Origin of the sequence: Streptomyces sp. NPDC006512 (assembly GCF_040611935.1) — a bacterium.
Classification (GTDB): domain Bacteria; phylum Actinomycetota; class Actinomycetes; order Streptomycetales; family Streptomycetaceae; genus Streptomyces.
On record NZ_JBEXPG010000003.1, the window covers coordinates 1 to 113,889 of the forward strand.

Below are 113,889 nucleotides of genomic sequence, written 5' to 3' on the forward strand. Positions count from 1 at the left end.
AGGAGTATCCCTTGATCGCTCTCGAGCGACAGGTCCAGGAATGGTTCGAAGAAGCCGAGTCTTCATCAGTCCCTGCCGTCAGTCCTGCTTCAGGACGAAGGAGGTCTGCGCCACCGGCATGCCCGGGGTCTTGACCTCGACCACGTAGGTGTCGGGGGTCGCGCTTCCCGCGGGCGGCGTCTGGCACTGGTCGGGGGCGCTGAACTTGCGGTCCCATTCCAGCGACTGCGTCGTCTCGCCCTTCGCCGGCACCCGGAAGAAGGCGTTGGCGGCGCCCGTCGGGCAGTCGCCGGAGGACCAGACGGCCTTGGCGCCGGTCGCCTGAAGGATGGTCAGGACGGCCTGCTTCGGGCCGAGTCCGACCTTGCAGGTACTGCCGGAGATGTTGCGGACGAGCAGTTCGAGACGGGGCTTCTCGTTCGTCTCGTACTCGTTCTTGACGCTCTTGACCTCCCACTGGAGGGCGCCCGGGGCGCACGTGGGCAGCGGGGAGTCCGCCGGCACCTGGGCCGGGCCGCCGCCGCCCGGGCCCGCCGAGCCGCCCGAGCCGGAGCTGCCGCCGGTTCCGGTGCCGCTTCCGGGTTCGCCGTTCTTGCCGGCACCGCCCGCGCCGCCGTCGGAACCGGAACCCGTACCGGTACCCGGTTCGGTACGCCCGCCCGGGGCCTGACTGATCGCCGGACCGGACGGTGCCGGGCCCGCCGTGATCGTCCCCTGGGGGCCGGAGCCGTCGCCGCCGTTCTTGCCGTTCGTACTCGACTTGCCCGCGCCGGAGCTGACGGCCCATACGGCGAGGAGCGCGAAGAGCGCGACAACTGACGCCAGCACGGCCCTCCTTCGCCAGTAGATGGAGGAGGGGAGCGGCCCGACCGGATTGCGCATAGATCCCACGCACCGAACCTTACGAGAACTCCCGCCGCGATCAGCGCCCCCCATGCCGCGCAACCGGAGGGTTTTGCCGATGATCATCCTGGAGGCCTAGAGCGGATCGTAAAATTCCGGCCAAGGGTCTGATGCGGCCGTGATCTTCCGTTGAGTACGGTCTGTGACCATGGACAGCTCCGACCTCTATCGCGACATCACCGACTTCGCCCATGACACGCCCCCTTGGGTGCAGTCGGCCTTCGAGGTCTGGACCGAATACGGGCTCCTGCTCTTCGGCCTGCTCTTCATAGCCGTGTGGTGGCGCTCGCGCGGGCGGGACGACCGGGCCGTCGCCCTCGCCGTGCTGGCGCCGCTGGTCACCGCCTTGACGTACGTCGCCTCCGAACTGGTGAAGTCGACCGTCGACGAGGAACGGCCCTGCCGTGCCGTGGCCGGGGCCGCCGCCTCCCTGGTCGCCTGCCCGGAGTACGGGGACTGGTCCTTCCCGAGCAACCACTCCGCCATCGCGGGCGGCGCGGCCGTCGCCCTCGCCCTGGCCGCGCCCCGCCTCGCGCTGCTGACGCTGCCGGTGGCCGTGCTGATGGCCTTCTCCCGGGTGTACGTCGGGGTGCACTACCCGCACGACGTGGGCATGGGCCTGCTGCTGGGGGCCTCGCTGGGCGCCCTCCTGATGGTCGCGCTGGCCGGTGTGATCAGTCGGATCGTGGCCGCCGTACGGGCGAGCCGTGCCCCCGTGGCCGTCTGGTTCACCGGTCCGGGCCCGGCGCGCTGAGCCCGAAACGTGCCAGGATGCCGTCTGCCATGACTGCATCCACCACTTCTTCCCCCGACGTCTCCCACGCGCTGCACTCCCCCGTCATCGCGTGGTTCGACGAGCACGCCCGCGACCTGCCCTGGCGCCGCCCCGAGGCCGGCCCCTGGGGGGTCATGGTCAGCGAGTTCATGCTCCAGCAGACCCCCGTCAGCCGGGTCCTGCCGGTCTACGAGCAGTGGCTCGCCCGGTGGCCCCGGCCGGCCGACCTGGCCGCCGAGGCCCCCGGCGAGGCCGTCCGCGCCTGGGGGCGGCTCGGCTACCCCCGCCGGGCCCTGCGCCTGCACGGCGCGGCCACGGCCATAACGGAACGGCACGGCGGCGACGTACCGCGCGAGCACGCGCAGCTGCTGGCGCTGCCCGGGATCGGCGAGTACACGGCCGCCGCGGTGGCCTCCTTCGCGTACGGGCAGCGGCACGCGGTGCTGGACACCAACGTCCGCCGGGTCTTCGCCCGCACCGCGACCGGCGTCGAATACCCGCCGAACGCCACCACGGCCGCCGAACGGCGCCTGGCGCGGGCCCTGCTCCCCGAGGACGAGGCGACGGCCGCCCGCTGGGCTGCGGCCTCGATGGAACTCGGCGCCCTCGTGTGCACCGCCAAGAGCCCGGACTGCGTCCGCTGCCCGGTCGCGGGGCTGTGCGCGTGGCGCCTCGCCGGGAAGCCCGCGCACGACGGACCGCCGCGGCGCGGCCAGACGTACGCCGGGACGGACCGCCAGGTGCGCGGCAAACTGCTGGCCGTGCTGCGCGACGCGGTCGGTCCGGTTCCGCAGGCGGTCCTCGACGCGGTGTGGGACGAGCCCGTGCAGCGGGCCCGGGCCCTGGACGGGCTGGTCTCCGACGGGCTGGTGGAGCCGCTCGCGCAGGGCATGTACCGGCTGCCGCAGAGCTGACCGCCCGGGCGGTCGAGAACTCCTCGATCCCGGCTCGTAGCTGACTCAACTATTCCGCTTCGGGCCGGGAAACCGCAGCTCACAGCCGCTGTTACACAACCTACGGCTGTCCGTGCGTCCACCGAAGGCTGACCCGCACAGTGCCGTGACAACCCGTCCGTACCTTCGGATCCGTAAGACGGCGGAGAGCGGTTGGACGGCAGCGGAGGCGGTCAGAGATGGCGCACGGCGAGGTACTCGGATTCGAAGAGTACGTACGCACCCGGCAGGACGCGCTGCTGCGCAGTGCCCGGCGCCTGGTCCCCGACCCCACCGACGCCCAGGACCTCCTCCAGACGGCCCTGGTGCGCACCTACGGCCGCTGGGACGGCATCGCCGACAAGTCCCTGGCCGACGCCTACCTGCGCCGCGTCATGATCAACACGCGGACCGAGTGGTGGCGGGCCCGCAAGCTCGACGAGGTCCCCACCGAGCAGCTCCCCGACGCCTCCGTCGAAGACGGCTCCGACCAGCGCGCCGACCGCGCCCTGCTGATGGACATCCTCAAGGTGCTCGCGCCCAAGCAGCGCAGTGTGGTCGTGCTGCGACACTGGGAGCAGATGAGCACCGAGGAGACGGCCGCGGCGCTCGGTATGTCGGCGGGAACCGTGAAGAGCACACTGCACCGCGCACTGGCCCGGCTCCGGCAGGAGCTGGAGAGCCGGGATCTGGACATGCGCGCGCTCGAACGCGGCGACCACACCATCCGGTACGAGGGGCGGGAGCGGTGCGCGGCCTGAACGGCCAAGAACTGAGTGACAGAGGTTCCCCCCCGGCAGGCGCCGGGAGGGGACCGCTCGTACTGGTGTCGGCGGGGACGATCGTCCTCGTCGGCACCGTGCTGTTCGCGGTCGGCTGCTCGACCGGCGGCAGCGGGCTGCGCGACGGCGGCCCCGCCCACACCGACACCGTGGCGCGCACGGGCCGGCCGACGGACGGCGCGGACCCCGCGCCGGTGCCCCCCGGCCACGCCCCCGCGTCGGCCTCCGGCAGCCCCCTGAAGAAGGTCGACCCGGTCGCCCTCCTCAAGGCGGACCCCAAGGTCAGCCCGGCGATCAAACGGGACCTCAAGCCCTGCACGGGCAAGGAGTACCCGATCGACGTGAGCTACGGGAAGGTCACCGGGAACGGCACCGCCGACGTCATCGTCAACGTCCTGTCGTGCGCGGACGCGCTCGGGCTCGGCTCGTACGTGTACCGGGCCGACGGCGGGAAGTACGAGAATGTGTTCTCGGACGAACAGTCTCCCGTCTACGCGGAGATCGACCGGGGCGACCTGATGCTCATCAAACAGGTCTACGGCAAGGGCGACGCACTGGCCTATCCGTCCGGCGAGGACGTGATCACGTACCGCTGGAACGGGGAGAAGTTCACCGAGCAGGACCGTGTGCACACCGAGTACAGCAACGTGGTCGACGGCGGGGGCCAGCCCGCACCGGCCCTGACGCAGAAGAACTGAAGTGAGGCTGGGCATGGCCGAGACCCATGTGCTGTTCGTGGAGGACGACGACGTCATCCGCGAGGCCACGACCCTCGCGCTGGAGCGCGACGGGTTCGTGGTCACCGCCATGCCCGACGGGCTGTCCGGCCTGGAGTCCTTCCGGGCCGACCGGCCCGACATCGCGCTCCTCGACGTGATGGTGCCGGGGATGGACGGCGTGAGCCTGTGCCGCCGCATCCGCGACGAGTCCACCGTTCCCGTGATCATGCTGTCGGCGCGCGCCGACTCCATCGACGTGGTGCTGGGCCTGGAGGCGGGCGCCGACGACTACGTCACCAAGCCCTTCGACGGCTCGGTCCTCGTCGCCCGCATCCGCGCCGTCCTGCGCCGCTTCGGCCACGCCGGCGGACCGCAGAACGGCGGCCCGAACGGCTCCGGCGAGGGGCAGACCGGGGAACGCGGCGTACTGTCCTTCGGCGACCTGGAGGTCGACACCGAGGGCATGGAGGTCCGCAGGGCGGGCGCTCCCGTGGCGCTGACGCCGACCGAGATGCGGCTGCTGCTGGAGTTCTCCTCCGCGCCCGGCACCGTGCTCTCGCGCGACCGGCTGCTGGAGCGCGTCTGGGACTACGACTGGGGCGGCGACACCCGTGTCGTGGACGTCCACGTCCAGCGGCTGCGCACCAAGATCGGTCAGGACCGGATCGAGACGGTCCGGGGCTTCGGATACAAGCTGAAGGCATGAGGCGCTTCACCCTCCGTACGGGAATCCGCTGGAAGATCACACTCGCCATCGCCGCCGTGGGCGCCCTCACCGCGGTCGCGCTGAGCCTGGTCGTGCACAGCGCTGCCCGCGTGTCGATGCTGGAGAGCGCCCGCGACGCCGAACTGGAGCGCGTGCAGTACATCGCCACGCGCAACACCGACATGGGCCGCAAGCCCATCTGGGGCGCCAAGCTCAACGACCCGGAACTGCCCGCGCAGCTGCGGGAGAAGGCCCGTTCCGGACGGCGCGGCACCTACGTGCAGGAGAGCCCGCGCAAGGCTCCGGAGGTGTGGGCCGCCGTACCGCTCGGCAACGGGCAGGTGCTCTCCCTGCACCACCCCTTCCGGGAGAGCGCCAACATGGTGCGCGACCTGGACCGGGCGCTGGTCATCGGCTCCCTCTCCGTGGTGATCGGCGGCTCCGCGCTCGGGGTGCTCATCGGCGGCCAGATCTCGCGCCGCCTGCGCAAGGCCGCGGCCGCGGCGCAGCGGGTGGCGCACGGGGACCCCGAGGTGCGGGTGCGGGACGCCGTCGGCGGTGTCGTACGGGACGAGACGGACGACCTCGCGCGGGCGGTGGACGCCATGGCGGACGCCCTCCAGCAGCGGCTGGAGGCCGAGCGGCGGGTCACCGCGGACATCGCGCACGAGCTGCGGACCCCGGTGACGGGCCTGCTCACAGCTGCGGAACTGCTGCCTCCTGGCCGGCCCACGGAACTCGTACGGGACCGGGCTCAGGCGATGCGGGCGCTGGTCGAGGACGTGCTGGAGGTGGCCCGGCTGGACAGCGCGTCCGAGCGGGCCGAGCTCCAGGACGTGGCGCTGGGCGAGTTCGTGAGCCGGCGCGTGTCGGCGCTGATGCCGGAGGCGGGCGTACGGATCGTCGCCGACGAGATCGTCAGCACCGACCCGCGCCGGCTGGAGCGGATCCTCGGCAACCTCCTGGCCAACGCCGCGCGGTACGGGCAGCCGCCCGTCCAGGTCGACATCGAGGGCCGGGTCGTACGCGTCCGGGACCACGGGCCGGGCTTCCCCGAGGCCCTGCTCCGGGAGGGGCCGAGCCGCTTCCGGACCGGGTCGACGGACCGGGCGGGCGTCGGGCACGGGCTCGGCCTGACCATCGCGGAGGGCCAGGCCCGGGTCCTGGGCGCCCGGCTGACCTTCCGCAACGTCGCGGCGCCGGGCGGCGGCGAGGGCGAGGGTTCCGCGGCGGGTGCGGTGGCGGTGCTGTGGCTGCCGGAGCACGCGCCGACGGCGACGGGGAGCTTCCCGATCATCCAGCTGCCGGGGTGAGCCGGTCCGCCGGTCCGCCGCCCGGCGGGACGCCGGACCGCGTACGGCACGGGTGTCCCGGGATGCGGGAGCGCGGGTCCGCCACCGTTTCGCGGGCGGCGGCCGTTCGTTCGGCCACGGCGATGTTTTAGCATCCGTGCCATGACTGACGGTACGGATCGCCCCCACGGCCACCAGCCCGACCCCGCCGCCGGGAGCGGCGGCGGCTACGGATTCCCGCAGGGGATACCCGGCGGGTACGGGCAGCCCGGCTCCGGCCTGCCGGGTTCCGTACCGCCGAACCCCTACCAGCAGCCCCCGCAGGGTCAGGGGCAGCCGCAGCCCGGGCAGCCCCTCGGGGTGTTCCCGCCGGCGGACCCGTTCCCCCCGGCCGAACCGTTTCCGCCCGCCGAGCCGTTCGCACCGGGACCGGAGGCTTTCGCTTCGTCCCCGCAGCCGGACTGGCAGGCGCTGGCCGACCGCACCGAGGCGCAGCAGCGCAAGCGGCGGCTGCTGACGATCGGGATCGGATCGCTCGCGGTCGTCCTGGTCGCGGCGGGTACGGCGTTCTTCCTGCTCCCGGGTTCCGACCAGCCCGACGACAAGCCGACGACGGCGGCCTCGGGCTCGCCGAGCCCCTCCGGCGAGGAGGAGCCGCCCGAGTCGAAGGCTCCGGAGGACGACTCCCCCACCGTTGCCGGTGAGCCGAACCTGCTGCGCGACCGCAGCGGCAAGATGGGCATCGCCCTGGGACCGGGCGCCTCGCTCGGCGAACTGGCCAAACGGACCGAGGTCAGGTTCAAGGGCACGGCCGACTCGTACGCGCAGGGCGCGGAGGCGGCCGTGGACGTGACGAAGAGCTTCACCGTCTCCACCCGCGCCTACAACGTCGCCGAGAACGGCTCCCGGATGGCGGTGAGCCAGGGCGACGGGGACTCGTACTCGTTCGAGCTGGGCTTCGAGGTGGTGAACGGCAAGAAGGCCTGGGTGTTCCGCGTCCAGACCGGCGACAAGGGCCAGGCGGCCACGGCGCAGCAGGTCGTGCTGGACAACGTCGACACCGTGCGGAACTGGGCCCTGCTGACGGGGACGTACGACGCGGAGAAGAAGACGATCGCGCTCTGGGTGGACGACAAGCCGGCCGGCCAGGCGCAGGTGTCGGGCATCTGGGCGGGCCCCGGGCCGCTCCAGCTGGGCCGGGCGCGCCACCACGGCATCTGGAGCGCGGCGTGGGACGGGCCTCTCGACCACATCCGGATCTTCGACCAGGCGCTGGGCCAGGAGCAGATCACCGGCCTGAAGAACAACAAGCTCGACAAGAAGACGAAGCCGACGCACTCCTGGCTGATCTGACCCGGCCTGCCCCCGTCTGACCCGCCGCCAGGACCGGTCGTCCGGGTTCCTGGCGGCCTCCGTGCCGCTTAGAGGCTGACGCCGGCGCTGCGCAGGAAGGTCACCGGGTTGATGGCCGAGCCGTAGTTCGGGGTGGTGCGGATCTCGAAGTGCAGGTGCGGGCCGCTGGAGTTGCCGGTGTTGCCGGACAGCGCGATCCGCTGGTCCTTGCCGACCTTCTGGCCGATCTTGACCTGGATCTTCGACAGGTGCGCGTACTGGGAGTACTTGTTGTTCGCGTGCTTGATCACGACGGCGTTGCCGTAGGCGGGGCCGTCGCCGCCGCCGTTCGGGCCGGCCTTGACGACGGTGCCTGCGGCAGCGGACTTGACCGGGGTGCCGACCGGGACGGCGAAGTCCTGGCCGGAGTGCTTGTGCGACCACATGCTGCCGCCCTTGCCGAAGGTGGCGGAGAGCGTGTAGCGGTCGAGGGGCTTGTCCCACAGACCGGACTTCTTGGCGGCGGCCTTGGCGTTGGCGGCCTGGGCCTGCGCCTGGGCCTGAACGGCCACCAGCTCGGCGGTCGCGGACAGGGTGTTCGGGGTCTCGTCGGCGAAGGCCGCGTTCGCTCCGGCCCCGAGAGCCAGCACCGCACCGAGACCGGTGGCGACGGCGGCGATACGGGTACGACGGTTGCTGACGCGGTTCGCGGACATGTGGAGACCTCCGAGGCCGGGGACAAGGGCGTGGTTCGGGCAAGAAAGGACCCGGCGGGGCGGCTTGGAGCCGTCGGTGCCGGGCTTGCCCATCCTTGGTAACCCGGGGGCCCCGGCTTCCCCAAACACCGCCGTTACTACCCGGACTCGTAGGTAAGCGGAGGCGAATCTTCCTGTTGACGCCCCCCAGGCTGGGCCTGGACAGGGACAAATCGGGCGCCAAAATCTACGAGAGGTCCTAGTAGGTCCGATTTGCCCTGTGCGGCTTGTCACCGGCCGCGGGACCCCCGCCCCCTTGTATCCAGGACCAGTTGAGACCTGGGTCACTGCCCGCGGGAGCCCCTGACCGCAGACCCCCCACCCGGGCGTGGCGCCGACCACCGCACCGCGGCGGGCTCGAAGGCGCGGCCGACGCTACGGGAACGGCCGGCCCGACGGACCCTCGCCCCACCCTGCACGCCCCCGGCGGCGTCCCCCTGACCGCCTGGACGGAGTCCGCCCGGGCCGGGGGACGGGGGCGGGACAGGGCGGCCTCCCCGGCACAGCGGGCCGGGGCCGCTGGCCGGCCCTCCCCGCCATAGCGGGCCGGGGGCCGCTGGGCCGCCACCTCCGCCGCGCGGGGCGGCCCGGACGGCCGTGTCCCCGCGTCCTGCGCCTGCCAGCCCCCCATCCGCGCCCCGGCCCGCCACGGCGAGGCGCCTGACCGTCCCCGGGGGCTTCCCGGGGCCCGCGCCGCCTCCCCGCCTGCCGGAGCCCCGCCCGGGAGCGGCCCGGCCCCTCGCCGCCACCCCCCGCGTCGGCGGAGCCCGGCGCGGGAGCCGGCCCGGCCGCCACCCCCGCGGCGGGACAAGCCGTACGTCACGGCTCCCGGCGCCCGCCCACGGCAAAAGGGGCGGCCCCGGGACTCTTCAGTCCCGGGGCCGCCCCTTCGTACTGCTACCAGCGGCTAGCGCTTACGCGCCCTTGGAGAGGTCCGGGCCCGAGCCCGTCGCCTCGATCGGGGGGAGGTCGGGCAGCGCCGACTTCTCCTCGCCGCGGAAGGTGAACTTGGCTTCGTCACCCTCACCCTCCACACCGACGACCACGATGTGACCGGGACGCAGCTCGCCGAAGAGGATCTTCTCCGACAGCAGGTCCTCGATCTCACGCTGGATGGTCCGGCGCAGCGGGCGCGCACCCATGATCGGGTCGTAGCCGCGCTTGGCCAGGAGCTGCTTCGCGTCACCGCTGAGCTCGATGCCCATGTCGCGGTCCTTGAGGCGCTCGTCCACCTTGGCGATCATCAGGTCGACGATCTGGATGATGTCTTCCTGCGTGAGCTGGTGGAAGACGACCGTGTCGTCGACGCGGTTCAGGAACTCGGGCCGGAAGTGCTGCTTGAGCTCTTCGTTGACCTTCGCCTTCATCCGGTCGTAACCGGTCTTGGTGTCGCCCTGGGCGGCGAAGCCCAGGTTGAAGCCCTTCGAGATGTCCCGCGTACCCAGGTTGGTCGTCATGATGATGACCGTGTTCTTGAAGTCCACGACCCGGCCCTGGGAGTCGGTCAGGCGACCGTCCTCCAGGATCTGGAGCAGGGAATTGAAGATATCCGGGTGCGCCTTCTCGACCTCGTCGAAGAGGACGACGGAGAACGGCTTCCGGCGGACCTTCTCGGTCAGCTGGCCGCCCTCTTCGTAGCCCACGTAGCCGGGGGGCGAACCGAAGAGACGCGAAACCGTGTGCTTCTCGCTGAACTCCGACATGTCGAGGGAGATCAGCGCGTCCTCGTCGCCGAAGAGGAATTCGGCGAGCGTCTTGGAGAGCTCGGTCTTACCGACACCGGACGGGCCGGCGAAGATGAACGAGCCACCGGGACGCTTCGGGTCCTTCAGACCCGCACGGGTGCGGCGGATGGCCTGGGAGAGCGCCTTGATGGCGTCCTTCTGGCCGATGACGCGACGGTGGAGCTCGTCCTCCATGCGCAGGAGGCGGGAAGACTCCTCCTCCGTGAGCTTGAAGACGGGAATGCCGGTCGCGGTCGCGAGGACTTCGGCGATGAGCTCGCCGTCGACCTCGGCGACGACGTCCATGTCGCCGGCCTTCCATTCCTTCTCGCGCTTGGCCTTCGCGGCGAGCAGCTGCTTCTCCGAATCACGGAGGGAAGCCGCCTTCTCGAAGTCCTGGGAGTCGATGGCCGACTCCTTGTCGCGGCGCACGCCCGCGATCTTCTCGTCGAACTCGCGGAGGTCCGGCGGTGCGGTCATCCGGCGGATGCGCATCCGGGAGCCGGCCTCGTCGATCAGGTCGATCGCCTTGTCCGGCAGGAAGCGGTCCGAGATGTACCGGTCCGCCAGCGTCGCCGCCTGGACGAGTGCCTCGTCCGTGATGGAGACGCGGTGGTGGGCCTCGTAGCGGTCGCGCAGGCCCTTGAGGATCTCGATCGTGTGGGGGAGGGAAGGCTCCGCCACCTGGATCGGCTGGAAGCGGCGCTCGAGGGCCGCGTCCTTCTCGAGGTGCTTGCGGTACTCGTCCAGCGTGGTGGCACCGATGGTCTGGAGCTCACCACGGGCCAGCATCGGCTTCAGGATGCTCGCGGCGTCGATCGCGCCCTCGGCGGCGCCCGCACCCACGAGGGTGTGGAGCTCGTCGATGAACAGGATGATGTCGCCGCGGGTGCGGATCTCCTTGAGGACCTTCTTCAGGCGCTCCTCGAAGTCACCGCGGTAGCGGGAGCCCGCCACCAGTGCACCCAGGTCCAGGGTGTAGAGGTGCTTGTCCTTGAGGGTCTCGGGCACCTCGCCCTTGACGATCGCCTGGGCCAGGCCCTCGACGACGGCGGTCTTGCCGACGCCGGGCTCGCCGATGAGGACCGGGTTGTTCTTGGTCCGGCGGGACAGCACCTGCATGACCCGCTCGATCTCCTTCTCGCGCCCGATGACCGGGTCGAGCTTGGATTCGCGAGCGGCCTGCGTGAGGTTGCGGCCGAACTGGTCGAGGACGAGCGAGGTCGAGGGCGTACCCTCGGCCGGGCCGCCTGCCGTGGCCGACTCCTTGCCGCCTCCGGTGTAGCCGGAGAGCAGCTGGATGACCTGCTGCCGGACTCGGTTGAGATCGGCTCCCAGCTTCACGAGGACCTGGGCGGCGACGCCCTCGCCCTCGCGGATCAGGCCGAGCAGGATGTGCTCGGTGCCGATGTAGTTGTGGCCGAGCTGGAGGGCCTCGCGGAGCGAAAGCTCCAGGACCTTCTTCGCCCGCGGGGTGAAGGGGATGTGGCCGGACGGGGCCTGCTGCCCCTGACCGATGATCTCCTCAACCTGCTGGCGAACAGCCTCGAGCGAAATCCCGAGGCTCTCCAGGGCCTTAGCGGCGACACCCTCACCCTCGTGGATCAAGCCCAGGAGGATGTGCTCGGTGCCGATGTAGTTGTGGTTGAGCATCCGGGCTTCTTCCTGAGCCAGGACGACAACCCGCCGCGCGCGGTCGGTGAACCTCTCGAACATCGTTTATCGCTCCTCAGAGCGGTCGGGCAGTTCGGGGTCGGTCCCCGCCCTGTCCTTCCGCATGCTAGTCCCGTGAGGCGGGACAGCTCATTCCAACTGCCGACATCCGTCCACGGCTCACCCCCACGTCGGTGAGGAAAACCGGCTGTAAGAGCCGACTACTGCTCCAACCCGATCCTGCGAGACGATGTTCCCGCAGGCCAGGCAGATACCCGTCACACGTGTACGCCGATGGCGAACGGAAGCCGCCCAAATCAGCGTGTCGCCCCGATCCACTAGGAATGTCTTACCCGTCGGGACTGACACTCCATGCCGGTGGGCACGGTTCCCTCCGCTACGGGCGAACACGCTTGTGTCCCGAATGTGGGACTCCACTCTGCGGACGTTTACGTTCCGCATTGTTTCCGGCGCGTTGCGTAACCCCCGAGCCTTCCGCGGAGTTGCTTCGGGCATGGCCGTCAGCTCCGCCTGCGTACCGCCGCCGCGCGTCCCGCCCGAGCAGGACGCGCCCACCCCTTCCCCGTGGTCCCACTGGTACGAGCGGGTCCTCGGCTGGACGCTCGCCGGCGGGTCTCCCGCACGGCTCGCCACCGGGCTCCGGTTCGACGTATTGGAACTGCCGGCCGACGCCGGGGCCGAACTGCTGCGCCGGCCCCTGCGCACCGGTCCGGTCGCCCTCACAGGGCGCAGGATGTGCTTCCTGGTGGCTCCGGGCGGTGCCGACGAGCTGGAAGGCCTGCTCGACTGGCTGGAGTGGGGCGGGGTGGCCCTCGACCTGACCGGCGTGGGTGCCGGGGGCGGGATCACCGCCCCGGTACCGCCGGGCTGGCCGCAAAGCCCTCAGGGGGCCGCCGTGTGGCTGCGGCCCCCCGAGCTGGGGTGCGAGGCATCGCTGCCGTCCCTGCCCGCTCCCGGGCAGGGCACCGGTCCCGGACGGAGCTCCGGTACCGGTCTCGTACGACTGGTGGCCGCGGCGGCGACGGAATGCCACCGCGCCCGCCTGACGAGGCGAGCGCCTCAGCCCTTGGCGTTCTCGTAGGCCTCGCGGATCTCGGCCGGGACGCGGCCGCGGTCGTTCACGCTGAGCCCCTGGGCCTTGGCCCACGCGCGGATCTCGGCGGTGTCCGGGCTGCCGGACGAAGCCGCGGCGCGACCACCCTTGGCACGGCCGGCGGAAGCACGTCCGCCGGTGCGGCGGCCGCCCTTGGTGTACGGGTCGAGCAGCCCGCGGAGCTTTTCAGCGTTGGCGGTGGTGAGGTCGATCTCGTAGGTCTTGCCATCCAGAGCGAACGTCACGGTCTCGTCCGCCTCGCCACCGTCGAGGTCGTCGACAAGAAGGACCTGAACCTTCTGTGCCACCGGATTTCCTTTCATCGAAAATGCAGTACGCGGAAAGGAAACCGCTTTTGCCAGGAAAACACAAACCCCCGGCGAGAGGTTCAGGACCTCAACAGGGCGGGAAACGTACGCGATTCGGACATAGGCCACAGGCCCGGGGGGCCCTGAAAAAGCGGCCTTGATCGATCACAGGTGCAGAAGCATCCGGCTGTTGCCCAAGGTGTTCGGCTTCACTCGTTCGAGACCGAGGAACTCGGCGACGCCCTCGTCATAGGAACGCAGGAGCTCCATGTAGACATCGGTCTCGACCGGGGTCTCGCCGATCTCGACGAAGCCGTGCTTCGCGAAGAAGTCCACTTCGAAGGTCAGGCAGAATACCCGGCTCACCCCGAGCAGGCGGGCGGTCTCCAACAACTTGGCGAGCATCTGATGCCCTACCCCGGAGCCCTTCAACTCGCGGTCGACGGCGAGTGTGCGCACTTCGGCGAGGTCTTCCCACATGACGTGGAGCGCCCCGCACCCCACGACCTGGCCGTCCCCCTCGCGTTCCGCGACCCAGAACTCCTGGATGTCCTCGTAAAGGACCACGGGGGCTTTGTCGAGCAGGATCCGCTGCTGCACGTACTGGTCGAGCAGGCGGCGCAGCGCCGGAACATCACGGGTGCGCGCGCGGCGGATGGTCACTGTTTTCTCGTCTGCGGCGGAAAGCTCTCCCATACCCGGACGCTATCGCCCCGGGTCGGTCCGGCGCTCGCCGGAGTCCCCTTCCGGTTCGGCGGGGGCGGGGGCCGGCTCCGGGTCCGGGGGAACCTCGGGATCGTCGTGCTGAACGATGCGCACGGCGTCGCGGAGGGCTTCACGCTGTTCCGAGGACATCATGCCGAAGAAGGCGACGAGCGCGGCGGCCGGGCTGTCGCTGGTCGACCAGGCTTCGTTCATCAGTGCGGCCGAGTAGGCGGCGCGGGTGGAGACCGCCGTATATCGATAGGCGCGGCCTTCGGCTTCCCGGCGGACCCAGCCCTTCTGATGGAGATTGTCCATAACCGTCATGACCGTGGTGTACGCGATGGACCGTTCCTGCTGGAGGTCTTCCAGGACTTCCCGAACGGTGACCGGGCGGTTCCACTGCCACACCCGCGTCATGACGGCGTCTTCGAGTTCTCCCAAGGGGCGAGGCACACCAGCACGATAGTGCGGAATGGGGCGAATTGCCCGACCATTCGTCGGGCAACGCGCGGCAAAACCGGGTCGGCGGCTACTTCTGCGGCTGCTGGGCGGCCTCGGCGCGGGCGATCACGGCGTCGACGGCCGCGTCCTCCTTCGCCTTGTTGGCACCGCCCTGGCTCTTCACGATCGTCACGACGAGGGCGATGAAGAACGCGGCCATCACGATGGGGGGCACGAGCGCGGATACGTAGTCCATGCCCCCAGCCTAGCCAGTGCCGTGGCCGGGAAGGTGTGCCGGGTCGCGGCGTCCGGTGCGGTGCGTCTCACGGCGGAGGGCCACGGCTCGTACCGGACGTACCTCCGTGGTCCGACAACGCGGAGAGGTGCCGCGCCGGACGTCGCGACCCGGTGGGCCTTCCCGGTCACGGCACTAGCCGACGGCGCGCCCGGCCGCCGGGGGCGGGGTGGGCTTGCGGCGCGGCGGGAAGACCTCGCCGGGCGTCGGAACGGGCTTCGCGGGCTGCGCGGGGCGCTGCGGCTCCTCGGGCTGCCGGTCGGGGGCCGGCTTCGGCCGGGGCTGGGGCCGCCCGGGGTCGGGGTCGGCCGCGGAGCGGGTGCCCTCGCGGCCGCCGGCCAGGGCCAGCAGCCGGGTCCGGGGCGCGGGCGCTGCCGCCGACAGGCGGCGGCGTACGGAGCGCTCGGCGATGCCCTGGGCCCGCTCCAGCACCGCGGCCGCGACGGGGTTGGCCCGTAGGGCGCGCAGGGCGGCGAGGTCGTCGGGCACCGGCTCGTACCCGGCGGCCAGGGCGTCCTGGAGCAGCTCCAGGTACCCGGGGAGGCTGCCGGGGAGGGCCTCCCGGTAGCGGGCGAGGTCGGCCAGCAGGAAGGCTCTGAGCCGGCCCGCCTCCGCGGCGGCGTCGTCCACCGACGCGGCGAGGCGCAGGCAGTCCTGTACCTCGGCGGCCGCCAGGGGGGCCGTGGAGGGCTGAAGGGCGTGGGCGAGGAGACGCCTGAGCACGTGCAGCTCGGCGGCGCTGAACGCCATGCCGCCGCGGGATCCGTAGGGCGTGGGCATGACGCCGAAGATACGCGCTAATCGGACAAAATCCCCCGAGGGCGGGGAATTCCGGCGCGGCGGGCGCTCCCCCCGCGCCCGTCCTCTTTCAGCCGGTCTCCTTGACGGACCGGAGGAAATCGGCCCAGGCGGCGTGGGTGGTGGCCATCACGAGGTGGGCCGGGTCGGCCCGGTCGGCGATCCGGACGAGCGTCCCCGGGGCGGCGGCGACGTAGACGCAGGCGTCTCCGTCGCCGCAGTAGGACGACTTCTGCCAGGCAGGCCGGGCGGCGTTCTCGGTCATGGTGTCTCCTCCGCCGTGGACGAGGGTCGTGGTGGTTCTCGAGCGTGACGCTATCGCCGCCGGAGTCGTACTCCGGCCATTTCCGCAAAAATCACAGCGCGAAAAATACACGGTGGTACGGAACACCGGTACGCGGGCCCGGCTCGGAAAGCGGCGGCGGGGGCCCGGCCGTCATTCCACGGGGAAGGCGTACGCGATCTCGTAGCGGGAGTCCGGGATGACGAGATCGGCGGTTTCGACGGGGCGGCCGTCGGTGTCCACGTACGTGCGCTCGATCTCGGTGATCATCGCGCCGAGGCTGATCCCGAGCAGGTTGGCCTGGTCCTGGTTCGCTCGGGACGGGCGCGGGACCTCCACCACGGAGGCGACGGTGATCCCGATGGACCGCATCCGCGCCACGACTCCCGCCCCGCGCAGTTCCCCCACCTCCGGCAGCACGACCGGGGTGCCCGAGGTGATCGCCAACGGCTCCCAGGACTCGGAGAGTTCGGCGGGGCTCCCGTCGGCCATGAACTCGTAGCGGGTCATCACGCAGGGGTCGCCCGGGGCGATGGCCAGGCGGGCCGCGATGCGTTCGGGGGCGGGCAGCTGGGCGACGGTCCGGGAGTCCCAGGACGCGGCGATGCCGTGGGCGGCGGCCTCGGAGCGGAAGGTGTTGCCCGCACCGGGGACCCGGCGGCGGGTGCGGAGCATCCGCATGCGCCGGCGCGGGGTGCGGACGTAGGTGCCGGAGCCGGCGCGGCCCTCCAGGAAGCCCTCGATGATCAGCTGCTCCATCGCCCGCTGGGTGACGCTCTGCCCGACGCCGTACTCGGTGGCGAACCGGGCCCGGGAGGGCAGCTTGTCGCCGATCACCCACTCACCCGCCTCTATGCGGGACCGGAGCGAGTCGACCACCTGCAAGTACGGGGATTCACGCGGCATTTGGCCACCTCAGGAGCGTGTGCGTCCGACGCGGCCCAAGCTAACCCATCAGGTTGAAGCTGACGGATCGACCTGACGAGGGGTGAAGGGGCAGGTGGGAGGGGACGGGTGACCGGGACGCGCCGGCCCCCGCCCGGGCGGGGCGGGGGCCGCCACGTCAGGCGAACTTGGGCGCGTTGCGCTCGTACACCAGCCGCAGGCCGATCAGGGTCAGCCACGGCTCGTGGTCGTCGATCACCGAGGACTCGCCGAGGACGATCGGGGCGAGCCCGCCCGTGGCGATGACCCGCACGTCGTCCGGGTCGCCGCCCGGGCCCGCGAGCTCCTTGGACATGCGGGTGACGATCCCGTCGACCTGGCCCGCGAAGCCGTACACCACGCCCGACTGCATCGCCTCGACCGTGGACTTGCCGATCACGTTGCGCGGGCGGGCCAGCTCGATCTTGCGGAGCTGGGCCCCGCGCACGCCGAGCGCCTCCATCGAGATCTCGATGCCCGGGGAGATCACCCCGCCCACGTACTCGCCCTTCGCGGAGACCGCGTCGAAGGTCGTCGCCGTACCGAAGTCGACGACGATCGCCGGACCCCCGAACAGCTCGGCGGCCGCGACCGCGTTCACGATCCGGTCCGCGCCGACCTCCTTCGGGTTGTCCATCAGGATCGGCACGCCCGTCTTCGTGCCCGGCTCCACCAGCACCGCCGGGACGTCGCCGTAGTAGCGGCGGGTGACCTCGCGCAGCTCGTGCAGGACGGACGGCACCGTCGAGCAGATCGCGATGCCGTGGATCCCGTCGCCCAGCTCGGTGCCGAGCATCGGGTGCGTCCCCATCAGGCCCTGCATCAGGACGGCCAGTTCGTCGGCCGTCCGGCGCGGGTCGGTCGAGATGCGCCAGTGCTCGACGATCTCGTCACCGTCGAACAGTCCCAGGACCGTGTGGGTGTTGCCCACGTCGATGGTGAGGAGCACGGGTCACACCGCCTGGCGCAGGTCGAGACCGATGTCGAGGATCGGCGAGGAGTGCGTCAGGCCGCCGACCGCGAGGAAGTCCACACCGGTCTCCGCGTAGGCGCGGGCCGTCTCCAGGGTCAGCCGGCCCGACGATTCGAGGGTGGCGCGGCCCGCGACGAGGGTGACGGCCTCCTCGGTCTCCGGGACCGTGAAGTTGTCCAGCAGGATCAGGTCGGCGCCCGCGTCCACGACCTCGCGGACCTGGTGCATGGTGTCGGCCTCGACCTCGACCGGCACCTCCGGGAAGGCCTCGCGGACGGCCTTGAAGGCCTGCGCGATGCCACCGGCGGCGATCACGTGGTTGTCCTTGACCAGCGCCGCGTCCGACAGGGACATGCGGTGGTTGACGCCGCCGCCGCAGCGGACCGCGTACTTCTCCAGGGAGCGCAGGCCCGGCGTGGTCTTGCGGGTGTCGCGGACCTTCGCGTTCGTGCCCTCCAGGACGTCCGCCCAGCGGCGGGTGGCCGTCGCGATGCCGGAGAGCCGGCACAGGATGTTCAGGGCGCTGCGCTCGGCCGTCAGCAGGTCGCGGGTACGGGCGCGCACGGACAGCAGTACGTCGCCCTCCGCGACCCGGTCGCCGTCCTCGGCGTGCCGCTCCACCTCGAAGGACTCCGTGCACACCACGGAGAACACGGCCTCGGCGACGCGCAGTCCGGCCACCACGCCGGCCTCGCGGGCCACGAAGTCGGCGACGGCCTCGGCGTCCTCGGGGACGGTGGCGACGGTGGTGACGTCGACCCCGCCGTCCAGGTCCTCCGACAGCGCCATGTGCGCGATGTCCTCGACCTCGATCGGGTCCAGGCCCGCGTCCGCCAGCAGCTGGGCCAGCGCCGGGTCCAGGCCGGACTCCTCGCCCTCGCCGCAGCCGCAGTCGTCGCCGCAGCCGCCTTCGTTCTGGTCGATCAGGGGAAGTTCGGGGGTGCTCACGTCACTGCTCCAGGCTCGGGGGGTTGAGGGGGACGTCGACGGACGGGAAGTCCGCGGAGTCGGTGGGGGTGACGACCAGGGCGCGCTTCTCCGTCGCCGACAGCCGCACCACGAGGTGGCGGCGCCAGGCGGCGTCGTCGCGGTCGGGGTGGTCCTCGCGCCAGTGGCAGCCGCGGGTCTCCGCGCGCCGCTGGGCGGCCGCGACCAGGACCCGGGCCACGCACAGCAGGTTGGTCGCCTCCCAGGTCTCCACCCCCGGGACGGCCGTCTTGCCGTGGCTCTCCAGCTCGCCCAGCGCCCGCGCGTACAGGGTCTCCAGGGCCTCGGCGGCCCCGGCCAGGGAGGCGGCGGAACGGAGCACGCCCGCGCCGTCCGTCATGATCCGCTGGACCTCGTAGCGGGCCTCGGCCGGCTGGAGGGGACCGGTCGCGGGCACCGGGACGCCCGGACCGCTGCCGGTCGGCGCGTGGGCGACGACGTCGTCCGCGATGCGCTCGGCGAAGACCAGGCCCTCCAGGAGGGAGTTGGACGCCAGCCGGTTCGCGCCGTGCACACCGGTGCAGGCGACCTCGCCGCACGCGTACAGGCCCGGCACGGTCGTACGTCCCTGGAGGTCGGTCCGCACGCCGCCGGAGGCGTAGTGCGCGGCCGGCGCGACCGGGATCGGCTCCGTCACCGGGTCGATGCCGTGCGCGCGGCAGGCCGCGAGGATCGTCGGGAAGCGCTGCTCCCACATCTGCGCGCCGAAGTGCCGGGCGTCCAGGTACATGTGCTGCGCGCCCTGCTCCTGCATGCGGCGCATGATGCCCTTCGCGACGATGTCGCGCGGGGCCAGCTCGGCCAGCTCGTGCTGCCCGGCCATGAAGCGCACGCCGTCCGCGTCGACGAGGTACGCGCCCTCGCCGCGCACGGCCTCCGACACCAGCGGCTGCTGCCCCTCGGCGTCCGGGCCCAGGAACAGCACCGTCGGGTGGAACTGCACGAACTCCAGGTCGGAGATCTCCGCCCCGGCGCGCAGCGCCAGGGCCACGCCGTCACCCGTGGACACCGACGGGTTGGTGGTCGCGGAGAACACCTGGCCCATGCCGCCGGTCGCGAGGATCACGGCCGGCGCGTGGACGGCGCCGACGCCGTCGTGCTGTCCCTCGCCCATCACGTGCAGGGTCACGCCGGCCGTGCGGCCCTCGGCGTCCTGGAGGAGGTCCAGGACGAGGGCGTTCTCCACGGTCTCGATGCCCGCCGCGTGCACGGCCTCGACCAGCGCCCGGGAGATCTCCGCACCCGTGGCGTCACCGCCCGCGTGCGCGATCCGGCGCCGGTGGTGGCCGCCCTCGCGGGTCAGCTCTATCTCACCGGTCTCGGCGGAGGTGTCGAAGACGGCACCGGTCGCGATGAGCCGGCGCACGGCGTCCGGACCCTCCGTGACCAGCAGCCGCACGGCCGCCTCGTCGCACAGGCCGGCGCCCGCCACCAGGGTGTCGTCCAGGTGCTGCTCGGGGGTGTCGCCCTCGCCGAGCGCCGCGGCGATGCCGCCCTGCGCCCAGCGGGTCGAGCCGTCGTCGAGGCGCGCCTTGGTCACCACGACCGTACGGCGGCCCGCGGCCGCGCAGCGCAGGGCCGCCGTCAGGCCCGCGACGCCGGACCCGACGACCACGACGTCCGCGTCGACGGCCCAGCCGGGGGCCGGGGCGTGCAGCCGTATGCCGGTGCCCGTGCCGCTGCTGTGGGCAGCGCCTCTGCCTGTGGTGCTCACGCGTGTGCTCCGAACTCCAATGGAATGTTGTCGATCAGCCGGGTCGTGCCGACCTTCGCCGCGACGGCCAGCACGGCCCGTCCGGTGAAGTCCGGGCCGACGTCGGTGAAGTCCTGCGGGTCCACCAGCGCCAGGTAGTCCAGCGCCAGCGGCGGGTCGTACCGGCCCGCCTCGTCCAGGACGTGGCGCGCCGCCGCCCGGACGGCGTCCGGCAGACCGGCGCCCGCCGCCGACACGGCGTGCGCGTCGGCGGACGCCCGGATCTCGCCGAGCCTGGCCAGGGCCGTGGCCCGTTCGTCGCTCGCGGGGGAGGCCTCGGCGCGGGCGCGCAGCGCGGCCTGGGCGGCGAGCCGGTCCCGGCCGGCGAACAGGGCGCGGGACAGGGCCAGCGCCGTACGCCGCTCCACGAGGGAGAGGTAGCGGTTCCGGGAGGACAGCGCGAGACCGTCGTCCTCGCGGACCGTCGGTACGCCCACCACGTCGACGGGGAAGTTCAGGTCGGTCACCATGCGCCGGATCAGCGCCAGTTGCTGCGCGTCCTTCTGGCCGAAGAAGGCCAGGTCGGGGCGGGTGAGGTGGAGGAGCTTGGCGACGACGGTCAGCATGCCGTCGAAGTGCCCGGGACGGGTGGCCCCTTCGAGGCGCCCGCCCATCGGCCCGGCCGTCACCCGCACCTGCGGGTCGCCGCCCGGGTAGACCTCGTCGACGGCGGGCGCGAACACGGCGTCCGCCCCGGCCTCCCCGCAGAGGGCGAGGTCGGCGTCGAGGGTGCGCGGGTAGCGGTCGAGGTCCTCGTTCGCCCCGAACTGGAGGGGGTTCACGAAGACGGTCACCACGACCTGGCCCCGCGGCCCGGCCTGCTCGCGGGCCGCGCGGACCAGCGTGGCGTGGCCCTCGTGCAGGGCGCCCATGGTCATCACGACCGCGCGGCGGCCCGTACGGGGCAGCTTCTCCAGCTCTTCGGCGGTGTTCAGCAGGAGCGGGCCGGTCATCGCTCGCCACCCTCCGGTTCGGCGTTGTCCGCGGGACTGGTGTCCGCGAGGACGCCGAGCAGGTCCTCGGCGAGTTCGGGCTTGAGCAGACCGTGCGCGAGGGCCCGGTCGGCGGTCGTACGGGCCATCGCCAGGTACCCGGCGACGGTCGCGGGGGCGTGCTTGCGCAGCTCCGAGACGTGCGCGGCGACCGTACCGGCGTCCCCGCGGGCCACCGGCCCCGTCAGGGCTCCGTCACCGGACCGCAGCGCGTTGTCGAGGGCCGCGCCGAGCAGCGGGCCGAGCATCCGGTCGGGGTGCTCGACCCCGGCCTGGCCGAGCAGTTCCATCGACTGGGCGACCAGGGTGACCAGGTGGTTCGCGCCCAGGGCGAGGGCCGCGTGGTACAGCGGACGGGCCTCCTCCGCGATCCATTCCGGTTCCCCGCCCATCTCGATGACCAGGGCCTCCGCGGCCAGGCGCAGCTCCTCGGGGGCGGTCACGCCGAAGGAGCAGCCCGCCAGGCGCTGTACGTCGACCTCGGTACCGGTGAAGGTCATCGCGGGGTGCAGGGCCAGCGGGAGGGCGCCCGCACGGCGCGCGGGGTCCAGCACGGCGGCCCCGTACCGCCCGGAGGTGTGCACGAGGAGCTGGCCGGGGCGGACGGCGCCCGTCTCCGCGAGGCCCTCGACGAGCCCGGGCAGGGTGTCGTCGGGGACGGTCAGCAGGACCAGGTCGGCCCGCTCCAGCACCTGCGCGGGCGGCACGACCGGCACGTCGGGCAGCAGCCGCGCCGCACGGCGCACGGAGGCGTCCGAGACGGCCGACACGGCGACGGGACGGTGCCCGGCCTGCTGGAGGGCGCGGGCCAGGGCGGGACCGACGCGGCCGGCGCCGACGACGCCGACGGCGAGCCGGGCAGGGCGACCGGACGGATCCCGGGGCTCCGTCTGATGGGGTGCGTTCACGCGGGGAATGCCTTCCGTTCCAGTCCGCGGGGGGTACCGGACGATACGCCGCCATGCTAGCCCCTGGGGGCCCGGGCCGATCGGCGGCGATCCGCGATGATCGGGGGCATGAGTGATGACGCGGAACGCAAGAAGCGGCTGGTGACGGCGTGGCGGGGGGCCGACCGGGTCCTCTCGCACGGCCTGCTGGAGCCGACGGTGGGCGAGCTGCTGACGGCGCTCGCGCGGGCCCCGTACGAGCTGGACACCCCGTACGACCTGGACGCACCGGCCGACCTGTACGGCGACGGCGTCGTCGCCGACCTGGAACGCCGCGTCGCCGAACTGCTCGGCACCGAGGACGCCGCGTTCTTCCCCACCGGCACGATGGCCCAGCAGATCGCGCTGCGCTGCTGGGCGGGACGCACCGGCAACCCCGTCGTGGCCCTGCACCCCATGAGCCACCCGGAGCGCTGGGAGGGCGGCGCCCTGTCCGCCGTCTCCGGGCTGCGCACCGTCCATCCCGTGGCGGAGGCCCGCCAGCCCACCGCCGCCGAGGTCCGGGACCACCCGGAGCCCTTCGGCACGCTGATGCTGGAGCTGCCGCTGCGCGACGCCGGCTTCCTGCTGCCCACCTGGGAGGAACTGACGGAGCTGGTGGACGCGGCCCGTGAGCGCGACGCGGTCGTCCACTTCGACGGGGCCCGGCTGTGGGAGTCCACCGTCCACTTCGGCCGGCCGCTGCCGGAGATCGCGGGGCTCGCCGACTCCGTCTACGTCTCCTTCTACAAGTCCCTCGGCGGGCTGAGCGGGGCCGCGCTGGCCGGATCGCGGGCCTTCGTCGAGGAGACCCGGGTGTGGCGCCACCGGTACGGGGGCCAGGTCTTCCGGCAGTTCCCGCAGGCCCTGTCCGCGCTGGCCGGCCTGGAGCGGGAACTCCCCCGGCTGCCCTCGTACGTCGCCGGGGCCCGCATGGTCGCCGGGGCCCTCCGGGAGGGCTTCGCCGAGGCGGGGCTGCCCTGGTTCCGGGTCCATCCGGAGGTGCCGCACACCCACCAGTTCCAGGTGTGGCTCCCCTACGAGGCGGACCGCCTCACGGACGCGGGCCTGCGGCTCGCGGAGGAGACGGGCACGGTCCTCTTCCGCCGCTGGTCCCCCGACGCCGCCCCGGGCCTCGCGATGACGGAACTCGACGTCACGCAGCCGGGCCTGAACTGGACCCCGGAGCAGGTCCGGGACGCGGTGAGGGAGTTCCTGGGGCGGGTGTGAGGGGGCGGGCGCGGCCCCGGCCGGTCCGCAGTCCTCCCTCAGCACGCCCTGCGGCGCAGCGGGAGCAGGCGGCGCAGCGTCGCCCGCCAGTGGTGGGTCGCCGGGCGGCCGGCGAGGACGGCCCGGAACTGGGCTTCGGTGTGGAGGGCGCGCAGGGTCGCGACGTCGTCGCGGCCCGGGGGCGGGGGCATCGGGGTGTGCTGCTGCGAGGCCCGGTAGGTGTCGATGAGGTACTGCTCGATCGAGGTCATGCATCCACCCTCACCCCCTCGGGCGCAGCCCGCGCGCCGATTGACGTTCCGCGTCAATCGACGCCTCCGACCTGCGGCGGAGCCCTCGTACGGGTCGCCCGGACGGCGGTGCCGCGGAGGGCACCCCGAGCCGCCGCGCCGCGGCCGGCCGGGCGAGAATGGGGCGATGAGCGTCACCATCGACATCGCCGGACTCCCCGCGGAGCGGATCGGCTTCGCGCCGTCCCCGCTCGCCGAGCTCTGCATGGCCCTGCACGCGCTCTCGCAGCCCGCCCACCACCCCGGGCTCCATTCCTGGACGACCGCCACCACGGCCGCGCTGGACTCGTGCCTCGCGGACCGGCTGCTGGAGGCCGACTTCATGTGGCGCAGTTCCTTCTCCGACATCTTCATGCCGTTCGCCGGGGTCCCGGGCGCGGGCCTGCCGGCCGCGACGCTGGCCGAGGAGCTCGACGTGCTCGACCGGCTGGACGACGAGCGGTTCGTGATGGCGGCCCTGGAGCACTGCTGGCTGGCGCTGTACAACGAGGGCGGCGGGCCGTCCCCCCTGCGCGATCCGGCCGCGCGGGCGAAGGCGCTGGACACGGCGGCCGCGCGCGGGCCCCGGCAGCTGGCGTTCTCGCTGCGGCTGCTGGACGACACGGCGGCCGTGCGGGTGTGGCTGCGGCGGCTCCTGGAGGACTGCGAAGAGGCGTTCTTCGCCGAGATCTGGCGGCGGGTGGGGCCCCGGCAGGCCGCGGACGCCCGGCACAAGGCGGAGGTGCTGCGCCGCAAGGGGCTGCCGGCCGCGCTGCGGGAGGTGTCGACGGCGCTGAGCGTCGACCGGGAGCAGCGCACGATCACCGCCGACAAGATGGTGCACGGGCAGGCCACGGCCACGGATCCGCGGATCGGGGCGGGGCTGGTGTTCGTACCGACCGATTTCGGCTGGCCGCACCTGCTGGTGCTGCACGCGCCGGGCTGGCGTCCGGTGGTCCACTACCCGCTGGAGTCGCCGGAGCTGGCGTCCACGACGGGCTCGGTGGAGCTGCTCCAGCGGCGGATGGAGGCGCTGGCGCATCCCATGCGGATGTCGCTGTGCCGCAGTCTGGCGCGGGCTCCGTACACGACGAGCGAACTGGCGACGGTGTACGCGATATCCGCGCCCGAGGTGTCCCGGCACCTGACGGTCCTGAAGAAGGCCGGTCTGTTGCGTACGTGGCGTCAAGGACGCTATGTCCAGCATCAGTTGGATCTGTCCGTGGTCGCGCGGATAGGCTCCGATTTCATCGAGGGCATTCTCCGCTGACTGTCGGCCGACCTTTTTCCGGACGCTGGCCTGAATTGTTCGGCGGAGACTCACCGATATACGGATTTCACAAACCGGAAGCAGTGAAAACTCTGGCGAGAGGCGCCTGTTGGTGCCTAACGTGCGTCCACCACTCCCCCACGCACCGTGCGATGCGCACCTGCTGTGAAAGGACCTTCATGCCCTCTCGCCGTATAGCCGCAGCAACCGCCGCACTGGCGGCCGCGGCCCTCGTCTCCCCGCTGCTGCTCGCCGGACCCGCCGGTGCCACCGGCAGCCCGCAGAGCGACGCCGCCCGGGGTGACGCCCTGGCCAAGAAGCTGGTCCAGGAGGCGACCGGGAAAGGCGCCAACAACCACCTGAAGGTCTTCCAGTCGCTGGCCGACTACAACAACGGCAATCGGGTGGCGGGTTCCAAGGGACACGTGCAGTCGGCGCAGTACATCGAGGCCGTGCTGAAGGCCGCCGGCTACAAGGTCACGAAGAACGAATTCGACTTCGTGTACGTGGAGGCGATCGCCGAGAAGCTTTCGGTGAACGGCGACGGCGGCCGGGACATCCCGATCCACCTGATGACGTACACGGCGAGCGGCCCGGAGGAGGGCGTGACCGCTCCGGTCGCGGTCGTCCCGGTGGACGCCGACGGTACGAACGGCTGCGAGCCCGGCGACTTCGCGGCGGGCGCCTTCACGGGCAAGATCGCCCTGGTCCAGCGCGGCGGCTGCACCTTCGCGGTGAAGCAGGCGAACGCGGCCGCGGCGGGTGCGGTCGGCGCGATCATCTACAACAACACCGACGGCGCCCTGAACGGCACCCTCGGCGACGCGAACGCGGGGAAGGTCCCGACCGGCGGCATCACGAAGGCGGACGGCGAGAAGCTCGCCGCCGACGCGGCGGCCGGCCCGGTCGAGGTCACCCTCGACATCCGCGAGCTGCGCGAGAACCGCAAGACGTACAACGTGATCGCCGAGACGAAGGGCGGCGACGAGAACAACACCGTCTTCCTCGGCGCGCACCTGGACTCGGTCGCGGCCGGCCCGGGCATCAACGACAACGGCTCCGGTTCGGCGGGCATCCTCCAGGTCGCGCAGCGCCTGGCGAGCCAGCAGACGAAGATCAAGAACAAGGTCAAGTTCGCCTGGTGGTCGGCGGAGGAGTACGGCCTGCTCGGCTCCGAGGCGTACGTCGCCTCCCTGACCGAGGCCCAGAAGAAGCAGATCAAGCTGTACCTGAACTTCGACATGATCGGCTCGCCGAACGCCGCCTACTTCGTCTACGACGGCGACGACTCGGACGCGACGGGCGCGGGCCCCGGCCCGGAGGGTTCGGCGCAGCTGGAGAAGGGGATCACCGACTTCCTCGACTCCAAGAACATCCCGCACGAGGGCACGGACTTCTCGGGCCGTTCGGACTACGGCCCGTTCATCGAGGTCGGCATCCCGTCGGGCGGTACGTTCACCGGCGCCGAGGGCATCAAGTCGCCGGAGCAGGCCGCGAAGTTCGGCGGTCAGGCGGGTGTCGCCTACGACGTGAACTACCACGGCAAGGGTGACGACATCACGAACATCGACCAGAAGGCGCTCGACATCAACGTCGACGTCATCGCGAACGCGGTCGGCCACTACGCCCACGACCTGGCTCCGCTGTCCCAGCCGGTCGTCTCGCAGCCGACCACCCCGGGCACGGGCAGTGGCGGCGGCCTGCACGAGGGCCACGGCCACGAGGTCACCAAGTAACGGCACACCGCACCCGCTGTGGGGCAGGGGCCGGGACTCCCGTCAGGGGGTCCCGGCCCCTGCCGCGTCCCCGGCGCCGCCCGGCCAGGCCGGGACGCCGACGGGCTGGACCAGCCAGCCGAAGTCGCCGAGGCCTCCGCGCGCGGTGAGCTCCGCCGCCTCGCCCGCCGCCGCCAGGGCGCGGACGTACGCCGCCGGGTCGGCGGAGGCCAGGGCCAGCGGGGGCCGGCCGCCCGAGACGCCGAGGGCGGTGAGGGCCTCGCGCTGGGTGAGCAGGACCGCGCCCGGTCCCGCGCAGGCGTCGAGCGCGACGTGCGCGGTCAGATCGCGGCCGCCGTCCGGGACGGGGGCCACCTCCCGGCCGGCCCGGAACCCGGTCAGGGTGCCGTACGGGGGTCGGGCCGCCCGGGTGTGGCAGTAGTCGACGGCCACCGCCAGGCCCCGGTCGAGGGTGGCGACGGCCGCCGCCCAGGCCTCGTCCCGGGGCCGGCCGATCTCGGCCCGCCCGGTCCGTTCCCCGTCCGGCCACCACCGCTCCAGCCAGGCCCGGTCGGCCGCGTCGAGGGGTCCGCCGGGGCTCTCCGTACCGTCGGCGGCGACCAGGACGTACCGGCCGTCCTCGGCGACGTCCAGCGGTACGTTGTCCAGCCACTCGTTCGCGAAGAGCAGCCCGGTCGTCCCCGCGGGCGGCTCGGGCACCCAGCGGATCCGCGGGTCCAGCCCGTCCGGCGCCGCCGCGCGTTCGACGGCGTACGGGCGCACCCGCACGGCCGTCTCCGCCGGCAGGGCGGCGAGGACCCCGGTCAGCAGTTCTCCCCGGCCGGCGCCCACGTCGACGAGGTCGAGCCGCCCGGGCCGCCCGAGCGCGGCGTCCACCTCGGCCAGCAGCCGGGCGACGGCCCGCGCGTACAGCGGGGAGGCGTGCACGGAGGTGCGGAAGTGTCCGGCGGGTCCGGGGCCGCCGGGGCGGACGTAGAAACCGCCGGGACCGTACAGCGACGTCTCGATCGCCGTCCGCCAGCGGAGGGGCCCCGCGCCTTCATCCTGAGCACTCATCACACGAAGGGTAGGCTCACCCTCCACCTTGGGGAGTACTCCCCCGTCACAGGGATCGCTCCTGTGGTTGACTCCAGCACCTATCTCCTTTCCCTACTCTGGGTTACGTGCAGCGCCTCTACGACTTCATCCGCAGACACCCGACGGGCGTCGACAGCTTCTGGGCTGTCCTCTTCTTCGGGCTCTCGATGGCGGCCGTGGTGGGAAATCCCGAACCGAGCACGGCCCTGCGCCTGGCCACCGTGCCGGTGGTCCTCGCGCTCACGGCCGCGCTGGCCCTGCGCCGCAAGTGGACCCAGGCCATGTTCTGGGTCACCGTCGGCGCGGGCGTCTACCAGCTGGCCTTCGGCATCGAGGCGCAGATCTGCGACCTGGCGATGCTGGTCGTGCTGTTCACGGTCGCCGCCGGGGACGTGCCGCGCTGGGTCTCGCGGGCCGCCCTGGGCGTCGGACTGCTGGCCTCCCCGGTGTACTTCCTGCGCTTCGGCGTGGACAAGGGCCTCTCCCTCACCGAGAGCATCACCTTCGCCCTGATGGTGATCGTCCCCTTCGCCCTCGCCTGGGTGACGGGCGACTCCCTGCGCACCCGCCGGGCCTACTACGCCCAGCTCGTGGAGCGCAACCAGCGGCTGGAGAAGGAGCGCGAGGCGCAGGCGAAGGTCGCGGTGGCCGCCGAGCGGGCCCGCATCGCCCGCGAGCTGCACGACGTCGTCGCGCACAACGTGTCGGTGATGGTGGTGCAGGCCGACGGCGCCGCGTACGTCATGGACGTGGCCCCGGAACAGGCCAAGGAGGCCCTCCAGACGATCTCCGGGACCGGCCGTCAGGCCCTCGCCGAGATGCGCCGCCTGCTGGGCGTGCTGCGCACCGGCGAACCGCAGGACTCCGAGGACTACGTGCCGCAGCCGGACGTCGAGCAGATCGAGGTGCTGGTGGAGCAGGTGCGGGCGGCGGGCCTCACCGTGGACTTCGAGGTCGAGGGCGCTCCGCGGAAGCTGCCGAGCGGGGTGGAGCTGACCGCGTACCGGATCGTGCAGGAGGCGCTGACGAACACGCGCAAGCACGGCGGTCCGGAGGCGAAGGCGAGCGTGCGGCTCGTCTACTTCGACGACGGGCTGGGCCTGCTGGTCGAGGACGACGGCCGGGGCGCGGCGCACGAACTGTACGAGGACGGCGGCGCGGACGGCGCCGGACACGGTCTGATCGGCATGCGGGAACGGATCGGTATGGTCGGAGGCACCCTGGACGCGGGACCGCGACCCGGCGGAGGCTTCAGGATCAGTGCTCTGCTCCCGCTCAAGAAGAGGTAGAGGTATTCACCGATGTCCATCCGAGTGATGCTCGTCGACGACCAGGTGCTGCTGCGCACCGGCTTCCGGATGGTGCTCGCCGCCCAGCCGGACATGGAGGTGGTCGCCGAGGCGGGGGACGGCCTGGAGGCGCTGGAGGTGCTGCGGGCCACGAAGGTGGACGTGGTGCTGATGGACGTCCGCATGCCGCGGCTCGACGGGGTCGAGGCGACGCGGCGGATCTGCGAGCCGGAGGAACACCCGAAGGTGATCATCCTGACCACCTTCGACCTGGACGAGTACGCGTTCTCCGGGCTCAAGGCGGGTGCGAGCGGCTTCATGCTGAAGGACGTCCCGCCCGCGGAGCTGCTGGCCGCGATCCGGTCCGTGCACAGCGGGGACGCCGTCGTGGCCCCGTCGACGACGCGCCGGCTGCTGGACCGGTTCGCCCCGATGCTGCCGACGACGACGGAGGAGCCGAAGAACAAGGAGGTCGAGCGGCTGACGGAGCGTGAGCGCGAGGTCATGCTGCTGGTGGCGCAGGGGCTGTCGAACGGCGAGATCGCGGCCCGGCTGGTCCTCTCGGAGGCCACGGTGAAGACGCACGTGGGCCGCATCCTGACGAAGCTGAGCCTGCGCGACCGCGTCCAGGTCGTGGTCCTGGCGTACGAGACGGGCCTGGTCCGCGCGGGCGGCCTGTAAGGGCCCCTCCCGCTACAGCGGGGCCGGCGCCGAAGTGCGCAGGTGGGCCAGAAGGGCGCCCAGGGTGTCCCAGCCGGCCGGGTCGGTGCCGTCGCCCAGCGGGTAGTGCAGTCCGGGCCGGCGGGCCGGGCCCACCCGGGCGGGCTTGAGGGCCAGCGGGGGCCGACGGGCGTGGGTCAGGGTGGCCTCGGCCACTCCGGCCCCGCCCAGGGTGAACGACACGGGCAGCGGGGGCGGCGCGAGGCGCGGGGCCACGCCGAGGTCCCGCCGTCCCGGTCCGGCCGAGGCCAGCATGCTGATCAGGCCGTGCCCGGTCACGAGCTCCTCCGCCAGGGCGGGCAGTGCGTCCAGCGGGAGTTCCTCCGACGGGCCGTAGCCGAGGGACAGGGTGACGTCCTCCTCGACCCCGGCGGCCGTCCGGGTCACGCGTACGGTCGCCAGCGCGGGCCGCTCCGGGTGTCCGACGGCGGTGATCAGGGTCGGTTCCGGGGCCCGGCCGCGGGCCAGGTCGGTGAGCTGGCGCGGGGACCAGGGCAGGTTGACGGGCTCGGCGGTGCCCCAGCCGGCGGGCGGCCGCCCGGTCAGGGTGCGCCAGGCGGCTTCCAGGGAGCGGCCCAGGGTCACGTCCGCCTCGGCGGGGTGTTCCGTACGGAACGACACGGTCAGGCGGCGTTCGCCGGAGGCGTCCGGCTTCGCGAAGGCCTCGGCGGGGCGGGTCTGCCCGGCTGCGTCCCGGACCGGGGCGAAGGTGCCGTCCTGCCAGCTCAGGACCGCTCCGGACAGGCCGTCGTAGTAGCCGCCCGCGGGGTCCTGGACGACCCACCGGTTGGGCGCGCCGGTCAGGGCGGTGCGCAGCGGGAGGCTGAGGCGGCAGTGGGCGGGGGTGACGACGTGCAGGGCCGCGCCGAAGCCGGCCGTGGTCCGCAGGACGTCCGACAGCCAGGCCGTGAGCGGGACCACGGGCCGGTCGGCGAGGACCACCGCCGTGGACTCGGTGACGACGTCCACGGTGGGCAGGGCGCCGACGGGCGCGGGCGCGGCCGAGGCCTCGGAGGTGACCTCCACGGCGCCGACGCGGCCGGCGCCCTCGGGCCAGACGGTGCCGCCGAGGACCTCGGCGAGCCGGCCGGCGACGGCTCCGGCGAGGGCGGCCGCCTCGGGCACGGCCGTGGACGCGCGGGTCTCCGTCCACCACACGGGGGTGGCGGTCGGGGTGCCCAGGAGCCGTTCCGCCTCGCCGGGGACCTGGACGAGTACGGGCGCCTCCACGGAGACCAGCGGCCGGCCGCCCGCTCCGAGGAGCTGGATGACGGCGCCCTCCCCGGCGGCCTGGGCGTCGAGGTCGGCGCCGCCCGCCGCGAGGGCCACCAGCATCGCGGTGGTGTCGGGCATGTGCGGGGTGAGGGCGATGACGTCCTTGGTCACGGTGCTTCCCGATCGGCCGGGGGCGAGGTGTTCTGCGGTGCGCCGGTCAGCGCGGTCTGCACGATCTGGTGGGGCCGTCCGCGCCGGACGAGCGTGCCGCGGCCCGGCGGCTGCGCGCTGGCGTACAGCTGCGGGAACAGCTGTCCTTCGGAGCGTTCGCCGGTCATCACGAGCGCCGCGGTGCCCGATTCGCGCAGGGTGGTCATCAGCGGTTCGTACAGGGCCCGGGAGGATCCGGCGACCCGTCGGGCGAGCACGAAGTGCAGGCCGATGTCCTGGGCGGACGGCAGGTACGGCACGAACGCCTGGAGCGGCTGCTGCCCGGCGGTGGTGAGGATGTCGTAGTCGTCGACGAGGACCACGATGCGCGGGCCGGTGAAGCCGGGGCCCTCGTCGGCGTCGGGGTCGATGCCGTCCTCGGGGAGCCGCTTGTCGAGCTCCTTGGCGATGCCGGCCGACAGCGCGGAGGCGATCTTCGCGTTGTGCGCGTACCCGCCCCGGTAGGGCTCGGGCACCACGCCGCGCAGGCCGCGCCGCGGGTCGTAGACGGCGAAGACCAGCTCGTCCTCCCCGTAGCGGGCGATGAGCTGCCGGGCGATCAGGGCGAGCAGGTTGGTCTTCCCGCACTCGCTGTCGCCGAGGACCATCAGGTGCTGGTCCTGCTCGAAGAGGTCGAGGAGGACCGGCGCGAGGACGTCCTGGTCCACCCCGATGGGGATCCGGTACGGCTCGTCCTGCGCGGACGGCAGCCGCTCGGCGGGCAGCCGCGCGGGCAGGACCCGTACGGGCGAGGCGAGGTCGCCGTGCCAGGTGGCGCGGACGGTGCCCGCGGCTTCCTCCAGGGCGGCGGCGAGGTCGGTGGTCCCGGACCGGGAGTCGATCCGGGGCAGGGCGACCTGCGCGAACAGTTTGGCGTCGGTGAGGACCCGGCCCGCGTCGTCCGGAGAGATGGTCTCGGACAGCTTGCGGTCGATGGCCGAGTCGGAGGGGTCGCCGAGGCGCAGTTCGACGCGGCCGCCGAACAGGGACTGGTTGGCGATGCGGACGTCGTTCCAGCGGAGCATGCCCGCGACGACGTGGATGCCGTAGCCGCCGCCGCGCTTGAGGAGGTCGGTGACGGCGTCGTCGAGCTCGTCGAACTCCTCGCGCAGGGCCCCGTACCCGTCGACGATCAGGACGATGTCGGTGGAGGTGAGCTCCGGCAGCCCGCCCTGGGAGCGGAGCCGGCGCAGCTGGTCGACGGAGTCGATGGAGTGCTCGCGGAAGAGTTCCTCGCGGGCGGAGAGCATGCCCCGTACCTCGGCGACCGTGCGGGCGGCCCGTTCCCGGTCGGCGCGCCCGGCGATCCCGCCGACGTGGGGCAGCCCGGCGAGGGCGGCGAGGCCGCCTCCGGCGAGGTCGAGTCCGTAGACCGCGACCTCCTGCGGGGTGTGGGTGAGGGCGAGCGACAGTGCGAGGGTGCGCAGCAGGGTGGTCTTGCCGGACTGCGGGCCGCCGGTGACGGCGGTGTGGCCGCCGGCGACGGTGAGGTCCAGCTCCCAGGGGCCGCGCCACTGCCGGGCCGGGTCGTCGAGGACCCCGAGCGGGACGCGCAGGGGGCGGCGTTCGCCGGTGCCGAGGCGCAGGCCGCCCCCGGTGACGGAGAGGGGTCCGGCGGCGGCGTCGAGGGGGATCGCGTCGGGCAGCGGCGGCAGCCAGATCCGGCGGACGGGCGGGGCGGCTTCGGCGAGCTGGTCGACGATGACGGAGAGCACGCTGGGGCCGGTCTCGCGGACGGTGGCGGCTGGCTTCTCCTCGGCGTCCTCGGGCGGGGCGGCCGTGTCCCCGAGGGTGTTGAAGGTGGGGTAGGCGAGGGCGAGGGGGCCCTGCGCGTCGCCGTCGCGGTCGGCGGCCGGGCCGCGGTAGCGGCCGGAGACGTACCCGGCCTTGAAGCGGGTGTAGGTGGAGGTGTCCACCTTGAGGTAGCCGAAGCCGGGCAGCGGCGGCAGCATGAAGGCGTCGGTGGTGTCGAGGACGGTGCGCGATTCGTCGGCGGAGAAGGTGCGCAGGCCGAGCCGGTACGACAGGTAGGTGTCGAGGCCCTTGAGCTTGCCGCCCTCGATGCGCTGGCTGGACAGCAGCAGGTGCACGCCGATGGAGCGGCCGATGCGGCCGATCGACAGGAACAGGTCGATGAAGTCGGGTTTGGCGGTGAGGAGTTCACCGAACTCGTCGATGACGACGAACAGGTGGGGCAGCGGCTCCAGTTCGGGCTTCTCGGCGCGCAGGACGGCGTAGTGGCCGATGTCGGCGACGTTCCCGGCGGCCTTGAGGACCTGCTGGCGGCGCTTGACCTCGCCGGCGAGGCTGGTGTGGACGCGTTCGACGAGTCCGGCCTGGTTCTCCAGGTTGGTGATGACGCCGGCGACGTGCGGGAGCTTCTCGAAGGGGGCGAAGGTCGCGCCGCCCTTGTAGTCGACGAGGACCATGGCGAGGTCCTCGGGCGAGTGGGTGGCGACCAGCGCGAGGACGAGGGTGCGCAGCAGCTCGCTCTTGCCGGAGCCGGTGGCGCCGACGCACAGCCCGTGCGGGCCCATGCCGAGCTGCGAGGACTCCTTGAGGTCGAGCAGGACGGGGCCGTGGCGGTCGTCGATGCCGATGGGCACGCGCAGGAAGTCCCGTTCGCCGCGCGGCGCCCAGAGGCGGGCCACGTCGAGGGCGGCCGGGTCGGTGATGCCGAGGAGGCCCATGAAGTCGACGGGTCCGGAGACGGGGGTGCCCTCGGCGACGGACTCGGCGGACAGGCGCAGCGGGGCGAGCATCCGGGCGAGGCCCTCGGCGGTGGCGGGGGCGAGCGGGTCGCAGAGGCCCTCGGCGGTGGGGCCGTGCGGGGTGCGCAGGTCGCGGACGGTGACGCGGGAGCCGTCGACGGTGATCCGTATGGTCACCTCGTCGGGCTCGTGGACCTGTTCGGCGAGCAGGTGGAGCACGGTGGTGTTCATGTCGGACAGGCCCACCGCGGTGTCGGGGCGGGGCAGTTCGACGGCGTTCTCGCCGTACTCGTCGCTGACGACGAGGAGCCGGCCGGCGAGCCGCAGCGCGCCCTTGTCGGACAGGCCGCGGCGGACCTCGGCGGCGTAGGAGGCCCTGCGGCGCAGGTCCGGTCCGAGGACCTCGGCGAGCTGGGGCAGGCTGGGGGCGATCCGCCGGGCGGGGACCGGGCCGTCCAGTTCCTGCGGGTCGAGGACGTGGGGCAGCCACTTGGCCCAGTCCCAGTCCCCGGCGAGGCGCTCGCCGGGGACGCCGAGGGCGATCGCGACGTCGTCGGGGGCGTGCAGCACGGCGGTGTGGACGAGCAGGGCGCGGGCGACGCGCAGGACGCCTTCGCGGTCGCCGACGATGCTGACGTTCCCGGCCCGGTCGAGGGGGACGGTCAGCGGGAAGTCGCTGGCCCGCTGGAAGCGGGACATGAGGGCGCCGGCCTCGTTCAGCATGAACCGGTCGGGCGGGGTGAGCACGCCGCCGGCGCCGGGGGCGAGGCCGAGGTCCTGGACGGCGACGGCGCCGGTGCCCAGGCGGGGGCGCAGGAAGTCGGGGTCGGTGCGGCGCCGCTCCCACAGGCGGGCGGGGTCGCGCACGAGGTCGTAGAGGGCCTCCGGCGGCGGGTTGAGGCGGCGGGCCTCGTCCCGCAGCGCCTTTTCGCGGGCGCCGAGTTCCTCGCGCTGTTCCTCCAGGTATTCGAGGTAGCGCTCGCGCTGGGCGCGGCGGGTGCGCTGGGCCTTGCCGCGCTGGGACCAGAAGAGGGCGACGGCGCCGAGCAGGGCGAAGACGAGCACGATCGCACCGACGGCGGCGAACTGGCTGTTGCGGATCACGGTCATCATGACGACCGAGCCCATGACGCCGGCCATCGGCAGCAGTGCGGTGGCCGGGCTGCCGATCTTGCCTTCGGGGAGGTTGGGCGGGGCTTCGACGGTGCGGGGCGCGGCCGGGGCGGGGGGCAGGGTGCCCCGGGCGGGCCGGTGGACCAGCTGCTGCGTCACCGGGCGGCGCCGGTTGCCGGGAGCGCGACGGCGCGCTGGAGGACTTCGGCGGCCAGCCGGACGGCCGCCAGCCGGGTTTCGGCGCCGAGGAGTTCGGTGCGGACGGCGCCGCCGGAGGCGAGGTGGCGGTCGTAGGGCAGTACGACGACCCCGGCGCCCGTGGCCCGTAGTTCCCCGGCGGCCTTGGTGAGGTCGACGGCGGGGTGCGGGGCCTGGGAGGTGAGCACGACGACGGTGCGGGGCAGGACGGGCACGGGCAGGGAGCCGAGCCAGTCGAGGACGGCGTGGGTGGAGACCAGGCCCTCGGCGGTCGCGGGGGTGGTGAGGACGCGGGCGTGCGCGGTGTCGAGGGCGGTACGGGCCACCTCGCCGGGCAGGGTCTCACAGTCGACGACGGTGACCCCGAAGTAGCGGCGCAGCGCGACCATGACGGTCCGGTAGGTGGCGACGTCGACCTGGGCTCCGATGCGGCCCTGGCTGCCGGGCAGCAGCCAGCCGCCGTCGGCGAGGGGCACGAGGTAGCCGGTGACGTCCGTGAGCTGCATGGAGGGGCGGACGATCTGGGCGAGGTCGCCGCATGTCCAGCGCAGGGACTGGACGCCGAGCCGGACCGGGAGGGTGCCGAGGGCGGCGTCGGCCTCCAGCGTGAGCACCGGGTCGTGGCGGAAGTGGTTGTAGGTGCGGCTGAGCAGGGCGGTGACGGTGGTCTTGCCGGAGCCGCCGCGGATGCTGGTGACGACGATGTGGCGGCCCGTGGTGACGGGCTGTTGCACCTGGGTGGCCAGCTCCGTCTCGGCGGCGACGGCCCGGGCCACGGAGGAGCCGAGGGCGCCGCGCAGGGTGCGCAGGGTGCGGCGCACCAGGGGGTCGCCGTGGCGGGGGCGGCCGGCGGGGGCCCCGGACCCGGCGACCGGGACGGTCTCGGGGGCGGCGCGGGGCGCTGCGGGGCGGGGGGCGGGGGTGGGGTGCTGGGGGTGCTGGGGGTGCTGCTGGGGCTGGTGCGGCTGTGGTTGCTGTTGTGACTGCTGCTGCTGTGGTTGCTGCTGCTGTGACTGCTGCGGGGGTACGGAGGCGGCCACGGGGGTCCCGGTCAGCTCGCCCAGGACCCCGGCCTGCCAGTCGTCGCGCTGGTTCATGTCTGCCATGTCTGAGAAGCAACCCTTAAGCGAAGGTGCCGAGCAGCCGCCCGTACACGCCGAACACCCCGATGAGCAGCGGGAACAGCACGATGACGCCGACGGACTCGGCGGTGTCACCGATCCGCCGCAGCCTGACCCGTACGTGCTCGGGCGGCTGTACGGCCAGCACCCCGAGCGCCACCAGCGCGAAGCCCAGCAGCGCCGCGAGCGGCCCGGCCGCACCGGCCCGTCCGGCCCACACCAGCAGCGCGGCCACGGTCACCGCCGCGCCCGCCAGCAGCAGCGCCACCACCTCCGCGACGAGCGGGAAGGCCCGCGCGCGCAGCCACAGTACGGCGGCGACGGCCGACGCCAGACAGACCGTCCAGACGTCGGGTTCCCGCAGTGCGAGCACCCCGGCCGCGCCCGCCGAGACGGCGGTGGCGAGGGTGGCCAGCACCAGGCCCCGGTGGGTGGCGCCGAGGGCCGTCGCGACCTTGTACCGGCTGACCGAGGCCCCGCGGGCCCGCTGGTCGTCCAGTCCGGTCAGACCGGCCGCGGCCAGCGCGAGGCGCGGCAGCAGACCGAGCAGCACCACCGAGGCCACGGCGAGGACGGCACCCGTACGGGCACCCGCGCCGCCCTGGAACAGGGCCACGCCCTCCCAGAGCACGGTCAGGCCGAGGACGGCGGCCGCTCCGACGAACCCGCCCCGTCCGAGCGGCGTGAACCACCCGAGCAGCGCGAGCCCCACGGCCAGCGCACCCGCCACGGCGGCGAGCCGCCCCATGGCACCCCAGTGCTGCGCGTCGCACAGGGTCCACGCCCCGAGCACCCCGGCCGCACCGGCCGTCGCCAGCAGCGCCGCCGCCATCCCGGACCGCTTCAGCCGCCCGGACAGCGCCCCGACGACCGCGCAGACCCCGGCGGCCGCGAGCAGCGCCCCGGCCACCGCGCCCGGCGCGAACTCCCGCCGGGCGAACCACCCGGCGAGCAGCACCCAGCCGACCAGCCCGGCCCCGGCGGTGACCCGCCGCGCCGACGGCCGCCAGCGCCAGGCCCTTACGTCGAGGTCCTCGGCCGCCTCGTCGGTGACGTCGTGCACCACGGGCGCGGACGGCGAGTCCTGTACCCGGACCAGCCGCAGCACGGCTCCGTCGGAGATGCCCGCGTCCGCGAGGCAGGTGTCGTGTTCGAGTACCGATCCGTCGCCGGTCACCAGGTGACGCAGCATCGGCTGCGCCGCCACCCGGTCGTCCAGCAGTCGTATGACGTCGGGCAGCAGCCGCCCGACGGGCTCCTGGGAGGGCAGTACGAGATCCATCCGCCGCCGCTCACCGACCAGGGTGACCCGGCTGAGTGCCGTACCGCTCGTTGCCCCCGTGCTCACCACGCGTTCGAACCTATCACCGAGTACTGACCTGACCCGGCGTACCGGACTTGCCGATGAGCCGGTGCGAGATGAACGACCAGCCGACGCAGCCGGCGCACAGCACGGCCGCGATGACCAGCCCGGCCACGGCCTTGCCGATCCGCTCGTCGGCGACCCGCCGCCCGCGCTGGGCCCCGAACAGCACGGCGTCCCGCATGCGCCGCCGTCGTACCGCGACCGATTCGAGCAGCTGGCTGTCGTAGTCCTGTGCCGCCATGGCGGTCCCCCTTCCTGTCGGCCCCGACGCTAGTACGCCCCCGGCCCCGCGGGAAACCGCCCGCCGCCCGGACGCCCGGCCGCGAAGATCCCCGAACGGCGGTCCGGGGTTCCGCCGGCACTAGGCTCCCGTGACCCCACCCGCCCGGACCCTCCGACGGGTTCGGCCCCGACCCGATGGACGGCACGTGATCGACCCCGACGACCCCGACCGGCACTTCAAGAACTTCGTGTACACCCACCTCGAACTGGAGCGGGGTTACGACACCGACTGGGACATGCGCGGCACCCTGCACTCCTACGCTCCCTCGCACGCGGAGGCCGTCCGGCGCGGCTTCGACGACTTCCTGCGCGAAGGCCGCGGCGTGGACGCGTACGAGCGCCTGACCAACATCGAGTTCCCGGACGCGGAAACCCTGCACGCCTACCTCCGCGCCCTGTACGCCTACCTCTTCACCGGCACCGGCGACCGGGCCCCGATGCCGCCCGGATGACGGGCCGCTCCAGCGGCCGGGATGCGGTAGCCGTGAGCGTCCCGGTTCCGGCGCGGGCCCCTCGCGTCAATCCTGCTGTCCGAGCCACCAGCCGGGCTCCACGACCCGTACGTCCGCACCGCGGTCGCGGAGCCACTTCTCCAGGTCCACCCCGGCCAGCTCGGTCCGCTGCCCGTCCTCCGACAGGAGCTGCGCGGGCCCGTAGACCGAACCGGTCATGCCCGAGACCACGGTGGTGTGGTCCAGCACCACCTCGAAGAGGTTCTCCTCGAAGACCGCGTCGGTGAGGTCCGCCCCGCGGAGGTCGACCTTCTGGAGGGAGGCCCCCATGAACCGCGTGCCCCGGCAGCGGGCGTGCGAGGCGTCCACCCCGTACACCGACGCCCTGACGAGGTTCGCCCCGTCGAGGACGGTTCCGCGCAGCACGGCGTCGTCGAGGTTCGCCCGCAGGAACGAGGCGCCCGTCGCGTCGGCCCCCGTGAGATCGGCCCGCTCCAGGTCGGCCCGGTAGAACTCGGCACCGGCCAGGCGCGCGTCGACGAGCCGGGTGTCGGTGAACCACGAATCGGAGAAGTCCGCCCCCGACACGTCGGCCCCGCCGAGGTCCAGACCGATGACGTCGAGCCCGCCGGTGTCTTCGTCGAGCCATTCGCGCAGCCGCTCGGCGGCCTCCGCGTCGGCCGGCATGACGGGTGGGCGCCACCCTCTACGGGTACCAGATGACATCATTCTCCCAGCCGTTCCTTTCGATGATGCCCCGAATGTCATCAATTGCGGCCTGGTCCGCATTACGCATGTCGAGGATCACGATGCGCTTCCGTGTTTCGATCTGTCCTCGCACCTTGTCTTCCCACTTGGCGGAGTCCCGGACGGAATCGTAGGCACCTGGCCAGGGACCGTTCTTGTTGCGGATGTTGTTGAACGGCGGGTAGTCCGAGTGGACGCCCTTGATGTCGTAGTAGCGACCGGTGGTCTCCGAGTAGAACTCACCCAGGTCGGCCTTGTGGGGACGGGCGATGTCGTCCGGGAGCCGGCCGCTCTCCCGCAGGTCCAGGCCCACCCTCGCCTCGTCCATAGAACTCTCGTTGATGCCGCCGTTCTTGTCCGGGTCGCGCTGGAGCTGGTCGAAGTCGTCCGCGTTGCGTCCCGCGACCTCGTCGAGGTGGCCCCAGTGCGCGGCCTTCTCTTCGGCGGTGAAGGCCTGCGCCGGCTCGTTCGGCCGTTCCGGCGTCGCGCCGGTCGGCGGCTCGTCCGCCTTCGGTGCTTCGGGCTCCCCGGGAGAGCCTCCGCCGTCGCCCTGGCGCGGAACGCCCGGGCCGTCGCCGTGGCCGCCGCCGTGGCCACCGCCGCCGGTGGCCGGGCCGTCGCCGTTACCGCCCGTGGACGGGGTGTCCGTGTGGGTGCCGCCGCCCGTGGGGGTGGTGTCGGTGCGGGTGCCGGCGCCCGTGGGGTTCGTGGGGTCGGTGTGGCTGTTGCGGGCCGTGTTGTCCGCCACTCCGCCCGGGGTGTGGGTGGCCGCGCCGCCGGGGGCATGGGCGGCGTTGTCGGCCGTGCCGGCCACCGAGTGGGCCGGGGCGCCGACCGGGACCGGCTCGCGGGCCGGGGTCTCGGCCAGGGGGTGGTCCGGGCCCTTCGGGACCGAGGTGAGGTCCTGCTTGGGGGCGCCCGTGTGGTCCAGCAGCTGGTTGGTGGTCTTGTCGTAGTACTGCGGCCGGCCCAGGGAGTCGTCGGGAAGGCGGACCGTGTCGTCCGGGTGCGGGAAGGTGATGCCGGGGGCGTCGGCCTTCGGGAGGTCCTTCCACACCACGTCGTCGATCTTCGGGAAGGCCCCGTCGACCTTGCCGAGGTTCGTGAACAGGTCGCCGATCTTCAGCTTCGCCAGGGACCCGGCCTTGCCGATGTACGTGATCGGGTCGATCAGCCTGCCGGCCTTGCCCGCCGCGCCGATGACCTTCGCCACCGCGCCCGTCTTGGCCACCGCGCCCGCGCCGCCCGTGAACACGGTCGTCACGACGTTGAAGGTGACCGCTCCGGCCGCCCGGGCCGGGTTCTTGCCCCACTCGTCCCACGCGACCAGCGCCTTGCCGGTCTCCTTCATGGCGGTACGCGAATCCCGCAGCCAGCCCGGCAGGTCCTTCTCGTCGGCCGTCCAGAACGCGACGTTCGCCCCGGGGATGGCCGTGATCACCAGGCCGGTCGCCAGCTTCGCGAGGCCCGTCCAGGCCTGGCCCATCGCGTCGAGACCGCCGAAGCCGACGAGCGTGCCGAGGCCCTTGAGCGTGCCCCAGATGCCGTCGACGATGATGCCGTCCCACACGAAGGACTTGACCCAGTACCCGACCTCCCACGCCCGGTGGGTCTCCTCCAGCTGCGAACCCCACGGCAGGTCCTGGACCTTGTTCAGGTCCTCCGCCTTGTAGCCGTACATGTTCGCGCCGTGCGAGCCGTCGTCCGCCACGAGCGGCGGCGCGCAGTACAGGGCCCGGATCTTGTTGGCGCAGGTCCGCTCGGCGGCCCAGAACGCCTCGGCCGCCGCGTTGACGTCGTGGATCAGATCGTTGTTCTCGTCGATCTTGTCCCCGTCGTCCTTCCAGTGCTCGTCCCCGCTGATCTTGCTCGTGAAGGCCGTCGCCTTCATCTGGAGCTCCTTCAGCCGCGCCACGATCGGCCGCGCCTCGGTGACGTACTCGCCCAGCGCCTTCGCCGCCGACTCCAGCTGGTCCGCGAAGAAGTCACTGTCCGTCTTGACCGGCTTCGTCGTCGCGAACAGCTTCGCCGCCTCCGGCGCCGAGTAGAACGCCGACAGCCCCTGGAACTCGGAATCCACGTTCGACCCCGCGTCACGGAACGTGCCCGCCGCCGTCGTCAGCTTCGCCTTGTCCAGCTCCAGCGACTCCAAGTTGCCGGTGAACTGCGGGATCGTGCAGGGGTTGATCGGAACGTGGTCCGTCACTTCTTGCCAGCCCCCGGCAGGTCGATCTTCGGCTCCTTCAGCGCCTCGGCCTGGGCGTTGGCGGCCTGGTCCAGATTGCCCTGCACGTAAGCCGTCGTCGCCGCGATCGCCCCGTTGACCGAGGCCGTCGTACGGGCTCCGATGAACGCGAGACGCTGGTCGTGGGCGTCCATGAGTCCGCCCAGAGCGGCCGCGATCGGGCCCATGCCGCCGCCCTCACCGGCGGTGGAACCGCCCTCGGTGATGGTCCCCGCGTGCTTCGCCGCGTCCGGCAGGGCCGTCTGCAGCGACTTGCCCGCCTTCTCGAAGCCACCGGCAGCGGTGACCGTCTTGTTCACGACCCCTTGTACGCCGGACGGTTTGATGTCCCAGTCCATGACCTGCCCCCGTTTCCCCGAATGGCCCGCGCCCGTGTCCGCGCCGAGGCGGTCAGCCGATCCCGTCCACGGCCGCCTTGGCCTTCTGGAGCGTCGCCTGCGCCGTCGCGTCGTTCTGGTCCAGCGTCGTGCGCACCAGGCGGATGATGTTGCGCACCTCGTTCGCCGCCTTGTTCCAGCGGGCTTCCTTGCCGTGGTACTCGTCCGAGACGCCGTCGGCCGTGAACTCGGCCATCGCCGCCTTGACCGCCGTCTCACGGTCGCCGAGCACCCGCTCCAGCTGGCCGATGATCCCGCCGAGACCGCCCTGCACCTCGACGGACGCACCGGTGTCGTACGAAGTACGGTCCTGGTTCTGTGCCATGTCCTTCGGTCCCCCGGGTCTCAGCGCGCGCCGAAGCGAGCGGCGTCGAAGTTCGCGGTGCCCATGTTCTGGTGGGCGTTGTCCTGCTGCTCGGTGGCACCCGAGGTGAACGAGGTGTCCATTCCGGCCTGACCGCCGAGGATCGCCCGCAGCGAGGCGTTCAGTTCCGTCGTGATCGCGTCCGAACGCCGCTTGAACGAGTCGAAGGCGACCTTGCCGGGTCCGTGGAACTTGCCCTCCAGCGGGTCGGCGGCGGCGATCAGCAGCTTGATCAGCGTGCCCAGGTCGTCGCTGGATCCCGTCGTGGCCTTGCCCAGATCGGACAGCGTCGTGCTGCCCATGTCGAACTTCATCCACCCACCCCTGACGTGTCGTTCCGTCACCTGCGTGTGTCCCTGTCTACCCAAGGGACGTTGCGAACACAAACACGGTTTCATCCGGCCGGTGCCTCTGGCCGAAAATCAACCCCGGCCGAATCCCGCCCCTCCCGCGCGCCCTCGACACCCCTCGTGTGCGAGCCACAGCGGTACGTGTACCCGCGGCCCGTCAGGTCATCCAGCGGTCGGGCCGCGCCGCCGCGCGCGAGGTTCGGGACCGGGCCGCCTGCGCGTCGAGCAGGACGGAGGCCTCCGCGGCGGGGCGCAGCCGGGCGGTGACGGTGCCGTTCGCGCCGGTGTCCACGTGCAGGTCGGCCACCCCGCGGGCCCGTTCCCAGGGCCCCTGGGAGCGGCGCACGCTCTGGACCTTCGCATGCGGAACGATCTCCGTACGACGGCACAGGCGTCCGCGCCGGGCCGCGAAGAGCTCCGCCGAGACGGCCAGCCCGTACCCCTTCCACCACACCGGCACCACCCAGCGCGAGCCCGCGCGCGGGGAGGGGCTGAAGACCAGGGCCCCCAGGTCAGCGCCCGGCAGCACCCGGGCGATCACAGCGTGGGCGGCCGCGCGGGTGGCCACGGGGACCAGCAGCCCGTTCTTGGAGCCGGCCACCTCCAGCTCCACCCGGACCCAGCCGCGCCGCCGCCACAGCAGCGGTTCCACGACGCGTACGGTCTGCACGCGACCCGGCGGGACGGTCTCGTGGGCGCGGTCCAAGAGCCCGTGGTCGAGGCGCAGCCCGTCGGGGGACTCGGCGACCGTCCAGTCGTACTCGGTGAGGAAGCGGCCGACGCTGCCCGCCCAGACCGCGCCCACCATCGGGATCAGGGTGGCCACGGCCGCCCAGAGGTTCTCGCTGAACCACCACACGGCCGCCGGGCCGACGAGCCCGCCGACGAGCGCGGCCCACACGTCGAGGCTCAGCAGCATGGAGACGACCAGGTCCGCGACCGGGACCCGGAGCAGCCCCCGTTCGGGGGCCTCACCGAGCGAGACGGCCTCGTCGGGGGCGAATCCGGCGGCCCGGGCGAGCAGTTCGGCCCGCAGGGCGACGGCGTCGGCCTCGCCGAGGAAGGCCAGCTCGTCCTTGTCCTCGGTGCCGATGACGTCGAGCCGGAGTTTCGCGACGCCGGCGACGCGGGCCAGCAGCGGGCGCGTGACGTCGATGGCCTGGATGCGGTCGAGGCGGATGTGGGCGGTGCGGCGGAAGAAGAGGCCGGTGCGGATGCGCAGCTCGGTGTCGGTGACGGAGTAGTGGGTGAACCACCAGCTGAGGAACCCGTACAGGCCGAAGACGAGGACGAGCGCGGCCAGCCCCAGGACGCGCAGGCCCTGGGAGAGGCCGGTCACCCACTCCTGGGCCCGCTGGCCCTGCTGGGCGACGACGCCGACCGTCGCGGCGATCGGCACCCACGCGCGGCGCAGCGGGGTGAGGAGGTGCAGCCGCCGCTCGACGGCCGTGCCCGGTCCCCCGCCCCCGGACGCCTTCGCCGGGCCTGCCGGGTCCGCCCGGTCCGCCCGGTCCGCCGGGTCCGCCTCGTCCGCCGGGCCCGCCGACGCGCTCACAGCCCCGCCGACCTTGCCTCGCCGAGCTCCGTCAGCCGGTCGCGCAGCCGCTCCGCCTCGGCCGGGTCCAGCCCGGGGATCTTGGCGTCACTCGCCGCGGCGGCCGTGTGCAGCTGTACGGAGGCCAGTCCGAAGCGCCGCTCCAGCGGCCCCGAGGTCACCTCGACCAGTTGCATCCGCCCGTAGGGGACCACGGTCTGCTCCCGCCACAGCACGCCCCGGCTGATCAGCAGGTCGTCGGCCCGCTCGGCGTACCGCCAGGACCGCCAGTTCCGCCCGAGCATCACCCACCCCCAGGCCAGTACCGCGAGCCAGACCGCCGCGAGGAGGGCCCAGGCGGGCCCGGCGAACAGGCCCAGCAGCAGCCCCGTCGCCACGGCCGGGAGCAGCGTCCAGATCACCAGCAGCAGCCGCCTCAGGGTCAGGAGCCCGCCCGGCAGTCCCACCCATTCGGGCGGCGCCGTCTCACCCTGCGTCCCGGTTTCCATGCCCCCAGCGTAGGGCTGAGACAATGCCGCCATGACGGAGACGACGGTCGGCATCGGCGGAGCGGCGGAGAGCACCGACATGGTGCTCAACATCGGACCGCAGCACCCTTCCACCCACGGTGTGCTGCGCCTGCGGCTCGTCCTGGACGGCGAGCGGATCGTCAGCGCCGAGCCCGTCGTCGGCTACATGCACCGGGGTGCCGAGAAGCTCTTCGAGGCCCGCGACTACCGCCAGATCGTGATGCTCGCGAACCGCCACGACTGGCTGTCCGCGTTCTCCAACGAGCTCGGCGTGGTCATGGCGGTCGAGCGGATGCTCGGCATGGAGGTCCCCGAGCGCGCCGTGTGGATGCGTACGCTCCTCGCCGAGCTGAACCGGGTACTGAACCACCTGATGTTCCTCGGGTCGTACCCGCTCGAACTGGGCGGGATCACCCCGATCTTCCACGCGTTCCGGGAGCGCGAGGAGCTCCAGGCCGTGATGGAGGAGATCTCCGGCGGCCGCATGCACTACATGTTCAACCGCGTCGGCGGCCTGAAGGAGGACCTGCCGGCCGGCTGGCTCGGCCGGGCCCGCGCCGCCATCGCCGACGTCCGGACCCGGATGGACGTCTACGACAAGCTCGTCCACGGCAACGAGATCTTCCGCGGCCGCACGCGCGGCGTCGGCGTCCTGTCCGCCGAGGCGGTGCACGCGTACGGGGTGTCCGGACCCATCGCCCGCGCCTCCGGGGTCGACTTCGACCTGCGCCGCGACGAGCCCTACCTGGCGTACGGCGAACTCCAGGACGTCCTGAAGGTGGTCACCCGCTCCGAGGGCGACTGCCTGGCCCGCTTCGAGGTGCTGCTCGACCAGACGCACAACGCCCTCGACCTGGCGGCGGCCTGCCTGGACCGGATGGCCGAGCTGCCGCCGGGGCCGATCAACCAGCGGCTGCCGAAGGTCCTGAAGGCGCCGGAGGGCAGCACGTACGCCTGGACGGAGAACCCGCTCGGCATCAACGGCTACTACCTGGTCTCGAAGGGCGAGAAGACCCCGTACCGGCTGAAGCTGCGCAGCGCCTCCTACAACAACATCCAGGCCCTGGCCGTCCTGCTGCCCGGGCAGCTCGTCGCGGACATGGTGTCGATCCTCGGCTCGCTGTTCTTCGTCGTGGGCGACATCGACAAGTAGCGCGGACCGGCACGCGGCGCCGACCGGCGAATACCTCGTGACCCCGCGGGATCCGCGTCCTATCGTGCGGGAATGACCTCTGGCATACGCGCCGGCTACTTGCGGCGACTCGGCATCTCCGACCCCGGCAGCCCCTCCGCGGAGGGGCTGTTCGCGCTCCAGCGCGCGCACCTGGAACGCGTCCCGTACGAGAACCTCGACATCCAGGCCGGCCGGCCGCCCGGCATCGACCCCGAGCTGTCGGCCCGCCGCATCGAGGCCGGGCGCGGCGGCTACTGCTTCCACCTCAACGGCGCCTTCGCACTGCTCCTGGAGACCCTCGGGTACGAGGTGACCCGCCACCGCGGGGGCGTCCTGCACCGGGCCGAGGCCCACCGGCGCGACGTCAGCGGCGACCACCTCGCGCTGACCGTACGGGTCGACGGGCAGGAGTACTTCGTCGAGACCGGGCTCGGCGACGGACCGTACGAGCCGCTTCCGCTGCGGGCCGGGGAGCACCGGCAGGGCGGTTTCACGTACCGCCTGGAGGAGTCGGCGCCGGGTGCGGAACCGGGCTGGACCTACCTCAACGACGGGGGTCCGGCACCGGTGATGAACTTCCACACGGCCCCGGCGGTGACCGCCGACTTCGAGGCCGAGCACACCCGCCTGTCGACGTCGCCGGACTCCGGCTTCGTCCGCACCTGCGCCCTGCTGCGGCGCGACGCGCACGGCGTCGACGCGCTGCGCGGACGGGTCCTGACCCGGACCGAGCCGGGCAAGCCGGACTCCGAGCGGGAACTGACCACCTCCGGCGAGTTCTTCGACGTCGTCGCCTCCGTCTTCGGGCGGGAGCTGGACGACTTCACCCCGGCGGACCGGGAGGCGCTGTGGGCCCGCGTGAGCCTGGCGCACGAGGCGTGGCTGGCCGGGCGCCAGGGCTGAACCCCCGCGGCGGCGGGCGGGGCCGGGTCCGGCGGGCGGGAGGGCGCGGCCGGCGGGAGGGCGCGGCCGGCGGCCGGCGGTTCCGTTGTCGGCCCGGCAGGGCAGACTGGGGGTATGTCCCACTCCCCCCGGCGGGCCTGCCCCGCCTGCGGCCGCGACTGCGCCGTGACGGCCGGCCGGATCGCCCGCCACGATCCTCCCGCCGGCCGGGACCGGGCCGGTCTGGTGTCCTGCCCCGGATCCCGCGCCCGCGTGGTGCTCGGCGCCTCGGCCCCGACCCTGGACGGGTTCGCCCTGGGCCCGCTGCCGGGCCAGCTGCCGCTGTTCTGAGGGAAGTTGGGGGCACCGGATACGGGGGTTGTCCCCCGGCCGCCCCGGGGGAGGACGGGATGTCCAGGAGTCCGCGCCGCCCCTAGCGTTCGGGGCATGACGACGACGCACCCGACCCCCCGGACCGGCAAGCAGTGGCTGCGGCGCGGCGCCGCGGCCGTGGCCCTCGCTGCCGTACTCGGCGGCATCGCCGCCCCGGCCGCCCTCGCCGCGCCCGCCACCACGGGCGCCACGACCGCGGGCGCGGCCGCCTCCGCCCGGGGCGCTCTGATCTCCGTGGCCCCGCTCGCCACCCTCGGACGCGACCAGGTCGCCGCCGAGCTCACCGCCTTCGGCATGGACGCCGGCACCGTCCGCCACGGCATCAGCGCCTACCGGCTCACCTACGCCACCGTCGACCCCCGGGGCCGCCCCACCACGGCCACCGGTCTGCTCGTCCTGCCGCGCGGCGGCCCGCACCGCCTCGACCTGGTCTCCGACACCCACGGCACGGTCCCGACCCGCGACGACGCCCCGTCCGGCGGCGCCGGGTACAACCGGATCACCCCGTACCTGCACGCCTCCGCGGGCCGCGCCGTCGCCGCCCCGGACTACCTGGGCCTGGGCGGCGGGCCCGGCAGCCACCCGTACATGGACACCCGCTCCTCCGTCACCGCCTCCGTGGACATGCTGAAGGCCTCGCGCGCCGCCGCCGAGCAGCTCGGCCGTCCCCTCACCCGCGACGTGTACGCCACCGGCTTCTCCCAGGGCGGCCAGGTGGCGATGGCGTTGGGCCGCGAACTCTCCCGCGGCCGCGACGGCTTCCGGCTGCGGGCACTCGCCCCGATGGCCGGACCGCACGACCTGACGGGCACCGAGTTCCCGGGCATCACCGACGGCCGCGTCGCCCCGGCCAGCGCCGTCTTCTACCTCTCCTACTTCCTCACCGCGCAGAACCGGCTCCACCCGCTGTACGGGGACCCCGCCGAGGTGTTCCGCGCACCGTACGCGCAGACCGTGGAGGGGCTGTTCGACGGGAACCACCGGCCGGAGGAGATCGTCGGGGCGCTGCCCGCGACCCCGCAGGAGCTGCTCACCCCGGAATGGGCCGAGAAGGTCCGGAGCCCGCGCGGGACCCTGCGCGCGGTCATCGAAGCCAACGACGGCTTCTGCGACTGGAAGCCCGCCGTGCCCGTACGCCTCTACGCGGGCTCCGGCGACACCGACGTGCCGATCGCCAACGCCCGGTCCTGCGCGGCGGACCTGGCCCGCCACGGCGTCCGGGCGAAGGTCGTCGACCAGGGGGCGGACGCCGACCACACCGCCACGGCGGTCCGCTCGGCCCCGCAGGCCGTCCGCTGGTTCGACTCGGTCCGCCGGAGCCCGTCGGGCGGATAGCCCCTGCGGCCTAGGAGATCGCCGTGCGCAGCCGGCCCACGTTGATGGGCTCGGTCTCGTCGTGGGCGGTCAGGTCGATGACCTGGCCCACCGCCCGCTGCTCGGGGGTGACCGGCTTGAACTCCGGGCCGGTGTCGGGGCGTACGGACTCCGCCTTGTGCACGGCGAGGGCCTCGGCTCCGACCACGTCGGCCAGGTCCTCGTTCTGCACGGACTCGATCACGGCGCGGGCCTGCGCGGCGGTCTTGGTGCCGAAGAAGTCGAAGCCGCCCTCGACGCGCGAGGCGGAGCGGCGCGCGGCCGAGTACGGGGCGACGGTCGCGGCCGGCCGGCGCGCCGGAAGCGGGACCGACGGGGTGGCGGCCGCACGGGCGTGGGCGTCGGCGACCGGGGCGGCGGGGGGTGCGGCGGCGGGTGCGGCGGCGGGCTGCTCCGCGGCGGCCGCGGCGGCCTCCGCCCGGCGGGCCAGGGCCGTCATCGCCGCGTGGGCGCGGGCGTAGCCGACCGGGGTGGGCGCGCCGCTGCCGGTGCGTTCCTCGGACACCGCGGGCAGTTCCCTGGGCCCGGCGGCCGGGGCGGCGGCTTCGAGCGCCAGCAGCCGGCGCTTCTCCAGGGCGGTGGCGCGCTCGGTCTCGGCGGTCGCGTACCGGCGCAGCAGCGCGGCGTGCTCGCCGCGCAGGCCCGCCAGTTCGACGCGCTTGGCGCGCAGTTTCGTGTCGAGCTTGGCGCGCAGGACGCGCGCCTCCTCCAGGTCGGATTCGAGCTCGGCTATCCGCTCTTCCGTCTTCCACTCGTCCTTGACCCGTTCCCGGGCCAGTTCCGCGACCCGGCGGCCGGCCGACCGGTCCCAGGAGCGCATGAGGACGGCGCCGCCCACGCCCGCGGCCGCGGTGAGGGCCACGAGCAGGCGTAGCGCGAGCGGTTCCGCGAGGAGCCAGGCCGCGCCGGCGCTGGCGACGGAAACCCCGGCGACGGCCGTCGGCGTGAGAAGTCGGTGCAGGGGCTCGGGATTGCGGTGGCGTCCACGGGGCATGGCCTGAAATTTACAGGGCGTGGGCGGCGCGTGGGATACCCGCCCGGCAAACTCTTGCCGGGCGGTTGCCCCACAATTTCCCATCAACCAGGTTCTTGTTACTTCTTGAGAAGGCCCTTCGACTCCAGATAGGCCTTCGCGACGTCCGCCGGCTTGGCGCGCTCCGCGTCGACCTTCCGGTTCAGCTCGACGAGGTCGGCCGTGGTGAGCACCTTCGTGATCTTGCCGAGGGCCTCCGCGACCTCCGGGGCCCCGGCGTCCTTGGCGTTGACCACCGGCAGCACGTTGTCGGCGTTCTGGAGCTTCTTGTCGTCCTCCAGCAGGACCAGGCCGTAGCCGTCGAGGGTGGCGTCGGTGGTCGTGGTCAGCACCAGCTGGTCGACGCCGTCCTTGACGGCCTGCTTGGCCTGCGGGGTGCCGACGCCCTTGGGGTCGACGCCCGAAACGGCGATTCCGTACGTCTTCTCCAACCCCGGTGCGCAGAACGGCCGGACGGCGCATTCGTCACCGGCGGCGATCTTCACCTTGAGGCCGGACTTGCCGAGATCGGAAAGGGTCTTGAGGTTGTTCTTCTGGGCGAATTCCTTGGTCACCGCGAAGGCGTTCTGGTCGACGGCCTCACCGGCCGGCAGGGCCTTGAGGCCCAGCGGCGCCGCGAGCTTCTCCAGGGCCGCCACCGTGGCGGCCGCGTCGCTGGAGGCGACCGGCTTGTCCTTCGGCGCGTCCGGTCCGTTGACCTTGGCGTTCAGGAACTCCGCGAGGGTGGCCGCGTACTCGGGGACGACGTCGATCTCGCCCTTCTCCAGCGACGGCTCGTACAGCTCGCGGTTGTTGACCGTGGTGATGGAGGTGCCGTAGCCCGCGTCCTTCAGGACCTGCGCGTACAGCTCCGCCAGCACGTTGGACTCGGTGAACCCGGCCGCGCCGATGACCAGCTTCCCCTTGGCCCCGCCGGCGGAGGAGGACGCATCGGCGGAGGACCCGCCGTCCTTGGTCTTCTCCAGGCTGTCGCCGCCGCACGCGGCGAGCGACACGGTCAGGGCCACCGCGCCCAGGGTCGCGCCGAGGATGCGCGTGGACTTGCTCATCAAAGCTCCTTCAGGGAAAACGGTCGGACGGAAACGGGGTACGGCCGCCGTCGCGCGGCGGACCGGCTCGGCCGCTCAGCGCGACGGCGCCGGACGGCGCAGCAGCAGGCGGTCCGCGGCCACCAGCGCGCCCTCCACCAGCAGGGCCAGCAGGGCGACCAGCACCGCCCCGGCGACGACCTGCGCCGTGTTGTACGTGTTGAAGCCGGCGGTGATGATCCTGCCCAGGCCGCCCTGCCCGACCATCGCGGCGATCGTGGCGGTGGCGATGACCTGGACGGCGCCCGAGCGCAGGCCCGTCATCACCAGGTCGCGGGCGAGCGGCAGTTCCACCCGCAGGAACAGCTGGCGGCCGGACATGCCCATGCCCCGGGCGGCCTCGACCACCGACCGGTCCACCTCGCGCATGCCCACGTAGGCGTTGGTCAGCAGCGGGGGGATCGCGAAGAGGACGAGCGCGACGACGGTCGGGAGGTAACCGGCACTGCGCAGCGGCGACACCATGAACAGGGCCAGCACCGCGAAGACCGGGACGGCCCGGCCGGCGTTGGAGACGTTCACCGCGAGGGCGCCGCCCTTGCCGAGGTGGCCGAGCCACAGGCCGATCGGCAGGGCCACCGCGCAGGCGATGGCCAGGGCGATCCCGCTGACGTAGACGTGCTCGCCGAGCCGGTGCCAGACGCCGTTCTCCCCGGACCAGTTGGCGCCGTTCGCCAGCCAGTCCCAGGCCCCTTCCAGCACGCCCACGGCCTCAGGCCCCCTTCAGGGATCCGGCCGCCCGGGCGGACCGGCCGCCACGGGCGGTGCGCTCGCGGCGGTCCGTACGGGTCCACGGCGTCAGCAGCCGCTGCACGCCGAGCAGCAGCAGGTCGGCGACCAGCGCCAGCAGGACGCACAGCACCGAGGCGGTGAGCACCTGCGCCTTGAAGGAACTGTTCACGGCGGGGGCGATCAGGTTGCCGAGGCCGCCCTTGCCGACGATCGAGCCGACGGTGGTCAGGGCCACGGTCGACACGGTGGCGATCCGCACCCCGGCGAGCAGGGCGGGCAGCGCCAGCGGCAGTTCGACCTGCCACAGCAGCCGCCGGGGGCCGTAGCCCATCCCGCGCGCGGCCTCCCGCACCTCCTCGGGGACGGCTTCCAGGCCGGCCAGCACGTTGCGGACGAGGATGGTCAGCGAGTACAGCACCAGGCCGGTCACCACGAGCGCCGCCGAGAGCCCGAAGAGCGGCAGCAGCAGCGAGAACATGGCGAGGGAGGGGACCGTGTAGAGCAGGGTGGTCAGGCCGAGCACGGGAGCCGCCCAGTGGCGGCCGCGGCGGGCGAGCAGCGCCAGCGGCACGGACACGGCCACGCCGATCAGCACCGAGGCGGCGGTGATCCAGACGTGTTCGACGGTGGCGTCGGTGAGCTCCTGGGAGCGGGAGGTGACGTACTCCCAGCACAGCCAGTCGTTCGCCACGAGGCAGTTCTGCCCCGCCATGCCCCCACCCCCCGTCATCGAACGCGCGTCCCGCCGACAACCTGCCGACAACTCAGAAGCGACCATAACCCCCGGCACCGACAATGGCCGGAAACCTTCGCACGGCGGCAACACTCTCCTAACAAAGGCTTCGCCCAAACCCGGCGACGGGTGCGCGAGGATGAGGGTGTGATCCGATTCGAGCATGTGACCAAGCGCTACCCCGACGGGACGACGGCCGTGGAGGACCTGTCCTTCGAGGTGGCGGAGGGCGAGCTGGTCACGCTCGTGGGCCCGTCCGGCTGCGGCAAGACGACCACGATGAAGATGGTCAACCGGCTCATCGAGCCGACGTCCGGCCGGATCCTGCTCGGCGGCGAGGACATCGCCGCCGCCGATCCGGTCGAACTGCGCCGCCGCATCGGCTACGTCATCCAGCAGGTCGGCCTGTTCCCCCACAAGACGGTGCTGGAGAACACCGCGACGGTGCCGCAGCTGATCGGCACCCCGAAGGCCAAGGCCCGCGCGCGGGCCGCCGAACTCCTCGAACTCGTCGGACTGGACCCGTCCGTCTACGGGGGCCGGTACCCGCAGCAGCTGTCGGGCGGGCAGCGCCAGCGCGTCGGCGTCGCCCGCGCGCTCGCGGCCGATCCGCCGGTGCTGCTGATGGACGAACCCTTCGGCGCGGTGGACCCGGTAGTCCGCGAGCGGCTCCAGAACGAGTTCCTGACGCTCCAGCGGACCGTCCGCAAGACGATCCTGCTCGTCACCCACGACCTCGACGAGGCCGTCCGGCTCGGCGACCGCATCGCCGTGTACGGAACGGGCACCATCGAGCAGTTCGCCCGCCCGGCCGCCGTCCTCGCCGCGCCCGCGACCGAGTACGTGGCCTCCTTCGTCGGCTCCGACCGGGGCCTCAAGCGCCTCGCCGTCACCCCGGTCGGGAAGGCCGACCTGATCCCGGCGCAAGCGGAGGCCCCGGCCACCAGCGTGGCCCTCGGCTCCTCGCTGCGCGAGGCCCTGTCCGCCCTGCTCCAGGAGGACTCGGGCCGGATCGGCGTCACGGATCCGGACTCCGGCGCGCTGGTCGGCGTACTCACCCCGGAAGCCGTCCACCAGGCACTGCGCCGGACCCGCCCGCACGAAGCGGAGTAGCGGCCCGGGTACGGCAGAGGGGCCCGGCCGTACTGGCCGGGCCCCTCCGCCGTGTCCGCGCACCGGCCTCAGGCCTGGATGCGCCCGCTCATCCACGTGAGCATCGGCGGGATCTCGCGCCGCCACGTGTTGAAGTTGTGGCCACCGCTGTCGAGGATGATCGAGGAGACCCGGTCCGGGCCCTTGACCAACTTGATGAACTTCTTCGTGTCCGCCAGGTTCGGCTCGCCGATCTCGCTGCTGGTGACGAGGAACGAGGTGCCGGCCGGCTTCCTGTTCTCCATCGTGTGCAGCACGTCCGCGCGCTTCTTCAGCTTCTCGTCGCCGTGGAACAGGTCACCGGTGGTCGGGTCGTTCGGGGCGTCGTAGTAAGCGGACAGACCCGCGGCGGCACCGAAGGTCTGCGGGTGGTGCGCGGCGATCTTCAGGGCGCAGTAGCCGCCCGTGGAGTTCCCGATGAAGCCCATGTTCTGCGGCTTCTTGCCGACCCGGAAGGTGTCCTGGATGGCCTGCGGCAGGTCCTGGGCGAAGAAGGTCTCGGTCTGCGGTCCGCCGGGTATGTCCACGCACTCGGTGTCGCGCGGCGGCGCGATGGTCGGCCGCAGCATGACCAGGATCATCGGCTTCATCTTGCCCGCCTTCGACAGGCTGAAGGCCTTCATCGGGTAGTCGAGCCCTTTGATCAGGTTCTCGGCGGTGCCCGGGTAGCCGGTCAGGACGATCGACGCGGGAAAGTTCTGGTCCTTGTGCTGTGGCTGGAAGTACTCGGGCGGGAGCCACACGTAGCCGGGACTCGTTATCTTCGACTTCTGCCCGGATATGGCAACCTTCAGGATCTGCCCACCGACGTGGGGGGTCGCCCCGCCGGGCACGTCAAGCTTCTGCTTGTCGACGACCTTGATGTCCTTGCTGCTCATCGAGTGGTCGACGACCTTGCCGATGGACGTCTCCTGGCCGAACAGGTCGGCCCAGGAACCGTAGAACTGGAACGACTTGTTGGCTGCCAGACCGATCGCCGAGAACAGCGCCAGCTGGGTCGCGAGGAGGAGACCGATCCGGCCGGCGACCGAGCGCCAGGTGCGGCCCGAGAGCTTCGGCCAGAACCACACCGTGGCTGCGAACAGCAGCACACCGGCGACGATGGCCAGCGCCAGAACCGTATTACTGGTGAGACCCATGAGCAGTCAGTCGACTTTCTGATGGCAGGACTGGATTTTTCCGACGGAAGAGTGAACCCGCTCCTCGTCGATGTCGTCCTAATGGACGCACCACACACCGGAGGCTGTCGCGGTCTTCGGCCACATGATCTCTCGCGGAGCAACGGGAAGCGATGTCTAGCAGGATAGATGGCGATAAGTCGGGACAGGTTCCGAGCAGGGTCCGCCGAATCCTCCGTGGTCCACGGCCGGAGTCGGTGCCCGGCCTGGTAGGTACGGCCGTCATGATCGTCGGCCTTCTGGACATCGCGGCGGGTGTCTTCCCGCGGTTCCGGCACAGCCGGATCCACGCGGTCACCGAGGTGCTGCCCGGTTCGCTGGGCCCCTTCGCCGCGGCCATGTCCATCAGCGCGGGCGTGCTGCTCCTGCTGCTCGCCCACGGCCTCAAGCGGCACAAGCGGCGGGCCTGGCGGGCCGCCGTCGTCCTGCTGCCCGCGGGCGCGGTGGCGCAGTTCATGTACCGCCACTCCTTCATCGGCGTGGTCATCGCCGCGGTGCTCCTCGCACTGCTGCTGCGCCACCAGGGTGAATTCAAGGCCCTGCCGGACCCGCGCAGCCGCTGGAAGGCGCTCGCGAACTTCGTACTCATGAGCGCCGGCTCCATCGGGCTCGGCCTGGTCATCGTCAACGTGCACCCGGGCAAGGTCGTCGGCCGGCCGAGCCTGTACGAGCAGATCACGCACGTCGTCTACGGCCTCTTCGGCTTCGAGGGCCCCGTCGACTACGCCGGCCGGGTCTCCTGGACCGTCGGCTACTCCCTCGGCGCGCTCGGCATGCTGACCGCCCTCACCACCATCTACCTGGCCTTCCGCCCCGAGCACCCCGCCGCCCAGCTCACCCCGGACGACGAGACGAAGCTCCGCGAGCTGCTCGCCCGGCACGGCGGCCGCGACTCCCTCGGCCACTTCGCCCTCCGCCGCGACAAGGCCGTCGTCTTCTCCCCGAGCGGCAAGGCCGCCGTCACCTACCGGGTCGTCTCCGGCGTCATGCTCGCCTCCGGCGACCCCATCGGCGACGTCGAGGCCTGGCCCGGCGCCATCGAACGGTTCATGGAGGAGGCCAAGGCCCACTCGTGGACCCCCGCCGTCATGGGCTGCAGCGAGACCGGCGGCGAGGTCTGGACCCGCGAGACCGGACTCGACGCCCTGGAGCTCGGTGACGAGGCGATCGTCGACGTCAAAGACTTCTCCCTCGCCGGCCGCGCCATGCGCAACGTCCGCCAGATGGTGAAGCGCATCGAGCGCAACGGCTACACCACCAAGGTCCGCCGGGTCAGCGAGCTGACCGAGGCCGAGCTGGAGCAGGTGCGCGGCGCCGCCGAGGCCTGGCGCGGCACCGACACCGAGCGCGGGTTCTCCATGGCCCTGGGCCGGGTCGGCGACCCGGGCGACGGCGACTGCTTCATCGCCACCGCCCACCGGGTGGAAGAGGGCGACACCAGCCCCTTCGGCGACCTGAAGGCCGTCCTGCACTTCGTGCCCTGGGGCAAGGACGGCATGTCGCTGGAGCTGATGCGCCGCGACCGCGCCGCCGACCCCGGCATGAACGAGCTGCTCATCGTGGCCTCCCTGGAGGCCGCCCCCGCCCTGAAGATCGAGAAGGTCTCCCTGAACTTCGCGATGTTCCGCTCGGCCCTGGCCCGCGGCGAGAAGATCGGCGCCGGCCCGGTGCTGCGCATGTGGCGCGGACTGCTGGTCTTCCTGTCCCGCTGGTTCCAGATCGAGTCGCTCTACAAGTTCAACGCGAAGTTCCGCCCCCGCTGGGAGCCCCGCTTCGTCGTCTTCCGCCAGACCCGCGACCTGCCCCGCATCGGCTTCGCCGCGATGCAGGCCGAGGGCTTCGTGACGCTGGCCCTGCCCCGGCTGTTCGCCAGCCGCCGCCGCCCCAAGCCGGTCCGCACCTGCGCCCACGAGCACCTCTCCGCGAAGGTTCCGGCCCAGGCGGAGCGCGAGGTCCAGGCCGCCTGAGGCTGCCCGCCGGGCGCGGTACGCACTCCCGGGCCCGGCGGCACACCCCGCCGGGCCCGTTCCCTTTCCCCGCACGGCCGCGGCGGCCCACCCGGATCCCCGCGAAACGCCCGGCCAGGACGCGGGCTCTACCCTGGGACCCATGAACAACAACCGCGGAGCCGCCGCCAGGGGCCGGGTGACAGGTCTGCCCGACTGGGACCGCTGCGGGGTCATGGGCGTCGTCAACGTCACGCCCGACTCCTTCTCCGACGGCGGCCGCTGGTTCGACACCACCGCGGCCGTCAAGCGCGGCCTCGACCTCGTCGCCCAGGGCGCCGACCTCGTGGACGTCGGCGGCGAATCCACCCGCCCCGGCGCCTCCCGCGTCGACGCGGAGGAGGAGCTGCGCCGGGTCGTGCCCGTGGTGCGCGGCCTCGCCTCCGAAGGGGTCGCCGTCTCCGTCGACACCATGCGCGCGGCCGTCGCCGCCCGCGCCGTCGAGGCCGGCGCCGTCCTCGTCAACGACGTCAGCGGCGGCCTCGCCGACCCCGGCATGATCCCGGCCGTCGCCGCCGCCGAGGTGCCCTTCGTGGTCATGCACTGGCGCGGCTTCAGCGAGGGCATGAACAGCCTCGCCGTCTACGAGGACGTCCTCGGCGAGGTCACCGCCGAACTCCGGACCCGCATCGACGCCGTCGTCTCCGGCGGCATCGCCCCCGAGCGGATCGTCGTCGACCCCGGCCTCGGCTTCGCGAAGAACGCCGAGCACGACCTGGCCCTCGTCGCCCGCCTCCCCGAGCTCCGCGCGCTCGGCTTCCCCCTGCTGGTCGCCGCCTCGCGGAAGCGTTTCCTCGGACGGGTCCTGGCCGGCGCCGCCGACGCCTCCCCGCCCCCGGCCCGCGAGCGGGACGCCGCCACGGCCGCCGTCTCCGCCATAGCCGCCCACCAGGGCGCCTGGGCCGTCCGGGTGCACGAGGTACGGGCGACCGCGGACGCGGTTCGGGTGGCCCGTGCCGTGGAAGGGGCACTGTGATCCGCCGGACAGACAGGGAAGGGGCACGGTGAGCCGTACCGACATCGAAGCCGTCGAAGAGGTCAACGCGGCCTTCTACGAGGCCATGGAGCGGGGGGACTTCGACGCACTGTCGGCGCTCTGGCTCGAAGACGAGATCTCCTGCGTGCACCCGGGCTGGCCGGTCCTCTCGGGCCGCGGGGAGGTGCTGCGCTCGTACGCGCTGATCATGTCCCACACCGAGTACATCCAGTTCTTCCTCACCGACACCAAGGTGGCCCTGATAGGCGACACCGCCCTGGTCACGTGCACCGAGAACATCCTCAGCGGCGGGCCCGCCGAGGACGGCGGCGAGCTGGGCCCCCTCGTGGGCCAGCTGGTGGTCGCCACGAATGTGTTCCGACGCACACCGGAGGGCTGGCGGCTCTGGTCCCACCACGGTTCTCCGGTCCTCACGGACTCCGATGACGAGGAAGAAGAGGGCACCGACTGACCCCAAGGGCGGGGCCCGGGCTCCATCGCAGGTAAATTCGAAGGCGGACGACGCCGACCGCACTCGGCGTAGGCCCATGGCCCCGGGTGTCCCGGGGGCCGGAAGCACCTACGAAAGCAGGAGTGATTCGCGTGGATCGTGTCGCGCTGCGCGGCCTCAAGGCTCGCGGGCACCACGGCGTCTTCCCCCGGGAGCGCGAAGAGGGCCAGACCTTCATCGTCGACCTCGTGCTGCACATCGACACCCGCCCCGCGGCGGCCGACGACGACCTGGCCAAGACCGTGCACTACGGAGTGGTCGCCGAGGAAGTCGTCGACGTGGTCCAGGGCGAGCCCGTGGACCTGATCGAGACGCTCGCCGAGCGGATCGCCCAGCAGTGCCTCAAGCACGAAGCGGTGGCACAGGTGGAGGTCGTCGTCCACAAGCCGGACGCGCCCATCACCGTCCCCTTCGACGACGTGACCATCACGATCACCCGGAGCCGCGCATGAACAACGGACTGAACGCACAGAGCGACCCCACCGTCCAGCCGGTGCCCGCCTCCGTCGTCGAGGCGGTCGACGCGGCGGACGTCACGCTGTCCAACCCCAAATGGGCCGTCGTCGCGCTCGGCGCGAACCTCGGCAACCGGCTGGAGACCCTCCAGGGCGCCATCGACGCCCTCGGCGACACCCCGGGCCTGCGGGTCAAGGCCGTCTCCCCCGTCTACGAGACCGAGCCGTGGGGCGTCGAGCCCGGCTCGCAGCCCTCGTACTTCAACGCGGTCATCGCGGTGAAGACCACCCTGCCGCCGTCGTCGCTCCTGGAGCGCGGCCACGCCATCGAGGAGGCCTTCGACCGCGTCCGCGAGGAGCGCTGGGGGCCCCGCACCATCGACGTCGACATCGTCTCCTACGCCGACGTGGTCTCCGACGACCCCGTCCTCACCCTCCCGCACCCCCGCGCCCACCAGCGGGCCTTCGTCCTCGCCCCCTGGCACGACATCGACCCCGAGGCCCAGGTCCCCGGCATCGGCCCCGTCGCCGCCCTGCTGGCCGGAATCGGCCTGGCCGGCGTCACGGCACGCCCGGACCTGGAACTCCGCCTCCCCGAGTAGTCGTTAGCCTGTTCACTGCTACTGGCTGAAAGTGGGGAACGGGCAAGTGAAGCAACTGAGGCCGGCGGTCCTGGCGGGCATCTTCCTGATCGCCGGGGTCCTGTCCTGGGCGGGTGCCCGGCTGTGGAACGCCTACGGGACCCTGCCGGGCGTCCCGCTGGCCGCCCCGATCGTGCTGGCCGTCATCGCGGCCGTGCTGTTCGCCACCGCCCTGTCGATGCGGAGCCGGCTGAAGGCCCAGCGCGAGCGGCGTCCGGGGGCCAAGGGCGTCGAGCCGCTGATGGCGGCCCGCGCCGTGGTCTTCGGGCAGGCCAGCGCCCTCGTCGCGGCGCTCGTCGCCGGCATGTACGGCGGGGTCGGCGTCTTCCTGCTCACCGACGCCCTCGACGTGCCCGCCCGCCGCGACCAGGCCTGGTACGCGGGCGGCTCCGTCCTCGCGGGCGCCGCCGTCATCGCCGCCGCCCTCTTCCTGGAGCACGTCCTGAAGCTCCCCGAGGACGACGACCCGGGCAAGGCCCCGGCCACGGCCTGAGGCGCCCCGGGGAGGCCGCGGGCCCCGGCCGAGGTACCCGGGCCCTCGGGGGGACGGCTCGGCCGCTCCCGGACCGGATCAGCGCGCGATGATCAGGGACATGGCCTCGTTGCGGGTCGCCGGATCGCGGAGCTGGCCGCGAACCGCCGAGGTGATGGTCTTCGCGCCGGGCTTGCGGACGCCGCGCATGGTCATGCACATGTGCTCGCACTCGATGACCACGATGACCCCGCGCGGGTCCAGTATCTCCATCAGGGAGTCCGCTATCTGGGTGGTCAGCCGCTCCTGGACCTGCGGCCGGCGGGCGAAGACGTCCACGAGCCGGGCCAGCTTCGACAGGCCGGTGATCTTGCCGTCGGAGGACGGGATGTAGCCGACGTGCGCGACACCGTGGAAGGGCACCAGGTGGTGCTCACAGTTCGACATGACCTCGATGTCCTTGACCAGGACCATCTCGTCGTGGCCCAGGTCGAACGTCGTCGTCAGGACCTCTTCGGGCTTCTGGTAGAGACCGGCGAATATCTCCTTGTACGCCCGCGCCACGCGCGCCGGCGTCTCCAGCAGGCCCTCGCGGTCGGGATCCTCGCCGACCGCGATCAGGAGCTCTCGGACGGCCGCCTCGGCGCGCTTCTCGTCGAACTCGCCGATCGTGCCCTCGCCACCGGTCAGGGTCACTGGGTCGGTCATCTCATCCTCGTTCCTGGTCCGTACACACGGCCACATGAAAAGTGCCGCGCCCCCCAGGCTAGAACCTGGGGGGCGCGGCATCCATTCCGGGCCTGATCAGGCCTCCGGACGCTCCTCCGGGGAGGGCTCCGGGGCCTTCTCCACCGACACGGCCGACGAGGGCGCCGAGGCGCCGTTGGCGGCGTTCGTCAGCTGGAGCTCCTTGGGAGAGAGCACCGGCGGACGGGTGGAGGGGGTGCGGCGGGAGGAGCCGGTCCACGCGGGACGGGCCGGACGCTTCACGATCGTGGAGAAGATCTCGGCGATCTGCTCCTTGTTCAGCGTCTCCTTCTCCAGCAGCGCGAGCACGAGGTTGTCCAGGACGTCCCGGTTCTCGACCAGAATCTCCCAGGCCTCGTTGTGCGCGGTCTCGATGAGCTTCTTGACCTCTTCGTCGACCAGCGCCGCGACCTCTTCCGAGTAGTCCCGCGGGTGCGACATCTCGCGGCCCAGGAACGGCTCGGTGTTGTCGCCGCCGAACTTGATCGCACCGAGACGCTCGGTCATGCCGTACTGCGTGACCATGGCCCGCGCCGTGGCGGTGGCCTTCTCGATGTCGTTCGCCGCGCCCGTCGTCGGGTCGTGGAAGACCAGCTCCTCGGCCGCGCGCCCGCCCAGCATGTACGCCAGCTGGTCGAGCATCTCGTTGCGCGTGGTCGAGTACTTGTCCTCGTCGGGCAGGACCATGGTGTAACCCAGGGCCCGGCCGCGGGACAGGATCGTGATCTTGTGGACCGGGTCGGAGTTCGGGGAGGCCGCCGCGACCAGGGCGTGTCCACCCTCGTGGTACGCGGTGATCTTCTTTTCCTTGTCCGACATGATCCGGGTCCGCTTCTGCGGGCCCGCCACGACGCGGTCGATGGCCTCGTCGAGCGCGTGGTTGTCGATCAGCTTCTTGTCCGAGCGGGCCGTGAGCAGCGCGGCCTCGTTCAGGACGTTGGAGAGATCGGCACCGGTGAAGCCGGGCGTGCGCCGGGCAACCGCGCCCAGGTCGACGTCCGGGGCGACCGGCTTGCCCTTCTGGTGGACCTTGAGGATCTCCAGACGGCCCTGCATGTCCGGGCGGTCGACCGCGATCTGCCGGTCGAAGCGGCCCGGGCGCAGCAGCGCCGGGTCGAGGATGTCAGGACGGTTCGTGGCGGCGATCAGGATGACCCCGCCCTTGACGTCGAAACCGTCCATCTCGACCAGCAGCTGGTTGAGGGTCTGCTCGCGCTCGTCGTGACCGCCGCCGAGACCCGCACCGCGGTGCCGGCCGACGGCGTCGATCTCGTCGACGAAGACGATCGCCGGCGCGTTGGCCTTGGCCTGCTCGAACAGGTCGCGGACACGCGAGGCACCGACACCGACGAACATCTCGACGAAGTCGGATCCGGAGATCGAGTAGAAGGGAACGCCGGCCTCGCCCGCGACGGCGCGCGCGAGCAGGGTCTTGCCGGTGCCGGGCGGGCCGTAGAGCAGCACGCCCTTGGGGATCTTGGCGCCGACGGCCTGGAACTTCGCCGGCTCCTGGAGGAACTCCTTGATCTCGTGGAGTTCCTCGACGGCCTCGTCCGATCCCGCGACGTCGGCGAACGTCGTCTTCGGGGTGTCCTTGGTGATGAGCTTGGCCTTGGACTTCCCGAAGTTCATGACCCGGGAGCCGCCGCCCTGCATCTGGTTCATCAGGAACAGGAAGACCACGACGATGAGGACGAAGGGCAGGAGCGAGAGCAGCACGCTCAGGAACGGGCTGGTCTTGTCCGGGGTGACGGAGTATCCGTCCGGGATCTGACCGGCTTCGTACTTGGTCTGGAGGTTCTGGGCGAGCTGTACGCCCTGATCCCCGATGTAGTTGGCCTGGAACTTGGTGCCGTCGTTGTTGCCGAGCTTCTGGTCCTTCTTGAGCTCGATCTTGATCATCTGGCTGTCGCCGGTGGTCAGCTTGGCGCTCTCCACCTGGCCACTGTTGATCGCCTTGATGACCTCGCTGGTCTCCACCGACTTGTAGCCGCCGCCGGAGCCGACGACGTTCATCAACACGACCACGGCGAGGACGGCCAGCACGATCCACATGACCGGCCCACGGAAGTATCGCTTCACGTCCATCCATACGGGGCGCTAGGCACCCCGTCCCTCCTGCCCGTAGGTAAATGCTGCTGTGAGTAAAGACTGTTCTTCGGAATGTACCCCTGTATTGTCACCCGCGGCCCCGTGGGACGGCTGACAGACCCGCCTTCCCCTGCTCCAACGGCGGGAATCGCCCCGAGGTTCCCCAGGTTCCCCCGCGGTCTTGGCCGGGGGCGCGGTTCCTCGGTGGCGGCTGCGCGGGTGGCGCGGCCAGGGGGGTGTCAGCCGCCGTAGACGTGCGGGGCGAGCGTGCCGACGAACGGCAGGTTGCGGTACTTCTCCGCGTAGTCGAGGCCGTAGCCCACGACGAACTCGTTCGGGATGTCGAAGCCGACCCACTTCACGTCGATCGCGACCTTCGCGGCGTCGGGCTTGCGCAGCAGCGTGACGACCTCCAGGGAGGCCGGCTGGCGCGAGCCCAGGTTCGACAGCAGCCAGGACAGCGTCAGACCGGAGTCGATGATGTCCTCGACGATCAGGACGTGCTTGTCCTTGATGTCGGTGTCCAGGTCCTTGAGGATCCGCACCACGCCGGAGGACTGGGTCCCGGCGCCGTAGGAGGACACCGCCATCCAGTCCATGGTGAGCGGGGTGGACAAGGCGCGCGCCAGGTCCGCCATCACCATCACCGCGCCCTTGAGCACGCCGACGATGAGCAGGTCCTTGCCCGCGTACTCCGCGTCGATCTTCGCGGCCAGCTCGGCCAGCTTCGCGTCGATCTCTTCCTTGGTGATGAGCACCGACTGGAGGTCGCTGCCCATGTCCTTCTCGTCCACCCGCATCACTTTCGTTGTCGGCCGGGGCTCCGGGGGGTGTCCCCGGAGGACTCAGCCGTGTTTCAGCACCAATCAGCCCTGCCGGATGACAAGTCTGCCACCCTGCCGCTGGGCCTCGACGCGGCCGGGCAGGTTGATGGCGCCCTGACCGCGCCAGCCGGTGATGAGGCGGTCCACTTCCTCGATGTGGCGGGCGAACAGGGAACCCGAGGGGGATCCGGCCGCGACCACGGCCCTGCGCAGCACGCGGCGCCGTACGGCCGGGGGCAGGGCGTACAGCTTGGCGCACTCCAGGCGTCCGTCGTCGTCGCGTACGCCGGCCTCCGCGTCGGCGGCCCAGGCGTCCAGGGCGTCCGCGTCGTCCCGGGAGAGCTGCGCGGTGCGGGCGAGCGCCTCGACGACTCCCTTGCCGAGCGCCTTCTCCAGGGCGGGCAGTCCCTCGTGGCGCAGCCGGGAGCGGGTGTAGGCGGGGTCGATGTTGTGCGGGTCGTCCCAGACGGGGAGGGACTGGACCATGCAGGCCTTGCGGGCGGTCTGCCGGTCGATCTGGAGGAAGGGGCGGCGGTAGCGCTTGGTGCGGCCGGGTCCTCCGGAGACCTCCGCCATGCCCGAGAGGGAGCGGATGCCGGAGCCGCGGGCGAGGCCGAGCAGGACGGTTTCCGCCTGGTCGTCACGCGTGTGGCCGAGCAGGACGGCGGCGGCTCCCAGCCGGTCCGCGGCCTCGTCGAGGGCGGAGTAGCGGGCGTCGCGGGCGGCGGCTTCGGGTCCGCCGTCGCGGCCGACGCGCACGGCGACGGACTCCACCGGGTCGAGGCGGAGTGCGGTCATGCGGGTGACGACCTCGGCGGCGCGCAGGTCGGAGCCGGCCTGGAGGCCGTGGTCGACGGTGATGCCGCCGGCCCGGATGCCGAGCTTGGGGGCTTCGAAGGCGAGGGCGGAGGCGAGTGCCATGGAGTCGGCGCCGCCGGAGCAGGCGACGAGGACGAGTGGCGAGGCGCCGTCCGGGGTGCGGGGGGTTCCCCGGGTCGGGGTCCGGGGGTGGTCGGTGAGGTCGGTGAGGACGTCGTGGAGTACGCGGCGGACCGCCAGGCGTATCGCCGCGACCGCAGGATGGGGACCCATGTCCGGTGCCCTTCGTGGAGTTCGGATGCTCGGAGGCGTTGGGGTGGTGCGAGGGGGTGCTGTTCGGCGCTGTTCGGTGCTGCCCGGTTCGCTGTCCGGTGTCCGCGGGATCCCGCGGAGGAGCCCCCGGAAGGAGCGGGTTGTCACTCAGAGTGCGTCGATGGTGACAGAACCGAGCCGTTCCCCGAGCATCGCACGCCCTTGCACGGCCCACGGTCCCTCGGACGGGTGACGCTGCTTCCCCCAGTGAGACATGTTTACGCCCCCTGCGTCACCTTCCTTCGCTCCCTTCGCTCCCCCTGCCGTGCACCCGGGCCACCCAGTCCGCGGGCTTGGCGATCTCCGCTTTGGTCGGCAGCGTGTTCGGTGAGGTCCAGACTCGGTTGAAGCCGTCCATGCCGACCTGGCCGACGACGGCGCGCACGAAGCGCTCGCCGTCGCGGTACTGGCGGAGCTTGGCGTCGAGGCCGAGGAGCTTGCGCAGGGCGGCGTCGAGGCGGCCCGCGCCGCTGGCCCTGCGCTGCTGGAACTTCTCGCGGATCTCGGCGACGGAGGGGACGACCTCGGGTCCGACGCCGTCCATGACGAAGTCGGCGTGGCCCTCCAGGAGGGACATGACGGCGGTGAGGCGGCTCAGCACCTCGCGCTGTTCGGGGGTCTGGACGAGCTCGACGAGCGAGCGGCCCTCGTCGCCGTCCTCGGCTTCCGGGCGGGCCCCGGCGAAGGACTGGACGGCCTCGCGGAGGCGTTCCAGGACGGTGGAGGGGTCCATTTCGGTGGCGCCGAGGAACGTCTGGATTTCGCCCTCCAGGTGGGCGCGCAGCCACGGGACGGCCGTGAACTGGGTACGGTGCGTCTCCTCGTGCAGGCAGACCCACAGCCGGAAGTCGTGCGGGTTGACCCCCAGCTCGCGCTCGACGTGCACGATGTTGGGGGCGACGAGGAGCAGCCTGCCGCCGGTCGCGGCGGAGCCGGGCAGGTCGAGGCCGCCCGGTGCGAAGGTCTCGTACTGGCCGAGGACGCGGGAGGCCAGGAAGCTGAGCAGCATGCCCAGCTCGACGCCGGTGACCTTGCCGCCGACCGCGCCGAGGACGGCGCCGCCGGCGCCGGTGCCGCGGCGCTCCTGCATCTTGCCGAGGAGCGGGCCGAGGAGTTCGCGGAACCCGGCCACGTTGGCCTTGACCCATCCGGCCCGGTCGACGACGAGGACGGGCGTGTCGGGGACGGAGGCCCCCCCGTCGGGCAGGGCGGCCATCATCCGGCTGAAGTCGCGCACGTGCTGTTCCGAGGTCCGCGCGTGCCGCCGCAGTTCCGCCACCACGGCCCGGGCCTCGTCGCGGCTGACTTCCGGACCCGGCCGCACGAGCCGGGTCGCGGTCGCCACCGCGAGGTTCCAGTCGACCATCTCCGCACCACCGATGCTCGTCATGCGTAAACCGTACGTGGACCTGCGCCGGAGCGGACCCCCTACGGTGTGGTGGCCACCGCGGCGGCCAGCTTGTCGAGGCCCTTCTCGGCGGCGGGACCGTCGGTGCTGTTGGCGGTGAGGAACGCGAAGGCGAGGAGCCGTCCGGACGGGTCGACGGCGGTGCCGGCGAGGGAGTTCACGCCGGTCAGGGTGCCCGTCTTGGCCCGGAGCAGGCCCGCGGCGGGGGAGGTGCCGGCGTTGCGGGCGCGCAGGGTCCCGGTGAATCCGGCGACGGGCAGGCCGGTGAGGACGGGCCGCAGCTCGGGGTGGCGGGGGTCGGCGGCCTTGGCGAGGAGCCCGGTCAGGAGCCGGGTGCTGACCTTGTCGGCGCGGTTCAGGCCGCTGCCGTCGGCGAAGCGGGAGCCGGTGACGTCGAGGCCGAGGGCGGCGAGCTCGTCGGAGACGGCCTTCTCGGCGCCCTCGAAACTGGCGGGGGCGCCGGCGGCGAGGGCGGTCTGCCGGGCGAGGGCTTCGGCGATGTCGTTGTCGCTGTTGGTCAGCATCCGCTCGACGAGCCCCGCGAGCGGGGTGGAGTGGGTGGCGGCCAGCGGCTGCGCCCCGGCGGCGGCCTTGGTGCGGGCGGGGTCGCCGGTGACCTTGATGCCGCGTTCGCGGAGCAGGGCGGCGAAGGCGGCGGCGGTGTCCGTCGAGGGGTCGTCGCTGCGCTCGACGGGCCCGGAGACGGATTCGTCGGGGCGTCCTTCGTCGGCCGTGAGGGCGGTGACGGGGGCGATGTTGTCGTTGCGGCCGATCGGGTGCCGGACGGCGCCGGTGTAGAGGAAGTCGTCGTAGCCGAGGGTGACGGTGTCGGTGCCGGCGGCCTTGAGGGCCTGGGCGGTGTCGGCGGCGAGGGCGACGAGGCTGCCGCCGGATCCGGCGGGGCTCTTCTTCTTCGCGGTGAGCGAGGGGTCGCCGCCGCCGACCAGGACGATCTGCCCGGGCCCGGCCCCGGGGACCACCGTGGTCCGGATCCGGTGCTCGGGGCCGAGGGCGGCCAGCGCTGCCGCCGCCGTGGCGATCTTGATGGTGGAGGCCGGGGTCATGGCCTCGCCCGGCCCGGACTCGTAGAGGACCCGGCCGGTCGCGGTGTCGACCACCGAGGCGCTGCGGACGGTACCGAGCGCGCGGTCGGCGAGCAGCGGCCCGAGGACCCCGGCCAGCGCCGCGGAGCCGCCGGGGGCCGCGGCGGCCGGCTGGTCGGGCGCTCCGGTGCGCGGGGCGATGCCGGGCAGCACTCCGGGGGCGCTGGGCGCGGGCCGCGGCAGGCCGCCGGCGACGTGATCTCCGCCACCCGTATGGCTCCAGGAGGCGGCCCTGTCCCGCTCGGCCTTACGCTGGCCGGAGTCCCACGGACCGGCGGCTGCCACCGTCACCGCCGAGAGGGCGAGGCCGGCGACGGCCGACCCCGCGATGAGCTGCCACGTCTTGACCAATGGCACCTCGGACCAGCCCCTTTCGCGATCACACATATGCGTGAGGGACACTTAACCACTGCGTCTTGCCGCGAGCATGGCACCCCACCCGACAGGGCCGGGCCGGACGCGCACGCAGTTGAATTCAATGCAGTCCCGAAGCATGAAGCTGGACATGGAGGAGCAGGACGTGGAGTTCGACGTCACCATCGAGATCCCCAAGGGTTCGCGGAACAAGTACGAGGTGGACCACGAGACCGGCCGGATCCGTCTGGACCGTCGCCTCTTCACCTCGACCAGCTACCCGGCCGACTACGGCTTCGTCGAGAACACCCTCGGCGAGGACGGCGACCCGCTGGACGCGCTGGTCATCCTGGACGAGCCGACCTTCCCCGGCTGCCTGATCAAGTGCCGCGCGATCGGCATGTTCCGCATGACGGACGAGGCGGGCGGCGACGACAAGCTGCTGTGCGTGCCGGCCTCGGACCCGCGTGTCGAGCACCTGCGCGACATCCACCACGTCTCCGAGTTCGACCGCCTGGAGATCCAGCACTTCTTCGAGGTCTACAAGGACCTGGAGCCGGGCAAGTCCGTCGAGGGCGCGAACTGGGTCGGCCGCACCGAGGCCGAGGCCGAGATCGAGGCCTCGTACAAGCGCCTGGAGGCGCAGGGCGGCCACCACTGAGCTCCGCTCGGTGAGGTTCCGTCGGCGCCTTGCGCCGACCGGCTGACATGACGACGGGCGGCACCCTTCCGGGGGTGCCGCCCGTTCGTCGTGTCCGGGGCCGGACGGGCGTGTTCCGGAGAGGTGCCGGAGGAACGCCGGAGGGACGCCGGAGCAGCGCCGCAGGAATGCCGTAAGGGGGACCGGAGGGACGCCGCAGGGGCGCCGCAGGGGCGCCGGGAGATTACGGGCGGCCCGGCGGAGGAACACGGGCCGGTGCGGTACCGAACCGGCGGACGATCGTCCGCTTCGCCGGGGAGGAAACGATTCCGCATACTTGTGACCGGGCTGGCCAGGACAGGAGGACGCGTGGCGGAGGCCGAAGGACCGGGTTCCGAGGACCGGAAGCCGAAGTCGGACGAGGCGCGCAGCGCCTTCACACCGCCGCCCGGCATCGCGTCGGAGGTCCCGGAGGACGACCAGCCGACCTCGGAGTTCGCCGTCCCCGACGGCATGGCCGCGGTGCCCGTGGAGCCCGAGGGCTCCGCCTTCGCCGCCCCGGCCACCTACAGCGCCCAGCACTCCCCGCCGGCGTACACCCCCGGGATGAGCGGTCTCCCCGTGTCCCGGATGAAGGAATCGCCCTGGCAGGACCGCATGCGCGTCATGCTGCGCATGCCGGTGGACGTCCGCCCGGTGGCCGAGCCGGTGCAGAAGGGCGAGAGCGGACCCGCGGTGGGGCGCGTGCTCGACCTCACGCTGCGCATCGGCGAGCTGCTCCTGGCGGGCGGCGAGGGCGCCGAGGACGTCGAGGCGGCCATGTTCGCCGTCGCCCGCTCGTACGGGCTCGACCGCTGCGAACCCACGGTCACCTTCACCCTGCTCTCCATCACCCACCAGCCCTCCCTGGTGGACGACCCCGTCTCGGCGAACCGCACCGTGCGCCGCCGCGGCACGGACTACACCCGGCTCGCGGCCGTCTTCCGGCTGGTGGACGACATCAGCGCGCACGAGGTGGAGGTCTCCCTGGAGGAGGCCTACCGCCGCCTCGCCGAGATCCGCCGCAACCGCCACCCGTACCCCTCCTGGGTGCTCACGGCCGCCGCCGGGCTGCTCGCCGGGGCCGCGTCGACGCTGGTCGGCGGTGGGGTGACGGTGTTCTTCTGCGCCGTCCTCGGCGCCGTCCTCGGCGACCGGCTGGCCTGGTACTGCGCCGGGCGCGGGCTGCCGGAGTTCTACCAGTTCGTGGTCGCGGCGATGCCCCCGGCCGCGATCGGGGTGGCCCTGAAGATCGCCGAGATCGACGTCCGCGCCTCCGCCGTGATCACCGGTGGGCTGTTCGCGCTGCTGCCCGGGCGGGCCCTGGTCGCGGCCGTGCAGGACGGCCTGACCGGCTTCTACATCACCGCCTCGGCCCGGCTCCTGGAGGTCATGTACCTCTTCATCGGAATCATCGTGGGCGTGCTCGTGGTGATCTACGTCGGCCTGCAGTTCGGCGCCGAACCGAACGCGGACGAGGTGCTCCAGATCCCGTCCCGGCCGGTGCTCCAGATCGTCGCCTCGATGGTCCTGGTGTTCACCTTCGCCATCCTGCTCCAGCAGGAGCGCTCCACGGTGCTGATCGTGACCCTGAACGGCGGGGTGGCCTGGGTGACCTTCGGGGCGCTGCGGGCCGCGGAGCTGCCGGCGGTGCCGTCCACGGCCATCGCGGCCGGTCTGGTCGGCCTCTTCGGGCAGCTCTTCTCCCGTTACCGGTTCGCCTCCGCCCTGCCGTACGTGACGGCGGCCATCGGGCCGCTGCTGCCGGGCTCCGCGACGTACTTCGGGCTGCTGTCGATCGCCGAGAACCGACTGGACACCGGGCTGGCCTCGCTGACCAACGCGGCGGCCATCGCCCTCGCCATCGCGGTCGGGGTCAACCTCGGTTCGGAGACCTCCCGCCTGTTCATGCGGATCCCGGGGGCGGAGAGCGCCGCGAAGCGCCGGGCGGCGAAGCGGACCCGCGGCTTCTGACCGCCGCTGGGCGGCCGCCTGCGGGCATACGAACGCCCCGGGACCCGTCGGGGTCCCGGGGCGTCGTACGAGCGCCCGTACGGGCGGTCAGCGCTTGGCGTGGCGGCCGCGCGGGCCGGGGGCCTGCGGGTCCTCCGGGGCGCCGTACGGCTGGGCCGGGGCGGCCGCGGCGGCCTTCGCCTTGTTCTTGCGGGCCTTCAGCACCTCGAAGATCACCGGGATGATCGAGATCAGCACGATGCCGATGAAGATCGGCTCGATGTTGGTCTTGATGACCTCGAACTGGCCGAGCTTGTAGCCGAGGCAGGTGACGCCGGCGCCCCAGAGGACGCCGCCGATGATGTTGAAGGTCAGGAAGGTGCGGTACTTCATCTCGCCCGCGCCCGCGACCATCGGCGCGAAGGTGCGGATGATCGGCACGAAACGGGCGAGGACGATGGCCTTCGGGCCGTGCTTCTCCATGAACTCGTGCGCGGCGTCGAGGTTCTCGCGCTTGAACAGCCTGGAGTTCGGCCGGTTGAAGAGCTTCGGCCCGAAGTACTTGCCGATCAGGTAGCCCACCTGGTCGCCGATGACGGCCGCGAGCACGATCAGGGTGCACACCAGCCACAGCGGCTGGCTGATGTTGCCGCTCGCGACGAACAGGCCTGCCGTGAAGAGCAGGGAGTCGCCGGGCAGGAACGCGAACAGTCCCGATTCGGCGAAGACGATGATCAGGATTCCGATCAGACCGAACTGCCCGATCAGATAGTCCGGGGACAGCCACTCAGGGCCGAGCGCAAGCGTGTACACGAGTTCCGGGCTCTCCTGGATCGGGGGGAATCAGCGGGGGTGCGGGGCAAGACGGGTGGTTCCAATTATGAACGCACACGGCCCCCGCCAGGTTCCAGGTACCTGCGGGGGCCGTGCGGTGACTGTCCGGGGGCCGTTCGGAGTACTCCCGAGGGCCCTGCGGCTACGCCTTCCGGATCGCGTTGGCCACGATCGCGTCCCGGACGAACACGGCCAGACCCGGACGGACGGCCTCGTAGTACGCGGTGAACCGCTCGTCCGCGACGTACATCTCGCCGAGGCAGGTGTGGATCTCGTAGGTGCAGAAGTAGTAGGCGCCGTTGATCCAGTCCCGGTGCTCCTCCGCGAGGTCCATGGCCGGCTCCGACTCCGCGGACGCACCGGAGTCGAGGAGGGCGGCGAACCGCCCGTTGATGCCGTCGGCCCGGTCCTGGATCCGCTGCCAGTCCTCCTTGGTGTACGAGGCCGTCCGGCGGGCCGACTCCCGGTAGGCGTCGGTGTTCCCCCAGCGGCGCTCCGCTTCCTCCGCGTGCTCGTCGGGGTCGAACTCCCCGAAGACCTCGAACTTCTCCTCGGGCGTGAGGTTGATGCCCATCTTCTTCGCCTCCATGGCGTGCTCAACGGCCTTGGCCATCTGCTGGAGCCGGGCGATCCGGTCGGTCAGCAGGACGTGCTGCCGGCGCAGGTGCTCCTTCGGGTCCGATTCCGGATCGTCCAGCAGGGCCGCGACCTCGTCGAGCGGGAAGCCGAGCTCCCGGTAGAACAGGATCCGCTGCAGCCGGTCGAGGTCGGCGTCGTCGTACCGCCGGTGTCCCGCCCCGCTGCGGCTGCTCGGGGAGAGCAGCCCGACCTCGTCGTAGTGGTGCAGCGTGCGCACCGTCACTCCGGCGAACCCGGCGACCTGACCCACTGAGTAGCCCATCGCTTCCCGCTCCTCCGATCGGTTGGGTACGCCCTTCACTGTGGGACCTCACGCCGCGTGAGGTGCAAGTCCGCCGCCCGGACCTACCGGCTGAGTCCGCGGAAACGGGCCACGGCCAGCGGGAAGAACACCGCGAGCAGCAGGAGCGGCCAGCCCACCGCGAGCAGCGCCGCGTGCTCGGCGGCCCAGGACCCCGCCTGCCCCGCCGCCGCGCCCGCCGGGTTCCCGAACAGGTCGCGCACCGCCGTCGCCGTCGCCGACATCGGGTTCCATTCCACCACCGCGCCCAGCCATCCCGGCATCGACTCCGGGCTGGCGAACGCGTTGGACAGGAATCCGACCGGCCACACCAGGATCTGCACCGCCTGCACCAGCTCCGGCCGGCCCGCGACCATGCCGAGGAAGATCCCGATCCACAGCATCGCGAAGCGCAGCAGCAGGAGCAGCGCGAAGGCCGTGAGCGCGGCGGCCGCCGAGCCGTGCCAGCGCCAGCCGAGCAGCAGGCCGACGCCCGCCAGGACGGCCAGGCCGAGCGCCGACTGCAGCATGTCGGCCGCGCTGCGGCCCACGAGCACCGCGGACGAGGACATCGGCATGGCGCGGAAGCGGTCGATGACCCCCTTGCCGAGGTCCTGGGTGACGGCCGTCATCGTCGCCTCCAGCCCGAAGGCCATGGTCAGCGCGAACATGCCGGGCACCAGGAACTCGACGTACTCGCCGTCGATCCCCCGTCCGCCGCCGACGAGGAAGCCGAACATCAGCAGCATCATCACGGGGAAGACGAGCCCGACCAGCACCTGCACCGGCTGCCGCGCCCAGTGCGCGAGCTCGCGGCGGGTCATCGTCCAGGAGTCCGCGAGGACCCACGGGGCGCTCCACGGGGTGCTCCCCGGCGCGCTCATGCGGCCACCTCCGCCACGCCGTCGCCGGCTCCGGTCAGCTGGAGGAAGACCTCGTCCAGCGTGGGGCGGCGCACCGAGAGGTCGGCCGCTTCGACGCCCGCCTCCTCCAGGGCCCGCAGGGTCCGGGTGAGGCCGGCCATCCGGTCCTCGACCGGGAAGCTGAGGGTCAGCGCGTCCCGGTCGACGGACGGGTCCGGGTGAGGTGCGGCCTCCGCCGCCCGGGCCAGGTCCGCCGCGTCCCGCAGGACGACGACGATCCGGTCGGCCCCGACGCGGGCCTTCAGTTCGTCGGCCGTGCCCTCGGCGGCCACCCGGCCCGCGTCGACGAGCGCGATCCGGTCGGCGAGCACGTCGGCCTCCTCCAGGTACTGGGTGGTCAGCAGGACGGTCGTGCCGCCGCCGACCAGGGAGCGGACCGCGGCCCACACCTCGGCGCGGCCGCGCGGATCGAGCCCGGTGGTCGGCTCGTCCAGGAACAGCACCTCCGGGTCGGTGATCAGGGAAGCCGCGAGGTCGAGGCGCCGGCGCATGCCCCCGCTGTACTGCTTGACCGGCTTGCGGCCGGTTCCGGCGAGGCCGAAGCGCTCCAGCAGCTCGTCCGCGCGCGTCCCGGCCCGCCGCGCGCCCAGGTGGTGGAGCCGGCCGAACATCTCCAGGTTCTGCCGCCCGTCCAGGCCCTCGTCGAGGGCGGCGTGCTGGCCGAGCAGCCCGATGCGGGCGCGGACGGCCGCCGCGTCCTTGCGTACGTCGTGCCCCGCCACCCGGACCAGGCCCTCGTCGTGCCGCAGCAGGGTGCTCATCACGCGGACGGCCGTGGTCTTGCCGGCTCCGTTGGGGCCGAGGACGGCGTGGACCGTCCCGGCCGGGACCTCCAGGTCCAGCCCGGCGAGGGCCCGCTTCCCCCCGTACCGCTTGTGCACTCCTTCGACGAAGATCGCCAAGATCGCTCCCTCATTAGTCAAATTTGAGTAGCCGGATCGGCCAAGGTACGCCCGCCCTGCGGGTTAGTCAAACTTGATTAGCTGTCCTGCCGCGGAGCCCGCGGCTCCGCGAAGGGGTTCTCCTGGCCGTCCGCCAGCACCCCGACGAACGGCTCGCCGCCCTCGCCCGCGAAGGAGTATGCGCCCCCCTCGATCCGGGCGATCAGCCCCCGGGTCCACTCCGCCTCGGCTTCCGCGGAATGGACCCACATGTGCATGATCTCGCCGATGTGGCCGAGCTGGCCCGGCCCGCCCTCCGGCGTGTAGTAGTCGGTCACCGCCGACCGCCAGCCCGCCAGCTTCGCCAGCCGCTCCCCCAGCAGCCCCAGTACCTCGTCCCGGGGCAGGTCGACCATGAAGCCGATCGCCGCCGACAGCACGTCCGTCTTCTGGTCGTAGGCGGCGAGGGCCTCCCGCAGCAGCCGGAAGTACTCCTCGCGGCCCGCGTCCGTCACCTCGTACTCGGTGCGCGGCGGCCCGCCGGCCGCGCTCGGCGCCACCTCGTGCGCGAGCAGGACGCCCTGCTTCGCCATCTGCTTCAGCGCGTGGTAGATCGAACCGGGCTTGGTGTTGGACCACTCGTGCGCGCCCCAGTACTCCAGGTCGTTGCGCACCTGGTAGCCGTGCGCCCGGCCGTGCTGGCGGACCGCACCGAGGACGAGGAGCCGAATCGCTGACATCGGGCCAGGCTACTCATCCCCCGCGCGCCCCCCGCTCACCCCATGGCCTTGGTCCCGTCCAGGGACTCGCGGATGACGTCCGCGTGCCCGGCGTGCCGCGCGAACTCCTCCACCAGGTGCAGGAGCATCCAGCGCACCGACACCTTGCCGTTCTCGGGGAACCAGGGCGCCGGAGGCAGCGGGAAGGTGTCGTCCAGGCTGGGGACGCTCGCGACGAAGGCCTCGGTCTCCCGCCGGACGCCGTCCCAGAAGGCCAGGACCTGCGGCACCGACTCCCCCTCGACCAGCCGGAAGGAGTCCTTCCAGGTTTCCGCGTCGCGCTGGTTCTCGTTCGGCCGCTGCTGCGCCATCCGCAGCCAGCCGAGTTCGCACTCGGCCACGTGCTTGAGCAGCCCGGACAGGGAGAGCTCGCTGACCGTGGGGCGGCTCGCCGCCTGCTCCTCGGTCAGCCCCTCCGCCGTCTCGCGCAGCGCGGTGCGCTGGGCCTCGACGAAGGACAGGAGCGTGCCCCGCTCGTCGCCGGGGACCTCTGTGGAAACCTGAGCCATGGCCGACCGCCTCTTTCCGTGGTGGTTCTTCTCCTGCTGACGAGAACCACGCTACGGAGCCTTGCGGTCAGCTTCTGTCCTCAACTCTCCCGCGTTCCCGGGGAGCCGGTCACTGGCCCTCGCCCTCCTGCCGGATGGCGGGCAGAGCCGTCGCGGGCTGCGGCAGCAGGGCCTTGGACAGGTCCTGCTTGCCCGTCGGGTCGAGCCCGTACATCGCCTCGTAGATCTTGCGCACCGCCGGCCCGGAGGCGCCGGATCCGGTGCCGCCCTGGGAGATCGTCATGACGATGGCGTAGTCCTCCGTGTACGAGGCGAACCACGAGGTGGTCTGCTTGCCCTGGACCTCGGCGGTACCGGTCTTGGCGTGCATCGGGATCTGCTTCTGCGGCCAGCCGACGAAGCGCCAGGCGGCGCTGCCGCTGGTGGCCACCCCGGCGAGGGCCCCGTCGATGTCGTCGCGGGTCTTGGCGTCCATCGGCAGCCTGCCCTGCTCCTTCGGCGCGATCTCCCGCACCGACTGCCCGTCGGCGCTGACGACCGCCTTGCCGACGCTGGGCTGGTGCAGCGTGCCGCCGTTGGCGATGGCCGCGTAGACGGAGGCCATCTGGACCGGGGTGACGAGGGTGTCGCCCTGCCCGATCGAGTAGTTGATCGCGTCACCCTCGCGGAGCTGGTTGCCCTGCCGGCAGTTCTCGTAGGCGATCTTCTCGGCGAAGCTGCCGTTCTTCTTGCCGTCCCGGCACCAGGCGTCCTTGTTCGCCTCGAAGAAGTCCTGCTTCCACTTCCGGTCGGGGATCCGGCCGGGCACCTCGTTCGGCAGGTCGATGCCGGTGCGCTTGCCCAGGCCGAACTCGTGGGCCGTCTTGAAGAACCAGTCGCTCGGGTCCTTCTTGGGCTTGATGCCGCCGTCCTTCTTCCACTCCTGGTCGGCGATGGCGTAGTAGACGGTGTCGCAGGAGACTTCCAGGGCGCGGCCGATGGTGATGTCGCCGTGGCCCTGCGACTCGAAGTTCGTGAAGGTCTGGTTGCCGACCGAGTAGGCGCTGGGGCAGGGGTAGCGCCGGTTGAAGGGGTAGCCGGCGTTGACCGCGGCCGTCGAGGTGACCACCTTGAAGATGGAGCCGGGTGCCGCCTGGGCCTGGATCGCCCGGTTCAGCAGGGGGTAGTTCGACTCCTTGTCGGTGAGGGACGCGTAGTCCTTCGCGGAGATGCCGCCCACCCAGGCGTTGGGGTCGTAGGTCGGGTTCGAGGCCATGGCGACGATCCGGCCGGTCTTGGCCTCCATCACCACGACGGAGCCGGCGTCGGCCTCGTAGTTCCTGCGGGTGTTCTTGTCGTACGTCCCGCGGGCGTCGACCATCGCGTTGTTCAGCTCGCGCTCGGCGACCGCCTGTACGCGCGAGTCGATCGAGGTCACGATGTTGGAGCCGGGCTGCGCCGGGTCGGTCACGCCCTGGCCGAGGATCCGGCCGAGGTTGTCGACCTCGTAGCGGGTGACGCCCGCCTTTCCGCGCAGCTCCTTGTCGTACGTGCGCTCCAGACCGGAGCGGCCGACCTGGTCGGACCGGAGGTACGGGGAGTCGGACTTCTTCGCCTTGACGATCTCCTCGTCGGTGACCGGCGAGAGGTAGCCCAGCACCTGGGACGTGTTGGCCTGGTCCGGGCCCGCGTAGCGGCGCAGGGCCGTCGCCTCGGCCGTGATGCCCGGGAAGTCCTCGGGGTGCTCACGGATCTGGAGGGCCTGCTCGGTGGTGGCCTCGTCACTGACCGGGATCGGCTGGTACGGGGAGCCGTTCCAGCAGGGCTGCTTGGTCTTGGAGTCGCAGAGGCGGACCTTGTCGATGACCTCCTGGGCGTCCATGCCCAGGACCTCGGCGAGGCGGGTCAGCACGGACCTGCCCTTGTCCTTCATGGTCAGCAGCTCGGTGCGGCTGGCGGAGACCACCAGGTGCGTCGCGTTGTCGGCGAGCGGGACCCCGCGCGCGTCCAGGATCGACCCGCGCACGGCGGGCTGGATCACCTGCTGGACGTGGTTGTTCTTGGCCTCGTCCGTGTACTCCTGGCCATTGCGTATCTGCAGGTACCAGAGCCGTCCGCCGAGCGTGAGGAGCAGCGAGAAGACGACGACCTGGATGACGACGAGCCGGTTCTGGACCCGAGGGGTCCGGCCGGTCTCCGGAATGTTGCTCAACCCTGATCTCCCCCGGACGCGAGCCGTACGCCCGGCCGAGTCTAGGGGGTGCCGCGGGATCGGTCCGGACGGCCTGCCTGCTGCCGGTCAGGTCCACCGGGTCGCGACGCCCGGCACGGCACTAGAAGGGGAACTGCGTGCGGCCGTGCTGTACCGAGATCCACTTCTGGGTGGTGAAGGCCTCCACGGTGGCCTCGCCGCCCAGCCGCCCCAGGCCCGAGTCCTTCTCCCCGCCGAACGCGGCGAGGGGCTCGTCCCCGATGGTGGAGTCGTTGACGTGGATCATGCCGGTCTCGATGCGCCCCGCGAAGCGGACCCCGCGCTCCACGTCCCGCGTGTGCACCGCGCCGCTGAGCCCGTACGGGGTGGCGTTGGCGAGGCGCACGGCCTCGTCCTCCCCGTCGAAGACCACCAGCAGCGCCACCGGCCCGAAGATCTCCTGGCCGAGCAGCGGGGAGTCCTCCGGGAGCCCGGCCAGCACGGTCGGCTCGACCAGGTTGCCGCGCGTAGACCCTCGTACGAGCGCCTGCGCGCCGGACTCCACGGCGCGGTCCACGAGCGCGGTCAGGGCGTCGGCCTGGAAGGAGTTGATGAGCGGGCCGATGTGGGTGTCGGCCTCGCGCGGGTCGCCGGTCTTCAGGGCGCGCACCCGGGCGGTGAACTTCTCGGTGAACTCCTCGGCGACCGAGGCGTCGACGAGGATCCGGTTGGCGGCCATGCACACCTGGCCCTGGAAGACGAACCGGCTGAAGACGGCCGCGTCGACCGCGTAGTCGAGGTCGGCGTCGTCGAGGACCACCAGGGCGCTGTTGCCGCTGAGTTCCAGGACGGTCCGCTTGAAGTGGCGGGCGGCGACGGAGCCGACGTGCCGGCCGGTGCGGTCGGACCCGGCGAAGGAGATCACCTTCGGTACCGGGTGGGTGAGGATCGCGTCGCCGATCTCGGCGATGTCCGTGACCAGGACGTTCAGCAGTCCGGCCGGAAGGCCCGCGTCCTCGAAGATCTTGGCGATGATCCCGCCGCCGGAGACCGGGGCGTTCTGGTTCGGCTTGACGACCACCGCGTTGCCCAGCGCGAGGGCCGGGGCGACCGACTTGATGGTCACCAGGAGCGGGAAGTTGAAGGGGCTGATCACGGCGACGACCCCGACCGGGAGGCGCTGGACCCGGTTCTCCTTGCCCTGGACCAGGGAGGGCAGGATGCGGCCCTCGGGCCGGATGGCCAGCTGGACCGCCTCGCGCAGGAACTCCATCGCGAGGTGGACCTCGAACTCGGCCTTGGGACGGGTCCCGCCGAGCTCGTCGATCATCGCCTCGACGATCTCCTTCTGGCGCTCCTCCGTGATGCGCAGGGCGCGTTCCAGTACCGCGCGTCTCGCGTAGGGGCTGGTGGCGGCCCATTCCTTCTGGGCCCGCTCGGCCGCGCGGTAGGCCCGGTCGACCTGCTCGACCGTGGCCACCGTGATGGCCGCGAGCTTCTCCCCGTTGTACGGGTTGACGTCGATGATGTCCCACGAACCGGTGCCGGCCAGCCATTCGCCGTCTATGTACTGGTGAGCAAGGTCGGTGAATATGGACATGCCATCCCTTACTGCGAGCGCGCACCCTTGCGCTGCACCGGAGACCGATCGGTCGTCATACACTGATCAGACGTCATAGTACGTGCGGATCAAGACAGTTGGAGCAGTCCACGCAGGAGATCCCGGGTCCTGTCGGGATCCGGGCAGTCCGACTGGAGGCGTCGCATCGCCCGCGCGTACTGCGCCACTTCCTCTTCTTTGTCCAGGTAGAGGGCGCTGGTGAGCTGTTCCAGATAGACGATGTCCTGCAGGTCGGACTCGGGGAAGCGCAGCAGGGTGAAAGCTCCGCTCTCGCCCGCGTGGCCGCCGAAGGAGAAGGGCATCACCTGGAGCTGCACGTTCGGCCGCTGGCTGATCTCGATCAGGTGTTCCAACTGCCCGCGCATCACGTCGCGGTCGCCGTACGGGCGGCGCAGCGCGGCCTCGTCGAGGACGGCGTGGAAGACCGGGGCGTTCTCGGAGACGAGGACCTTCTGGCGCTCCAGGCGGAGCGCGACGCGGCGGTCGATCTCGGCGGCGGTCGCACCGGGCATGCCGCGGCTGACGACGGCGTGGGCGTAGGCCTCGGTCTGCAAGAGCCCGTGGACGAACTGGACTTCGTAGATCCGGATGAGCGAGGCGGCGCCCTCCAGGCCGATGTACGTCTGGAACCATCCGGGCAGCACGTCGCCGTAACTGTGCCACCAGCCGGTCGCGTTGGCCTCCCGGACCAGCCCCAGCAGGGACTCGCGCTCGGCGGTGTCCGTGACTCCGTAGAGCGTGAGGAGGTCTTCGACGTCCCTGGCCTTGAAGCTCACCCTTCCCAACTCCAAGCGGCTGATCTTCGATTCGGATGCGCGGATCGAGTAGCCGGCCGCCTCACGGGTGATGCCGCGGGATTCTCGGAGTCGCCTGAGCTGAGAGCCCAGGAGGATGCGTCGCACCACAGAACCGCTGGCTTCTGCGGTCACTAGTCCTGCCCTCCCCATCGCAATGGTGTGCGCGTGCTCGGCGGGGCCCCCGTACCCCGGTGCCGCAGTCTGCCACCAAAACGCATCGGCCCGTACTCGTTCTGTAACGGAATCCGGCGTCCCGGAAAAGAAGTCCGTAAGTATGCGTAGGAAGAAATGAGCAAGAACCGTCACGGGAGTGGACGGGTCGGGCGCGTGCACGTGCATCTGCCCTTGCATCCGGCTTCGGCATTCGGAACGATGGTGCCGCGCACCTGCGTGCTCTTCGCGCCGGCGCCGGACCCACCCCGCAGTTCTCTTTGGACGATGCCGCCGCTTCGTCCGCGAATCCCGGGAGTGCCTCGCATGGGGACGAATGGATCGACCATGCTCGAGCCGTTACGGCAGGGGCTGCCCCCGGTCGACCCCACGGCTGTCTCCGGGTCCGCGTCCTGCGCTCTGCCCGCCCGCTTCGAGGCGGTGCGGGGCGCACGTTCGTTCACCCGGTCCACGCTGTCCCAGTGGGGCCTGGACGACCGCTTCGACGACGTCTCCCTGGTCGTCTCCGAACTCGTCACCAACGCGCTCCGCCATGCCCTGCCCGAAGAAACCCGGCCGGGCGAGCCGGAGGCGGCGGTGCGGCTGCACCTGATGCGGTGGAGCACGCGGCTGGTGTGCGCGGTGCGGGACCCCAGCGAGGACCGGCCCGGCGGGTCGTTCACACCGGAGCGGCACGACGAGAACTGCGACCTGGAGTCGGGGCGCGGACTGTTCCTGGTCGACGCGTACAGCGACAGCTGGGGCTGGCACCCGCTCGCGGGCCGGCTGACCGGCAAGGTCGTGTGGGCGCTGTTCCTGCTCCCGGACTGCTGACACGGCACGAAGGCATTCGGGGCGCGGGTCACGTTGAAGACGGGAAAACGCGGGGCCACTGGCCGGGGTTGATCATTTCGATCAGTCCCGGCCAGTGCACGTGCATGGCTTGAACCGAGGCGCTGTTCCTTCAGCCGATCAGGTGATCGAACTCGCCGTCCTTGACGCCCAGCAGCAGGGCCTCTATCTCGGCCGGCGTGTACACGAGCGCCGGCCCGTCCGGGAAGCGCGAATTGCGCATGGCGACGTCGCCGCCCGGCAGCCGGGCGAACTCCACGCAGGAACCCTGCGAGTTGCTGTGTCGGCTCTTCTGCCAGGTCAGCTCAAACATGGAAGCGAGTTCTGCAGCTGCCATCCCGTTGTACGCGTGGTCCACAGGAAGCCCCCGATAGTGCAGATGTCAACTCCACCGGATCATAGCTGTGTTCATAAGCGCATGCATGGGCAGATGCACGTGCACGCGCGGTACTGCCTTGATCACTGTCAGGGGCGAAGAGCCTCCGACACCTCGTCAAGAGAGCCCAGGAGCTGCCCCGCGGCCCCCCGCAGAACACCCGATTCCGGAGCATTCCAGTCGGCCAGCAGGCTCCGCACCCCGTCCCACTCCGGAACCCGGCGCTCCCGCACCGCCTTCGCGCCCGCCTCGGTCGCGGCGCGCAGGGCCTCGGCGAGCTCGGCCGCACCGGGCACCGGGTCCTGCGCCCGGTCGGGTACGTGCGCCTCCAGCAGCATGGCGTTGCGGCCGAAGGCGGCCACCGCGTCCCCCGCCCCGTCGGCGGCCGCCCGGGACAGGCCCCGGTGCCGCACCGGCTCCCCCTCCGCCCGGGCCAGCGCCTCCTGCCACGCGACCCGCGCGTCACGTGTCGCCAGCAGGGCCTCCCGGACGTCGGCACGCCGGGCCCCGGCCGGATCCGCGTACTGCCCGAGCACGGCGGCCGCGTACCGGCCGACGGCGGCCACCCAGTCGGCGAGCCTGGTCCGCAGCCGCGGGGTCTCCCAGGCCGGGTAGACGGCGTAACCGACCATCGCGAGCACCCCGCCGACCAGGGTCAGCGCGATCCGGTCGGGCACGGTCTGGTCCCAGCGGACGCCGCCCATGCCGAGCAGGAAGACGACGTAGGCGGAGACGAAAAGCTGCGCGACGGCGTACCCGGTGCGCATCAGCACGTACATCAGCCCGGCGCTGACCACCGCGAGCAGACCCGACAGGTACATCCCCGGCTGCGCCAGCTGCACGATCGCGGTGGCGACACCGACCCCGGCCAGGGTGCCGGCGAAGCGGGCCACCGCACGGGACCAGGTCTGCGAGAAGTCGGGCCGCATGACCATCACCGAGGCCATCGGCGCCCAGTAGGCGTGCCCGAACGGCAGCGCGTGCCCGACGAGGTAGCCGGCGCAGGCCACCGCCGACACCCGCACCGCGTGCCGCAGGACGGGCGAGCCCGGGTGCAGCTCGGCCCGTACGTCCTTCAACACCACCGGCACCAGCCGCGTCAGGCTGGGCCGCAGCATCGCCTCACCGGGATCGGCGGTGCGCCCGGAGCCCGGCGCGGCCGTCTCCAGTACGTCGTCCAGCAGCGCGGCGAGCCGGCGCGCGGCCCGCAGCGGCGCCCCCCGGAGCAGGTCCGGCAGGTCGGGGGCCTTCAACACGGCCAGCGAGGGCGCGGGCAGCCGTACGGGCTCCCCCTGCCGGATCGCCCGCGCGGCGCAGTCCAGTACGGTCGCGGCGGCGGCGAGCAGCTCCCGCACCCGGTCCCGGCCCGGCCCCTCGGCGGGCGCCCCGACGGCCGGGTCGGCGAGCGAGGCCAGCACCGGCCGGATCCGCTCCGCGAGCCCGCGCGCTCCGTGCAGCTCGGCGGGACGCCGACGGGCCTGCCGGACGGTGACCGCGGCCGCGGCCCGGGCCTTCATCAGGGGCTCCGGGTCGAAGGGCGCGGCGGGGTCGTGGCGCAGCCGGCGGGCGTAGTCGGCCTCGGCGGCCAGCGCGTCGGCCAGCGCGTCACGGTGGGCGCCCCAGCGGCGGACCGGGAAGAGCACGATCAGCAGCGCCTGGACCACCCCGCCGGCGGCGATCATCGCCGCGTGTCCGGCCGCCTGCGGGACGGAGGTCGGCAGGGTCACGGTGACCAGCATGATGGCGACGTTGCCGGAGGCGATGATCCCGGCGGTGGGCCCGGCGGCCCACATCAGCCCCGAGGCGAAAGCCCAGAGCGCGAGCAGCAGGAGGAACAGCCCGGTCTGCGAGGCGCCGACCAGGTAACCGACGAACGTGGAGACGGCCAGGGTCAGCCCGGAGGCGAGGGCGAGCACCGGGCGCGGACGCCAGCTCGGCTGGAAGGTGGCGATGGCGGCCATGAAGGCGCCGAACGCCGAACTGGCGGCGGCGCCCGGCCCGAGGAAGACCAGCCCGGCCCCGATCACGATCGCGAGCCCGACGGTGGCCCGCAGGGCGACGAGGGGCTCCAGCGGGGTCCGGGCGACCTTCACGCCCGAGCGAGCGGTGTCCTTCAGCGCCCGGAGCCAGCTCATGGACCGAGATTAGCCGCGATCGGGCTTTCGCCCGATTCCCGGAGTTCATCAGGGTTCTTCAGGGCTTCTTCAGATTTGTCAGGGGCCGGGTGGTGCCGGTTCCATGGGCCCGATCTTCGGAAAAGCATCCGGATCATCCGAAAGGTGGAACGCCCATGCTCCGCAACGCCGTCGAGCCCTGGCACCTGATCGTCGTCCTGGTGGTCTGCCTGCTGGTGTTCGGCTCCAAGAAGCTCCCGGACATGGCCCGCTCGCTGGGCAGGTCGGCCCGCATCCTGAAGGCGGAGTCACGCGCCCTACGGACGGAGGACAGTCCGTAGGGGCGGGGCCGGGGGGCCTCGGGCGGGGGCCGGGGGGCCGCAGGCCGGGGCCGGGGCCTCAGGCCAGAGCCAGGGCCACAGGCCAGAGCCAGGGCTAGCCCTTGGGCAGGGGGTGGCGGCGGCCGCCGCCCACGTGCGCGGCGTCGGCGGCCGCGGTCCCGTCCTCCCAGCCCGCGTGGTCGGTGGCGCCGCGCAGCCGGGTGGTCGTGGTCCGGGGGAACATCTCGTCCGCCCGTGAGGTGACGGCGACGTCCCGGGCCACCAGGGCGGGCAGGTTGTCCGGGGCTTCGGTGGCCGCGTGCTCGGCGGTCTCCGCGAGCCGGCGCCCCAGCCGGCTGGCGTAGGCGAGCAGGAACGACTGCCTGAAGGTCTTGGTCCGCTTGCGGCCGCCGGCGCGCTGCGCGGCCTCGGCCCGGGTCATCGCCGCCGTCCCCTGTACGAGCAGCGAGGTGTAGAGCAGTTCCACCGCCTCCAGGTCGCTCTCGAAGCCGACCACCGTGGAGAACTCGAAGCCGCTGTTCCACACCGCCCGGCAGCGGTTGGCGGTGGCCACCGCGTCGAGGAGCACCGCCTTGGCCTCCTCGTACGGCGGCTCGACCCCGATCCGGCAGGCTCCCGGGACCTGCGCCGGGCCCCCGCCGCGCACGGCCAGCAGCGCCTCGTCCACCGTGTGGCGGGCCATCAGTTCCTGCGCCTTCGCGCTGAGCGCCTCCGCCTCCTCCGGGAAGGTCGTCGCCTCCGCCTTCGCCAGCAGCGCCCGGATCCGGCCCAGCATGCGCGGCTCGATGTGCGCGTGCTCGGCGAGGGCGTCGGCCGGATCGCCGGGCAGCGGTCCCACGGGCTCGATCGACGGCAGCCGGATCAGCAGCCGGAAGACCTCCAGGACGGCGGTGGCCAGCGTGAACCGGTCCGCCTTCTCGCGCCGCGCGAGCTGCTCGGCGTACGCGTCGTCCCCGTCCCCGTCCCCGTCCGCGTCGGACCGGCTCCACCACACCTCGGCCTCGGTCCACCGCTCCGGGAGCCGCGCGTAGCGGCGCGCCTCGGCGGCGATCACGTCACCGGTGATCCGCAGGTGGACGTCGTCCAGGTCGCGGCGCACCAGCCGCAGCACGTCCGCCGGCTGCCAGCCGCGCTCCCAGGCCTGCCGTACGTACGCCTCTCCGCGCGCCAGCAGCTCCCGCCCGGTCCCGCCCCACCGGCCGGGGTCGGCGGCGAGCACCGAGGCCCCCGTGTCCAGGCCCGCTTCGTCCTGGGCGTAGAGGGCGGCGGCGAAGGCGCGGTCGACGGTCTCGGCATACTCACTCACCCCTTCAGCTTGGCATGTCCGCCTGCCCGCCTCACGCCCGGCGGTCGCCCCCGGCACGCGACCCCCTCGACGCCACGCCCGAGCCCGCTCACCCCCCACCCGACCGGCAACGCCACAGTCACCCGCACGACCCCCGCTCCGCCCACCACACCCACCACCTCGGTCCCCGATGCCCCGACCACCCCACCACCGGGCACGGGACGAGCCGCAGGCGCACCCCTGGGCGCGGGCACACCCCGACGGGGCACAACCCGGGGCGGGCACACCCCGACGGAGCACAACCCCGGGGCACGCTCAGCCCCAAGGCGGCCACACCCCGACCGGGCGCAGCCCCGGGGACGGGCACAGGCCCGGGGCACAACCCTCGGGCGCGGGCACACCCCCGCGGGGCACAGCCCCGGGCACGGGCGCAACCCGACGGGCCGCAGCCCCAAGGGCACGCTCAGCCCCGGGTGGGCACAGCCCGACCGGGCGCAGCCTCAGGGGCAGGCACACCGACCGGGCGCAGCCACCGGCGCGGGCGCAACCCCGGGCTGGCGCGGGCGCACCCCGACGGGCGCAGCCCACGGGGGCGCACCCCGGGCAGGCACAGCCCCGGGGACAGGCGCAACCCGGCAGGGCCCAACCCTCGGGCACGTACACACCCCCCACGGGGCACAGGCCCGGGGGCAGCACACCCCGACAGGGGCACAACCCCGGGCAGGCACAGCCCCGGGGACGGGCGCAACCCGGCAGGACCCAACCCTCGGACCCGGACACACCCCCACGGGGCACAGGCCCGGGGGCAGGCACACCCCGACGGCGCCCAACCCTCGGGCACGGGCACACCCCGACGGGGCACAGCCCCGGGGCACGCTCAGCCCCCCCCAAGGGGGGGCGGGCACACCCCCACGGAGCGCAACCCCAGGGGCAGGCGCACCCCGGCGAGGCGCAGCCACCGGCGCGGGCACAACCCCGGGCGGGCATGGGCACAGCCCGGCCGGCCGCAGTCCCCGGCCCCGCCGGGCGGGCCGCGGGGTGTTGTCAGACCCCGGTGGGACACTCCACCCGTGAGCGACCAAGCCGGCCGGTGGGCCCTCGCCGAGCACGGCGACGGGTGGTGGCACGCCGCACCCGTACACGCCGCGCCCGTACCCCCCGCGCCCGTACCCCCCGCGCCCGGCGCCCGGATCACCGTGCGCGACCCCGCGGAGGCGATCCGCGCCGCCCCGCCCGGTACGCGCTGGATCTGGCGGTCCACCGCCGCCGTGTACCCCCGCCTGCTCGCCGCAGGCGCCCGCGTCGAGCGGTGCTACGACGTCGAGGACGCCGAGCTGCTGCTCCTCGGCCACGAGGGCCGCTTCGGCGAGCCCCGCTCGGCGGCGGCCGCCTGGGCCCGCCTCACCGGCGGCCCCGTACCGCCCGATCCGCCCCAGCGCGCCGCGGAGCCCGGCACGCAGGACTCCCTCTTCGATCCGCAGCCCGCTGTCCCGGTCACCCTGGACGCCCTGCTCGCGGTCCACGCCGATCAGGAGCGCCGGCTCGCCGCCACCGCCCACCCCGACCGGATGCGCCTGCTCGTCGCGGCCGAGTCCGCCGCGTTCCTCATCGCCGCGGAGATGCACCGCGCGGGCCTGCCCTGGCGGGCCGACGTACACCGGTCCCTGCTCACCGAGCTGCTCGGCGAGCGCTACGCCGGCCGCGGCGAGCCCCGCCGCCTGGCCGAGCTCGCCGACGAGGTCTCCGCCGCGTTCGGCCGACGCGTACGCCCGGACCTCCCCGCCGACGTCGTCAAAGCCTTCGCGGAGGCCGGGATCAAGCTGAAGTCGACCCGTCGCTGGGAGATCCAGGAGCTGGACCACCCCGCCGTGGAGCCCCTGATCGCGTACAAGAAGCTGTACCGGATCTACACCGCGCACGGCTGGTCCTGGCTCGCCGACTGGGTCCACGACGGCCGCTTCCGCCCCGAGTTCGTACCCGGCGGCACCCTCACCGGACGCTGGGTGACCAACGGCGGCGGGGCCCTTCAGATCCCCAAGGTGATCCGGCGGGCCGTCGTCGCCGATCCCGGCTGGCGGCTCGTCGTCGCCGACGCCGACCAGATGGAACCCCGCGTCCTCGCCGCGATCTCCCGCGACCCGGCCTTCATGGAGGTCGCGGGCCGCCCCGAGGACCTCTACACGTCCATCTCCCGCCAGGGCTTCTCCGGTGACCGAGACATGGCCAAGATCGCCGTACTCGGCGCCGTCTACGGCCAGACCTCCGGCGACGGCCTCAAGAACCTGGCCGCGCTCCGCCGCCGCTTCCCCCGCGCCGTGGCCTACGTCGACGACGCCGCCCGCGCCGGCGAGGAGGGCCGGCTCGTGCGGACCTGGCTCGGCCGGACCTGCCCGCCGCCCGTCTCCCCCGCCGAGGACGACGGCGAGGCCGGGGTCCCGCAGGACCGCGAGGACGGCTGGACCCCGAGCTACGCCTCCACCAACACCCGGGCCCGCGGCCGGTTCACCCGTAACTTCGTGGTGCAGGGCAGCGCCGCCGACTGGGCGCTGCTGCTGCTCGCCGCCCTGCGGCAGGCCACCGCCGGGATGCGGGCGGAGCTGGTGTTCTTCCAGCACGACGAGGTGATCGTGCACTGCCCCGCCGAGGAGGCCGGGGCCGTCGCCTCGGCGATCCGCGCCGCCGGTGACCGGGCGGGCCGGATCGCCTTCGGCGACACCCCCGTCCGTTTCCCGTTCACCACGGCGGTCGTGGAGTGCTACGCCGACGCGAAGTGAGCCCGGGCCCCGCACGCCGTCAGCGGCCCCAGAGTTCCTTCCAGTTGTCGCTCAGCGCGATCTCCTTCAGCTGCTCCACGGTGAGCACCGGCGCCGTCCGGCTCGGCGTGCCCGACTGCTTCGGCGCGTTGTACGCCGAGACCGTCACCCGCTTCCCGTCGGAGCGCAGGGTGTCCACCGTCCAGCGGACCACGGCCCCGCCGTTGTCGACGGGCCCCTGCGACACCTTCATCCGGACCCCGCCCGGCTGCGAGGTGGCCCCTGCGGCGAAGCCCGAGCTGTCCGTCTGGTCCATGATCCGGAGTTCGATCAGCGACTCGCCGTTGCCGTCGTCGAGGAGCACGTAGCCGTAGCCGCCCTCGCCGCCGCGTCCGACGGGCGGGATCTCGTACCGGCGGAGCAGGTGTTCCAGCGCGTCCTTGGCGACGACGGCCTTCGAACCCGGCCCCGTGTCCCCCGGCTTCGTCTCCGGGCGGGCGGCCGGCAGGTCCTCCAGGGCGGGCCGCCACTTGTCGGAGAGCGCGAGCGCCTTCATCCGCGCCATCGTCAGCACGGGGTCGGGCCGGCTGACCCGGGAGTCCTTCTCCGTGGGCGCGTTGACCTCCGACGCGTCGACGAGGAAGCCCTCCGGGGTGGCCAGGGTGGCCCGCCAGTTCTTGGCGTCCTTGCGCTCGTCGTCGTAGACGTACGACTGGACGAGCAGCAGCCGGGACCCGTCGGGCAGCTTCTCCTCCACGCAGGAATCGACGTGCTTCACGACCTTCCGGTCGGGGCAGGTCGTCATCTCCTTGGCCATCGCACCGACCGGATCGATCCGGGTGAGGCTGACGCCGATGCTCCCCCGGCCCTTCCCGTCGTCGATCACCCCCCGCACGTACGGGCCGGGTTCGTCCCCGGTACCGCGGCCTTCCGAGCTGATCAGGTTCGCCGGCGCCACGAGCTCCCTGAGGATGTCGCCCAGCCGGCCGGCGGAGACGGCGCCGGTGCCGGCACTGGAGGGAGGGCCGTCGGCGGACCCGGACTTCGGCAGCCGCGGCGGCGCCGCGACGTCTCCCCCGCTGCCGGGGCCGAGCAGTCCGGTGCTCCAGGCGCCGGCCCCGCCCACCAGGGCCAGCGCCAGCGCCGACCCGCCGACGACGGCGGCCCGGCGCCGGGCCACCAGCCGTCGGCCGCGCCGCTCACCGGCCTCGACCAGGGCGTTCGAGTCGGTGGTGAATCCGGCGCCCGCGCTGCGGAGGGCTTCGCCGAGCTCGTCTTCAAAAGGCATGGGGAACGGAACCTTCCGCTTCTGGGTGAGGGGTGCGCGACAAGACGGACGGGGCGAACGGGAAGACGCCCCGGCGACGGCCCGGACGGCCCACGGCTCGGCGGCCGGGCGGCTCCGGCTCCGGGACCGGGACCGGGACCGGGACCGGGACCGGGACCCGGTTCAGTGGCTGGCGAACTCGGCCAGGCTGCCGCCCAGTTGCTCCCGCAGCCGGGCCAGCGCCCGGGACGACCGGGTGCGTACGGCCGCCGAGCTGACGCTCATCGCGTCGGCGGTCTCCTCGACGCTGCGGTCCTCCCAGTACCGCAGCACCAGCACGGCCCGGTCCTTGGGCGCCAGCCGCCCCAGCGCCTCCAGCAACGTCAGCCGCAGCAGCGGGTCACCGGCGCCGGCCGCCTGGTGCCCGCCCGGCTCGGGGAACTCCCCGAGGGGACGCTCCCCCGCCGAACGGCGGCGCTGGTGGGTGAGGAACGCCCGTACCAGCACGGTCTGCGCGTAGGCCGCCGGATTGTCGATGCGGGAGATCCGCCCCCAGAGCAGGTACATCCGCCCCAGGGTCTCCTGCACCAGGTCCTCGGCGAGATGGGTGTCCCCACTGGCCAGCAGACAGGCCGATCGGTACAGATGTCCCGACCGGCCCGCCGCGAACTCACGGAACCCGTCTCTGCGACCCTGCCGCATGCACTCCCCCTCGCGTCCGTCTCACCCCATTGACGCGACGGCGGCGGAGGAATGTTTCACCCCTCAGCCGAGATCGTGGAAATAGACGTGGAACTCCTCGCGCACGAAGCCTTCCGACTCGTACAGGCCCTGCGCGACGTGGTTGTCGTACGCCGTCTCCAGCTGCACCCCGGCCACCCCGGCCTCCTTCGCCCGGCGCAGCACCTCGCGCAGCAAGGCCCGGCCCGCGCCGGTGCGGCGGCCGGAGGGGGCGACGTACAGGTCGTTGAGGATCCACGCCGTGCTCAGGGTCAGCGACGAGAACGCCCGGTACACCTGCGCGAAACCGACCGTGCCGACGCCGGGCACCTCGGCGAGCAGGACGAGCGACTCGTCCTTCGCGATCCGCTCCGCCAGGAACTGCCGCGGTCCGTCCGGGTCTTCGGCCGGCACCTCGTAGAAGTCGAGGTAGCCGCGGAAGAGCTCCGCCGCGATGTCCAGGTCCGCCTCGCCCGCGACGCGGAGCACGGCCTCCGGGCCCTCCGCCGAAGACGTGACTCCGTGCTGTTCCGCCGCCCGGTCCCGCATGCCGATCTCCCTCGTTCACCCGCTCGTGCCGGCCTCCATTGTGCGCGGGCGAGCGCCGGGCCCGTGGGCCGGGTGGCCGCCGCACGGCCCGCCGGTCAGTGCGCGGTGACGGGCTGGGCCGGGAGCCGGAACACGTGGTCCGGGGTCACGATCTTCGTGATCGCCTCGCCGAACAGCGCGCTGGGCTCGGCGCCCTCGTACGCGATGTCCGTGTTGAGCAGCACCACCAGCGTGGCCTGCGACTGCGGCAGGTACACGGTCAGCGACTGGTAGCCGGGCAGGGATCCGTTGTGCCCGATCCAGCCGTCGACGTTGAAGATGCCGAGGCCGTACCCCGTGTCCGGGAGGTTCCCCGCCGGAGTCACCTTCAGCCGCTGCGCCTGGGTGGCGGGGGTGAGCAGCGTGCCCGTGGCCAGGGTCTTCGCCCAGCTCTTCAGGTCGCCGAGATCGGAGATCATCGCTCCGGCCGCCCAGCCCCAGGAGGGGTTCCAGTCCGTGGCGTCCTCGGTCTTCCCGGTGGCCGTCTGGTCCGTGTACCCGTGGGCGTGCGGGCTCGGGAACTCCGCGCCGACCGGGAAGAGCGTCCGCTTCAGCCCGGCCGGGGCCGAGACCTCCTCGTTGATGTACTCGGCGAGGGGACGCCCGCTCAGCTTCTCCACCACCAGCCCGAGCAGGATGAGGTTGGTGTTGCAGTACTGGAACTCCGCGCCGGGCTGGAACACCACCGGGTGCTTGAAGGAGTACCCCAGCAGCTCCTGCGGGGTGAACTCCCGGCGGGGGTCGCTGGTCAGGGCCTTGAAGAAGCTCTCGTCCGCGGAGTAGTTGAACAGCCCGCTGCGCATCCCGGCGAGCTCGCGCAGGGTGATCCGGTCCCCGTTGGGGACCCCGGCGACGTACTTCCCGATCGGGTCGTCGAGCCCGGCCTTCCCCTCGTCGACCAGCTGGAGCAGGGCCGTCACCGTGAAGGTCTTCGTCTCGCTGCCGATCCGCATGTTCAGGCCGGTCGCCATGGGCGCCTTCGTCACCTTGTCGGCGACCCCGAAGGCCCGTACGTACTCCCCTTTGCCCGGCGCCGACAGCGACACCATCACCCCGGGCACACCGGCCTGCCCGAGCACCTTCTTCACGGCCGCGTCGAGCTGCGCCGCCACCGCGGGCGTGAGCTGCGGAAAGTCGTCGGCCACGGGGGCCGCGGCCACGACCGGCGGGGCCACCCCGTCCGACGCGTACCCCGCTCCGGCGCCGAGCGGCACCACCACCAGCCCCACCGCGGCCGCACCCGCCACGACACCGCGCCACCGTGTCCTCATGGCCGGCCTCCTGCCACACGACGCCGAACCCCCGCTCCCTCCCAACCTAGCCCCGCCCCCAACCCCCCTGCGACCGGAACCCCACCCCGCCCTCCGCACCGCTCCCCGACCCGAAAACCACCCGCCCGACGCCCCTCCGCCAAGCTTCACCACGAACGCATGCGGCGGCCGTGTCCGGACACATGTGGCGGGCAGGTGCGTCTCCACCCCCGCCTCCGCGATCACCAGCCTCTGGCCGCTACCCACGCCGGACACCCCGTCCACCACCGCGCCCAGACCGCCCACCTCTCGCATGGTGAGCGACCTACATCCCCCCGGGCAACGCCCGCATCCACTCTCCAACCTCGCCCCAACACGCCCTGCATCCAGCGAGATTCGCCCTTTCCCCTGCTCCCGAGGCCCCCTGCACCGCTCCCCGCCTCGACAACCTGGCCCCGGCCTCCACCAGTCGAGGGACCCGCCGCTCACGGCCAGTCAGCGTTCCCCCCGCCCGATCACTCTTCGTAGTGCACCAGCCCCCCGAGCCAGAACCCCACGCCCGCCCCCAACCGTTCCGATCAACAGACGCACTCCGCCAGAAGGGGACGCCCGCGCACAAGCCCTCCACCGCCCGAACCGCCGCCACGCTCACCCGCCGCAGCCGAGCCGCCATCGGCTCAACACCCGCCACCGGCTTCGACCATCAAGTCGGCGGGGTCACCATGACGTGAACGCGCCCCAGACACTGCCCCGCTACGGCAAAGCGTGCGCGCGCATCGGCATCACCGGCGTGCGCCGGGTCAGCCAGTGCCACCACCTCACGAAGTGAGCCGCGCATGACCACCCAGCCCGCCCCCGAAGACGCCGCGTGGGAAGCCGAGCGCCGCCGCGCCGGCCTGGCCGCGTTCCTGATCGGCGCCGCCGCGTCCTCCGCGTTCTTCGCCTTCTTCCCGGGCCTCCCCCACGTCATCGACTGGGGCGCCATCGCGGTCGCCCTCACCGTCGGCGCCCTCGCCCGCTGGGCCTGCCGCTCCCGCATGAAGCGAAGCCACACCGCCCCCAGCCAGGACGCCGCTCATCACCTCCCGGCACCCCGAGCGGGCCACCGAAGGCGGAAATAGCAAAAGCCCCAGGTCACGGCGAGTGAGTCCTGGGGCTTCTACAGAGCCGCCTTCGGGATTCGAACCCGAGACCTACGCATTACGAGGCCCCACAAGATCATCCCATCTGGTGCCGGGCCGTGCCACAGAATCCCGTTTCCCCAGGTCAGAGCCCTACGCCCTGCAACCCACGTGCCGCTCAATCCACCCTGTTCCGCCCCGTCCGCTCACGCACCGCTCACGCAGATCGCCGCAAGGAGCTTCCGGCATGCGACACCGCGGGCACCCAGACCACATCTGGCAAAGTGTGACGTAGCGCACCTATCAAAGCTAGGCTGAACAGCCTTGCACAGGGCGGCTGTTGGGAGCGTTGGTGAACAAAGGCGGGCAGGGCGGCATGCCTCTGGAAGTGCAGCACATCAGGAGTGCTTTGCTTCGAGAATTTCAACACCGGATCTCCATGGACGATTTCAAAAAGAAGGACCCCAAAGAGCACGAGACAGCACTATTGTCACGGGCGGTATCGGCCAAGGCGGCCCGAATTCTCGCGGACTGCAACTCAGATGAGGCGGCGGCTGGAGTAATCGACGGCCGAGACGACTTCGGAATTGATTGCGTCGCATTCTCCGCCTCAGGCTCCGAACTCTGGCTAATCCAGGCCAAATGGAAGGATAAAGGGACGGCCGGGTTCGACACAGAAGCCGCCCTTAAACTAGTACACGGCCTGAAGAAATTCGACAATCGGGATCTCGATCATTTCAACGAGCGATTGCAGCTCCTGGCGGATCGTGTACACGGTGTCCTAAGGCTCCCAACCTGCAAGGTCAACCTGGTTGTGGCACTTATGGGCGATGGTCGACTCTCCGCAGAAACTCGCAATATCCTTGATGAGGCTGCTCAAGAATTCGGTGGGCTCGGGCGCACTGTCGAGTACCAGGTTGTGGATCAGAGAGACTTCCATCGGGCGATCCGAGAGGACCTCGAGCCGCAGCCGATCACGCTCAGGGCGACCATGGATCGGGAATGGTACACCCGCGAAACCCCGTTCAAGGCGGTAATCGGCGAGGTCAGCGCTGATCAGCTGGCGAGTTGGTACGGCGGAAAAGGCGATGGCGCCGAACATGAAAAAGGACACGGCGAGCGCCTATACGATCGAAATGTCCGCCGCTCTTTGGGGCTTACTGGCGTCAACCAAACAATGGTGGACTCCATGTTGGAGGACCCTGAAGGATTCCTCTATCGACACAACGGCATCACAGTACAGTGCGACCGGATCGAGCAGGAATACCATTCCAAGCGAGCAGTAGGCCAGCCGACCACCCTAACCCTGACCAACGCCAGCGTGGTCAACGGCGCACAGACAGTCACCTCAGCGTTCCGCGCGAATGAGATCAACCCCGAGGCGGTCGCGGAAGCCTACATCCTGGTGCGGATCATCTCCCTGGAGGGGGCACCTGAAGGCTTCGGGCGTTCCATCACCAAAGCCACCAATACGCAAAACCACATGGAACGACGGGATTTCATCGCAATCGATGCGGTCCAAAGTGAAATCCAGAAAGATTTCCGCCTCTCGCTGGACAAGGAATACGTATTTCGACGGGGCGAGTTGGATCCTGCTCCTGAGTCGGGCTGCTCAGTCACAGAGGCCGCCATGGCTCTCGCCTGCATGCACCGGGACTCATCACTTGCCGTGCGAGTCAAGGGTTCCACAAACGCACTCTGGATCGAGGGGCCAGGCGGGGCTTATACCCGGTTGTTCGGGCAGCAGCCGGGTGCCCAGCAGATCTGGCGCGCCGTCCAAGTATTCCGGATCGTGCGTGACCAATTGACAGAGCTGCGGACCAAGCTCGCTGGCCGCCCCGCCGCAGTGGCAGACAACGGCGCACTTCTTGTTGCCCACATGGTCTTCCAACGCATCGGCAGGGGCAGCCTCGACGAGTCAGATGGCGAATGGAATGACGTCCTTGCCGGGGTGCCAGAACAGGTCCTTGCCGTACTGGTGTGCCTGATCAGCATGGTCGACACCCTCTTTACGAGCAAGAGTTACGTGACCAGCACCTTCGCCAGCCAGGAACGCTGTGCACAGCTCGTTGCCGCTGTCCTCAGCATGCTTGAGGGCGGAACCGGACCAGAATCCCCCATGAAGCGGAAGGCCCTCCTGGAGGGTGCCGTACAGAGCCGACAGCGACGACCCCAGACGGTTCGATTGCTCGTCGACTACGAAGCAATTAAGGACAGCACCCCCCTCGAATATGCACCTAGCGCCGCGGAGGAGCTAGCCATCGGCAGCTGGCTCGACGCAGACCCTCGGCGACGTCGAGCCAGCTGGGTGAACGACCGGAAAACTCCGATCCTCTGGGAGGCCGACGGCCGACGCTACTCGCCGACTGGGCTGGTCTCCCATATTTGGAACGAAGCCGATTGGAAGGAGCAGTGGAGCGCTGTCCAGGGACCCAAGCAGTGGCGGGTACCGGGCGAGGGAACACTCGTAGAGATCGCTGAGCGACTCTGGCGGCGGATTGCTGCCGGGGACGGGATGGAGGACCGGAATTTGGAGTGATTCCCTTCACCCGTGGTCTCCACGACGGCTGGCCAGCTTGCCGAGCCAGCCGTCGTGGAGCCCTGTCCGCCCACTCACCACTCGCGTGTCCGGCCGCGCCGGCCAGCAACTCCCACCTGCTCAGAGCAGGGATTGCCTCCCACCACCGGGGGTGGTCCAGCTTGCCAGCACCGCCGATTTGAGACATCCGGCACTTCCCTGGCCATCAGCTGGACTCAGCCTCGACATCCAGTCGCACACCGTGGAATGCGCCAGCAATGATGCTGTCCAGGCCCTTACCATCGCCGACTACCTCAGCCACGACCTTGCCCAGCTCCCCGGGAGCAGCGAGCAGCATGTCCAGGATGCGATCGCGAACCTTCTCGGACTTCAGGAAGTTCTCCAGGCTGTTTTCCAATGCTCGCGACCTCAGAACCTCGTCGGACTTCGCAGCGTTGATCACGAGGGCCATCACGCCAGCGACCGCCGACTCCGACAGGTCGTCAAACAGGTTGTTAAGGGTGTCGATGACTTCCAGCAGCGGGACCATCTTGGGGTCCTTGACCCTGGCCGTACCCAGCGCGCTGGGGCCTGAGAGGTTGTCGCCCTTCTTGGTGACCGAAGCGTTCGTGGCCCCCTTGTCCTTCTGCTCGATCGCAACCAGTCGGGCGCTGGAGATATCAACCTCGTCATGGGCTCGGTCGGCCTTGATCCACTGAGCAAGCTCCCGACAGAAGGCGCAGAGGTCTTCCAGCGGTGAGCCGGAGTAGTCGTATACCTGGGACAGGAAGTCGTACAGGCGCACGAATGAGGACGTGTTCTTGCGAAACTGCTCGAGCCGTTCCACGGCCTGCGTATCCTCGTCGGCTTGGGCCTGAGCCCATGCCTGGGCGAACCGGTTCTGCGCCCGGCTCATTGCTGCGGTGATCTCGTTGCGATCACCGCGTTGGGCGCCCTGGACGAACTGAGTCACGTCCTGGGCATCAAAGATGCCGAAGGTTCGCAGCCCCATCGCCAGCACATGCAGCTGATTGGGGTCGGTCTCGGTCTCGATTTCGGCCTCTTCGTAGAACTGTGCGAACGCCGCCTGGATGTCCTTGGGCTCGTTCGTGAAGTCCAGGATGAACACCCGGTCCTTGACCATGCCGCCAGACCGGAAGGTGCGGTTTAGGCGTGAGAGCGTCTGCACTGCCTGGATGCCATCGAGACGCTTGTCGACATACATCGCGCACAGCAGTGGCTGGTCAAACCCCGTCTGGAATTTGTCCGCGGCTATCATCACGCGGTAGTTTGGCTCGGCGAACGCCTCGGCCAGGTCCGGGCCGGCACCCGGGTTCATCTTGGCCTCGGAGACCTCATCGTGGATGCCGTACTCCGGGTCATCGAGGGTGCCGGAGAACGCGACCAAGGTACCCAGGTCATAGCCCTTGGACTTGATGTGCTTGTCGATCGCCAACTTGTACCGCAGCGCGTGCTTGCGCTCGGAAGTGACGATCATAGCCTTGGCATGGCCGCCCAGCAGGCCGGCCACGTTGGCCCGGAAGTGCTCGACGATGATTTCGACCTTCTGAGCGATGTTCGTCGGGTGCAGCCGCACGAAACGCTTGAGGGCCTTGGCTGCGGCGGTCTCGTCGACGAGGTTGTCCTCCTCGTCGATGGAGACGTTGACCCCGTTCTTCTTGATCGCCTCGGCGATCTGGTAGACGGTCCCATAGCTCTGGTAACGCGGCAGAACATCCAGGATGAAGCCCTCCTGGATGGCCTGCTTCATCGAGTAGACGTCGAACGCGGACGGCTTCGCCTCAGGCGATACGCGGCGCCCGAACAGCTCGATGGTCTTGGCCTTCGGGGTAGCGGTGAACGCAAAGAACGACACGTTTGGAGTCGGCATGTCGGCCAGTGCGTTGATCGTGTCCTCGGCGTCCACCTCCACACCCTCGTCCAATTCCTGCCCACCGGAACGCAACACCTGACGAACCTTCTTGGCCGTTGCGCCGGCCTGAGAAGAGTGCGCCTCGTCCGCGATGACCGCGAAACGGTGGCCGGTCAGCGAATCCTCCTCGGAGAGGAGCTTGAGTACAGCTGGAAAGGTCTGGATGGTCACCACGACGATGCGGCGGCGGTCCTGTAGGGCCTTGAGCAGCGCACGGGACTTGGAGCCTTCGCCGGTGCGGGCCTTCTTGTCGACGTTGTAGACGTAGTCAGGCTTGCCTTCGATCTGCAAGATCGCCCGCTGCATCTGGTCATCCAGCACCGTGCGATCTGTGATCACTAGGACCGTGTCGAACGTCTTGCGGCCGGTTTGATCGTGCAGGTTCGACAGGTGGTGCGCTGTCCATCCGATGGTGTTCGTCTTGCCCGATCCTGCCGAGTGTTGGATCAAGAAACGGCCACCAACGCCTTCAGCTTCGATCTGGTCGATCATCCGCGAGACGGCCTTCCACTGGTGGAAGCGCGGGAAGATCACACTGGTTGACGTCTTGCGCTCACGTGTGATCGCGTTCGTGACGGCCTTGACGTCCACGAACAGCATGGACCCGAGGATCTCCAGCCAGGTGTCACGGGCCATGACCTGCTCCCACAAGTACGCGGTGGCCGGCCCGTCCTCGTTGACTGGGTTGCCCGCTCCCCCGTCGCTGCCCATGTTGAATGGGAGGAAGTGGGTGTTCTCACCCTCGAGGTGGGTCGTCATCCGAACCTCAGACTCGGTGACCACGAAGTGCACGAGCGCTCCGGTACCGAAGGCCAGCAGTGGCTCTCCCTTGGGATGGCGATCCTGGGCGTACTGCTTGACTGCAGCGTCGATGGACTGCTTGAAGTTGGTCTTCAACTCGAACGTGGCCACAGGGATGCCGTTGACGAACGCGACCAGGTCGATGCTGTCGTGTGGCGTCTGCCGGGAGTAATGCACTTGCCGCATGATCCGCAGGCGCACCTTGTCGTAAGCGGCCACGCGGGTGGCGTTCGTAGGGTCGGAGGGCCGCCACTGCACCATCTTCAGTTCGTCGCGCAGCCCAACTGGGACGTCCGATCGCAGCAGCTGGAGGGTCCCGCCCGGGCCGCCACCTCTGTTGTCGAGCGGCGTCGAGCGCAACTGCACGATCAGGTCCAGCAACGCCTGTTCTGCCTCTTGGGCCCGCGGGCCAGAACCGATGCCACGCTGCCACGCCTGTGGGTCCTGGTCCTGAAACCACCCGACGACATCATCCGGAAACAGGGCACGTTCGGCGTCGTACCCCTCGCCGTTGGGCGAATACAGCCACCCACTGGCAGCCAAGTACTCACAGATGCGCTTCTCGAACTCCGACTCGTACGTCAGGTCCACCAACGCTCAAACCTCCATCGGGATGTCCATCTGGCCGGTCACGGCCGCCGTGATGAGCGCCCTACGACGCTCCCTGGCGAGTTCGATGTGCCGCTGCGTCTTTGCGATCAAAGTGTCGATGTCTGCAATTTCAGCGTCCAGGCGTTTGAGGACGCGACACTGTTCAGCGATCTCGGGTACATCCATTGGGAGATTAATAATTTCATCCCTTGTGATGTTCAGCATCGATGAGCTCGCGCCAGTAGCATTCATCTCGATCAAGTCCCTGATTCGCCGGCTAGCCATCAGATAGGCGACATAACGCGGCAAAGCCTTGGACCCGTCGAGGGCAAGGGCGTAAAGCTTGTCGCTTAGCATCAGCCGCGGATAATCCCCAGATACCACTGCTGCGCTACCGACTAGGTCGCGAGTGTTAGCTCGCGAGACCACGAGATCGCCACGCCGCACAACGGTCGACGGTCGCGGCACCAGATCTTCTGGCAGTTCCTTATTTTCCTCCGGGCGGAATACCCCACGGTTGGCTGCCCCTGCCTTCAGAACTGCCCAGGTCTGGATACCATCACCAGGCCACGGAAGGCACTGCGGGCTCCAGCCCTGCCGAATGGACTGCACCAGGTGCTTCAGCCGTGTACCAGGCACCGCTGGCACGACCCCTGCAAGCTCATGCTCCACGACAGCTTGGCGTCGTTCCTGCAGCAGTCCAACGAACCGGTCCTGCGCAGCAATGAGCCTGTCAATCTCTCCCGTCTCGCGATCCAGATGATCAGCAATGAAGCGTTGCTCTGGACCGGAGGGAAGCGGTATGGGAATAGCGGCCAGCTTCTCGGCCGTCAGATGCGGCATGGAGACGACGTTGCAGTATCTCCGAATGAATCCAGTAGCACGGAGGGCGATCAGATAGTAGGCGAGAAATCTTCCATCGTTATCCCCGTTCGACCGGATGCGGTTAATCGAGTTCTGGAACCCCCACCCATCGAGGTCTCCACGGATGTACGCGGCACGTCCGAAGCCACCCTGTCCGCCCTCGACCACGACCACGTCGCCCTGGCGGAGGGTGAGGTCGCGCAGCTCTCGGGGCGAGAACCACATTTCTTTGACGTCATCCAACGCGAGGACACCATCAGGCTGGACGTTGGCCGCCCTCATGTACGCAGCAAGGACATCCTGGCCAGTGTCTTTTGTCTGCAGCATCTTGCCCAGAGTGACGCTACCCAGATGCTTAACCTGGCCGATTTCCCATGGCGGATTGGTGTCTCCCCAAGGAAGGGGGGTGCTCACTTGCTCTCCTCCACCTTGCGAAGCAGGCCGAGGATCTCCTGCAGGGAATCCTCGAGGTCAGCGTCGATCTCAGAAAGGCTTCGCGGGGGAACGTACTTGTAGAAGTGGCGAGGGAAAGGGATCTCGTAGCCCACCTTGGTCTTGGAGTAGTCAACCCAAGCGTCATCGAAGTGCGGCTTGACCTCCTTCGTGAAGTACGCCTTGGTAGTGGCGTCCTTAGCGTCATGGCCCTTGGCGTGCCCACCCCAGCCGAAGGGAACGATCTCAGAGTCACGAAGGGAGATGTCAGGCTCCGGCTCACCCTTGTTCTTGCCGGACTGGACACAGCAGATCTCGGCATTCTCGTCGCGCTCGCCGAGGGTCTGCCACAGCGCCTTGCGCTGCGCGGAGGTCAGGCCAATTCCGCAAGAACCGAAGTGCTTGCCCAAGTCATTGAGGAAGTCCTCGCGGTTGAGGTACTGGCCCCCGTTGAAAGACATCAGGGAATCGATGAGGCCGTCGATCTTGCCGAGGGTCTTGTGCTCAGCAACCAGGGCTACACGTTCGGGTGTGGTCTCGAAGTTCAGACGAAGGGGCCGCTCGACCGTGATCTGCCAGAAGGCGAAGTCTAGATTGTCGAAGATCTTGGATGTGTCCGAGGACTCCATGTCCGCATACTGTTGCAGCACCCTCTCGCGAGCGGCATCCCCAACTTCAACTCGCTTAGAGCCCACGGACTTACGCATCTTGACGCCCAGCGCAGTCGCATCGACAAGCTGTACTTTACCCTTACGCTCGGGGCGCTTGGCATTGTCGAAGATCCACAGATAGGTAGCGATGCCAGTGTTGTAGAACATGTCGTTCGGCAGCGCCACGATAGCTTCGATCAGATCGTTCTCTAGCAGCCATCCGCGGATCTCGCTGGAGCCGGACCCAGCGGCACCGGAGAACAGTGGCGAGCCGTTAAGGACGATGCCGGCTCGAGCACCGCCGTCCTCGCTGTCGGCCGGGTTCATCTTGGCGATGGCATGTTGCACGAAAAGCAGGGCCCCGTCCGAAGTGGGGGGAAGGCCAGCGCCGAAGCGACCACCGAAGCCCCTCTTGTGCTCCTGTTCTACAACCTCGGCATCGTTCTTCCAGTCCACGCCGTACGGCGGGTTGGACAGAATGTAGTTGAACGTATCGTCCGGGAACTTGTCCTTGACCAGGGTGTTGCCCAGCACGATGTTCTGGGGGTTCTGCCCCTTGGCCAGCAAGTCGGAACGGCACAGGGCGTAGGACTCGGGACGCAGCTCCTGCCCGTACAAGACAAGCTCGGCGTCAGGATTCATGCGGTGCAGGTGTTCCTCTGCCACGCTGAGCATGCCCCCGGTACCGACGGTGGGGTCATAGATACTGCGGATCGCTTCGCCGGACAAGCCGTCGTCATCCTCGGCAAAGAGCAGGTCGACCAGCAGGTTGATAGCGTCGCGTGGAGTGTAATGATCGCCGGACTCGGCGTTGGAGGACTCGAAGTCCATGTAGATGAGATGCTCGAACAGCTCGCCCATCTTGGAGTTCGGCACGGCATCGGGGGACAGATCGAGGTCGCGGAACTGGCGGACGATCGTGGGCAGGATGCCACCCTTCTTCATCCGGTCGATGTGCCGAGGCAAGTCGAAGTTCGTGAAAACGTCGATGTCTTTACTGAACCCGTACACGTATTCCAACAGGTCATCAACCATGTCCTTGCCGGAGTCATATACCGAGGCCAGGGTGTGTTCGGTCGTGTTGTAGAACTTCACGCCACCGGTGACAGACTTGATCATCTTAACGCGCACAGTCTCGTTCGACTGAGTGGCAATGAGCTCAGCGACCCGGGCGCGCTGGGGCGCCATCACGCACTCCAAACGGCGCAGGATCGTCATGGGCAGGATGACGTCACCGGCCTCATTGCGGGCATAGACGCCGCGCAGGGTGTCGGCGATTGCCCAGACGTCCTTCTTCAGGTCGACCACTTGTGTTTCCTTCCGGGCGCGAATGCACATGGGGCGCCCACTGAGGGCTGACCAGTGAGGTGCCAGCTCACAGTCGAAAATGTAGATGGTGCCATCGACAGGATCGAGGCCACTTAGGAGATATAGTGCGTTTTGGGTGAAAGGTGCATTCGAGTTGGGTACGCACCTGGCACTCCCTCGACATGAAGGAAGTCACATCGAGGGCGTACAGGCTGGCCGAGGCACCTTACGACGGTGCCGCAAACGAGGCAGCCAGCCCCTGTAGCGCGGCGCCGCGAAGCATCACACTTTGATCGCTCGCGGATCTGATCGGCCTGACCCCGTCGCTGGCATCTCGCCGTGCTCCAGGTAGGCAGTCAGACCCTTCCCTCGGACTTTGATGCCAGCAGCGATGCGGCGCGCGAGGCGGGGGATTGTGAGGTTGAGCACCTGGTCGGCGTCGTGGAAGTCGTAGCCGCGGAGCTCGCCCGCCTGCAGGGCGATCTGTCGGCGGTCGTCGGCACTCAGGCGGCCGCCGTCGAAGAGGTAGAGGACCTTGTCTCCCTCGCCGGGGTTCGGTGCCCAGTCGACGACGAGGAGGCGGCCGATGTGCGGTGCGATGCCGAGTTCCTCCTTGACCTCGCGCACACAGGCTTGCCGGGGCGACTCCCCCTCCTCGACGTAGCCACCTGGGATGTCGCGATAGTCCTTGTAGGACAGCTCGACGAGGAGGACTCGATCTTTTTCGTCGAAGAAGAGAGCGCCGGATGCCATGCGCGGGCGGGCCATCTTCGCTTCATGCTCGTTCTCGCTCACAGTTCGGACTCTAGCTGCCCGCGACAATGCCCAGTCTTCGGGCCAGGTCTGCCAGGGGATGGGCAGGCCAGCCCCGGGTCCCGCGTATCCAGCCGATAACCAGCTCCCGGCTCAGGTAGTGGTGGCGCACCTGTTCGGGTGCGGCCTGTTCCGCTTCCAGCAGGACGGCCAGGGCTTCGTCGGTACGGTTCCAGGAGCTCAGCGCCTGGCGGCTTCGAGGCTGTGGCGTACGCGCCGCTCCACGGGCAGGCCGGTCGTGTCGATTCGTGAGCCCAGGTCCGCGGCGACCTGGATGTCACCGAGTTCGCCGGCGGTGGCCACGCAGTGGATCGCTACGTTGGTCGGGCCGAAGGCCGTCCACATGTGGTTGGCGGCGGCGCCGACTCGTTGAGCGGTCTCGTTCGCCTCGCGGAGGAAGGTCTGCGTGGTCGCCCGGTCTTCTGCCCGTGCGTCGGCCATCGCACCGGTGAGGAACAGCGTGCCGTACACCGAGAGGTACTCGTCGTTGGCGTTGCCCAGCTCCGGCTGCATGACGGCTGCCGCGTCGTTCACCAGCTGGACCGCGGCCGTGAAGCGGCCGGTGGCCAGGAGGCAGTGCGTGACCGCGCGGAAGAGCGATCCCGTAACTTCAACTGCGGCCGCTGAGCTGCGCTGCTGCCAGACTGCGATCCGCGGCGATCCAAGCCAGCTCGGACACTCCGACCTTGCCCAGCACCATGGCGGCGCCGTGGTAGGCGAGAGTGAGCAGGGCGTGGGCCTCCTCCGCCTCGTGCCCCGAGTAGGCGCGGGACGCGGCGAGGGCATCGGCCAGGACAAGGGGGAGGCGTCGGGTGGCGAAGCCGTACCGAGATGTCTGGTAGGCATCGAGCACGTCGCCCACGTTGCCTCGAAGGTCCTGCAGGGTGGGCGGTTCCTCGCCGCTGGCGGCTCCGAGTAAAGGGGCGAGCTGCTTGTAGTCCATGAGTGTTTCCCGCAGCGCGGGAACCGTGCGGTGACCGCTGTCGGCCGACCACTTCACGAGGGCCGTCTCAGCAAGCAGGTCTCCAAGGGAGACGTCGAGGGCGTCGGCGAGTGAGGTGATCACCGAGAGGCGATCGAGTTCGATCCGATTGTTCTCCGCTTTGCTCAGCCAATCCGTGGTACGGCCGGAAAGGCCAGCCAGCACCTCTTGGGATCGTGTCGGACACGCTCGGCTACAGCGACACCCAGATCACGCGTGACATCTACCAGAGCGTGCTCCCCCACGTCGGCAAGAGCGCCGCCGAGGCCACAGCCAAGCTGGTCCCGCTCCAACGCAAGGCAGAGCAGGAGGAGCGGGTCCGTAAGGCCGCCAAGAAGGCCAAGCGGGCCGAGAAGGCGAAGGCCAAGGGGGAAGCAGAAGAGCAAGGCCAAGAAGGTCGCCAAGAAGGGCTGACGGCCCTCCGCTCACACACCGGGTTCCGAGTCCCAACCGGCGCACCCGCCGGCTGACCCCGGAAATAGCAAAAGCCCCAGGTCACGGCGAGTGAGTCCTGGGGCTTCTACAGAGCCGCCTTCGGGATTCGAACCCGAGACCTACGCATTACGAGTGCGTTGCTCTGGCCAACTGAGCTAAGGCGGCACCGCTGGAAAGACAAGAATTTCCTTGGAGGGAGGCTCTCATCAGCAGCGGCGCCAAGTCTACAGGGTTAAACCGGGTGCCCCGAACCGGGTCGGCGGGGCGGGGGCGGACGGGGTCAGCAGCGCTTCCCGTCCTTCGGGGGGACGCCCTGGAGGAGGTAGCGGTTGATCGCCGTGTCGATGCACTCGCTGCCCCGGCCGTACGCCGTGTGGCCGTCGCCGTCGTACGTCAGGAGGGTGCCCGAGTCGAGCTGGCCGGCCAGGGCCTGGGCCCACTTGTACGGGGTCGCGGGGTCGCGGGTCGTGCCGACCACCACGATGGGCGCGGCCCCCTTCGCGGGCAGCGCCTTCGCCTCGCCCGTGGCTTTCACCGGCCAGTACGCGCAGTTCAGCGAAGCCCAGGCCAGCCCCGCCCCGAACACGGGCGAGGCCTTCTCGAAGGAGGGGAGCGCGGCGTCGACGGCGTCCGGACCGGCGAAGGCGGCCGGCTGGTCGAGGCAGTTCACGGCGGCGTTCGCGAACATCAGGTTCGCGTACGTCCCGTCGGCCTCCCGCTCGTAGTAGCTGTCGGCGAGGGCCAGCAGCGCGGCGCCGTCGCCGTTCATGGCGTCGGTGAGGGCCTCGCGCAGTTGCGGCCAGGCGCTCTCGTCGTACAGGGCCGCGATCACTCCGGTCGTCGCGAGGGACTCGCCCAGCGGGCGGGAGGTGTCGCCGGTCGGGACGGGCTGGGCGTCGACCTTCCGGAAGAACTCCTTCAGGCGCTGCGCCACCGCGTCCGGATCGCCCTGGCCCAGCGGGCACGCGGCCTGCTTCGCGCAGTCCTTGGCGAAGGACCGGAAGGCGGTCTCGAAGCCGGCGGTCTGGTCCCGGTTGAGGTCGAGCGCGGGCCGGGAGGGGTCCATCGCGCCGTCCAGCACCAGCCGGCCGACCCGGTCCGGGAACAGGTCCGCGTACGTCGCACCGAGGAACGTGCCGTACGAGGCCCCCACGTAGTTCAGCTTCTGGTCGCCCAGCACCCCGCGCAGCAGGTCCATGTCGCGGGCGGCGTCGACGGTGGAGACGTGCGGCAGGATCCGCTGCGAGCGGGTCTGGCAGCCCGCGGCGAACTCCTTGAACGCGGCCACCAGCCGGGCCCGCTCCGCCTTGTCGTCGGGCGTCTGGTCCACCTGGGTGAACTTGTCCATCTGCGGGCCGGTCAGGCACTCGACGGGGCTGCTGCGGTCCACCCCGCGCGGGTCGAAGGAGACCATGTCGTACTGGGCGCGCACGGCGGCCGGGTACCCGATGCCCGCGTACGCCTGGAGGTAGCCGATGCCGGAACCGCCCGGTCCGCCCGGGTTGACCACCAGGGAGCCCAGCCGGTTGCCGGGCCCGGTGGCGGCGCGGCGGGCGACGGCGAGGTCGATGTCCTGGCCGGAGCCGGGGTTCCCGTAGTCCAGCGGCGCCTTCATCGTGGAGCACTGGAAGCCGGGCACTCCGCACTCCCGCCAGCTCAGCTTCTGCTCGTAGTACGGGCGCAGCCCGGCGGGGACCGAGGACGGCCCCGACGAGGCCGCCATCCCCGAACCACCGAAAGTGCACCCGGAGAGCAGCAGCCCGGCGGCTGCGATCACGGTCCCGGTGGTACGCAGCAGGCGCCTGGTGTCCATGCCAGGAGCCTACGGCCCGGGCCGGTCCGCCGTCGGGTCGTGCCGATCCGGGCAGCCGACGGCCGACCGGGGAGAGGCCGTCGCCCGCCCGGAGCGGCCCGTCCCGCGCAGGGCGCGCCGGATCGCTCGTACGGGTGAACCCCCGAGGTGAGCCGGACGGCGACGCGGGCCGTACGGACCGTCCGGACGGCCGTACCCGGCCCGTGAGCGGCGGCCCGCCGCCTCGTGCGCGGACCGGCGTCAGCCCGCGCGCAGCGCCATCGTCATGGCCTCGACGGCGAGGAGAGGCGCCACGTTCCGGTCGAGGGCGGTCCGGCAGGCGATGATCGCCTCGATGCGGCGCAGGGTGCGCTCGGGTCCCGAGGCGCGGGCGATCCGGTCGAGGTCCGGCCGTATCTCCTCGTTCGCGATGGCCAGGCCGGAGCCGAGCTGGAGGGCCAGCACGTCCCGGTAGAAGCCGGTCAGGTCGGTCAGCGCCAGGTCGAGGCTGTCGCGCTGGGTACGCGTGCGGCGGCGCTTCTGCCGGTCCTCGAGTTCCTTCATCACGCCCGCGGTGCCCCGCGGCATCCGGCTGCCCGCTCCGGCTCCGGCGCCGAGCGCCGCCCTCAGCTCCTCGGTCTCCTTGCCGTCGACCTCCTCCGCGACCTGCTTGGCGTCTTCGGCGGCGGCGTCGACGAGTTCCTGCGCGGCCTTGAGGCAGCCGCCCACGTCGTCCACGCGCAGCGGGAGCCTGAGCACGGCGGTGCGCCGGGTACGTGCGGCCTCGTCGGTGGCGAGCCGCCGGGCCCGCCCGATGTGGCCCTGGGTGGCGCGGGCGGCGGCTTCGGCGGCCGCGGGCTCGACGCCGTCGCGCCGCACCAGAAGGTCGGCCACCGCGGCCACGGACGGGGTGCGGAGCGTCAGGTGCCGGCAGCGGGACCGGATGGTGGGCAGCACGTCCTCCAGGGAGGGCGCGCACAGCAGCCACACCGTGCGCGGAGCGGGCTCCTCCACGGCCTTGAGCAGGACGTTCCCGGCGCCCTCGGTGAGCCGGTCCGCGTCTTCCAGGACGATGACCTGCCACCGTCCCACGGCCGGCGAGAGCTGCGCCCGGCGGACGAGGTCGCGGGTTTCCTTCACGCCGATGGACAGCAGGTCGGTGCGCACGATCTCCACGTCGGCGTGCGTACCGATCATGGTGGTGTGGCATCCGTCGCAGAACCCGCAGCCGGGTTCACCGCCGAGGGCCCGGTCGGGGCTGACGCACTGGAGCGCGGCGGCGAAGGCGCGGGCCGCCGTCGCCCGTCCGGACCCGGGAGGGCCGGTGAACAGCCAGGCGTGCGTCATCTTGGACGTGGGCGGTACGGGGGTGCCGGCCGAGGTGGCGGTGACCAGGGCGTCGGCGTCCCGGGCCGCGGCGGCCAGCTGCGCCTGCACGCGTTCCTGTCCCACCAGGTCGTCCCATACGGGCATCCCGCCCACCACCCTTCCCAGTCCGTCGTTGCGCGGGGTCCCTGCGACCCCTTCGACCCGAGCACCCGATTCCGGGCACCCGCTTCCAGGCGCCCGATTCCGGGCACGCGGTCCGAGCTCTCGCTCAGGGTGCCTGCCGGCCCCGCGCGCGCCGTTCCCATTGTGGCGCGCGCCACCGACAATCCCGGCCGCCCCCGGTCAGCGCCGACGGCGGCGGCCGGCCTCGTCTTCGCCCTCGTCGTCCCGGTGCGGCCCGAGCAGCTCGTCCGCCAGGGTCGGCAGATCGTCCATCGGGGTCGCCTCGGCCCAGTCGGAAGGCTCCCGGCGCGGCCGCCCGTCGTCCCCGACGACCGGGAGCTCGCGCGTCACGTCGTTCCCGGCGTCGCGGAAGATGCCGGGCGGGACCCGGTCGGCCGGGTTCTCCGGCGTCCGGCGGGCGGTCGGACGCGAGGCGGAGCCGGTCCGGCCCGCGGAAGCCTCCGGCGGCGCGGACGGGGTCCGCCGGGCCGGCGCCCCCTGAGCCTGCGCGGCACCCGAACGCCCGGACCCACCGGACGCACCCGTGTCACCGGAATCGCCCGGGCCGTCGGGCCGTACGGCCGGCAGCACCGCCGTCTCGTCCGAGGCTCCGGCCGCGCCCTGCCGCCGCTCCGGGTCGATCTTCGGCACGGGGACCGTCTGGGTCACGTCGTCCGGCCGGACCATCCGCCGGACCACCGGGGTCTCGACGGTGACCGCCTCGTCCGGCAGCGGCTCCTTGCGCATGCCGACCTTGCGCGCGGGCGCGGACGGCCCTGCGGGTTCGGAAGAAGCAGGAGCAGAAGGAGCAGCAGGAGCCGCGGGAGCAGCAGGAGCCGCCTGGGCAGCCGAAGCGGCCGCCGCAGCCGCGGCCGCCGAAGCCTCCGCCAGCCGACGCGCCTCCTCCGCCCTCAGCAGGGCCTCCTCGGCGCGCCGCTGCTTCTCCAGCCGCCGCTCCTCGGCCTCGGCCCGCAGCCGGACCTCCTCCGCTTCCTGCAGCCGCATCCGCTCCAGCTCGGCGGCGCGGGCCTTCGCCTCGGCCTCGGCGCGCAGCCGTTCGGCCTCGGCCCGGGCCTGGGCCTCCTCCTCGGCGCGCAGCCGCTCCTCCTCCGCCTTGCGGGCGGCCTCCTGCTCGGCCCTGATCCGGGCCTCTTCGGCCTCGCGGGCCAGCCGGGCTTCCTCCTCGGCCTTCAGTCGGGCCTCCTCCGCCTTGCGGGCGGCCTCGGCCTCGGCCTTGCGCCGGGCTTCCTCCTCCGCGAGCCGACGGGCCTCGATCTGCGCCGCCACCTCGGCCTCGGACAGCGGGAGCATCCGGTCCAGGCGGTGCCGTACGACGGTGGTCACCGAGCCCGGGTCCTGTCCCGCGTCGACGACCAGGTAGCGCCCGGGGTCGGCCGCGGCGAGCGTCAGGAATCCGGCGCGCACCCGCTGGTGGAACTCGGCGGGCTCCGACTCCAGCCGGTCGGGCGCCTCGGTGAAGCGCTCCCGCGCCGTCTCCGGCGACACGTCGAGCAGCACGGTCAGGTTCGGGACGAGTCCGCCCGTGGCCCAGCGGGAGATGCGGGCGATCTCGGTCGGGGCGAGGTCGCGGCCGGCGCCCTGGTAGGCCACGGAGGAGTCGATGTAGCGGTCGGAGATGACGATCGCGCCGCGCTCCAGCGCGGGCCGGACCACGGTGTCGACGTGCTCCGCGCGGTCGGCGGCGTACATCAGCGCCTCGGCGCGGTTCGACAGTCCGGCGGAGGACACGTCGAGCAGGATCGAACGGAGCCGCTTACCCACCGGCGTGGCTCCGGGCTCCCGGGTCACGACGACCTCGTGGCCCTTGCCCCGTATCCAGTCGGCGAGGGCCTCCGCCTGGGTGGACTTGCCGGCCCCGTCCCCGCCTTCGAGGGCGATGAAGAACCCGGTGGTGGAGGGGGCCTGTACCGGGTCCCCGCCGCGCAGCGCCTCGCGCAGGTCTCGGCGCAGCGGTACGCCGCCGCGGTCGTCGGCCTTGGCGAGGACCACCACGGCGACAGGCAGCAGGAGCGCGCCGACCAGCATCAGGGTGAAGGCGGCGCCGCCGTGCGAGAACACGAGCTCGCTGCCGACCAGCCGGTGCGGGCCGATGGCGGCGGCGAGCAGCGGGGCCGCGACCGCGCCGAGGGCCACGGCCACCCGGACCACGGCCTGGAGGTGCTCGGTGACCCGGGCCCGGCGGAACTCCTCGGTCTCCTGGTCGATCAGGGTGTGGCCGGTGTTGGCGGCCACCCCCGCGGCGGTCCCGGCGAGCAGGGCCAGGAACAGCACGGTGGCCGTGTCGGGGACGAGTCCGGCCAGCAGCAGCGCGAGTCCGGTCACGCCGGTGGCGAGGGCCAGCAGTCGGCGCCGGGACAGGGTGGGCAGCACCTTGCCGGCCTGGGTGGCGCGGATGCCGAGGCCGGTGCCGCCGACGAGGGCGAGTACCAGCAGGGCGTAGGTGGCCGGGCCGCCGCCGAGGTCGAAGGCCTGGAGTACGGCGACGGAGGCGGCGGAGGCGATCGCTCCGGCGACGGCCGCACAGGTCAGGACGAACAGCGGGATCGCTCCCGTACGCCCCTTCTCGGGCCGGTCGCCCGCCTTGGGGGCCCGCAGGCCCTCCAGCGGGGAGCGCGGCCGCGGGGTCTTGGTGGCGGGCAGGGCCAGCGGCAGCAGGAGCGAGACGGACGCGGCGAAGAGACCTGCGGCCACGTACGAGCCGAGGGCGGCCTGGTTGGCCGCGAACCAGTCCACGCCCAGCCCCAGCGCCCGCCCGACGAGGGTGGCGGCGAGCAGCGCCCCGGCCGCGACGGGCAGCGCCGCGAAGGCGGTGCGCAGCGTCAGCCGCCGCAGGGCGTCGAGGTGGTCCGGGAGCGGGCGTACGGTCGCCCCCTCGGGCGGCGGCTCCGGCAGCAGCGCGGGCGCGGCGCTCTCCTTGGCCAGGGTCCACACCCGCTCGGCGGCGCCGGAGACGAAGACGGTGGCGAGCAGCGCGGTCGTGGCCTGCCCGGGGATCCAGTCGAGCCAGAGCGGGGCGACGACGAACAGGCCGATGCGCAGCCCGTCGGCTCCGACCATGGTCCAGCGCCGGTCCAGCTTGCCTCCGGGGGCGGTGAGCTTGGCCAGCGGGCCGAGCAGCACCGCGCCGAACAGCACGGTGGCGAGGATCCGGACGCCGAAGACGGCGGCGACCGCGAAGGCCGCGCCCCGGTAGCCGTTGCCGAAGAGTTCTCCGGGGCCGGCGGAGACGGCCGCCTGGAGCGTCAGCAGCACCAGGACGAGCAGGGCGAGGGCGTCGCCGATGCCGCTCACCAGCTGCGCGCTCCACAGCCGGCGCAGTCTGGGGGTGCGCAGCAGGGCGCGCACCGCTCGCTCGCGGGAATCCGCGGCCAGGGCTTCGTCGTAGGCGGGGTTCTCGGAGGCGGTCACGACCGTTGGCTGCTCGGCTCGCGTCATCCGCCCAGCCTATCCGCTGTGCCTGGCCGGTGCGGTGGGCTGTGGACAGGGCCCGGTGTGACCCCGCACCCACTCGGGGCGCGCCCCCGGTGCGGGACGCCCGAGGGCCCCGCGCGGATCGCGCGGGGCCCTCGTGAGAGCGAAGTGCCGGAGTCCCGGAGTCCGGATACCGGCGGCTACGCGTCCGCGGCCGGAACCGCCGCCGTCTTCTTGGCCGCAGTCTTCTTCGCGGCGGCGGTCTTGGTGGCGGTCGTGGTCTTCTTCGCGGCCGTCGTCTTCTTCGCGGCGGCGGTCTTGGTGGCCGTCGCCTTCTTCGCCGGAGCCTTCTTGGCCGGTGCCTTCTTCGCGGGCGCCTTCTTCGCGGTCTTCTTCGCCGGACCCTTGGCCCGCTTCTCCGCGAGGAGCTCGTAGCCCCGCTCGGGGGTGATCGTCTCGACGTCGTCGTCCCGGCGCAGGGTCGCGTTCGTCTCGCCGTCCGTCACGTACGGGCCGAAGCGGCCGTCCTTGACGACGACGGGCTTCTCGCTGACCGGGTCGGTGCCCAGTTCCTTCAGCGGCGGCTTGGCCGCGGCCCGGCCGCGCTGCTTCGGCTGCGCGTAGATGGCGAGGGCTTCGTCGAGGGTGATCGAGAAGAGCTGGTCCTCGGTCTCCAGGGACCGCGAGTCCGTGCCCTTCTTCAGGTACGGGCCGTAGCGGCCGTTCTGGGCGGTGATCTCGACGCCCTCCGCGTCCACGCCCACCACGCGCGGCAGCGACATCAGCTTGAGGGCCTCGTCGAGGGTGACCGTGTCCAGGGACATCGACTTGAAGAGGGAGGCCGTCCGCGGCTTGACCGCGTTCTTGCCCGTCTTCGGCGTGCCCTCGGGAAGGATCTCGGTGACGTACGGCCCGTAGCGGCCGTCCTTCGCGACGATCTGGTTCCCGCTCACCGGGTCGGCGCCCAGTTCGAATTCACCGCTCGGCTTCGCGAACAGTTCCTGCGCGTACTCGACCGTCAGCTCGTCCGGAGCCATGTCGTCCGGTACGTCGGCCCGCTGGTGGCCTTCGGCGTCCTTCTCGCCGCGCTCCACGTACGGCCCGTAGCGGCCGACGCGCAGCACGATGTCGTCGCCGACGGGGAAGGAGGAGATCTCCCGGGCGTCGATCGCGCCCAGGTCCGTGACCAGCTCCTTCAGGCCGCCGAGGTGGTCGCCGTTGGCCGGGACGACCTGCGAGGCCTCTTCGGAGCCGAAGTAGAAGCGCTTGAGCCACGGCACGGACTGGGCCTCGCCCCGCGCGATGCGGTCGAGGTCGTCCTCCATCTTGGCGGTGAAGTCGTAGTCGACGAGCCGCCCGAAGTGCGTCTCCAGGAGGTTCACCACGGCGAACGAGAGGAAGGACGGCACGAGTGCCGTGCCCTTCTTGAAGACGTAGCCGCGGTCGAGGATCGTGCCGATGATCGACGCGTACGTCGACGGCCGGCCGATCTCCCGCTCTTCCAGCTCCTTGACCAGCGAGGCCTCGGTGTAGCGGGCCGGCGGCTTGGTCGAGTGGCCGTCGGCGGTGATCTCCTCGGCCGACAGCGCGTCGCCCTCGGCGACCTGCGGCAGCCGCTTCTCGCGGTCGTCGAGCTCGGCGTTCGGGTCGTCGGCGCCTTCGACGTAGGCCTTCATGAAGCCGTGGAAGGTGATCGTCTTGCCGGAGGCGCTGAACTCGGCGGCCCGGCCGTCCGACGCGGTGCCGCCGATCTTCACGGTCACCGAGTTGCCGGTCGCGTCCTTCATCTGGGAGGCGACGGTCCGCTTCCAGATCAGCTCGTACAGGCGGAACTGGTCGCCGGTCAGACCCGTCTCGGCCGGAGTGCGGAAACGATCACCCGAAGGCCGGATCGCCTCGTGCGCCTCCTGCGCGTTCTTGACCTTGCCGGCGTAGACGCGCGGCTTCTCCGGCAGGTAGTCGGCTCCGTAGAGCTGGGTGACCTGCGCGCGGGCCGCGGAGACGGCCGTGTCGGAGAGCGTCGTGGAGTCCGTACGCATGTAGGTGATGAAGCCGTTCTCGTACAGCTTCTGGGCCACCTGCATGGTCGCCTTCGCACCGAAGCCCAGCTTGCGCGAGGCCTCCTGCTGGAGGGTCGTCGTGCGGAAGGGGGCGTACGGGGAACGGCGGTACGGCTTGGAGTCGACCGACTTCACGGCGAACGAGGTCTGCTCCAGCGCGGCGGCCAGCGCCCGCGCGTTCGCCTCGTCGAGGTGCAGCACCTCGCCCTTGAGCTGCCCGGTCGAGCCGAAGTCGCGGCCCTGCGCGATGCGCTTGCCGTCGACCGAGTTCAGCCGGGCGACCAGCGTGGAGGGGTCGGAGGCGTCACCGGCGCGGCCGGTGGAGAAGGTGCCGGTCAGGTCCCAGTACTCGGCGGAACGGAAGGCGATGCGCTCGCGTTCCTTCTCGACGACCATGCGGGTGGCCACCGACTGGACGCGGCCCGCCGACAGCTTCGGCATGACCTTCTTCCACAGGACCGGCGAGACCTCGTAGCCGTAGAGGCGGTCGAGGATGCGGCGGGTCTCCTGGGCGTCGACCATGCGCTGGTTGAGCTCGCGCGGGTTGGCGACGGCGTCGCGGATCGCGTCCTTGGTGATCTCGTGGAAGACCATCCGGTGGACGGGGACCTTGGGCTTCAGGACCTCTTGCAGGTGCCACGCGATGGCTTCGCCCTCGCGGTCCTCATCGGTGGCGAGGAAGAGTTCGTCGGACTCGGCCAGCAGGTCCTTGAGCTTGCGGACCTGCGCCTTCTTGTCCGCATTGACGACGTAGATCGGCTGGAAGTCGTGCTCGACGTCCACGCCGAGCCGGCGGACCTCGCCGGTGTACTTGTCGGGAACCTCGGCCGCGCCGCTGGGGAGGTCGCGGATGTGCCCGACGCTCGCCTCGACGACGTATCCGGGGCCGAGGTAGCCCTTGATCGTCTTCGCCTTGGCAGGGGACTCGACGATGACGAGTCGGCGGCCGCCCTTTGCGGTCTCGCTAGTCGGGGACAACTTGGCTCTTCTCTCCGGTCGGCACTCGGTCGCAGTACGGCGACGCTGCGGAGTGTGACGGTACAACCCGCCCCCGTGTCAAACGGCACAAGCCCGCAACGGCCACTCGAACGGTAACCCGACAAGTGCCGGTTCTGCCGCCCGGATGCCGCGCCGGACCCCTTCCGGTCACCGCCCAGGGTGGCCGGGGGGCCGTCTGGCCCCGCCTCCACACCCGCTTCGACGTCGGGTTTCACACCCGTACGGAGATCACCGGCGAGCCCGCCTCAGAAGCGCTGGAGGCACCAGAACCCGAGGGCCAGGGAGCCCGCGCCGGCCAGCAGCGCCAGCGGTACGGCCACGACGGGGCGCACGCCCTCAGCCACCGGCGCACGATGCAGGGCGCGCGCCCCCGTCCAGACCAGCAGAGCGGCTCCGAACAGCAGGAACACGGCTGCCGCGAAGATCGCCGGACCGCGCTCCATGCCGTTCCCCTTTACCCCTGGGCCGCTCCGGGATCCCCCCGGATCCCGCTGCCGGGGAGCCTGCCAGCCGTGGGGGTACGGCGGGCGAACCCCGGGTTACATCACGGGTACGGAAGCACTTCCGGGGGCGGGCGGTCCGGGCGGCCAGAGCGGCACTAGGAGACGGTCCCGCCCGGTACGGGCTCCAGGAAACCCTGCTCGACCAGCATCCGGATCGCCTCCGGGGTCCGGTCCCGCAGGACGACCGGATCCTCTTCCATCAGCCGGGCGATCGCGTCGAGGATCCGGCCCGCGCTGAGTGAGCCGTCACACACTCCCGCGAAGCCCGCCCCGACCGTGTCGACCTTGGTCGCCCGCCGCATGCCGCGGTTCTGCCGGAGCACCACGTGCTCCGGGTCCTCCGCCCCGGGCGCGCCGACCTGCTCCTGGACGACCTCGGCGGTCAGCCGGAAGTACCCGGTCAGCAGGGCCGCGTCATCGTGTTCGCGCAGGTAGTCCTGCCGGGCGAAGTGGGCCAGCACGGTCTC

Annotated in this window: 100 protein-coding genes, 1 tRNA gene and 1 pseudogene (1 of these 102 only partly in view); 33 read left to right on the forward strand and 69 right to left on the reverse strand. The window is 71.6% G+C overall.

Annotated features, from left to right (window positions below):
• Window positions 1-78: 78 nt before the first annotated feature.
• Complete coding sequence (locus tag ABZZ17_RS02635) at window positions 79-828, reverse strand: hypothetical protein (RefSeq protein WP_356871169.1); 750 nt, start codon at window positions 826-828, stop codon at window positions 79-81.
• A gap of 223 nt (window positions 829-1,051) precedes the next feature.
• On the opposite strand from ABZZ17_RS02635, the gene ABZZ17_RS02640 reads away from it, so the two are divergent.
• The 7 genes from ABZZ17_RS02640 (at window position 1,052) to ABZZ17_RS02670 (ending at window position 7,462) form a co-directional block, all read left to right on the forward strand.
• Window positions 1,052-1,657, forward strand: coding sequence for a phosphatase PAP2 family protein (locus tag ABZZ17_RS02640; RefSeq protein ID WP_356871171.1), 606 nt, complete (start codon window positions 1,052-1,054; stop codon window positions 1,655-1,657).
• Window positions 1,658-1,686: 29 nt separating this feature from the next.
• A complete protein-coding gene (locus ABZZ17_RS02645; RefSeq protein ID WP_356871173.1) occupies window positions 1,687-2,592 on the forward strand; it encodes an A/G-specific adenine glycosylase in 906 nt (301 codons plus the stop codon).
• A gap of 218 nt (window positions 2,593-2,810) precedes the next feature.
• The gene (locus ABZZ17_RS02650; RefSeq protein WP_356871175.1) at window positions 2,811-3,371 is read left to right on the forward strand and encodes a SigE family RNA polymerase sigma factor; all 561 of its coding nucleotides are present in this window, start codon (window positions 2,811-2,813) and stop codon (window positions 3,369-3,371) included.
• A 65-nt stretch (window positions 3,372-3,436) separates the two neighbouring features.
• Entirely contained in the window at window positions 3,437-4,090 is a 654-nt protein-coding gene (locus ABZZ17_RS02655; RefSeq protein ID WP_356871177.1) for a hypothetical protein, read from the forward strand.
• A gap of 13 nt (window positions 4,091-4,103) precedes the next feature.
• Window positions 4,104-4,817, forward strand: a complete 714-nt coding sequence (cseB, locus tag ABZZ17_RS02660; RefSeq protein WP_356871179.1) for a two-component system response regulator CseB — start codon at window positions 4,104-4,106, stop codon at window positions 4,815-4,817.
• Window positions 4,814-6,130, forward strand: coding sequence for a two-component system sensor histidine kinase CseC (cseC, locus tag ABZZ17_RS02665; RefSeq protein ID WP_356871181.1), 1,317 nt, complete (start codon window positions 4,814-4,816; stop codon window positions 6,128-6,130). Before cseB ends, cseC begins: the two co-directional genes overlap by 4 nt.
• A 141-nt stretch (window positions 6,131-6,271) precedes the next feature.
• On the forward strand, window positions 6,272-7,462 hold the full coding sequence (locus tag ABZZ17_RS02670) for a LamG-like jellyroll fold domain-containing protein (protein WP_356871183.1): 1,191 nt from the start codon (window positions 6,272-6,274) through the stop codon (window positions 7,460-7,462).
• 68 nt (window positions 7,463-7,530) lie between these two features.
• Here ABZZ17_RS02670 and ABZZ17_RS02675 read toward each other — a convergent pair whose 3' ends face one another.
• Both ABZZ17_RS02675 and ABZZ17_RS02680 read right to left on the reverse strand, forming a co-directional pair.
• Window positions 7,531-8,157, reverse strand: coding sequence for a M23 family metallopeptidase (locus ABZZ17_RS02675; protein WP_356871185.1), 627 nt, complete (start codon window positions 8,155-8,157; stop codon window positions 7,531-7,533).
• Window positions 8,158-9,110: 953 nt separating this feature from the next.
• Entirely contained in the window at window positions 9,111-11,636 is a 2,526-nt protein-coding gene (locus ABZZ17_RS02680) for an ATP-dependent Clp protease ATP-binding subunit (protein WP_356871187.1), read from the reverse strand.
• Between the two features lie 451 nt (window positions 11,637-12,087).
• On the opposite strand from ABZZ17_RS02680, the gene ABZZ17_RS02685 reads away from it, so the two are divergent.
• Window positions 12,088-12,675 carry an SCO3374 family protein gene (locus ABZZ17_RS02685; RefSeq protein ID WP_356871189.1) on the forward strand — a complete coding sequence of 196 codons (588 nt, stop codon included), beginning with the start codon at window positions 12,088-12,090 and terminating at the stop codon, window positions 12,673-12,675.
• Here the strand turns inward: ABZZ17_RS02685 and ABZZ17_RS02690 are convergent.
• The 12 genes from ABZZ17_RS02690 to ABZZ17_RS02745 form a co-directional block, all read right to left on the reverse strand.
• The gene (locus tag ABZZ17_RS02690; protein WP_356871191.1) at window positions 12,654-12,995 is read right to left on the reverse strand and encodes an Lsr2 family protein; all 342 of its coding nucleotides are present in this window, start codon (window positions 12,993-12,995) and stop codon (window positions 12,654-12,656) included. The two genes, ABZZ17_RS02685 and ABZZ17_RS02690, sit on opposite strands and share 22 nt — an antisense overlap.
• A 165-nt stretch (window positions 12,996-13,160) precedes the next feature.
• Window positions 13,161-13,691 (reverse strand): amino-acid N-acetyltransferase, encoded by a 531-nt coding sequence (locus ABZZ17_RS02695; protein WP_356871193.1) that lies wholly within the window; start codon window positions 13,689-13,691, stop codon window positions 13,161-13,163.
• 9 nt (window positions 13,692-13,700) lie between these two features.
• On the reverse strand, window positions 13,701-14,153 hold the full coding sequence (locus ABZZ17_RS02700; protein WP_356871195.1) for a BlaI/MecI/CopY family transcriptional regulator: 453 nt from the start codon (window positions 14,151-14,153) through the stop codon (window positions 13,701-13,703).
• Window positions 14,154-14,229: 76 nt separating this feature from the next.
• Window positions 14,230-14,397 carry a hypothetical protein gene (locus ABZZ17_RS02705; RefSeq protein WP_356871197.1) on the reverse strand — a complete coding sequence of 56 codons (168 nt, stop codon included), beginning with the start codon at window positions 14,395-14,397 and terminating at the stop codon, window positions 14,230-14,232.
• Window positions 14,398-14,571: 174 nt separating this feature from the next.
• Entirely contained in the window at window positions 14,572-15,186 is a 615-nt protein-coding gene (locus tag ABZZ17_RS02710) for a hypothetical protein (RefSeq protein ID WP_356871607.1), read from the reverse strand.
• Between the two features lie 118 nt (window positions 15,187-15,304).
• Window positions 15,305-15,499: a DUF397 domain-containing protein gene (locus ABZZ17_RS02715; RefSeq protein WP_356871199.1), complete on the reverse strand. Its 195-nt coding sequence runs from the start codon at window positions 15,497-15,499 to the stop codon at window positions 15,305-15,307.
• A 171-nt stretch (window positions 15,500-15,670) separates the two neighbouring features.
• Window positions 15,671-16,423 (reverse strand): GntR family transcriptional regulator, encoded by a 753-nt coding sequence (locus tag ABZZ17_RS02720; protein ID WP_356871201.1) that lies wholly within the window; start codon window positions 16,421-16,423, stop codon window positions 15,671-15,673.
• Between the two features lie 157 nt (window positions 16,424-16,580).
• A complete protein-coding gene (locus ABZZ17_RS02725; protein ID WP_356871203.1) occupies window positions 16,581-17,390 on the reverse strand; it encodes a type III pantothenate kinase in 810 nt (269 codons plus the stop codon).
• A 3-nt stretch (window positions 17,391-17,393) separates the two neighbouring features.
• Window positions 17,394-18,362 (reverse strand): carboxylating nicotinate-nucleotide diphosphorylase, encoded by a 969-nt coding sequence (gene nadC, locus ABZZ17_RS02730; protein ID WP_356871205.1) that lies wholly within the window; start codon window positions 18,360-18,362, stop codon window positions 17,394-17,396.
• A 1-nt stretch (window position 18,363) separates the two neighbouring features.
• Window positions 18,364-20,115, reverse strand: a complete 1,752-nt coding sequence (locus tag ABZZ17_RS02735; protein ID WP_356871207.1) for an L-aspartate oxidase — start codon at window positions 20,113-20,115, stop codon at window positions 18,364-18,366.
• Window positions 20,112-21,107 carry a pantoate--beta-alanine ligase gene (gene panC, locus ABZZ17_RS02740; protein WP_356871209.1) on the reverse strand — a complete coding sequence of 332 codons (996 nt, stop codon included), beginning with the start codon at window positions 21,105-21,107 and terminating at the stop codon, window positions 20,112-20,114. Before panC ends, ABZZ17_RS02735 begins: the two co-directional genes overlap by 4 nt.
• Entirely contained in the window at window positions 21,104-22,054 is a 951-nt protein-coding gene (locus ABZZ17_RS02745) for a DUF2520 domain-containing protein (RefSeq protein ID WP_356871211.1), read from the reverse strand. The genes panC and ABZZ17_RS02745 overlap by 4 nt, the downstream gene beginning before the upstream one ends.
• 108 nt (window positions 22,055-22,162) lie before the next feature.
• On the opposite strand from ABZZ17_RS02745, the gene ABZZ17_RS02750 reads away from it, so the two are divergent.
• The gene (locus ABZZ17_RS02750; RefSeq protein WP_356871214.1) at window positions 22,163-23,302 is read left to right on the forward strand and encodes a beta-eliminating lyase-related protein; all 1,140 of its coding nucleotides are present in this window, start codon (window positions 22,163-22,165) and stop codon (window positions 23,300-23,302) included.
• 38 nt (window positions 23,303-23,340) lie between these two features.
• Here the strand turns inward: ABZZ17_RS02750 and ABZZ17_RS02755 are convergent, their stop codons facing one another.
• On the reverse strand, window positions 23,341-23,553 hold the full coding sequence (locus ABZZ17_RS02755; RefSeq protein WP_356871216.1) for a hypothetical protein: 213 nt from the start codon (window positions 23,551-23,553) through the stop codon (window positions 23,341-23,343).
• Between the two features lie 166 nt (window positions 23,554-23,719).
• Here ABZZ17_RS02755 and ABZZ17_RS02760 point away from each other — a divergent pair, with 166 nt between their 5' ends.
• A complete protein-coding gene (locus ABZZ17_RS02760) occupies window positions 23,720-24,841 on the forward strand; it encodes a DUF5937 family protein (RefSeq protein ID WP_356871218.1) in 1,122 nt (373 codons plus the stop codon).
• A gap of 179 nt (window positions 24,842-25,020) precedes the next feature.
• Window positions 25,021-26,577, forward strand: coding sequence for a M28 family metallopeptidase (locus ABZZ17_RS02765; protein WP_356871220.1), 1,557 nt, complete (start codon window positions 25,021-25,023; stop codon window positions 26,575-26,577).
• A 42-nt stretch (window positions 26,578-26,619) separates the two neighbouring features.
• Here ABZZ17_RS02765 and ABZZ17_RS02770 read toward each other — a convergent pair whose 3' ends face one another.
• Window positions 26,620-27,633, reverse strand: a complete 1,014-nt coding sequence (locus tag ABZZ17_RS02770) for an SAM-dependent methyltransferase (RefSeq protein ID WP_356871222.1) — start codon at window positions 27,631-27,633, stop codon at window positions 26,620-26,622.
• A gap of 107 nt (window positions 27,634-27,740) precedes the next feature.
• Here ABZZ17_RS02770 and ABZZ17_RS02775 point away from each other — a divergent pair, with 107 nt between their 5' ends.
• Entirely contained in the window at window positions 27,741-28,943 is a 1,203-nt protein-coding gene (locus tag ABZZ17_RS02775; protein WP_356871224.1) for a sensor histidine kinase, read from the forward strand.
• Window positions 28,944-28,955: 12 nt separating this feature from the next.
• Entirely contained in the window at window positions 28,956-29,624 is a 669-nt protein-coding gene (locus ABZZ17_RS02780) for a response regulator transcription factor (RefSeq protein WP_356871226.1), read from the forward strand.
• 12 nt (window positions 29,625-29,636) lie between these two features.
• Here ABZZ17_RS02780 and ABZZ17_RS02785 read toward each other — a convergent pair whose 3' ends face one another.
• From ABZZ17_RS02785 to ABZZ17_RS02805, 5 genes are read right to left on the reverse strand one after another with little or no spacing between them, the layout of a single operon-like run.
• Window positions 29,637-31,049, reverse strand: a complete 1,413-nt coding sequence (locus ABZZ17_RS02785) for a DUF6177 family protein (protein ID WP_356871229.1) — start codon at window positions 31,047-31,049, stop codon at window positions 29,637-29,639.
• A complete protein-coding gene (eccCa, locus tag ABZZ17_RS02790; protein WP_356871231.1) occupies window positions 31,046-35,071 on the reverse strand; it encodes a type VII secretion protein EccCa in 4,026 nt (1,341 codons plus the stop codon). Before eccCa ends, ABZZ17_RS02785 begins: the two co-directional genes overlap by 4 nt.
• Window positions 35,068-36,207 (reverse strand): hypothetical protein, encoded by a 1,140-nt coding sequence (locus ABZZ17_RS02795; RefSeq protein WP_356871609.1) that lies wholly within the window; start codon window positions 36,205-36,207, stop codon window positions 35,068-35,070. The genes eccCa and ABZZ17_RS02795 overlap by 4 nt, the downstream gene beginning before the upstream one ends.
• A 25-nt stretch (window positions 36,208-36,232) precedes the next feature.
• Window positions 36,233-37,582 (reverse strand): type VII secretion integral membrane protein EccD, encoded by a 1,350-nt coding sequence (gene eccD / locus ABZZ17_RS02800; protein ID WP_356871233.1) that lies wholly within the window; start codon window positions 37,580-37,582, stop codon window positions 36,233-36,235.
• Window positions 37,583-37,595: 13 nt separating this feature from the next.
• Window positions 37,596-37,838: a hypothetical protein gene (locus ABZZ17_RS02805; protein ID WP_356871235.1), complete on the reverse strand. Its 243-nt coding sequence runs from the start codon at window positions 37,836-37,838 to the stop codon at window positions 37,596-37,598.
• Window positions 37,839-38,025: 187 nt separating this feature from the next.
• Here ABZZ17_RS02805 and ABZZ17_RS02810 point away from each other — a divergent pair, with 187 nt between their 5' ends.
• Window positions 38,026-38,331 carry a hypothetical protein gene (locus tag ABZZ17_RS02810; RefSeq protein ID WP_356871237.1) on the forward strand — a complete coding sequence of 102 codons (306 nt, stop codon included), beginning with the start codon at window positions 38,026-38,028 and terminating at the stop codon, window positions 38,329-38,331.
• 66 nt (window positions 38,332-38,397) lie between these two features.
• On the opposite strand, the gene ABZZ17_RS02815 is transcribed toward ABZZ17_RS02810, so the two are convergent.
• The 7 genes from ABZZ17_RS02815 to ABZZ17_RS02845 form a co-directional block, all read right to left on the reverse strand.
• Window positions 38,398-39,018, reverse strand: a complete 621-nt coding sequence (locus ABZZ17_RS02815; RefSeq protein ID WP_356871239.1) for a pentapeptide repeat-containing protein — start codon at window positions 39,016-39,018, stop codon at window positions 38,398-38,400.
• Window positions 39,019-39,037: 19 nt separating this feature from the next.
• On the reverse strand, window positions 39,038-41,284 hold the full coding sequence (locus tag ABZZ17_RS02820) for a hypothetical protein (protein ID WP_356871241.1): 2,247 nt from the start codon (window positions 41,282-41,284) through the stop codon (window positions 39,038-39,040).
• Complete coding sequence (locus tag ABZZ17_RS02825; protein WP_356871243.1) at window positions 41,281-41,661, reverse strand: DUF6507 family protein; 381 nt, start codon at window positions 41,659-41,661, stop codon at window positions 41,281-41,283. The genes ABZZ17_RS02820 and ABZZ17_RS02825 overlap by 4 nt, the downstream gene beginning before the upstream one ends.
• A 52-nt stretch (window positions 41,662-41,713) precedes the next feature.
• Complete coding sequence (locus ABZZ17_RS02830) at window positions 41,714-42,025, reverse strand: pore-forming ESAT-6 family protein (RefSeq protein ID WP_356871245.1); 312 nt, start codon at window positions 42,023-42,025, stop codon at window positions 41,714-41,716.
• A gap of 20 nt (window positions 42,026-42,045) precedes the next feature.
• Window positions 42,046-42,378, reverse strand: a complete 333-nt coding sequence (locus tag ABZZ17_RS02835) for a hypothetical protein (protein WP_356871247.1) — start codon at window positions 42,376-42,378, stop codon at window positions 42,046-42,048.
• Between the two features lie 193 nt (window positions 42,379-42,571).
• Entirely contained in the window at window positions 42,572-43,969 is a 1,398-nt protein-coding gene (locus ABZZ17_RS02840) for a PH domain-containing protein (RefSeq protein ID WP_356871249.1), read from the reverse strand.
• A complete protein-coding gene (locus tag ABZZ17_RS02845) occupies window positions 43,966-44,457 on the reverse strand; it encodes a PH domain-containing protein (protein ID WP_356871251.1) in 492 nt (163 codons plus the stop codon). The genes ABZZ17_RS02840 and ABZZ17_RS02845 overlap by 4 nt, the downstream gene beginning before the upstream one ends.
• 31 nt (window positions 44,458-44,488) lie before the next feature.
• Here ABZZ17_RS02845 and ABZZ17_RS02850 point away from each other — a divergent pair, with 31 nt between their 5' ends.
• The 4 genes from ABZZ17_RS02850 (at window position 44,489) to ABZZ17_RS02865 (ending at window position 48,262) form a co-directional block, all read left to right on the forward strand.
• Window positions 44,489-45,631: an NADH-quinone oxidoreductase subunit D gene (locus tag ABZZ17_RS02850; RefSeq protein ID WP_356871253.1), complete on the forward strand. Its 1,143-nt coding sequence runs from the start codon at window positions 44,489-44,491 to the stop codon at window positions 45,629-45,631.
• A gap of 72 nt (window positions 45,632-45,703) precedes the next feature.
• Window positions 45,704-46,555 (forward strand): arylamine N-acetyltransferase, encoded by an 852-nt coding sequence (locus ABZZ17_RS02855; RefSeq protein ID WP_356871255.1) that lies wholly within the window; start codon window positions 45,704-45,706, stop codon window positions 46,553-46,555.
• Window positions 46,556-46,669: 114 nt separating this feature from the next.
• The gene (locus ABZZ17_RS02860) at window positions 46,670-46,885 is read left to right on the forward strand and encodes a hypothetical protein (RefSeq protein WP_356871257.1); all 216 of its coding nucleotides are present in this window, start codon (window positions 46,670-46,672) and stop codon (window positions 46,883-46,885) included.
• A 96-nt stretch (window positions 46,886-46,981) separates the two neighbouring features.
• Complete coding sequence (locus tag ABZZ17_RS02865) at window positions 46,982-48,262, forward strand: alpha/beta hydrolase (protein WP_356871259.1); 1,281 nt, start codon at window positions 46,982-46,984, stop codon at window positions 48,260-48,262.
• Between the two features lie 10 nt (window positions 48,263-48,272).
• On the opposite strand, the gene ABZZ17_RS02870 is transcribed toward ABZZ17_RS02865, so the two are convergent.
• From ABZZ17_RS02870 to ABZZ17_RS02885, 4 genes are all read right to left on the reverse strand, one after another.
• Window positions 48,273-49,295: a hypothetical protein gene (locus ABZZ17_RS02870; protein ID WP_356871261.1), complete on the reverse strand. Its 1,023-nt coding sequence runs from the start codon at window positions 49,293-49,295 to the stop codon at window positions 48,273-48,275.
• A gap of 98 nt (window positions 49,296-49,393) precedes the next feature.
• Window positions 49,394-50,383 carry an ABC transporter substrate-binding protein gene (locus tag ABZZ17_RS02875; protein WP_356871263.1) on the reverse strand — a complete coding sequence of 330 codons (990 nt, stop codon included), beginning with the start codon at window positions 50,381-50,383 and terminating at the stop codon, window positions 49,394-49,396.
• A gap of 75 nt (window positions 50,384-50,458) precedes the next feature.
• Window positions 50,459-51,130, reverse strand: a complete 672-nt coding sequence (locus tag ABZZ17_RS02880) for an ABC transporter permease (RefSeq protein ID WP_356871265.1) — start codon at window positions 51,128-51,130, stop codon at window positions 50,459-50,461.
• Window positions 51,131-51,134: 4 nt separating this feature from the next.
• Window positions 51,135-51,866, reverse strand: a complete 732-nt coding sequence (locus tag ABZZ17_RS02885; protein ID WP_356871267.1) for an ABC transporter permease — start codon at window positions 51,864-51,866, stop codon at window positions 51,135-51,137.
• A gap of 168 nt (window positions 51,867-52,034) precedes the next feature.
• Here ABZZ17_RS02885 and ABZZ17_RS02890 point away from each other — a divergent pair, with 168 nt between their 5' ends.
• Window positions 52,035-53,000 carry an ATP-binding cassette domain-containing protein gene (locus ABZZ17_RS02890; protein ID WP_356871269.1) on the forward strand — a complete coding sequence of 322 codons (966 nt, stop codon included), beginning with the start codon at window positions 52,035-52,037 and terminating at the stop codon, window positions 52,998-53,000.
• Window positions 53,001-53,068: 68 nt separating this feature from the next.
• On the opposite strand, the gene ABZZ17_RS02895 is transcribed toward ABZZ17_RS02890, so the two are convergent.
• Window positions 53,069-54,178, reverse strand: coding sequence for an alpha/beta hydrolase-fold protein (locus ABZZ17_RS02895; protein ID WP_356871271.1), 1,110 nt, complete (start codon window positions 54,176-54,178; stop codon window positions 53,069-53,071).
• Window positions 54,179-54,330: 152 nt separating this feature from the next.
• Between ABZZ17_RS02895 and ABZZ17_RS02900 the strand changes: the two genes are divergently transcribed.
• The 6 genes from ABZZ17_RS02900 to ABZZ17_RS02925 all read left to right on the forward strand — a co-directional run bounded on the left by ABZZ17_RS02900 (window position 54,331) and on the right by ABZZ17_RS02925 (window position 59,299).
• Complete coding sequence (locus tag ABZZ17_RS02900) at window positions 54,331-56,184, forward strand: phosphatidylglycerol lysyltransferase domain-containing protein (RefSeq protein ID WP_356871273.1); 1,854 nt, start codon at window positions 54,331-54,333, stop codon at window positions 56,182-56,184.
• Window positions 56,185-56,326: 142 nt separating this feature from the next.
• Entirely contained in the window at window positions 56,327-57,199 is an 873-nt protein-coding gene (gene folP / locus ABZZ17_RS02905) for a dihydropteroate synthase (RefSeq protein WP_356871275.1), read from the forward strand.
• 28 nt (window positions 57,200-57,227) lie between these two features.
• Window positions 57,228-57,671 (forward strand): nuclear transport factor 2 family protein, encoded by a 444-nt coding sequence (locus ABZZ17_RS02910; protein ID WP_356871277.1) that lies wholly within the window; start codon window positions 57,228-57,230, stop codon window positions 57,669-57,671.
• 131 nt (window positions 57,672-57,802) lie between these two features.
• Window positions 57,803-58,162, forward strand: a complete 360-nt coding sequence (gene folB / locus ABZZ17_RS02915; RefSeq protein WP_150209025.1) for a dihydroneopterin aldolase — start codon at window positions 57,803-57,805, stop codon at window positions 58,160-58,162.
• The gene (folK, locus tag ABZZ17_RS02920) at window positions 58,159-58,767 is read left to right on the forward strand and encodes a 2-amino-4-hydroxy-6-hydroxymethyldihydropteridine diphosphokinase (protein ID WP_356871279.1); all 609 of its coding nucleotides are present in this window, start codon (window positions 58,159-58,161) and stop codon (window positions 58,765-58,767) included. The genes folB and folK overlap by 4 nt, the downstream gene beginning before the upstream one ends.
• A gap of 46 nt (window positions 58,768-58,813) precedes the next feature.
• On the forward strand, window positions 58,814-59,299 hold the full coding sequence (locus ABZZ17_RS02925) for a DUF3180 domain-containing protein (RefSeq protein WP_356871281.1): 486 nt from the start codon (window positions 58,814-58,816) through the stop codon (window positions 59,297-59,299).
• Window positions 59,300-59,377: 78 nt separating this feature from the next.
• On the opposite strand, the gene folE is transcribed toward ABZZ17_RS02925, so the two are convergent.
• The 6 genes from folE to dacB form a co-directional block, all read right to left on the reverse strand.
• Entirely contained in the window at window positions 59,378-59,986 is a 609-nt protein-coding gene (gene folE / locus ABZZ17_RS02930; protein ID WP_356871283.1) for a GTP cyclohydrolase I FolE, read from the reverse strand.
• A gap of 96 nt (window positions 59,987-60,082) precedes the next feature.
• Window positions 60,083-62,113, reverse strand: coding sequence for an ATP-dependent zinc metalloprotease FtsH (ftsH, locus tag ABZZ17_RS02935; RefSeq protein WP_356871285.1), 2,031 nt, complete (start codon window positions 62,111-62,113; stop codon window positions 60,083-60,085).
• A gap of 242 nt (window positions 62,114-62,355) precedes the next feature.
• Window positions 62,356-62,916, reverse strand: a complete 561-nt coding sequence (gene hpt, locus ABZZ17_RS02940; protein WP_030158549.1) for a hypoxanthine phosphoribosyltransferase — start codon at window positions 62,914-62,916, stop codon at window positions 62,356-62,358.
• A gap of 66 nt (window positions 62,917-62,982) precedes the next feature.
• Window positions 62,983-64,032 carry a tRNA lysidine(34) synthetase TilS gene (gene tilS / locus ABZZ17_RS02945; RefSeq protein WP_356871288.1) on the reverse strand — a complete coding sequence of 350 codons (1,050 nt, stop codon included), beginning with the start codon at window positions 64,030-64,032 and terminating at the stop codon, window positions 62,983-62,985.
• A 271-nt stretch (window positions 64,033-64,303) separates the two neighbouring features.
• Window positions 64,304-65,461 carry a zinc-dependent metalloprotease gene (locus tag ABZZ17_RS02950; protein ID WP_356871290.1) on the reverse strand — a complete coding sequence of 386 codons (1,158 nt, stop codon included), beginning with the start codon at window positions 65,459-65,461 and terminating at the stop codon, window positions 64,304-64,306.
• A 38-nt stretch (window positions 65,462-65,499) separates the two neighbouring features.
• Window positions 65,500-66,939 (reverse strand): D-alanyl-D-alanine carboxypeptidase/D-alanyl-D-alanine-endopeptidase, encoded by a 1,440-nt coding sequence (dacB, locus tag ABZZ17_RS02955; RefSeq protein ID WP_356871292.1) that lies wholly within the window; start codon window positions 66,937-66,939, stop codon window positions 65,500-65,502.
• Between the two features lie 163 nt (window positions 66,940-67,102).
• Here dacB and ABZZ17_RS02960 point away from each other — a divergent pair, with 163 nt between their 5' ends.
• Complete coding sequence (locus tag ABZZ17_RS02960; protein WP_008742522.1) at window positions 67,103-67,597, forward strand: inorganic diphosphatase; 495 nt, start codon at window positions 67,103-67,105, stop codon at window positions 67,595-67,597.
• A 348-nt stretch (window positions 67,598-67,945) separates the two neighbouring features.
• Window positions 67,946-69,589 (forward strand): threonine/serine exporter family protein, encoded by a 1,644-nt coding sequence (locus ABZZ17_RS02965; protein ID WP_356871293.1) that lies wholly within the window; start codon window positions 67,946-67,948, stop codon window positions 69,587-69,589.
• Between the two features lie 87 nt (window positions 69,590-69,676).
• Here ABZZ17_RS02965 and ABZZ17_RS02970 read toward each other — a convergent pair whose 3' ends face one another.
• From ABZZ17_RS02970 to ABZZ17_RS03010, 9 genes are all read right to left on the reverse strand, one after another.
• Window positions 69,677-70,381, reverse strand: a complete 705-nt coding sequence (locus ABZZ17_RS02970; RefSeq protein WP_356871295.1) for a VTT domain-containing protein — start codon at window positions 70,379-70,381, stop codon at window positions 69,677-69,679.
• Window positions 70,382-70,544: 163 nt separating this feature from the next.
• Window positions 70,545-71,303: a MerR family transcriptional regulator gene (locus ABZZ17_RS02975; RefSeq protein WP_356871297.1), complete on the reverse strand. Its 759-nt coding sequence runs from the start codon at window positions 71,301-71,303 to the stop codon at window positions 70,545-70,547.
• Between the two features lie 83 nt (window positions 71,304-71,386).
• A complete protein-coding gene (locus ABZZ17_RS02980) occupies window positions 71,387-72,205 on the reverse strand; it encodes an ABC transporter permease (protein WP_356871299.1) in 819 nt (272 codons plus the stop codon).
• On the reverse strand, window positions 72,202-73,146 hold the full coding sequence (locus tag ABZZ17_RS02985) for an ATP-binding cassette domain-containing protein (RefSeq protein ID WP_356871301.1): 945 nt from the start codon (window positions 73,144-73,146) through the stop codon (window positions 72,202-72,204). The genes ABZZ17_RS02980 and ABZZ17_RS02985 overlap by 4 nt, the downstream gene beginning before the upstream one ends.
• Before the next feature lie 77 nt (window positions 73,147-73,223).
• A complete protein-coding gene (locus ABZZ17_RS02990; protein ID WP_356871303.1) occupies window positions 73,224-73,865 on the reverse strand; it encodes a PadR family transcriptional regulator in 642 nt (213 codons plus the stop codon).
• 35 nt (window positions 73,866-73,900) lie between these two features.
• A complete protein-coding gene (locus tag ABZZ17_RS02995) occupies window positions 73,901-74,413 on the reverse strand; it encodes a DinB family protein (protein ID WP_356871305.1) in 513 nt (170 codons plus the stop codon).
• A 109-nt stretch (window positions 74,414-74,522) separates the two neighbouring features.
• A complete protein-coding gene (gene mrdA / locus ABZZ17_RS03000) occupies window positions 74,523-76,604 on the reverse strand; it encodes a penicillin-binding protein 2 (RefSeq protein WP_356871307.1) in 2,082 nt (693 codons plus the stop codon).
• Window positions 76,605-76,725: 121 nt separating this feature from the next.
• Window positions 76,726-78,183, reverse strand: a complete 1,458-nt coding sequence (locus ABZZ17_RS03005) for an aldehyde dehydrogenase family protein (protein WP_356871309.1) — start codon at window positions 78,181-78,183, stop codon at window positions 76,726-76,728.
• Window positions 78,184-78,272: 89 nt separating this feature from the next.
• Window positions 78,273-79,151 (reverse strand): helix-turn-helix transcriptional regulator, encoded by an 879-nt coding sequence (locus ABZZ17_RS03010; protein ID WP_356871311.1) that lies wholly within the window; start codon window positions 79,149-79,151, stop codon window positions 78,273-78,275.
• 348 nt (window positions 79,152-79,499) lie between these two features.
• On the opposite strand from ABZZ17_RS03010, the gene ABZZ17_RS03015 reads away from it, so the two are divergent.
• Window positions 79,500-79,985: an ATP-binding protein gene (locus tag ABZZ17_RS03015; RefSeq protein ID WP_356871313.1), complete on the forward strand. Its 486-nt coding sequence runs from the start codon at window positions 79,500-79,502 to the stop codon at window positions 79,983-79,985.
• 130 nt (window positions 79,986-80,115) lie between these two features.
• On the opposite strand, the gene ABZZ17_RS03020 is transcribed toward ABZZ17_RS03015, so the two are convergent.
• Entirely contained in the window at window positions 80,116-80,361 is a 246-nt protein-coding gene (locus tag ABZZ17_RS03020) for a DUF397 domain-containing protein (protein ID WP_356871315.1), read from the reverse strand.
• Window positions 80,362-80,468: 107 nt separating this feature from the next.
• Complete coding sequence (locus tag ABZZ17_RS03025; RefSeq protein ID WP_356871317.1) at window positions 80,469-82,514, reverse strand: FUSC family protein; 2,046 nt, start codon at window positions 82,512-82,514, stop codon at window positions 80,469-80,471.
• 155 nt (window positions 82,515-82,669) lie between these two features.
• Between ABZZ17_RS03025 and tatA the strand changes: the two genes are divergently transcribed.
• On the forward strand, window positions 82,670-82,834 hold the full coding sequence (tatA, locus tag ABZZ17_RS03030; protein WP_356871319.1) for a Sec-independent protein translocase subunit TatA: 165 nt from the start codon (window positions 82,670-82,672) through the stop codon (window positions 82,832-82,834).
• A 94-nt stretch (window positions 82,835-82,928) separates the two neighbouring features.
• On the opposite strand, the gene ABZZ17_RS03035 is transcribed toward tatA, so the two are convergent.
• Window positions 82,929-84,140: a DUF2786 domain-containing protein gene (locus ABZZ17_RS03035; protein ID WP_356871321.1), complete on the reverse strand. Its 1,212-nt coding sequence runs from the start codon at window positions 84,138-84,140 to the stop codon at window positions 82,929-82,931.
• A gap of 1,169 nt (window positions 84,141-85,309) precedes the next feature.
• On the opposite strand from ABZZ17_RS03035, the gene ABZZ17_RS03040 reads away from it, so the two are divergent.
• On the forward strand, window positions 85,310-86,893 hold the full coding sequence (locus ABZZ17_RS03040) for a bifunctional 3'-5' exonuclease/DNA polymerase (RefSeq protein ID WP_356871611.1): 1,584 nt from the start codon (window positions 85,310-85,312) through the stop codon (window positions 86,891-86,893).
• A 19-nt stretch (window positions 86,894-86,912) separates the two neighbouring features.
• Here the strand turns inward: ABZZ17_RS03040 and ABZZ17_RS03045 are convergent, their stop codons facing one another.
• The 4 genes from ABZZ17_RS03045 to ABZZ17_RS03060 form a co-directional block, all read right to left on the reverse strand.
• Window positions 86,913-88,160, reverse strand: a complete 1,248-nt coding sequence (locus ABZZ17_RS03045) for a hypothetical protein (RefSeq protein ID WP_356871323.1) — start codon at window positions 88,158-88,160, stop codon at window positions 86,913-86,915.
• Window positions 88,161-88,322: 162 nt separating this feature from the next.
• Window positions 88,323-88,841, reverse strand: a complete 519-nt coding sequence (locus tag ABZZ17_RS03050; RefSeq protein WP_356871325.1) for a SigE family RNA polymerase sigma factor — start codon at window positions 88,839-88,841, stop codon at window positions 88,323-88,325.
• A 63-nt stretch (window positions 88,842-88,904) separates the two neighbouring features.
• A complete protein-coding gene (locus tag ABZZ17_RS03055) occupies window positions 88,905-89,408 on the reverse strand; it encodes a GNAT family N-acetyltransferase (RefSeq protein WP_356871327.1) in 504 nt (167 codons plus the stop codon).
• 95 nt (window positions 89,409-89,503) lie between these two features.
• Window positions 89,504-90,718 (reverse strand): serine hydrolase domain-containing protein, encoded by a 1,215-nt coding sequence (locus tag ABZZ17_RS03060; protein WP_356871329.1) that lies wholly within the window; start codon window positions 90,716-90,718, stop codon window positions 89,504-89,506.
• Window positions 90,719-91,533: 815 nt separating this feature from the next.
• Between ABZZ17_RS03060 and ABZZ17_RS03065 the strand changes: the two genes are divergently transcribed.
• Both ABZZ17_RS03065 and ABZZ17_RS03070 read left to right on the forward strand, forming a co-directional pair.
• Entirely contained in the window at window positions 91,534-91,818 is a 285-nt protein-coding gene (locus ABZZ17_RS03065; RefSeq protein ID WP_356871331.1) for a hypothetical protein, read from the forward strand.
• Window positions 91,819-92,170: 352 nt separating this feature from the next.
• Window positions 92,171-94,357, forward strand: coding sequence for an AIPR family protein (locus ABZZ17_RS03070; RefSeq protein ID WP_356871333.1), 2,187 nt, complete (start codon window positions 92,171-92,173; stop codon window positions 94,355-94,357).
• Between the two features lie 205 nt (window positions 94,358-94,562).
• Here the strand turns inward: ABZZ17_RS03070 and ABZZ17_RS03075 are convergent, their stop codons facing one another.
• From ABZZ17_RS03075 to ABZZ17_RS03100, 6 genes are all read right to left on the reverse strand, one after another.
• The gene (locus ABZZ17_RS03075) at window positions 94,563-97,661 is read right to left on the reverse strand and encodes a DEAD/DEAH box helicase family protein (protein WP_356871335.1); all 3,099 of its coding nucleotides are present in this window, start codon (window positions 97,659-97,661) and stop codon (window positions 94,563-94,565) included.
• A gap of 6 nt (window positions 97,662-97,667) precedes the next feature.
• A complete protein-coding gene (locus tag ABZZ17_RS03080) occupies window positions 97,668-98,939 on the reverse strand; it encodes a restriction endonuclease subunit S (protein WP_356871337.1) in 1,272 nt (423 codons plus the stop codon).
• Window positions 98,936-100,915 (reverse strand): class I SAM-dependent DNA methyltransferase, encoded by a 1,980-nt coding sequence (locus tag ABZZ17_RS03085; protein WP_356871339.1) that lies wholly within the window; start codon window positions 100,913-100,915, stop codon window positions 98,936-98,938. The genes ABZZ17_RS03080 and ABZZ17_RS03085 overlap by 4 nt, the downstream gene beginning before the upstream one ends.
• Before the next feature lie 282 nt (window positions 100,916-101,197).
• Complete coding sequence (locus ABZZ17_RS03090) at window positions 101,198-101,710, reverse strand: NUDIX hydrolase (protein WP_356871341.1); 513 nt, start codon at window positions 101,708-101,710, stop codon at window positions 101,198-101,200.
• A 198-nt stretch (window positions 101,711-101,908) separates the two neighbouring features.
• Window positions 101,909-102,262: a hypothetical protein gene (locus ABZZ17_RS03095; protein ID WP_356871343.1), complete on the reverse strand. Its 354-nt coding sequence runs from the start codon at window positions 102,260-102,262 to the stop codon at window positions 101,909-101,911.
• Window positions 102,263-102,338: 76 nt separating this feature from the next.
• The gene (locus tag ABZZ17_RS03100; RefSeq protein ID WP_356871345.1) at window positions 102,339-102,875 is read right to left on the reverse strand and encodes a hypothetical protein; all 537 of its coding nucleotides are present in this window, start codon (window positions 102,873-102,875) and stop codon (window positions 102,339-102,341) included.
• An 8-nt stretch (window positions 102,876-102,883) separates the two neighbouring features.
• Here ABZZ17_RS03100 and ABZZ17_RS03105 point away from each other — a divergent pair.
• Window positions 102,884-103,180 (forward strand): annotated as a pseudogene (locus tag ABZZ17_RS03105) (hypothetical protein); the annotation flags it as partial.
• 56 nt (window positions 103,181-103,236) lie between these two features.
• On the opposite strand, the gene ABZZ17_RS03110 reads toward ABZZ17_RS03105, so the two are convergent.
• From ABZZ17_RS03110 to ABZZ17_RS03140, 7 genes are all read right to left on the reverse strand, one after another.
• A tRNA-Thr gene (locus ABZZ17_RS03110) sits at window positions 103,237-103,310 on the reverse strand.
• Window positions 103,311-103,425: 115 nt separating this feature from the next.
• Window positions 103,426-104,958, reverse strand: coding sequence for an alpha/beta hydrolase (locus tag ABZZ17_RS03115; protein ID WP_356871347.1), 1,533 nt, complete (start codon window positions 104,956-104,958; stop codon window positions 103,426-103,428).
• 240 nt (window positions 104,959-105,198) lie between these two features.
• On the reverse strand, window positions 105,199-106,410 hold the full coding sequence (locus ABZZ17_RS03120) for a DNA polymerase III subunit delta' (RefSeq protein ID WP_356871349.1): 1,212 nt from the start codon (window positions 106,408-106,410) through the stop codon (window positions 105,199-105,201).
• A gap of 198 nt (window positions 106,411-106,608) precedes the next feature.
• Window positions 106,609-109,884, reverse strand: coding sequence for a dTMP kinase (gene tmk, locus ABZZ17_RS03125; protein WP_356871351.1), 3,276 nt, complete (start codon window positions 109,882-109,884; stop codon window positions 106,609-106,611).
• A 176-nt stretch (window positions 109,885-110,060) separates the two neighbouring features.
• Window positions 110,061-112,898: a type I DNA topoisomerase gene (gene topA / locus ABZZ17_RS03130; RefSeq protein ID WP_356871353.1), complete on the reverse strand. Its 2,838-nt coding sequence runs from the start codon at window positions 112,896-112,898 to the stop codon at window positions 110,061-110,063.
• Window positions 112,899-113,164: 266 nt separating this feature from the next.
• The gene (locus ABZZ17_RS03135; RefSeq protein WP_356871355.1) at window positions 113,165-113,362 is read right to left on the reverse strand and encodes a hypothetical protein; all 198 of its coding nucleotides are present in this window, start codon (window positions 113,360-113,362) and stop codon (window positions 113,165-113,167) included.
• A 155-nt stretch (window positions 113,363-113,517) separates the two neighbouring features.
• Window positions 113,518-113,889: the end of a methyltransferase gene (locus tag ABZZ17_RS03140; protein WP_356871357.1), read on the reverse strand. The gene runs 1,161 nt beyond the window's last position; the window shows 372 of its 1,533 coding nt (coding positions 1,162-1,533); the start codon falls outside the window, past its right edge; its stop codon occupies window positions 113,518-113,520.

Bases quoted from the DNA above. Each gene is read 5' to 3' on its own strand.
- ABZZ17_RS02980 (WP_356871299.1), bottom strand. From the start codon at position 72,205: ATGAGCGCGCCGGGGAGCACCCCGTGGAGCGCCCCGTGGGTCCTCGCG.
- ABZZ17_RS03025 (WP_356871317.1), bottom strand. From the start codon at position 82,514: ATGAGCTGGCTCCGGGCGCTGAAGGACACCGCTCGCTCGGGCGTGAAG.
- ABZZ17_RS02670 (WP_356871183.1), top strand. From the start codon at position 6,272: ATGACTGACGGTACGGATCGCCCCCACGGCCACCAGCCCGACCCCGCC.
- cseC (WP_356871181.1), top strand. From the start codon at position 4,814: ATGAGGCGCTTCACCCTCCGTACGGGAATCCGCTGGAAGATCACACTC.
- ABZZ17_RS03055 (WP_356871327.1), bottom strand. From the start codon at position 89,408: ATGCGGGACCGGGCGGCGGAACAGCACGGAGTCACGTCTTCGGCGGAG.
- ABZZ17_RS02760 (WP_356871218.1), top strand. From the start codon at position 23,720: ATGAGCGTCACCATCGACATCGCCGGACTCCCCGCGGAGCGGATCGGC.
- ABZZ17_RS02710 (WP_356871607.1), bottom strand. From the start codon at position 15,186: ATGGCGTTCAGCGCCGCCGAGCTGCACGTGCTCAGGCGTCTCCTCGCC.
- ABZZ17_RS02895 (WP_356871271.1), bottom strand. From the start codon at position 54,178: ATGGGTCTCACCAGTAATACGGTTCTGGCGCTGGCCATCGTCGCCGGT.
- ABZZ17_RS02950 (WP_356871290.1), bottom strand. From the start codon at position 65,461: ATGACGAGCATCGGTGGTGCGGAGATGGTCGACTGGAACCTCGCGGTG.
- ABZZ17_RS02865 (WP_356871259.1), top strand. From the start codon at position 46,982: ATGACGACGACGCACCCGACCCCCCGGACCGGCAAGCAGTGGCTGCGG.
- folK (WP_356871279.1), top strand. From the start codon at position 58,159: ATGAACAACGGACTGAACGCACAGAGCGACCCCACCGTCCAGCCGGTG.
- ABZZ17_RS03045 (WP_356871323.1), bottom strand. From the start codon at position 88,160: ATGCCTTTTGAAGACGAGCTCGGCGAAGCCCTCCGCAGCGCGGGCGCC.
- folP (WP_356871275.1), top strand. From the start codon at position 56,327: ATGAACAACAACCGCGGAGCCGCCGCCAGGGGCCGGGTGACAGGTCTG.
- ABZZ17_RS02885 (WP_356871267.1), bottom strand. From the start codon at position 51,866: ATGGCGGGGCAGAACTGCCTCGTGGCGAACGACTGGCTGTGCTGGGAG.
- ABZZ17_RS03135 (WP_356871355.1), bottom strand. From the start codon at position 113,362: ATGGAGCGCGGTCCGGCGATCTTCGCGGCAGCCGTGTTCCTGCTGTTC.
- ABZZ17_RS03120 (WP_356871349.1), bottom strand. From the start codon at position 106,410: ATGCCCGTATGGGACGACCTGGTGGGACAGGAACGCGTGCAGGCGCAG.
- ABZZ17_RS02860 (WP_356871257.1), top strand. From the start codon at position 46,670: ATGTCCCACTCCCCCCGGCGGGCCTGCCCCGCCTGCGGCCGCGACTGC.
- tatA (WP_356871319.1), top strand. From the start codon at position 82,670: ATGCTCCGCAACGCCGTCGAGCCCTGGCACCTGATCGTCGTCCTGGTG.
- ABZZ17_RS02845 (WP_356871251.1), bottom strand. From the start codon at position 44,457: ATGGAAACCGGGACGCAGGGTGAGACGGCGCCGCCCGAATGGGTGGGA.
- hpt (WP_030158549.1), bottom strand. From the start codon at position 62,916: ATGCGGGTGGACGAGAAGGACATGGGCAGCGACCTCCAGTCGGTGCTC.
- ABZZ17_RS02770 (WP_356871222.1), bottom strand. From the start codon at position 27,633: ATGAGTGCTCAGGATGAAGGCGCGGGGCCCCTCCGCTGGCGGACGGCG.
- ABZZ17_RS02685 (WP_356871189.1), top strand. From the start codon at position 12,088: ATGGCCGTCAGCTCCGCCTGCGTACCGCCGCCGCGCGTCCCGCCCGAG.
- ABZZ17_RS02900 (WP_356871273.1), top strand. From the start codon at position 54,331: ATGTCTAGCAGGATAGATGGCGATAAGTCGGGACAGGTTCCGAGCAGG.
- tilS (WP_356871288.1), bottom strand. From the start codon at position 64,032: ATGGGTCCCCATCCTGCGGTCGCGGCGATACGCCTGGCGGTCCGCCGC.
- ABZZ17_RS02780 (WP_356871226.1), top strand. From the start codon at position 28,956: ATGTCCATCCGAGTGATGCTCGTCGACGACCAGGTGCTGCTGCGCACC.
- ABZZ17_RS02765 (WP_356871220.1), top strand. From the start codon at position 25,021: ATGCCCTCTCGCCGTATAGCCGCAGCAACCGCCGCACTGGCGGCCGCG.
- ABZZ17_RS02720 (WP_356871201.1), bottom strand. From the start codon at position 16,423: ATGCCGCGTGAATCCCCGTACTTGCAGGTGGTCGACTCGCTCCGGTCC.
- ABZZ17_RS03015 (WP_356871313.1), top strand. From the start codon at position 79,500: ATGCTCGAGCCGTTACGGCAGGGGCTGCCCCCGGTCGACCCCACGGCT.
- ABZZ17_RS02995 (WP_356871305.1), bottom strand. From the start codon at position 74,413: ATGGCTCAGGTTTCCACAGAGGTCCCCGGCGACGAGCGGGGCACGCTC.
- ABZZ17_RS03010 (WP_356871311.1), bottom strand. From the start codon at position 79,151: ATGGGGAGGGCAGGACTAGTGACCGCAGAAGCCAGCGGTTCTGTGGTG.
- ABZZ17_RS02990 (WP_356871303.1), bottom strand. From the start codon at position 73,865: ATGTCAGCGATTCGGCTCCTCGTCCTCGGTGCGGTCCGCCAGCACGGC.
- ABZZ17_RS03050 (WP_356871325.1), bottom strand. From the start codon at position 88,841: ATGCGGCAGGGTCGCAGAGACGGGTTCCGTGAGTTCGCGGCGGGCCGG.
- ABZZ17_RS02795 (WP_356871609.1), bottom strand. From the start codon at position 36,207: ATGAACCAGCGCGACGACTGGCAGGCCGGGGTCCTGGGCGAGCTGACC.
- ABZZ17_RS03065 (WP_356871331.1), top strand. From the start codon at position 91,534: ATGACCACCCAGCCCGCCCCCGAAGACGCCGCGTGGGAAGCCGAGCGC.
- ABZZ17_RS02870 (WP_356871261.1), bottom strand. From the start codon at position 49,295: ATGCCCCGTGGACGCCACCGCAATCCCGAGCCCCTGCACCGACTTCTC.
- ABZZ17_RS02675 (WP_356871185.1), bottom strand. From the start codon at position 8,157: ATGTCCGCGAACCGCGTCAGCAACCGTCGTACCCGTATCGCCGCCGTC.
- ABZZ17_RS02750 (WP_356871214.1), top strand. From the start codon at position 22,163: ATGAGTGATGACGCGGAACGCAAGAAGCGGCTGGTGACGGCGTGGCGG.
- ABZZ17_RS02850 (WP_356871253.1), top strand. From the start codon at position 44,489: ATGACGGAGACGACGGTCGGCATCGGCGGAGCGGCGGAGAGCACCGAC.
- ABZZ17_RS03005 (WP_356871309.1), bottom strand. From the start codon at position 78,183: ATGTCCATATTCACCGACCTTGCTCACCAGTACATAGACGGCGAATGG.
- folE (WP_356871283.1), bottom strand. From the start codon at position 59,986: ATGACCGACCCAGTGACCCTGACCGGTGGCGAGGGCACGATCGGCGAG.
- ABZZ17_RS02805 (WP_356871235.1), bottom strand. From the start codon at position 37,838: ATGGCGGCACAGGACTACGACAGCCAGCTGCTCGAATCGGTCGCGGTA.
- tmk (WP_356871351.1), bottom strand. From the start codon at position 109,884: ATGACGCGAGCCGAGCAGCCAACGGTCGTGACCGCCTCCGAGAACCCC.
- ftsH (WP_356871285.1), bottom strand. From the start codon at position 62,113: ATGGACGTGAAGCGATACTTCCGTGGGCCGGTCATGTGGATCGTGCTG.
- ABZZ17_RS02975 (WP_356871297.1), bottom strand. From the start codon at position 71,303: ATGGGCTACTCAGTGGGTCAGGTCGCCGGGTTCGCCGGAGTGACGGTG.
- ABZZ17_RS02695 (WP_356871193.1), bottom strand. From the start codon at position 13,691: ATGGGAGAGCTTTCCGCCGCAGACGAGAAAACAGTGACCATCCGCCGC.
- ABZZ17_RS02705 (WP_356871197.1), bottom strand. From the start codon at position 14,397: ATGGACTACGTATCCGCGCTCGTGCCCCCCATCGTGATGGCCGCGTTC.
- panC (WP_356871209.1), bottom strand. From the start codon at position 21,107: ATGACCGGCCCGCTCCTGCTGAACACCGCCGAAGAGCTGGAGAAGCTG.
- ABZZ17_RS02755 (WP_356871216.1), bottom strand. From the start codon at position 23,553: ATGACCTCGATCGAGCAGTACCTCATCGACACCTACCGGGCCTCGCAG.
- ABZZ17_RS02680 (WP_356871187.1), bottom strand. From the start codon at position 11,636: ATGTTCGAGAGGTTCACCGACCGCGCGCGGCGGGTTGTCGTCCTGGCT.
- ABZZ17_RS02875 (WP_356871263.1), bottom strand. From the start codon at position 50,383: ATGAGCAAGTCCACGCGCATCCTCGGCGCGACCCTGGGCGCGGTGGCC.
- ABZZ17_RS02830 (WP_356871245.1), bottom strand. From the start codon at position 42,025: ATGGCACAGAACCAGGACCGTACTTCGTACGACACCGGTGCGTCCGTC.
- ABZZ17_RS02650 (WP_356871175.1), top strand. From the start codon at position 2,811: ATGGCGCACGGCGAGGTACTCGGATTCGAAGAGTACGTACGCACCCGG.
- cseB (WP_356871179.1), top strand. From the start codon at position 4,104: ATGGCCGAGACCCATGTGCTGTTCGTGGAGGACGACGACGTCATCCGC.
- ABZZ17_RS03060 (WP_356871329.1), bottom strand. From the start codon at position 90,718: ATGAGGACACGGTGGCGCGGTGTCGTGGCGGGTGCGGCCGCGGTGGGG.
- ABZZ17_RS02825 (WP_356871243.1), bottom strand. From the start codon at position 41,661: ATGGACTGGGACATCAAACCGTCCGGCGTACAAGGGGTCGTGAACAAG.
- ABZZ17_RS02835 (WP_356871247.1), bottom strand. From the start codon at position 42,378: ATGAAGTTCGACATGGGCAGCACGACGCTGTCCGATCTGGGCAAGGCC.
- ABZZ17_RS02645 (WP_356871173.1), top strand. From the start codon at position 1,687: ATGACTGCATCCACCACTTCTTCCCCCGACGTCTCCCACGCGCTGCAC.
- ABZZ17_RS03115 (WP_356871347.1), bottom strand. From the start codon at position 104,958: ATGGACACCAGGCGCCTGCTGCGTACCACCGGGACCGTGATCGCAGCC.
- ABZZ17_RS02855 (WP_356871255.1), top strand. From the start codon at position 45,704: ATGACCTCTGGCATACGCGCCGGCTACTTGCGGCGACTCGGCATCTCC.
- ABZZ17_RS02815 (WP_356871239.1), bottom strand. From the start codon at position 39,018: ATGCCGGCCGACGCGGAGGCCGCCGAGCGGCTGCGCGAATGGCTCGAC.
- ABZZ17_RS02640 (WP_356871171.1), top strand. From the start codon at position 1,052: ATGGACAGCTCCGACCTCTATCGCGACATCACCGACTTCGCCCATGAC.
- ABZZ17_RS02715 (WP_356871199.1), bottom strand. From the start codon at position 15,499: ATGACCGAGAACGCCGCCCGGCCTGCCTGGCAGAAGTCGTCCTACTGC.